This is a genomic window from Methanobrevibacter woesei, assembly GCF_003111605.1.
Taxonomy (GTDB): domain Archaea; phylum Methanobacteriota; class Methanobacteria; order Methanobacteriales; family Methanobacteriaceae; genus Methanocatella; species Methanocatella woesei.
In genome coordinates this window covers 173,015-288,357 of record NZ_MZGU01000004.1, presented here as the reverse complement: position 1 = coordinate 288,357, position 115,343 = coordinate 173,015, and the positions used below count along the sequence as shown (strand labels likewise).

Below are 115,343 nucleotides of genomic sequence, written 5' to 3'. Positions count from 1 at the left end.
TGGTAATAGCTGCAAGCAAATCCTCCAGAGCACATAAACCAATTAGTTTTGATGAACTTGATTAAATCAGTGATATTATGGAAAATGAACTAATTCAAAAAGCACAAGAGCTTAGAAAACATGGATTCACCACTGGGGAAATAGCTGATGAATTAAATGTATCTATGGACACAGCCAGATGGTTAACTCTTCAAAAACCACGTGATGAAAAACCAGAAGCACCAGTTGACTTTGCAATTAACTGGCAAAGCCTTGGTGGAAACTCTACAAGACTTAGATATGTTTCTGGTGCATTAAGCGATATGGCATTATCTCATGGTGAAGCAGATGTTATTGTTGGAATTGCAGTTAGTGGAATTCCATTTGCAACAATGATGGCTGACTTTTTAGAAGACATGAGTGGTGTTGAAACATCCCTTGCAGTTTTCCACCCAAATAAACACAGAAAACAAAATGACATTGGTGATGGCGAAGGAGCTATTAGTGAAAACTTTGGATCCGTTGAAGGTAAAAAAGTTGTAATAGTTGATGATGTTATCACAAGTGGTAATACTGTTACAGAAGTACTTGAAACCGTTAAAGATCATGGCGGAGAACCTATTGCTGTTACAGTTTTAATTGATAAAGCAGGCCTTTCTGAAATTGATGGTGTTCCTGTAGAATCTTTAATTAAAGTAAGTAGATTAGGTTAAGCCTAATTCACTACTTTTCTTTTTTTATAAATAATAATCTTTTATTAATTTAAAAATTTCTTTTGAAGTGTTTAAACCAAAATTAATTTTACTTTTTTTAATAATATTGTCCAAAGTAATTTCAGAAGTGTTATTTTCTTTATTTAATTTAATTGAAATCTTTTTAATAGAATTTTTTGGATAAAAATTAATGTCTGTATCTTTCAACAATTTATCATACTCAATTTCATAAATTCCTAAATCTGTTAAAATAAGTGCATAGAACTTATTTTTAAATATTTTTATAATATCCTCATCTTTTGATAAAAAATCATCAACAATAGATAAATTAATTTCTGGAGCAGTGCCTAATTTATAATCAGAAAATACAGGTTTGTAAGATTTATTGGAATTAAGATAGGCTGCAATACCTCCAGATGTTGTTTCTATAGATTTCTTAAAAAAAGAAATGCTATTTTTCTCATCTAACCAATTATCTTCAGCTAATTTATTGTCAATAGATTCCCAATTAAAACTAAATAAATTAAAACTGTTAAAATCCTCTTTTGAAGTTATAGTTTTATTGAAATCCATAATTACCACCTTTACTAAGAACAACTTTAAACTCGTTATAATTATATTTAGTTTTAATGTATATAAATTATATGTATTTTGTTATTAAACTATTGTTTAAAAAAATATAATCAGTGATAATGACCATAATAGTGACCACTCGGAGAACTGCCATATCCTCCCTCATAGTAATCAGAGTAATAATAATCATCAGAATCAGAATATAGATTATCACTATGATCATAAGTATCATAATCATAATAATCCTCTTCAACAGAATCATCATCTTCTAAATCATCATAACTGGAATCAACTTCGTACGAATCATCATCATAAGTAAAAGTAGTAGTACTTTCCTCTTCTGAAGAGAAAATAGAAGCAATAGCACCAATAGCTATTATGACAATACAACAAAAACAACAAATTGAAAAAATATCACCAAAAGACATCTGAAAAACCTCTCTAAAGTAAAAAAATATGCTTTAAACTTTTAAAAAATATTACAATAGCCACCCCTAAAAGAAAACCTGTTATCACTCTTAAACCATTATTACTTACCCTAAAATTAAACAGCTGAGTTACACCATCAACAACTGCAGGAATAGCTAAAATAAAAGATAAAAAAATCATGTCTAAATTAAAAGGCATTGGAATTGAAAAATAGACTAAAATCATAATAGCTATTCCCAAATATGCCCCAGTACATCTTGCACATACTGGAAACTGATGACTACCAATGAAAAAACTTCTTTCAGGTATTTGATGGCAAAAATATTTAAAAATACTCATAAATATATCACATAGTTTTCCTAATTACTAAACAATATATCGCCAATGTATATAAAATGTTACTATATCAATTTTCTAAAATAAATTCATGAACTATATCATCAAGCTGTTTTTTAATTAAACTGAAATCCTGATTTAGATTTAATGTCTTTATACATATAACATTTCCACTCATAGTATATTTTTGATTTGGAACTAATTTTTCATCAGTTTTAGCATAAAGAAGCATGCCTGAAACTTCATGAGATTTATCTGATAATTCTATTTCTTTATTTTTTACATAGGTAAAAATTTGATATAAATTTCCAGAATGAAGAGTATTTACATCATAATGCTTTCTAAAAATATTACCATAATACTTCGCATCAATAATTAAAGTTTTATCCCCATATGACAATACTATATCTGTTTGCATTACTGGAAGTAACCATGAATTATCATCATCTAATTGCCATTTAATTTGAGGCGAATGAACTTTAATTACAGGATATTCTAACTTATAATACTCTAAAATAAATTTTTCATATAATCTACTCATTCTTTGATCATCTAAAAATTCCATTAATTTAGCATTTCCCCTATCTTCTGTTTGAAGCAATCCTTTAATTGTTAAATAACAAATTCCAATAATCATCCTGTAATTCTGGTTATTCCTATCATACCTTATTTTCCAATTAATTTTATTAACCTCTAAAGTATCAACTTCTCTAAAATAAGGTAAAATCTTTTTTAATTTAGATTTACGTTCTTTAGACAAATCATTTTTTAAAATTAAGTTTAAGGTAGATTTTATAATTTGATTTAAATAACAGTTAATAGAAAATTCATCATAAGTGCAGTACAACTGCCTTTTTAGAAAACTTTGATCTTTAATTGAATTGGAAATATTTATTTTTCCCCTAATTAAAGAGGTAACTTCATTTTCTTCAATATAATCTTTAACTAAACCCTGTTTGATCTGTTTTTTAATTCCTATATCCAATATCTCAGCAAATAATTCTAAAGTATTCTCAAAATCCTCAGTACATACTTTATTATATTCATTTTCATTTAATACAGAAAATGCATAACAAAGCATATGATAAATATTTTTAATAGGAATCAATTAATCACACTTCTCAATTGATTAGACCATTGTTCAACTTTCTCTGGCTCATCAAACCAATACTCATTTAATAAAGGAATGATTTCATGATTAACTATATAGTTTAATTTTTCATCAATATCCTCTGAATTCAAATTAGCAAAATAGCTATGGCCAATAGCAAATCCTTCCCCTAAACTTTCATCCTTTTTAATTTCCTCATTGAGAGTTTTTATATTCTCAATTAAGTTATCAAATTCAGAACTATTAATCTCTTTTTGGTATTGTATAAATCCTTCAGAGGAAAATCCCGGTTTTAAATCAAAAAATGCAAATCTTCTTCTAAGAGCATAATCAATCATTGCAAGACTTCTATCTGCAGTATTCATTAATCCAATTATATAAACATTCTTTGGAATGAAAAATAGCTCATCAGAATATACTAATCGAATTTTATTTTTATCTCCTCTCTTGTCATTTTCAATTAGCATGAATAATTCACCGAAGATTTTACTTATATTTCCTCTATTTATTTCATCAATAATAAAGAAATAATCGTTTTCATCATCCTCTTCAGCTTTTTTACAGAAATTATAAAATGATCCATGTTTAAGTTCAAAACCTTCCTTAGATGGTCTAAATCCCATAATAAAGTCTTCATAAGAATAGCTTTGATGGAACTGAATCATCATACATCTGTCAACATCTTTAAGACCCATTATTGAATAAGCAAGTCTTTTAGCTAGAAATGTTTTGCCTACACCAGGAGCTCCCTGAATAATAAGATTCTTTTTATTTTTTAAAAGATTAAGAAGAGTAAAATATTCATCTTTACCAATGTAAACTTCATTTAAGAAATCTTCAGCTAAATAAGAAGGATATTCTTTCATAGATTCAACATCCTCTTCTTCAAATAAATCCTTTATCTGATTGAGAATGTGAGTATACATTGTAAACTCAGTAAGTGTTTTCAATGGTAAAGATTTAGTTCTCTCATCCCAATTTTTTTTCATACTCCAAATCCCTTTATCAATCCATTGAACAGTTCTAGAATGAGAATAGTACTGTCCCTTATTAAATTTATAGCCAGAGGTTACAATCCCCCTACCCACAATATCATTTCTACCTCTTTTAACAAATATTATATCTCCTACTTGAATATCATGTGCAAATTGCCATAAACAATGAACCTCATTCTTATGCGGTTTATTATCATTATAATAATCTTGCAAAGCTTTAGAAATTTCTTCTTTGGATTTAAATTTAGTTAAATCACCAATTTCCCATCCAATAGCCATAATTCCCTTTTCATAAAATTCATCCCACATATTAGCCCTTTCACCTGGAGAATAAATCCAATATTTAGTTGTTTTTACATCCTCATCTCCAAGACCATCAACGGGCAAATCACTATCATTTACATCTTTTTGAGTATATGCTTCATGTGAAAGTTCAGAGAATGTTTTATAGTTGAAAGAGTAACTACTTAAAACTGATTTAACATCTTCACAGAGTTGAAGATATTCAATGGCTTTTGGAGGGTTTTTTAAATTCTTTATTTTATTAGCAACAGTATCTGATAAGTGAGATTCCTCTTCTAAAAAAGATCTATTGGTAGCATCTAAATTAATAAATTTATTAGGCCTAATCCAAAATAGACCCATAGTAATTTTCCATTTAATTCCCTTTTGTTTAAGAACATTATCATAATAAGACATGAATTTATTAATAGCTATTTCATTAGGCTTTTTAGAAATTTCAAGTGCTGCTTCAAAAACACCCCACAAATTATCAATATCTTTATCTCCACGAGAATCAGAAAAATAATAAAAAGTTGCAGAAAGATTATTTACTAAAGGAATACCATCAAAATGTTCAGGAGCATTACTTGAAAGTGAAAATTCTTGTTTAAATATATTAACTAACTTTATACGATTATCATCAGATATTTTCTTATTAAATAATGCAAAAACTGTAAATGGATCTATATCAAAAGGAAATATTGATTTGCTAGCACCATCTCCTTCTAAAGTAGCTATTTGAATGTTATTCTCATCATAACACTTATAAATCTTATCAATAAGTTCTTTTCTATTGTTTTTGTACTTCAATAAGCTATCTGCGAATTCCTCATAAAAAGGAATCCATTCATAATTACCATTACTCATAAAAATTACAACCCTATTAACTAGTTAAATAATAATTTTAATTTAACTATTAAAAAAGTATTTTCATAACAAATTGATAACATGAAAAAAAATAGCTATTAAATTATAAAAAATAGAACTAAAAATAAACTGAAAAAAAATAATAAAAAAAAGAAAAAGCAAAGGAATTATACAATTCCTTGTGCATTCATTGCATCTACAACTTTTTCGAATCCTGCAATGTTTGCTCCAGCTACATAGTTTTTATCTAAACCATAAGCTTTTGCTGCATCATCGATGTTGTGGAAGATGTTTTGCATAATATTTTGAAGTTTAGAGTCAACTTCTTCAAAGGTCCAAGATAATCTTTGAGAGTTTTGAGCCATTTCTAAAGCAGAAGTAGCTACTCCACCAGCGTTGGAAGCTTTACCTGGTCCAAATAATACATCATTAGCTTGGAAGTATTCAGTTGCTTCAATAGTGGTTGGCATGTTAGCTCCTTCAGCTACTGCTAAAACACCGTTTTCTACTAAGATTTTTGCATCTTCTAAGTCTAATTCATTTTGAGTAGCACATGGAAGAGCAATATCACATTTAATAGACCATACACCTTTACCTTCATGGTATTCTGCACTTGGTCTTTCTCTAGCATATTCAGTTAATCTTGCACGTTTTACTTCTTTAACTTCTTTTAATAATTCAACATCAATTCCTTCTGGGTCGTAAATCCAACCAGTAGAATCAGAACAGGTTACAGGTTTTCCACCTAATTGTTGAGCTTTTTCAATTGCATAAATAGCTACATTTCCTGCACCAGATACAACAATAGTTTTATCTTTGATGTCAATATCATTGTTTTTTAACATTTCATCAGTGAAGTATAATAATCCGTAACCAGTAGCTTCAGTCCTAGTTAAAGAACCTCCGTAAGATAAAGCTTTACCAGTTAATACTCCTTCAGATAATCCTTTAATTCTTTTATATTGGCCGTATAAGAAACCGATTTCTCTACCACCTACACCAATATCTCCTGCTGGAACATCAGTATCTGCACCAATATATTTGCATAATTCAGTCATGAAACTTTGACAGAATGCCATTATTTCCCTATCAGATTTTCCTTTAGGATCAAAGTCAGATCCTCCTTTTCCTCCACCAATTGGGAGTCCAGTTAAAGAGTTTTTAAAGATTTGTTCAAATCCTAAGAATTTAATAATACCTACATTTACGGAAGGGTGGAAACGTAATCCTCCTTTGTAAGGTCCAATAGCACTGTTAAATTGTACACGGTATCCAGTATTTACTTGTACTTGACCATTGTCATCTACCCAAGGAACACGGAATTTTAATTGTCTTTCTGGGTTTACTAATCTTTCAAGAAGTGCATTTTTCTTAAATTCTTCTTCATTTTCTTCAATGACCACTCTTAAGGATTCCAATACTTCTTTTACAGCTTGATGGAATTCTGGTTCAGAGGGATTTTGTTTTACAACTAATTCGATTACATCATCTACATATGACACAAATATTCCTCCATTAATTAAGTTTCAATGAATTAAATACAAAATAAAAATCTTGTAAATATAATCCATCACATATCATTAAATAAAAATTCAGATTATCCTAGTTTATTAACAAGAATATTTAACAATACAATATATTATTTAAATTTACTAATATATAAACAATGTTATTTTTAGAAAAAAAGTTCAGAAAATTAGTAAAAAAAGCAAATAAATTAAACAAATTAAATAAAAATTAAAAAAAATCATCAAAATAAATATTTTTTCTTGAAAAATAAAAACAAAATAATAAAAAATTAGTGGAAAATAAAAGGTTTGAACATTATCCTAAATGATAACGTAATATAGCTGCAATTCCACCAAATGCTCTTAAAAGCTGCATTCCTTCTTCAGTTTCAGAAGATATGAATTCAACAGTAGTATCCATTTCTTCAGCTTTTTCTACAAAGTCATCAATTAAATCAAGAGAACTTTCTTCTTTTAAAGACTCATTACATTTTTCACATCTATAATCTGCTTTAGAATATTCAGCCTCATTTTTAACAGTCAACTCTTTAGTTTCACCACATGCTGGACATTTTAAAACTTTATGAATAGCTACTAAATCTTCAGACAATAATAAAGTATCCACAGCACCCATAATTAAGCTGTTTCTTACTTCATTTTCACCATAAGCTGCAAGTCCTTTTTCCTTAATCAACTCTTTTAAGAATTTTTGGACAATTTTTTTCTCATGCATTACATCTAAATCATTTAAAATGTCTGCAGATTTGTCAATAACTTCTCTAATACCAAATTCACCAGTATAAGAAGTATCTACAGTTGCAATGATTTTATCTTTAATCTCATAATTAAGATAGTCCCCTTTTACAAACTCCTCTTTAGTAAATCCAGGACCACCAATAATAACTCCTTTAAGTTCTTCCAAAGCAAGGAAATCTTCATTCATATGATCTCCAATCCTTTTTTTGAACTCGTGAGCAGCAAGATCAATAACACGGTCAAACCTTCTTTGTGATTGTCCCCCAGCTTTATGTTTACCTGGAACACCACTAGTTAAATGGTTTAAAATTGTAACTTTTTTACCTTTTAAAGTAGCTATTGTAGCTTCTTTCCTGTCAATTACAGCTAAACCATAGGTTTCATGCTCTTCAATCATGTGTTCTAATGGTTCTAAGAAAAATTCATTGTTACATTGATACCAATAAGTTGTAATAGCTTCAGGTGGCTCAAATACATATGTTTCCATTTTTTCAGTACCTGGCCCTCCTTTAGGAATCATACCAACAAATAAAACTAAACCATTTTCAGGAGGTTGTTTAAATAATCTAATTCTTTGTAAAATAACCTCAATAGCTGATTGAACATTTTTTCTTGTAGATTTACTTTTAATGTTAGCACTTTGACCAAGTTCATCCCTCATTTGCTTTCCAACATCACTTAATTGTTTATCATGTGGAATATAAACAGAAACAAGTTCAGTACCTTTACCACGTTTACCAGATAATTCTTTTAAAGTTTTTTTAAATTCGTATAATTCTTTTGATGTTGCTTTTGCCATTGTAATCCCTTAAAAAAATAATAAAAAATATAGTAATAATTATAATAATATAATTTTATGTCTTTTACATATAAATAATTAATGTGGGATATTTAAATATAAGTTCGATATAATTATATGTATAATAAAATTGACATGATGATAATATGGTTCTAAGAAGATGCCCTCAATGTAACACAACAAGTGATGATAAATTTGGTTTTTGTGTAAAATGTGGATATGAATTTCCTAAAATTGATGTAAATGAAAATACATGTCCTTTATGCGGTAGTGAAAATCCTCCTGAAGCGACATACTGTGTAAAATGTGGAACACCATTAATATTTAAAAATGCTGGTGAACAAACCTTTGATCAACCACCAATTTTTATTAAATATAGTGAAAATAATCCAAATAAATCTAGCACAAGTAAATTTTTAATTATTATGGGTTATTTATTCTGTATTTTAGGAGGAATAGTTGGATTAATAATAGCTATTTACCTTGCAACAAGAAAAGATCCAGTAGCTAAAAAACATGGGCGTATACAACTAGGAATTTTAATATTGTATGTTTTGATTATTGCTTTAGCACTTTCAAGTGGTTTAGTATCAGTAAATGATTTAATTAATGCCACTACATACAATCAAAGTTTCAATATGACTTTCTAATGTATCTAACTAACTTAGAATCAATCATTAAATATCCAAATACATTACTATGGCACCATCCCCGTTGTCATAGTACTTTGGAACTAACCTATCAACTTGAAAATTAAACTTTTTATAGAAGTTGATAGCTATTTTATTATTTTCATTAACTTCTAAAGTAATTTTACTTAATTTACATATTTTTAATGTGGAAATTGCTCTTGATAACAGCATTGTACCTGCTTTTAAACATCTGTATTTTTCATCAACAGCTATTGAGATGATATGACCTACATTTTCTTCTTTTATCCAAAATAAAATGTAACCTACAACTAAGCCATTATCTTCAGCAACTAGAAAACCTGCACCAATATCATATAATTTTCTAAAAATAGCTAAACCATAAGATTGGTCAAAAGAAGTTTCATGAATAAAATGAACTCTCCTCAAATCATTTGGTACAAATTCTCTAACTCTCATAAAAATTACCTTCTATAACATATAATAAGTTCGTAGTATATAAAACTATCAATAAACAATATTTATATTATATAATATTAATAATATACATGAATCTTTTAAACAGGTAGAGGCAGAAAGATGTGGGAAGATTTAGGAGAATACATTCTAACAATTACCGATAAACGGCCTTTAAAAATAGCTGAAATTGGAGTTGGAAAAGTTGACCTTGTATATCAATATCTAAAGAAACAAGACCAGGTTGATATTATAAAAACTGATATTAGACCTGCTGATGAAAGTGTCATAAAAGACGATATAACCAATCCAAATTTGGATTTATACAAAGATGTTGATATTATATACTCTATTAGACCCCCTAGTGAACTTCAGCCATATCTTGTAAAATTAAAAGATTTAACTAATGCTAAACTTATAATAAGGCCTTTATTTAATGAAGATTTAAATACTGGTCCTCGTAAAATGAAGCTTAAAAACTACAAAAAAGCCAGTTTTTATATATTATAGGGATAACAATGAAGGACAAGATATTAGAGAAATTTAAAACTTCTTTAAATGGTTTAAGTTCTCAGGAAGCTAGTGCAAGACTTGAGAAATATGGACCTAATGAACTTAAAGAAGAAAAGAAAAAGCACCCAATTGTTCTTTTTTTATTACAATTTGCAGATGTGTTAATTCTCCTTTTAATAGTTGCAGCTATTGCAGCTTACTTTGTTGGAGATGTTATTGATACCTGTGTAATTTTAATTGTTGTAATATTAAATGCAGTAATTGGTTTTATTCAAGAATATCGTGCTGAAAAAGCTATGGAAAAACTGAAAAGTTTAGTATCAACTGAAGCTGTAGTTAAAAGAAATGGTGAAGTTGTAAAAGTAGCTGGAAACGAATTAACTATTGGAGATATCGTTCTTCTTGAAGAAGGAGATAAAGTTCCAGCAGATCTCATATTAATTGAAACTAATGAATTAAGAATTGATGAATCCTCTTTAACTGGAGAATCAAGACCAGTTACTAAATCCGGAGAATATGATGGAAGTGAATCTTTAGATTTAACTGATAAAAAAGTGGAAAAACAATTAGCTTCCCATATTGCATATATGGACTCTGCAGTAGTCGGAGGAAATGCAATAGGTGTTGTATTTGCTATAGGAATGGACACCTCAATTGGTAAAATAGCAGAAATGATTCAAGGAGAAGAAAAAGAAACTCCACTACAAGCAAAAGTTGGAAAACTAGGAAAAACATTAGCTATTATTGCAATTATAGTATGTGCATTCGTATTCGTTGTAGAGCTTCTTAAAAACATTCCTATTGTCGAAACATTTATGACAGCAGTATCTTTAGCAGTGGCTGCAGTTCCTGAAGGTTTACCTGCAGTTTTAACATTAACTTTAGCTTTAGGTATGCAACAAATGGCTAAATCAAATGCTGTTGTTCGTAGATTACTTGCAGTAGAAACATTAGGTTCATGTACTATTATCTGTACTGATAAAACAGGTACATTAACTGAAAATAAAATGACTGTAAGAGAAGAGGAATTATTTAATAAAGAAAAATCTTACTTAATCTGCGGATTATGTACAAATACAACTATTAAAGATGGAAAAATTATTGGAGATCCAACTGATGGAGCTATAATGAAATATGGTGAAGATAACAATTTCATTAAAAGCGAATTGGAAAAAGAATATCCAAGAATAAAAGAACTTCCATTAGATAGTGTACGTAAAAGAATGACAACAATCCACTCATTATCTACATCAGCTAATGAAAATTCAATTGTATTAACTAAAGGTGCTCCAGAATTAGTTCTTGACTTATGTAAATACATTGATAAAGATGGAAACATTGAAATTCTTGATAATGAAACTAAAGAAAACATGATTAAAAATATAAGTAAAATGACAAACTCTGCACTTAGAGTTCTTGGACTTGCTTATAAGAATTTTAATTATGATGATGACAAAAAATCTTCTGAAATTGAATCTGACTTAATCTTCACTGGACTTGTTGGAATGATGGACCCACCACGTGAAGAAGCAAAAATAGCTGTTAAAGATTGTATGGATGCCGGAATTCAAGTTAAAATGATTACTGGTGACCACCAAGAAACAGCAGCTGCAATTGCAAGAGAAATCGGAATATTAACTGATGGTCGTGTAATTAACGGTGAAGAACTTGATGATTTAAGTGAAGAAGAATATCTAAAAGCTGCAGATGATATTCAAGTTTATGCAAGAGTTTATCCTGAACAAAAAATGAGAATTGTTGAAACCTTGCAAAACAAAGGAAATATTGTCTCAATGACTGGAGATGGAGTGAACGATGCGCCTGCTCTTAAAAAAGCATCTATTGGAGTTGCTATGGGATCAGGTACTGATGTTGCAAAAGAATCAGCAGACATGGTTATTCAAGATGATAATTTTGTAACTATTGTAAAAGCAATAAGAGAAGGAAGAAAAATTTATGATAACATTAAAAGATTTGTTAAATTCCAGGTTTCCACAAATATTGGGGCTATTTTAACAATCTTAGGTGCTTCATTTGCATCTTTACCTATTCCATTTAATCCAGTACAATTACTATGGATTAACATTATTATGGATGGTCCTCCAGCTCAAACATTAGGTATGGAAGGAGAAGAAAGAGACATTATGGACAGAAAGCCTGAAACTGGAGACATTTTAAATAAAAGAGTGATAATCAAAATCATAGTTGCAGGTGCAGTAATGGCTATAGGTACTTTAGGATTATTTGCTTATAATCTAAACATTGGTGAAACAGAATCTAAAGCAATGACTGTTGCATTTACATTGTTTGTTGTTTATCAATTATTTAACGCATACAATGCCAAATCCAACTCAGACAAAAGAAGTACATACCTATACATAGCAATTGCAATCTCCTTTGTATTACAATTATTAGTAATATATGTCCCATACCTCCAAATGATATTTAGAACATCAGCTATTGGATTAATCGATTGGGTTTTAATCTTTTTAGTTGCATGTACAATCTTAATATCTGACAGAATAATGAATAGGTTAATACCTACCGATTAGTGGTTGATTATGAAAAAGTTAAATGTATTCTTAATGGGCGGTACCAAAGAGTCAATTGAAATTATTAAATTTATTAAGAATAATTTCAATTCATACATTTTAACTACTACAACCACAGAATATGGATCTAAATTAGCTATTGATGGTGGAAGTGATGCCACAATAGCTAAACCCCTTCCAAAAGATGAAATAATAAACATCTTAAATGGAAAAACTAATTTTGATATTTTTATTGATGCAACACATCCATTTGCATCCCATGTAACAAATACAGCAATTGAAGTTTCAAAAATTTGTAAAATACCATATATTCGTTTTGAAAGACCTACATCAAACTTTGAAAATATTGATGATTCACGAGTCATTCAAGTAAATTCATTTGATGATGCTGGAAAATTAATAGCTGAAAAATATAATCAATCTTATGTATTACATTTTGCAGGAGCCAATACAATGGAAACTATTTTAAAATATGTTTCTCCAGAATATTTCTATCCAAGAATATTAGAAGTAAAAAGTTCTCTTGAAAAATGTGAAAAATTAGGCGTTATAAAAGATCATATTATTCCAATGAAAGGAACTTCCACTACAGAAGAAAATGAAAGATTAATTGAAAAAACTGATGCATCAGTTATAATAACAAAAGAAAGTGGAGACATAGGTGGAGTAATATCTAAAATAGAAGCAGCTAATTCAAAAAATATTGATGTAGTGCTCATTACAAGACCAATAATAGAATCATTAAATGAAAAGGATGTAGTTAACTCAATTGAAGAATTAAATGAAAGATTAATAAAACTTAATTAATTAATCTTGTTAAATATCTTATTTTTATATTATTAAATCAAAAAAAAGCTATTTCAATATAAAATTTTTTAAAAATAGTAATAAAAGAAAAAATAGATTAAAAATAACGCCGAGACTGGGATTTGAACCCAGGCGGAGAACACTCCACAGGATTTCAAGTCCTGCGCCTTACCAGACTAGACTATCTCGGCATGATATAAAAGACATGAGAAAAAATATTTAGAAGAAATCTAAATATTTTAGTCTTTAAGTTCAATTTCAATACTTACATTATCAGGAACATTAACTTTCATAACTTGTCTCATAGCACGTTCGTCAGCTCCAATTCCGACTAAACGTTTATGAATTCTAAGTTCCCATTTTTCCCAAGAAGCTTTTCCTTCACCATCTGGTGATTTTCTTGTTGGAACTACTAATTTTTTAGTAGGTAATGGGATAGGTCCAGATAAATCAACACCAGTTCTTTCTGCAATCTTTTTAAGTTGATCACATACATAAGCTAATTTTTCTGGGTCTGTTCCTGTAAGCTTAATTCTTGCTTGTTGCATTTTCATCCTCCAACACGAAAAAAAATAACCGAAAAATAATTTAAAAGAATATGGAAAATCCATATTCTAGTTTAACTTAAGAAAAACCTGCTTATTTAGCTGGTTCAATACCAGTACATAAACCAGCAGCAACAGTTTGACCCATATCCCTGATAGCAAATCTACCCATTTGTGGGATAACTTTTGCGTTTTCGATAACCATAGGTTTAGTAGGTTTAATTTTTACGAATGCTGCGTTACCGGTTTTTAAGAAGTCAGGGTTTTCTTCAGCAATTTGACCAGTTGCAGGATCTAATTTTGCAGTTAATTCTAAGAAAGTACATGCAACTTGAGAAGTGTGACAGTGGAATACAGGAGTGTATCCAACGGTGATTACACCAGGGTGTTGTAAAACAACAATTTGTGCATCAAATTCTTTAGCTACAGTAGGAGCATCACTTACGTGACCAGCTACGTCTCCTCTTCTGATATCGTTTTTACCTACACCTCTTACGTTGAATCCGATGTTGTCACCAGGTTCAGCAGTTTCGAATACTTCGTGGTGCATTTCGATAGATTTTACTTCTCCGGAAGCTCCTGCAGGTTCAAATATTACGTTTTCACCTTTTTTCATTACACCAGTTTCTACTCTTCCAACAGGTACAGTTCCTACACCAGTAATGGAGTATACATCTTGGATAGGAATTCTTAATGGTAAGTCAACAGGTTTTTCAGGTGCGTTTAATTCATCTAAAGCTTCCATTAAAGTTGGTCCTTTGTACCAGGAGGTGTTAGAACTTGCTTCTTTAATGTTGTCTCCTTCAAATGCGGAAACAGGGATGAAAGGTACGTCAGCAGGGTTGAATCCTACAGATTTGATTAAAGTAGATACTTCTTCTTTTAATTCGTTGAATTTGTTTTCATCGTAGTCTACTAAGTCAATTTTGTTAATAGCGATGATTAATTGGTTAATACCTAAAGTTTTGGATAAGAATACGTGTTCTTTAGTTTGTGGCATTACACCGTCATCTGCTGCAACTACTAATACACCTGCATCTGCTTGGGAAGCACCAGTGATCATGTTTTTAACGAAGTCTCTGTGTCCAGGACAGTCTACAACAGTGTAGTCGTATTTTTTAGTGGAGAATTTTTGGTGAGCAAGGTCGATGGTTACTCCTCTTTCTCTTTCTTCACCTAATTTATCCATAACAAATCTGAATTTGTTTTCTCCGTCATCTAATTGTTGTTCAGCGATTGCACCAGCTTTTAATAATAAGTGTCCAACTAAAGTGGATTTACCGTGGTCAACGTGTCCAATAAATGCTAAATTAATATGTTCTTTTGCTTTTGCCATTATAATACCTCTTTTTTTAAAAATTGAAAAAACATTATATTAAGCTTAAAGATAGCTTAAATATATCTTGAACTTTCCAATATAAATAGCTAATGTTTTTCCTTATTAAATTGATAATAATTTTATTAAAAAAATAAAATTAAAAATTTAAAAGTTAAATTTTATAAGTTTATCCTAAGTAATGTTCAGGACCATAAGGTTCATCAGATAAACCTTTTCTTTGTCTGATTTCTTTAACAATTTGTTTTTGCATTTCTCTTGGTAATCTTTCGAAACCAGCCATTTCAGTAGACCATAAACATCTACCTTCTGCTGCGGATCTGATGTCACCAGCGAAACCAAACATTTCAGCTACAGGAACTTTAGATTCAATAGTAGCCATATCACCAGTATCTTGGCTCATGTCTACAATTTGACCTCTTCTGTTTTGGATTTCCCTAGTACATGCACCCATGTAATCTTGTGGAGTGCTGATAAATACTTTTTGCATAGGTTCAAGTAATGCAGGGTCAGCAGACATGATAGCTGCATAAATAGCTTTCCTAATAGCAGGTAATACTTGTGCAGGTCCTCTGTGAACTGCGTCTTCGTGAAGTTTTGCATCGTGAAGTTTTAATTTTAATCCCATAGCGATTTCATTTGCTAATGGACCATCTTCAAGTGCAGATTCAAATCCTTCAAGTAAAAGTTCTTTAACTTCATCTAAGTATTGAATACCACGAGTCATGTTAATGAATAAACTTCTGTTGTGAACAGACCAGACTCTTCTAGCTTCTTCTTTATCTAAACCATATTCCATGAAGTCGTTAGCAGCTTCTTTACCTTTAACTCTACCTTCTTTTAAATCTCCTTCTTGTAAAGCTTTGAATAATTCATCTTCTAAAGGTTCAACAGTAATGTAGAATCTGTTGTGTTTGTTTGGAGATTTACCTTCAACTTCTGGAGAGAGTGCAGATACAGTTTCTCTGTATACAACAATAGGTTCAGAAGTTTGGATGTCTACACCTTTTTCTTGGATTCTGTATCCAATAACTTCTAAGTGAAGCTCACCCATACCAGAAACTAAGTGTTCACCAGTTTCTTCGTTGATATCAACTTTAATAGTAGGGTCTTCTTTAGCTACTTGTCTTAATACTTCAATTAATTTAGGTAAGTCTTTAGTGTTTTTAGCTTCAACAGCTACAGTAACTACTGGTTCTGAAATATGTTCTAAACCTTCAAACTCTTTAATTTTGTCTTCAGGAGAACAGATAGTTTCCCCAGCAATTGCACCTTTTGCACCTGCAATGTATACAATGTTACCTGCAGGAACTGCATCAGTGTTAACTCTTTCAGGACCGAAGTAAACACCTACTTGTTGTACTCTAGATTTAGAGTGGGAACCAACTAAGTATACTTCAGTACCTTTTTCAATAGATCCACCGTAAACCCTACCAGTTGCAATTTCACCAGCGTGTTTATCAACAGATACATTTGTAACCATTACAGCTAAAGGTCCGTCAGGGTTAGTAGTAATCATACCGTTACCTGCAGGAGATTCAATATCTCCATCCCATATATTAGGTACCCTGTATTGTTGGGATACTTTAGGGGAAGGTAAGTGTTCTACTACCATACCAAGTAATACATCAGATAAAGGTACTTTTTGAGCTAATTCTTTTTGTTTATCTTCATTACAGTAATCAATAATGTCTTTGAAGTTTACTCCAGTTTCTTGCATGGTTGGAACGTTAATAGCCCAATTGTGGTAAGCTGAACCGAAAGCTACACTACCATCAGTGAAGTCAACAGCCCATTCTTCTTTTTTATCTTCAGGAGCCATATTTTTGATTAATTTGTTAGCTTCCATGTAAATGTTAATGAACCTTTTTTGTAATTCTTCAGGATCTAATTTTAACTCATTAATTAATCTGTCTACTTTGTTAATGAATAAAACAGGTTTAACATTTTCTTTTAAAGCTTGTCTAAGTACAGTTTCAGTTTGAGGCATAATACCTTCAACAGCACAAACTACAACTACTGCACCATCTACAGCTCTCATAGCACGAGTTACGTCTCCACCAAAGTCAACGTGACCTGGAGTATCGATTAAGTTGATTAAATATTCATCGCCTTTGTATTCGTGTACCATTGAAACGTTAGCTGCATCAATAGTAATACCACGAGCTTGTTCTTGCTCATCAAAATCTAAAAACCTTTGATCACCAGCAAGTTCTTCAGAAATCATTCCTGCACCTGCTAAGAGGTTATCAGATAATGTAGTTTTACCGTGGTCAATGTGAGCACAAATACCAATGTTCCTGATAGAATCAGGTTTGTACATTAAATCCTTAATCTTTGAAATCATTTTGTCTCTTCTACTCAAAGAAATCACCTATAAATTAATATAATTAGTGAGCTGCTTTAGCTACTCTTTCTTTTTCTTCTTTTTTCTGTAATGCGAAACTTCTTGAATCTTCTTCAGAAGCAAGAATTAACTCATCAGCTAAACATTCAGCAACAGATTTTCTGTTTTTGAATGAAGATTGTAAAGTTCCTCTAGTTAAGAAACCTAAGGATAAATCCACTCTTCTTTGTGGAGAAATATCAACAGCAACTTGATATCCAATACCACCATATTTAATACGAGTGGTTTCTTCACGAGGAGAAGTATTTTCAACTGCAGTAACTAAAACTTGAACAGGGTTCTTTTTAGTCCTTTGGTTGATAATTTCTAATGCTTCTTTTACAATGTTGTAAGCTTTATTCTTTTTACCAGAATTAATATGAGTCCTCATAATTTTATTCATTAATCTTTCAATGATAGATACTTTAGATTTTGCAAATTGTCTTTTTACGTGTCTACCTGAAGTATGAGGAACAAGTGTTTCATCTAAGCAGATGTATTTTACTAAACCTAAATCGTCAACTTTGACTTCATTAAGTTCCCATTTATCAAATAATTTACTCATAAAAATTACCATCCTTATCTTACAGGTTTTTCTATTTTTCCACTTACCATCTCAGCTAAAGCAACATTATTTACTTTAGATACTTTCCAACGAACTCCAGGAATATCTCCCATAGACCTACCAGATGGTCCTCCAATTCCTTCAATCATTACTTCGTCGTGTTCATCAATAAAACCGATAGCACCATCACCTGGAGCAAATGCAGTTAATTGTTTACCATTTTTAATTAATTGAACACGAACACATTTACGGATCGCGGAGTTAGGCTGTTTAGCTTCGATTCCTACTTTTTCGATTACAATTCCTCTAGCTTGAGGAGCTCCTTCAAGAGGGTCTGCTTTAACATCTAATCTTAAAGCTTTCCTTTTGTAATCCACGTCTTTCCACTTAAAATTTTGTCTATTTTTTTTAAGTTTTTTTGCAGCAAAAAGTCCTGGCATAATTTTTCCTCTAATCTTTTTGATAAATTAATTATATTAATCAGACTAACAATAATAAATGAATCCACCGCTGCGATTTATATTATTTGCTTGATTAATTCAAATAATACAATCAAAATCCATAATTATAACTAGACTGTGTTGTAAGTTAATATACTAGCTAAAATCAGCTAATATTAAATAAATAGATAAATATTCTTTATCTAAATGAAAGATACATAAAAAAAGATATAATAAAGAACCATAACAAAAACGCACACAGTTACAGACTTTGTTAAAAATAAATTTAACGATATCTTTTATTAAAATATCTTGTATTAAATTATCTATTTAAACACATATAAAGGTATGTTTTTTTAGATAATTTTTAATGAAAAAAATAAAAATAATATAAAAATAAAGTTCGCATAAACTGAAAATTAATTAAAATAAATGAATATAAAAGTGTCTAAAAATAAGTAATATGTAAAATAGCTGAAAAATAGCTATTTTAAAATAATATTACTTATATTGTGTTGTCTTTTAGCTAATAATTTAGCTCTTTCAATGTTAATCCCATTCTTTCCAATAGCAATACGTTTATTTGTATTATCTGCTGTGACAGTAGCTATTTTTTCTCCGGATTCTCTTTGGAGAACTTTAATTGATTGTAATTCAGCAGGAGATAAAATATTTTTAATAAATTGAATTGGATCATCAGACAACTCAATAATCTCAACTCCTTTATCAACTGCTCTTTGAACTTTTGATACGGTACTACCTTTTTTACCAATAGCTAAACCCATATCACCATTTTTAACAACAAAGGTAACTTTACCATTTTCATCGTCAATAATACAATCTTTAACCATTGCCCCTGTCATATTTTCGAAAAGAGCTATGTATCTAATTTCATTTGCAGTGAATTTAATAGACACTTAAATCTACCTCAAATCTTCTAATATAGTAGAATCTCCTGGATCGTTTATGATTAATGTAGCAACGGTAAATGGTTTACCACAGACAGAACCTAAATCTACACTAGAACCTTCGTAGGTGTAGGAAGGGATTTCTGAGAGTTTTGCATAATATTCAACATCTTCAACAATATCTTTAGGACTATTAGCAGCAACAATAACAAGTTGGCCTTTTCCTAATTTTAAAGATTGAATTGATTTTTCAGAGCCTAAAGTCACATCTCCTGTGTCTACAGCTACTCTGATACCTCTATCTACGTCCATCATCTAGCCTCCTATTTATTTTTTATTTGCCATTTTGACACCGACTGAACCGGTACCAAGAGGTATTGGTTGTCCAATAATAATATTTTCGATGATACCTGTTAAATGATCTACTTCACCGCGAATACTTGCGTTAAGTAAATGTTTACCAGTTTCTTCAAAAGCTGCACGAGCTAGAACACTTGATTTTTCACCACTAATACCATGTCTTCCAATAGATTTTACAACACCTTCAGAAGTCATTGTATCTGCAACAAGCATGATATGTCTATCATCAACACTAAGACCTTGTCCTTCGAGAGTATTTTTAATCTCATTAATGATAGATTTACGTGCTGCTTCAATTCCTAAAACTTGTTCAATTTCATGAATATCGTTAGTGGTTGTTCTAACTTTGTCTATACCATCAATTTCAAGAACATCTCCAAGATTTGAACCCTCTGTATGGATAATCCATTCATCTTCTTTACGGATAATAACTTTACCAATTCTTTTGATACCACTAATCTGTAAATCACGAACTTTGTCTGCTAAAAGACGGAGTTCACGAATAGATGGTTTAGTAGGTTCAACAGTAAGTTGATAATCCTTGATGACAGATTTTTTAAATGCTTTTTCAATTTTTTGAACAATTGTATCATAATCTAATCTTTTATCTTTGATTTTATTTTCATCTAAAGTTGCCTCAACTTTCATTTCAGCATAGTTTAAGTAAAATTCAGAGATAATGTCATTAAGATTACTTTTACCGATGTGATTTGCTAATGTTTTAACAAATTCTTCATCTTGATTTTTACCTTCTTCAAAGTAAATATCCATAGTTGGAGTAGAAATCTTTTTCCTAGCATCCACAATCTCAATAAGCCTTGGTAAACCAAGGGTAACGTTTAATTCTGCTACCCCTGCATAGTGAAAAGTACGCATAGTCATCTGAGTACCTGGTTCACCAACAGATTGTGCAGCTACTGTTCCAACAGCCTCTCCAGCTTCTACATGAGCTCGGTCATAGGCTGCTTTTACTTTATAGATTAATTCTTCTAACTCATCATCAGATAAATCTCTGCGAACATAAGCAGAAGCTAAATCTTTAACATAACTATCTGGAAATTCGATATCTGCTTTCTTGAGAGCTTCTTGAACTATAGCAATTGTTTCATCCATGTTACAACCCCCTTATTTTATCCTCATTTCGTCAATAATTTTATCTAAATCAGCTGCTTTACCAAAGTCACTTTTAGCAGGATCTACTCCATCTTCACCAAACATGGTTTGAATAACTTTACCTTGATTATCTGTAACAAGTCCAGATGGTTTAACTTGTAAATCTTGAAGTGCATTTACGAGTCTTCTTTGCATATATCCAGATTGTGCAGTACGAATAGCTGTATCTACAAGTCCTTCTCTTCCCCCCATAGCGTGGAAGAAGAATTCAATAGGATCTAATCCTCTTTTATAACTGGAATGAACAAAACCTTTTGCTTTTGCCCCTAATTCCTCTTTTCTAAAGTGAGGTAAGGTCCTATCAATGTAACCCCTATGGATACGGCCACCACGAACAGATTGTTGTCCTACACAAGCAGTAATCTGAGTAAGGTTTAACATAGATGCCCTTGCACCAGTACGAGCCATAATTACAGAGTAGTTTGGAAGCACACCTTTCATATGGAGATAATCTTCTGCAATATCCCCTGATTTATCCCTTGCTTCCCCTAACACTTGCATGATTTTCATCTCTAAAGTTTCTTTAAGACTTCTACCAGGCAATGCTTCAAGAATTCCTTCATCATAAGCTGCAACTAATTTATCTACTTCAGCTTCAGCATTAGATAAATGAACAGCAATTCTTTCTTGAGCTTCATCAGGAATTTCTTCATCATTAGTACTTGTAGTAATTCCAGTTTTCATAATTCCACAAATAGCTAAGTCAGTGGATCTGTCAAGGAATTCTTTAGCTCTACTAGCACCATATTCTTTCATTATTTTATCTAAGATTTTACCTGAGAAAGAACCGTATGCTTTTTCATCAATAGCACCATGTAAAAGACAACCATTATGAATAATTACATAAGCATCATATTCACATTCTTCTGCCATACAGTTATCACAGTTTCTACAGATTTCAGCTTTATAATTAAGATTTAAGTCATTAGGTAATAATAAACTGAATAATTCTTTACCAGTCCATTCATCACCTTTTTTCTTATAATCTTCATTAATAAAGATTTCAACAGTTTTTTGTGTTTTAGGATCTTCCTCTTTAGATAAAATCCAATCAGAACCCATTCCTTTAACTTTAGCAGAACTTGCTTTAACAAATTCAGGTATAGGTAAATGTGATTTACGGATAATTTGGAATGCTTGTTCTTCTGTAAAAGTGGAACCAGTTCTGGTTAACATATATGCTCCTGAAATGTGGTCGTGAATTGCACCAATAATTGGTCCACCGAAACGAGGAGATAAAATGTGTTCTTGTACACGCATTAAAGATTTAGCTTCTGCTCTAGATTCATCTGTTTGGAAAACGTGCATGTTCATTTCGTCTCCATCGAAATCCGCATTGTAAGGAGGACATACACAAAGGTTAAGTCTGAAAGTTTTGTAAGGTAAAACTCTGACTTCGTGAGCCATCATAGACATTCTGTGAAGTGAAGGTTGACGGTTAAAGAGAACCATATCCCCATCTTTAAGATGTCTTTCAACAATGAAACCAGGTTCTAATTTTTCAAGAATTAATTCTTTAGTTTCATCAGCAACTCTCATCCTTCTACCATCGGTTCTAATAACATAATTAGCACCAGGGTGAACATTAGGACCATTTTCAATGTGTTTTCTCATTTCATCAATGTTCCATTCATTTACATAAGAAGGTACAGTAACTTCTTTTGCAATCATTTCAGGAACACCAACTTCATTAATACTAATGTTTGGATCTGGTGAAATTACAGTACGAGCAGAGAAGTTAACACGTTTACCAGAAAGGTTACTTCTAAACCTACCTTCTTTTCCTTTAAGCCTTTGAGCTAAGGTTTTAAGAGGTCTTCCAGATCTATGTCTTGCTGGAGGAACACCAGAAGCCTCATTATCAAAGTAAGTGGTTACGTGATATTGTAATAATTCCCATAAATCTTCAACGATTAATTGTGGAGCTCCTGCTTCCATATTTTCAATTAATCTTTGATTAATTCTTAAAATATCTACAAGTTTATGTGTTAAATCATCTTCAGATCTTTCACCAGTATCTAAAGTAATGGAAGGTCTTACAGTTACAGGAGGAACAGGTAACACAGTTAAGACTAACCATTCAGGTCTTGCAACTTCAGGATTTACACCTAAAACAAAAGCATCCTCATCAGTGATTCTTTCAAGTCTTTCCCTAACTTCACTAGCTGTTAATTTGTAGTCACCTTGAACAATAGAAATAGGTTTATCTAATCTAATTTCCTCTTGTTCTTCACCACAATGAGGACATTGTTCTCTACGAGCAACTTCATAAATTTCTTTTAATAAAATGTTTAAACTTTCACCATTTTCTTGTGCTTCTTCAATTTTACGAGTGTACTCAAAAATTTCAGAATCTGTTAAAAGTGCACGACCACAATCATTACAAGTTGAACGTAAAATTTTGTGAATTACATCACCAAAACCAACATGGATAACAGGTCTTGCAAGCTCAATACTACCAAAGTGTCCTTGACATTCTCCTCCACGGTAACCACAAGTCCTACATTTTAAACTTGGGTCAATAACACCAAGATGAGGATCCATTAAACCGTTTTCAATTGGATATCCATCTTCATCGTAGGTATCTGGAGTTTCAATTTTGACAACAGACATTTCACGAATATCTTCAGGAGACATAAGTCCGAAATTAATTTGTTCAATTTTTTTAATAAAACCCTTCAAAAGATTACCTCCTTAAAACTATGCTTTGTCTCCTAAAACTAATTTAGGGAAAATACATAAACTCTTAAGCTCATCTAATAATAATTTAAATGCATATGAAATTTCAATAGGATATGTTTCTACTTCACCACAGATAGGGCAGTATTTTTTATTTTTATTTTTATCATAAACTGCTAACATACCACAATTTTCACAAACAATAGCTTCATATTTATCTGACTCATCTAAAAGTCTTTCTTTTAAGGTTAAAGCAGCACCATGTGCAATAAGACAATCTCTTTCCATTTCTCCAAACCTTAAACCACCTTCACGAGCTCTACCTTCAGTAGGTTGACGTGTAAGCACTTGTACAGGACCTCTTGAACGAGCATATACTTTATCAGTTGTCATGTGGTGTAATTTTTGGTAATATGCTACTCCAATAAAGATTTCAGCTTCAATTCTTTCACCAGTTACACCATTGTATAAAGATTCACAACCTGCAGATTCAAAACCATGTTCACGAAGTTGTTCTTTAATAATTGTTTCAAGTTCAGGGTTGAATGGAGTACCATCAACACGTTCTCCTTCAAGACAACCAGCTTTACCTGCAACCATTTCCAATACCTGTCCAACAGACATCCTAGATGGAATCGCGTGAGGATTAACAATTAAATCTGGTACAACACCATCTTCAGTGAAAGGAACATCTTCAGGAGATAAAATAAGACCTAAAACCCCTTTCTGACCGTGTCTTGATGCAAATTTATCACCAAATTCAGGTTGCCTAGTGTCTCTTACTCTGATTTTAGCTAATCTGCTTCCTTCAACAGTTTCAGTTAAAAGAACTGCATCAACAATACCTTTTTCACCATGTCTTACAGTAACTGAAGTTTCCCTTCTTTTTTCAGCTACAGTACCAAACTCATCGATTTCCTCTAAGAATCTTGGAGGGGAAGTCTTACCAATTAATACATCTCCAGATTCAACATATGATTCAGGGTTTACAACACCATCATCATCTAAGTGTCTGTAAGCTTCTTCTGAACGGTATCCTTTAACATTTTTATCAGGAACTTCAAATTTATCTTCTTGTCCACCAGGGTATCTTTTTTCAGCAGTGTCATATGCTCTAAAGAAAGAGGATCTTGCTAAACCTCTTTCAAGAGAACCTTTGTTAATAACCATTGCGTCCTCCATATTGTACCCTTCATAAGACATTAAAGCAACCACAAAATTTTGACCGGATGGTCTTTTATCATAATTAGTTGCATCAATAATACGTGTTTTAACAATAGGAGTTTGAGGATGGTGTAATAAATGTGCCCTTGTATCAGTACGTAAAGCATAGTTGGATACATATAATCCTAAAGCTTGTTTTGTCATACCTGCTTCCATAGTGTTCCTTGGAGAGGAGTTATGATCTGAAAATGGAATAATTCCTGCACAGATTCCTAACATAGTAGCTGGGTCAATTTCTAAATGAGTGTGATCTTCATTTAAATCATTTAATCCCATTGCAATGTAAGAGTTTTCTTCTTCTTCAGCATCTAAGTATTCAATAATACCATTTTCAATTAAATCAGACCATTTCATTGAACCTTTAGAAATTTTATTTAAATGTTCATCTTTAAGACGAGGAACACCATCATCAACAATGATTAAAGGTCTTCTAGCTCTTCCAGAATCGTTGAATATATAAATCTCATTATTTTCTTCATAGTAAGTAATGTTCATTTCATGAGATACTTCACCATTTCTCCTTTTTTCTCTCATTTCATTAGTGAAAGAAACAGGATCATCACAAGAACCTAAAAGTTCACCATTAATATAAATTTTAGCACTTTGAGTATTATCCAAATTTTTCCCTCCTTGAAACCTAATTTAAAACTCCCATTTTTTCAATAACATCTTTAATTTCTTGTTCATCAGAACCTTCAGATATATTACACATAAGAGCTAAGTTCTTTACCAATCCACAATTAGGACCCTCTGGGGTTTCGTTTGGACAAATTTTACCAAATTGTGTTGGGTGCAAATCCCTAGCTTCAAAGTGAGGTTGACTTCTGGTTAAAGGTGATACTACACGTCTAAGGTGAGAAAGAGTACCCATATAACTAGTTCTGTCTAATAGCTGACTTACACCAGCTCTTCCACCAACCCAATTACCAGTTGCAATAGCATGTTTAATATTTTCAGTTAAAACATCACTACGTACTGCTTGTTTAATGGAAAGTTCTTTTCCACGAGAAATACTTCTTTCAAGTTGGTAACTCATATCTCTGGTTAAACTGGTGAAAGCAACTCTGAATAAGTCTTCCATTAAATCTCCAGAAACTCTAAGTCTTTTGTTAGTGTAGTGGTCCTTATCATGAGGTTCTCTTTGTTCATGAATAACTTGAAGCAACATTTCAGTCATTTCAGCTAAGTAAATAGCTTTATCTGCACGTCTTTCAGATTCAAGACCCATGTGAGGTAATAAGTAACGATTGATTACATCTTCAGCACGTTTTATTCTGTAATCTTCTTGCATTCCTTTAGCTACACGATTACCAATGTATTTAATAGCTGCTCTTTGAAGGTATTCTCTTCTTTCTTCTTTATCCATGCCTTCCATTTCTTTTTGATCTAATTTTAGAGAAGATTCAGATACTTGAATATCATCTGCAATAATCATTTGGAAGTTGAAATCATCAGAAATTGCAGTAATAATTTCTTCATCAGTTGCAAGACCTAATGCCCTAAGTAAAATTACAAGTGGAAGTTCTCCAGGAACATAAGGGAAAGAGATTCTTAAGAAAACACCACTTTTACGAGGTTTTTTATATTCTAATGAAATCCTAGCTCTGAAACCACTATTAATAGAAGTAACAATAGCTTTTGCTCTTCTTTCTTCAACTTCACCAATACGTTCAAGAATTATTTTATTTGGTGCGATTTCTTCCATTGTAACAACAGCTCTTTCAGAACCATTTACAATGAAGTAACCTCCTAAATCTTGAGGGTCTTCACCACATTCAATTAATTCTTCTTCAGAAAGACCATTTAAATGACAAATGTCAGATTTAAGCATTACTGGCAATTCACCAATATAAACTTCTTCTAACTCGTTTTCCTCTTCACCTTCCTCATTTAAGGCCATTTCAAGGTACATGTGAGCAGAATAATTTAAGTTCCTAAGTCTTGCTTCAGTTGGAAAGATTTCACTTTTTGAACCATCTGCTTCTTTAGTAAATGGTTTTTTAATAGAAACTTTACCAAATTTCACAGTATATTTTCCATTTTCTAAAGTTAACGGTTCATTATCATAGATATTGTTGATAATTTTTTGAATTCTATTATTAACAAAATCGTTGTATGATTTTATATGATGATCACCTAAATCATGCTCATCAAAAAATGCGTTAACTAACTCCCAGTTATTATTTTTCATTGACTTCCTCCAGATACCAAACGTTCTTAAAAATAAATAACTAAACAAAAATAAACTAATAAGATTAGAAAAAACTAATTAAAATTCTTATTAATAATTCATTTGATTATTATTCTTAATTTACTCATAACTATCTCCATTTAGATAATTCCTCTCAAATCAAGTTCAAATTTATTATATTGAATTTCTAATAATAAAAACAAAAAACACAGAAATTAAATACTAATTTAAATTTAACACTTCTTCTCTAAAATTATATTAAATAAACCATTTTTAACCATCAACAATCCTATAGGTTATAAATTCACCTGCAGTAGGACTGTCACGAGTAATTCTTAAAACATCCCCTACTTTAGCATCGATATGTTTAACAACAGGATCCTCGATTTTAATTTTGGGAAGATTTTCTTTAACAAAATCAGCATCGCTAAGTTCATCTTCTATTTCAGAATCAGACATGATTTCATGCTTAGGAACAAGCATATGTTCTAAAATATCAATTTTCAAATTTTTTCCTCCAGCTAGAAAAGTTAAAATATTAAAATATAAAATTAGAAGCGGGCCCGACGGGAATTGAACCCGCGGCCGCTTGGTTAAAAGCCAAGCGCTCTGCCAGACTGAGCTACGGGCCCACATGATACAAATTACTACCATTAAATATTTGAAACGCCCTGGCCGGGATTTGAACCCGAGTCGCGGGCTCGACAGGCCCACATGATAGCCCCTACACCACCAGGGCAAATATTCAATGCAACATGTTTAATCGAACATTATTAAACATGCATATAGTATAACTTATTGAATTTCATAGTATATAAAGGTTTCGACAAAATAGCATTTTTTTAATATTTTCATATAACATGAATAAAAACCATTACAACATATGAAATCAAATCCCGCCTGCCGGACTTGAACCAGCAACATTTGGATCTACAGTCCAACGCTCTGCCAAATTGAGCTAAGGCGGGACAATGGGACCGCCCGGATTTGAACCGGAGTCTCAGGCTCCCAAAGCCCAAAGGATCGACCAAGCTACCCTACGGTCCCATACAATATATGACATACATTACATCATACTTTTATTAGTTTGTAGGAAGTAATATATAAAGTTTTTCATTAATTCATGAAAAATCAAAAATCTAAGTAAATAAATTGAAAAAATATACTTAAATTTTTAAAGCCCCGAACGGGAATTGAACCCGCGACCACGAGATTACAAGTCTCGCGCTCCACCAGACTGAGCTATCGAGGCACCATATATCGAACAATATAAATTTTATATAAAGTTATTTAAATAGTTTACTATGTTTAAAGAAACAGAGCCAATATGAACAAAATTAAAAAAAGAACCATCTAAAAACAACAACTATCTGATAAAATTTATTTAAAGCATAGAAAAAATGAATGAAACATATATAAATAGAAAATTAATTGTAAAGAAAAATTTATATAACACCAAACATAATGAATAATCATGATAAATAATGTAGAAGATATAAAAGAGAATTTAAAAAACTCTTTAGAAAATGTAAGAGAAAATAATCCTTTAACACATTGTATAACCAATTCAGTAACTATTAATGATTGTGCAAATGCAGTATTAGCTATTGGAGGTTCTCCTATAATGGCAGAAGATGAAGAAGAAATGGAGGAAGTTGTAGAAATAGCTGATGTGCTTGTAATAAACATAGGTAAACTAAGTAAGGAACAGATTAAAGCAATGAATGTAAGTGCTGCTCATGCAACTAAAACCAACACCCCAATTGTACTTGATCCAGTGGGTGCAGGAATTAGTCAATTAAGAAATAACACAATAAAATACCTTGTTGAAAATAACAATATAACTGCTATTAGAGGAAATATCTCTGAAATAAAAGCAATAGCTAATATAATTGGACTTCTAAACACCGAAAGTGCTGCAAAAGGTGTTGATGTTAGTGAAGACGATATAATCAGCAGAGATAATTTAGAAATAAATGGAAATCTTGTTAAGGAACTTGCAAAAAAACTTGATACAGTCGTAATAGCTAGTGGACCTTTAGATATTATTTCCAATGGTGAAACAACTATTGTTCTTGACAATGGCGATGAAATGATGCCATTAATTACTGGAAGCGGCTGTATGTTAACTTCAATTGTTGGAAGCTGCGTTGCAGTAAATGACCCATTTGAAGGAAGTATTTTAGCAAGTATTGCAATGAGTTTAGCGGGTGAAAAAGCAAGAGAACAAGTAGATGAAAATAATTTGGGAACCGGATCCTTTAGAACTTTCCTTATTGATTACCTCTATAAAACAAATGTTGAAAGTTTAATTAACGAATCAAAAATTGAGATATTATGAAACTAGACTTATCCCTCTATCTTGTAACAGATAAAAGAAATAAAACAGACGACGAATTTTTAGAAATTATAGAAGAAGCAATTAAAGGTGGAACAACTGTTGTTCAAATAAGAGAAAAAGAAGGGGAAACTCTTGACTTTTATAATTTAGCACTAAAAGTAAAAGAAATAACTTCAAAATATAATGTTCCTTTAATTGTAAATGATAGAATCGATGTTGCATTAGCTATTAAATCAGAGGGAGTGCACATTGGACAAACAGATATGCCTGCTGATGTTGCACGCTCATTAATTGGTGATGAAATGATTTTGGGAGTATCTGCATCAACAGTTGAAGAGGCAAGAAAAGCAGAAAAAGATGGTGCAGATTATATTGGAACAGGAGCAGTATTTCCAACTGCAACCAAAGATGATGCTCCTTCAATTACAAAAGATGACTTAAAAGAAGTTACAGGTTCTATTAACATACCAACAGTAGCTATTGGAGGAATTACATTAGAAAACGCAAATGAACTTGCAGGCACTGGAATAGCTGGAATATCAGTTGTAAGTGCAATAATGAATTCCAAAGACCCTAAAATAGCTAGTGAAAATCTTTTAAAAATATATAATGAAAAAATAGATAAAAATTAAATATTTTTATCTAAATCTTTTTTTGCAGATTCAATAAGTGCTTCTACAGCAGCTAATTTTTTACCGGCAAGCATACTGATACATGCTCCACCACCACTACTTACATGATCCATCTGATTAGCACATCCTAAAGCAGTGGTTGCTGCTGCAATATGTCCTCCACCAATAACAGAAAATCCATTGGAGTTAGCAATTGCATTAATTAAGTCTTCAGTACCCATTGCAAAATCAGGATTTTCAAATACGCCTGCAGGACCATTAGCAAATATTGTTTTAGCGTCCCTTATTATTTTAGCATATTCACCAATTGATTTTATACCAATATCAAAAATGGAGTTTTCAGGAATCTCATCTATTGAAACATCTTCCCTTTTTCCATCATTTTCAATAGCTACATCACTTGGATATACAATTTTGTCGCCGAATTCATCTAATAACTCTTTGGCCTTAGGAACCATTGATTTATATCCTCTGCTGTCAATAAAATTCCTATTAATATCTTTAATATCCACATCTGCAGCCCATAAAAATATGTTAGCTACAATACCAGTAGTTAAAACAGTATCTGCAGTTCCATTAGCTAACACATTTTCCATTACTTCAATAGAATCATCCGGTTTCATTCCACCAAGTAAGAATACACAAGGGTGCTGAACATTATCAAGAGCATCCTGAATAACAGTTAATTCCTCTTCCATAACACGTCCTGCCGCTGATGGAGTGTTTACAGTGAAACCAACTAAAGAAGTTTGTGATCTGTGAGCTGCTGCAAATGCGTCATTTATAAAGTAATCAACTAATGGAGAAAGTTCACGAACAAGAACTGTTTCAGACTGTTCTTGAGGTGTTCTTGATAAAGATTCCTCTGAAAAGAACCTTACATTTTCAAGTAGGAGTATTTCTCCAGATTTTAAATTTTTAATTGCTTCTTTTGCAGAAGTTGAAAAAATAGAATCAATATATTTTACTTTAATTTTTAAGATTTTTGATAAAGCATCTGCATGTTGAGATAAAGTTGTGAAGTCCTTTTTACCAGGACGACTTTGATGTGCTAAAATAACAACTTTAGCTCCTTTTTTAGATAACTCTTTAACAGTTTCTGCATGTAACAATAACCTTGTATCATCTAAAATTATACCTGAACTTGGATCAACAGGAGAATTAATATCAATTCTAACTAGCACAGTTTTATCTTCAATATTAAAATCATCTATTGTATTAAATTTCTTAGCCATCTTTTCACACAACAAAAAAGTTTTTTTTCATTATAATTTACTAACAAGTTCAAGTAAAGCATCTTTTGGATTTTCAGCTTTAATTATTCCAGATGCAAGTAAAACTCCTTCTGCACCTAAATCAATAGCTGCTTTCATATCATCACCATTAGATATGCCTGCACCACATAATACTTTTATAGAACTGTCTATTTCTTTAACCCCTTTAACAGTATCTTCTACAACTTCAGGTTGAGCTTGGGAAACAGGAATTCCAGTACCAATAAGTTCAGGAGGTTCTACAGCTACATAATCAGGAGATAAAGTAGCTACTGCTTTACTTGTTTCAATATTATTTGTACAAACACAAGATAATATGTTATTTTCTTTAGTTAGTTTAACAACTTCATCAATATCTGCCAATTTCATTCTTTTTTCTGAATGGTTAATTAAAGATCCACTAACTCCGGCTTCAATTAAGGTATCAATTAAATCATGTCCAGTATGTCCACCAGGAGAAATAGGATCAATATTTTGTGCAAATATTGGAATAGAAGTTTCTTGATGAATTCTATATAAATCTGCTGCTTGAGGAGCTCCAATCATCTCAATTCCAGATTCCTCAGCTGCACTTTCAAGAGCTTGTGATAATTTTAATGCATTTAACCCACTTGATTCTAAATATGTTTTGTAGTTTAAAATTACAATTGGTTTACTATTTTTTGACATTGAATTCACCAAAGACTATTTTAATTAATATATTTAAGACTAAAAACATTTAAGTTTTTACTATTTATCCCAATATATTTAAATCAATTAAGAATAATAAAATAAATTAAAAATAAATAAAGGATTATTTTCCATGTCATTAACAAAAGAAGCACAGAAAAAATTAGAATACAGTGGGTATAGATTTGTAGGACAACATGGCCATGCTGCTGCAAAAATATGCCACTGGACTAAACAAAGTATTTTAGATAAAGGAGTTTGTTATAAAGAAAAATTTTATGGTGTTAAAAGTCACAGATGTCTTCAAATGTCTCCTGCAGTCCCATACTGTCAGCAAGAATGTGAATTCTGCTGGAGAGATTTATCTTACACCAAAACAGAATGGGAAGGAGAATACGATGACCCTAAAACCATAATAGATGAAGCTATTAAAGCTCAAAATAATTTATTATGTGGATTTTTTGGAAATGATAAAGCAAATCGTGAAAAGCTAGAAGAGTCCAAAACACCAACCAATGCAGCTATTTCACTAGCTGGAGAGCCAACACTTTATCCAGAAATCGATGAGTTAATCGCAGAGTTCAACCGTAGAGATTTCACAACATTTTTAGTAAGTAATGGTCAGTATGTGGAAAAATTAAAAAATTTAGAAACAGAACCATACCAACTATATCTTTCCTTAGATGCTCCTTCAAAAAAAATATATGATGATGTCTGTAACCCTCAAATAAATGATGGTTGGATAAATTTAAATGAATCCTTAGAAACATTAGCTAGTTTTAATTCCAGAACATGCATACGAACAACTTGTGTTAAAGGGAAAAACATGGAAAATCCTGAAGAGTATGGAAACCTAATTAAAAAAGCAGACCCTACCTTTGTTGAAATAAAAGCATATATGTGCGTAGGTTCATCTAGAGAACGTTTAACCTTGGACAATATGCCTTCCTTTGATGAAGTAAAAGAATTTGCACGTAAAATTGGAGAACACTGCGGTAAAGAAATAGTAAATGAATCCGAAATTAGCCGTGTTGTATTACTCCAATAAATTTTATTTTTTAAAAAAAAAAGTTATAATAAAGATTTATTAGCTATTTCAACACCAATATTGAAAGCAGCTTTTAAATCTTTAGGAAATTGTTCTTTTCTAACTTTAGCTTTATGTTCTTCTGTAAAAAGTTCCATTTTGTATTTAGAGTAATCAAATTGATAAGTATCATAAGCATAAAGATTTAAAGGTTTAGAAAAGATATTTTCTAAAACAGATTCTGTTTTTGAGAAGAAATGCTCATATTCCATGTTCAAAGCATTTTCTTTGGAAACATTCATTGTATAAATAAAAGCCAAAGGCATTCTTTTTGGAGCCAAACTGGTTCCTTCTTTGTCATAAACAAAAAATGGGAAAATGAATCTTTCCAAAAAAGACCTCATATTTCCAGTAACATCACCAAAGTAAACTGGAGAACCTAGAATAATCCCATCAGCCTGAACAATTTTTTCTAATATAGGTTTAAAGTCATCCTTATAAACACATTTCCCATAATGGCGACCATTAATTTTTTTACAGGCAAAACAACTTTTACAACCATTAAAAGGTATATCATATAGATTAATGATTTCTGTTTCTGCATCGGAGATTATAGATTTAATACCCTTTAATGATTCTTTTAAAAGCTGAGCAGTGTTACAGTTATGTCTTGGACTGCCATTAATTGCGAAAAATTTCATGTTAATCAAGCTTTTAAAGAATTGCACAATTCAACAGCTTTTTTAGCAGCTTTTTCCATGGATATTTCATAAGGAATTCCTGCTTCTTCAAGAATTCTTTGTCCTTCTTCTTCATTAGTTCCAGTTAAACGAATAACAATTTTAATATCACGTTTGGAATTTTCTAAAGCCTTAACAACACCACGTGCTACATCATCTGCTTTAGTAATTCCTCCTAAAACATTTAAGAATACAACTTTAACTGGATCATAGTTAAATACAATGTTTAATGCTTGCATAATAGTGTTTTCAGAAGCTCCACCACCAATATCTAAAAAGGTAGCAGGTTCCCCATGATTAAGTTTAATCATATCCATACCAGTTAAGGTTAAACCAGCACCATTTCCAATAACAGCAATATCCCCATCAAGTTTTACAAAGTCAACTGCTTTCTTCTTATAGTGTAACATGTCTACTAAATCTTCATGTCTGTATAAAGAATCATCTTCAACAACTAATTTAGCATCTGCAGCTACAATACCTTCATCTTCAGTTAAAACTAATGGGTTAATCTCTGCTGTTTCAGCATCATACTTGTCAAATACATTGTATAATTTCCAGATTACATCTCCAACAGGGCTAATTAACTCTGAAGAGACACCCATTCTACGTGCTAATTCACGTGCTTCATAAGGTAAAAAGTCAAGTAAAGGGTTTGGATAATATTTGATAATCTTTTCAGGACTTACTTTTGCTAAGTTTTCAATTTCAACTCCACCTTCTTTACTTGCTATAATAACAGGTCTTTTAGCAGCCCTATCAATAGAAACACTTACGAAAAATTCATTTACAATTTTGGCTTTTTTCTCAATAAGAAGGTGTTTTACTTTTTCTCCTCTGATTTCCATACCTAAAATTTCTTCAGCTATTTTGAATGTTTCACCAGGGTTATCAGCGAATTTTACTCCACCAGCTTTTCCTCTACCACCAATTAAAACTTGTGCTTTAATAGCTACAGGAACACCCATTTCAGAAGATATGGATACTGCTTCTTCAGGAGAGTAAGCTACATGACCTTCTAGAATTTTAATTCCTTCTTTTTTAAAAATCCTTTTAGCTACATTTTCAAAAAACTTCATTATAACTCCTCAATTAAACTAAATCATACCCTGCGTTAAATGCAGCAATATTCTTTTCTTCAGTTCCTTTAGGTACACTATCATTAATAGCTTCCATAGCTGCTTCTTTAGATATGATTCCAGTGACTTTAGTAATAGCTCCAACCATAACAATATTTGCTACAATTTTAAGACCAATGTCATCAACTGCAGTTTTAGTTGCAGGAGCCTCATAAACTTTAATGTTATGTTCATCAATGAACTCTTTAACATCTTCAATATCAGTTGTTCCAGGATCTACAATTAAAGTACCATTATCCTTTAAATCAACAATATATTTGATTAAAGCCTCATTAGACATAGCTACTAAAATATCTGGGCTTTGAACTTTAGGATAATCGATTTCATCATCACTAATAACAACTTCACATTTAGAAGCTCCACCACGAGCTTCAGGACCATAGGATTGAGTTTGAACAGCTTCATTATTGTCAAAAAGTGATGCAGCTTTACCTACAATAATTCCAGCCATAATAACTCCTTGACCTCCAAATCCACCAATTCTTAATTCTTGTCTCATTTTATCAACCTCTATAAATCAGCCCTATATGCAGAATTAATAAGAGTTTTGTCTCCAGATAATCTTTCACTTAAATTTTGAATATTATCAGTAAATTCTGCTTTTGTTTTATTTGCAAATTCTCCAACTACGATTTTTCCTTCTAAATCTTTTTCTTTCATTCTCTCTGCTTCAGATTTAAAGACAGTATTTATTTTAATAGTAACTGCCATAGCTGTTGGAGTCCTTAACTTATTTTTACGTCCATAATAAGTAGGACAAGGAGAAACAACTTCAATGAAACTGAATCCTTTATTTTTTAAACCAGTTTTAATAGAACCAACTAAATTTTCAATTTGTAAAGTGGTCCATCTTGCAGAATAAGTTGCACCAGCAGCTGCTACAAGTTCAGCTAATTTAAATGGAGAATCATCAGTACCATAAGGTGCAGTTGTTCCAAAACTTCCTTTAGGAGAAGTAGGACTAATCTGACCACCAGTCATCCCATAAATATTATTGTTAACACAAATAACAGTTAAATTAATATTTCTTCTAGCTGCATGGATTAAATGGTTACCACCAATAGAAGCAGCATCTCCATCACCTGAGAAAACAACAACATTTAAATCAGGATTAGATACTTTTAAACCAGTTGCGAAACTTAAAGCTCTTCCGTGAGTAGTATGAAGAGAATCACAATCCATATAACCAGGAATTCTTGAAGAACATCCAATTCCAGAAACCATAGCTACACTATCAAAGTCCATTTCTGCTTTTTCCATACCTTTAATAAATGCATTCATGATAGTACCATTTCCACAACCTGGACAAAAGATATGAGGAAGCCTATCTTCTCTTAAATATGGTAAAAACTTATTTCCATAAGGATTACTATTTTCCATTTTAGTTTCCTCCTATTTCTTCAATTTTAGACAATATTTCATCAGGAGTAGGTAATAACCCTCCAATAATACCAATAAGATGAGTGTTAACTTTTGAATCTAATACTCTGTCAACTTCATAATACATTTGGCCTAAGTTCATTTCTACAACAATTACATCGCTAGCATCACCAACTAACTCAGCAATTTGTTCATCAGGGAATGGCCATGGAGTATCAATTTTAATATAACCTACTTTTTTACCCTCTTCTTGTGCTTTTTTAACTGCAGTGATGACAGAACGAACTGGAGCACCGTAAGATACTACAACAATATCAGCATCTTCACATCCTTCAGATACAACAGAACAGATTTTATCCTTGTTATTTAATATTTTATCACATAAACGTTGAACAAGTTCTGTATGAGTTTCAGGAGAGTTAGTATCAGGATAACCTCTTTCATCATGAGTTAAACCAGTAACATGGATATTAAATCCTTCACCAAATGAAGGCATTGGATTTGTACCATTTTCAACATTTTTAAATGGCAAATAGTTCTCTTCTTTATTTGGCATTGTTCTTGGAACGATTTCAATATCATCATCAATAACTATTTTTTCTCTCATGTGTCCAATTACTTCATCAGCCATGACAAATACAGGAGTTCTGTACTTTTCAGCTAAATTAAAAGCTTTTATTGTGAAATCAAAGAATTCTTGAACACTTGATGGTGCTAAAGCAATAGGTTCATAATCCCCATGAGAACCCCAACGTGCTTGCATCATATCTGCCTGAGCAGCCATAGTTGGTTGACCAGTGGATGGAGAACCTCTTTGAACATTAACAATAACAATTGGAGTTTCAGTAATGAATGCATAACCAATATTTTCTTGCATTAAAGAGAAACCTGGACCAGAAGTAGCTGTCATTGATTTAGAACCACCCCATGAACCTCCAATAATAGCTCCTGCAGATGCAATTTCATCTTCCATTTGAACAAAAGAACCACCAACAGTTGGAAGATCTTTAGCTAAATTTTCTGCAACTTCAGTTGAAGGAGTAATTGGATAACCTGCAAAAAATCTACAACCTGCTTTGATAGCACCTTTTGCACATGCTTCATTTCCTTGAACGAATAATTCTTCAACCATATTTTCAATCTCCTATCTTATTTTGCTTGTGAAAATTTAGGGTTGAAATTATAAGAATCCTCTTTAACCCACCAGTTTCCATCAACATCAACAGTAATTGCTTGGTCTGGACAAGAAACTTCACAGACTCCGCAATTAGTACATCTATCTTCAAAGTTAACATAAGGTAATAAAACACCTTTTTTATTAGCTTCAGAAGGTATTGCATAAACATTTTTATAACATACATATACACAAAGATGACAACCTTTGCATAAATCTTCATCTACATGAATCATTATAATCTCCTAAATTTTACATGAATATTCATTAAAATATACTGTGTTATACTTATGTTATCAAACATTTAAATATGTTATCAAAAAATTAAACTAAATAAAAACAAACAAAAATTAAAGATTATTTATTTAAACAAAATTAATCTTAAACAAAAAAAATAATAAATTTTCTAAAGTTCTAAAAAAAGATAAAAAATAAATTAATTAATAATTAATATAGAAAAACATGAAAAAGATTACAACACCAATAAGTAATGATGAAATAGCTAGTTTAAAAGTTGGAGACCAAATTTTAATAAGTGGAACTATGTATACTGGTCGTGACGCAATCCTTCCAAAACTTGCAGAACTAGCTAATGAAAACAAATCTCCTGTTGATTTAAAAGGAATGGCAATAATGCATACTGCAGTAAGTGATGCAGGAATAGCTCCAACAACAAGCAATAAAGAAGAAATTGAATCAACAATTCCTGATTTATCAAAAAATGGTGTTAAAATCCATATTGGAAAAGGAAAATTATCCAAAAAAACAGCAGATAGTTTAAATAAAAACAATTCTATTTTTGTAGTTACTCCTCCAGTAGCTGCACTTTTAACAGATAAAGTTCTTGAAAAAAAGTGTGTTGCCTTTGAAAATGAAGGTATAGAATCTATGTTTCAGTTAAAAGTAGAAAATATTCCCGGAATAGTAGCAATAGCTAATGGAAAAAGTATTTAATAAAAAAAAGTATTTAGAAGAAGAATTACTCTTCATCTTCTTCATTGTCAGCTTCGATATCTTTTTTCTCAAAAGCATCAACGAAGTTAACTTTATCAAAGTCCATATTGGACCAGATGTCTTTTGCAATAGCAAATCTAGCAAAAGTAATGTCCATGTAAGGTTTTTGATCGAATTTTGCAATTTCATCTAATTGGATGTTTACAACATTACCATCAATATCAATTACAGTTTTATCAAGATCCATGTTTGGAGATGGGTAATGTAACTCAATCATACTTTTAATTTTTTCTTCATCATCTTCAATTACTTCTACTACTTCTACATCGTAAACTAAGTCTTTACCAGCTAATTCATGGTTGAAGTCTACTTTTACTCTTCCACCATTTACAGTTAAAATTTTACCAGTTTGACCGTTGGAACTAATTTGCATACCTGGTACTGGAGTCATACCTTGTTTTTTGAATTCTTTCATTGGAATTAATTGAATTAAACCAGCATTTCTTTTACCGAATGCTTTTTCACTTTCAATTTCAATAGTTTTAGAATCTCCAGCTTCAAGACCTTCAATAGCTTCTTCAATAGCTGGTAATACATGGTTTCCACCTACAACAATTGGGATTGCTTTGTAGGTTTTTTCGTCAACATAAATACCTGCATCTTTAGCTACATCTTCATAAGTAGTGTCAAATACATCATCATTTTCTTTAATTTTACCAGTAAAGTTTAATCTTACAAAATCACCGTTTTCAATAGCCATAATTATCTCTCCTATAATAAATTTAAAAATAAAATTTGATTAATAAAAGTTATGTTAATAATCTAACATTTAATAGTTTTATATAATACTCTTTATTAATGTTTTGATTAAAAATAAAAAAAAAGAAAAGAAGCAGAAGGATTATTCCATTGCCTCTAATTTTTCTGGGATATATGTATCAACAACATATTCAAGCCCATATTTTGAGAAAGATTGCTGTTCTGCTTTCTTACCTATTTTTAACATTTTCTTAATCTCAGTTTGCCAAAAATCACTTTTATATCTTGGATCTTTAGCTAACTCTTTTAACCTCATTACATCAACATCTTTAAGATTATCAGTAGGTAAATCATAGTTAATAATATCACTAGCTGTTACACCCATAAATTTAGCATCTGGAGTAGCTAAATCATGATTTACATGAGCTAATTTTGCACTACCAGAAATAATAACCTGTGCAATGTGGAATCCCCATGGGTCTCCGTCGTTACAGATGTAAACAGGTAATTTTAATTCTTCATTAACCCTTTTAATAAACCTTCTTGTAGCACGAGCAGCTTGTCCTTTAAGCCCTACAATCAAGGTGTTAAACCTATCATATGCTTTTTCCTGAACCATCCTATGGAACATCCCCATAGTTTCCACAGCTATTACCCTATCAACATTATGATCTAAAAATTCAACTTGGTCAATAGTTGGTGAAATAGTATAACCAGATTTTCCAGCTTTTAAAGCATTAATTTCAACATCATCATCTTTTAATGTAATGTCACCATATACAGATGCACCATCTTCCTCAGGCATTAATCCTAAGTCTTCCCTTGTAGTTCCAAGAGTTACTTCTAAATCTTCACCTACAATGTTAGATTCTTGTTGTGTTTTAAAGCTTATACCCCATCCTTCAGAAACATAGTACATTTCCCTGATAGTAGCTGTTTTTTCTCTTTGAACTAAATCTTTACAGAAATTAGCAACATAAACCATTTGACCTAATTTTCTAATTTGTTTCACATTTCCAAGAGACCTTTTACCATATCTGTCCCCTAAAACATAGTATCTTTTTGCATTATCATAAACAATGTTTGAGGTACCTCTGGAAGGAACTTTAACAGCAGGAACTTTCTGTTTTTCAACATCTTCAATAATTTCCTGACCTAATGCTTTTAATTTATTGTAGGTATATTCTTTTCTAAGCTCTTTATGTGATTTGTTTCCTTGTTTAACTTCATCAGCCATCTAATCACCTACTCTTCCTCATCAATTTCTAAATCATCAAAGTCTTTACTACTATTTAAACTACTATTTTCTTCATCTACAGCATATCCAAACTCATCAAGTTCTTCCATGATAAGTGCATCTTCTTCCTCTTCAACCTCTTCCTCTTCAACTTTTTCACCAAGTAACTCTGCAAGAGCCCTTTTAGTTACTTTAGCTAGTACTTGAGTATATTCAGGTACAGAAGTTTCTCCTAATTTAGCAGATTCTTCAATAATAACTGGAAGTAAGTCTTCAAATACTTTTGAACGCATTGCTTTTTCTTTAGCTGCTTTTTTAGACCTGATGTGTTTTTGAAGCTTACGAGCTAATTTCATAGTAGACTGTCTAATTTCATGTACAATTTCAGGTTCTGGAGAAATACTTTGTTTACCTGTTGACAAGTATGGAACCTGAGTAGAAATTAAATTAACAAATAAAGTTAATGGAGTGTTGTCTAAATCTTTTAATCCATAACGTTTCCAATCAATACTTTTTAAAGCTTCTGTAATAGCACAGCTTCCTTGATCGAAAGTTAAAGGTACTCTATTTGCAAATCTCATAATTTCAGATTTTCTTTGTTCATTAACAATCCTACCTGCATCTCCACCATAAGCAATACCTGCTTCAACAATAAAAGATACTCCTCCTTTGTAGGTTACAGGTTTTCTAGTAAGAGTAGCTACAAATTCCGGCTTAAGGATTTGTTTCATACCTTTTTCAATCTGTTCAGAACCAATAGGAATAAGTCCATTAGATGGAGGTGCCATAAATTTCATTTTTTGGAATGAATCGACAATAGCTTCAGCTTCAGCCCATTTCATATCTTTAGGACGTTTGTTCATGTCTATTCCAGTCATCTCTTCAATTTCAGCAACTCTTTTATTGGACATTCTTGAAAGAGAAGTTGTTAACATACTTTTATATCTTCTTTTATCAGTATGTTTAGCCATGAATAGAATATCATCAGCACTTACACCTTTAGGGTGTGGTAAAACTTCTTTTGGAAGAACAGGAACAATTTCTGCTGCTCTTTTAAAGATGTACTTATGTCCTGAAGGATCTCTAAAAGTAATTTTTGCATGAGGGTTTGCAATCATAGTTCTTCTAATATATTCAAAAGCACCTTGTTCTGAAAGAGAATAAGAAACATCTTTAAAGTGTAATTGGATGCAAACACCAGTATGCTCAGGTTTAATGTACTCTTTTTCCATTAACATACCTTTGTTCTTCTTAACATCCATCTTAAATTTCATGTTAACTCCTTTAAGTTCTCCATTTTCTTCGTAACATGAAATTACACGTGCAGGTTCACCAGTAGTCATCTGTGAAAGAAGTACACAACCACTACAACCTAAACCTTGTTGTCCTCTAGATTGGATGTTTCTAAATTTGGATCCTGCAAACATTGTACAGTATACTTTCATTATATAATCTTCAGGGATTCCAGGCCCATTATCTGAGTGAGTTAAAATATAATGTTCTTTATCCACTCTTTTTAAATCAATGTTTATTTCAGGTAAAATACCAGCTTCTTCAGCTGCATCAAAACTGTTTGTAATTAACTCGTGAAAAACAATAGTTAATGAACGGATTTTACCAGTGAAACCTAACATCTGCTTATTTTTCCTAAAAAACTCTGACGGGGTTAATTCATTAAAATTTTCATCAAAGAGTTCTGTTGCATTTTGAGACAAAGTTTTCCTCCTCAATAATTCAGTTAAATTAAAATTTTTAAATTAAAGCTATTTAAATAAAATCCCAGAGCAAGTGAAAAGTAATCATACCTTATGTTATCTAGAATTTACTAAGAATTAAATAAAAGCATAATTTAAAATCAATATGAATAATCAATTATTTAATTAAAATAACTGTATTTTCATTAACATATGTATATATGCCTAACAAAGTATATAATAGTTTTCCATTATTGTAAAAATTATAATAAAAAAAGTTAAGGATTATTGGAAATCCTCTTCAGTAAAGTCAATTCCATCTTTAAATTCAATTTTATCATCATGAATTCCAACAATGGATTTGAATTCTTTAAGTTTTAATTCGTTTTGTTTCTGTTCTAAAAATCCATAAACAGATTTATGTCTAGAACCTTTAATTATCATTTCAATAGCTTCTTTAGCAATCATAATATTGTCAATATGACCAATCAATGAAACAGTTTTACCATAAACTGCCATATCAACTTCAGCCATTTCCATGATAATTTCTCTTGTTTTACCATCTTTTCCAATGATTCTACCTTTATATCTAGCTAATGCATTTTTAGATTTACCAATAAGTAATGGAAGTTTAATAATTTCTAAATAAACATCATCATCCACTAATTTTAATGCAACTTCTGGATTAAAACCACGACCAATAGCTTTAACAATGTGATTTGCATTCCAAACTCCTAAAGGATCTTCCATATCTTCTCTTGGAGAAATATCAACTGCACCATCATCACTGTTAATATCTATGTATGTTCCAGTTGCTTTTTCAATAGTTTTTTTAACTTCCCCTTTACTTCCAATTAATGCTCCAACTCTTTTTTGAGGAATTTTAATATATTCTGTTCCCGGCATGTTTTACACCTTCAATTTAATTAAACTCAATATATTATAAAAATTTTGGTGAAATATACTCATAAACTTCATCATAAGAAGTGTTAACACCTAATTTTTTATATTCATTAACTAAAGTCTTTATATCTCGCTCTAATAATTCTTTTGCAATAGGATTATCTAAAACTACTGATTGTGAAACATCAATAATTACAGGAGTCTCATCTTTGTTAAGAATGTTGAAATTAGATAAATCTCCATGAACTAATCTTGCTTCATTAACAAATAGTTTTACTTGCGTCAATAATTTATTAAAGAAATCCTCTGGATCTTTAGGTGGTTGATTTTTCACTGTTTGAGCAGGATTTCCTAATTCATCACCAATAAATTCAATTAAAAGAACATTATTTGCACTTATAATAGGTTTAGGTACTGTAACACCTGCAGAATACAATCTTTTAAGATTCTTAAATTCTTTCATAACCCAAGCGTAAATAGTTTGCCTTTTATTTTTAGATTTGATATTGAATCTAGGATCCCCATCAATATAATAATTCATTTTTTTAAAATCAGAAGTAGCTATTCTATAAATTTTAACAGCCACAATAGAATTATCTTTTGTGATTCCTTTTAATACATTTGCTTCTTTTCCAGTACTAATAGCTCCATTAAGGACATCCACATATCCTTGATTAGCCAATTTATATAAGGTTTCTAAAGTGATTTTATCAAAAATTTCACTGCCTACTTTTCTGTCTTCATCACTTTTAATTCTTTTTCGTGAAATTAATTTTTGAACCTTTTCATCAGCTTTAGCAATTTTAGAATCCATTACAATCAATTAATAAATATTTTTTGAAATTAATAAAAAAAGAAGAGAGAAAGATTACATTTTTAAATAACCTTTTCTTTCGAGCCAGTTTGATTCGGTTTTTGTGTATCTCCAAATAACATCTGCTTTTTCATCAGCTTGGAAATCCCATGGCTTAACCAGAATTACATCTCCTTCACGAATCCATATACGTTTTTTCATTTTACCTGGAATTCTAGTCATTCTTAAATTTCCATCAGCACATCTTACTTTTAATTTACCATGACCCATAATTTGCTCTACAACACCTGGAATTTCGCCTTTTTTAGGTGTTCTTACTCTCCTATACTCTTGTTGATTATTATCTGGTTTTGACAAATACTCTCCTCCTAATTTTAAAATATACCCAATTAGAATTATTCGAATATAATTATAATAAAAAGTTTTCTATAATATCTTTTATATTAATTATATATTAAGTTTTTTTATAATATAAACATAATTACTATTAATAATATTATTCATATTATTATAAGAGGAATATAAATGGGAACTGAATTTTTAAAAATAAAAGAATCTGAGGAAGCCAAGGAAATTATAAGCGAACTATATGAAAAATACTATACTCCTCAAAGTGAAGAGATAGACATTAGTGATGCTTATAATAGAGTGATTTTCGAGGATATTTATAGCCAAATTGATTTTCCACCTTTTGATAAAGCTTTAAAAGATGGGTTTGCTATAAAATCTGAAGATAGCTTTGGTGCATCTGAAGAAATGCCAAAAACATTAGAAGTTATTGATTTTCTAGAAGCAGGATCTATAACTGAAAAAGAAGTCGAAAATGGAAAAGCTATTGAAATCAGTACTGGTGCTGCAATGCCAAAAGGTGCAGATGCTGTTGTAATGGTAGAATACTGTGAAAAAGGAGAAAACGAAGTAAACATTTTAAAAAGTGCAACACCTGGACTTGAAGTAGCTAAAAAAGGTTCTGATACTGAAAAAGGAAAATTAATCCTTAAAAAAGGAGATGTTTTAACCCCTGGAAGAATTGGAGTTCTTCTTTCACAAGGATTCGAAACAGTTAAAGTTTACAAAAAACCATCAGTTGGAGTTATATCCAGTGGAAATGAATTAATAAATCCTGGTGAAGAATTAACTTATGGTAAAATTTATGATGTTAATGGAAACATGATTAAAAGTGATTTAACATCTGCAGGAGCCGAATCAAAATTCTTAGGAATTATGAAAGATGACTATGATGAAGTAAAAACCACAGTTCAAAATGGTTTAAAAGAATGTGATGTATTAATCTGTTCAGGTGGAACTTCTGCAGGTCTTGGAGACATGATAAAACATGTAATTGATGAATTAGGAGAAGTACATGTTCATGGAATCTCAATACAACCTGGAAAACCAACAATTGTTGGAATTATTGATGATAAATTTATAATAGGACTTCCTGGAAATCCAGTTTCTGCAATAATGATATTTGATGTCTTTGTAAAACCAATTGTGGCAAAATTAGCTGGACGTAGCTATGAATTTGAGAAAAAAGTTATTAAAGGACAATTAACAAAAAGAATACATTCACCAGTTGGAAGAATGCAATACCAATTAGTTAAAATTGATGGTGAAAATATTGAACCAATCTTTAAAGATTCAGGAGCAATATTCTCTCTTTCAACAGCAGACGGATATGTTAAAGTTCCAAAGTCTGTTGAACTTATAGATGCTGGAGAAGAAGTTGAAGCATATTTATTTAATTAAATAACAGGTGAAATAATGGATTTTGAATGTAAAAAAGTACCTGATCAAAAATTAGCAGTTATCAACTACAAAGGACCAATAACCGATATGGATGTTTTAGTTTCTAAATTGTTAGGTTGGGCAGAAAGTGAAGAAATAAAAATAGAAAGTGAACCATTTATTATTTATTATTCTCCAAGACATAGTGTCAATGAAGGAGATGCAGTATATGATGTGGGAATTGTAATAGATAGTGAAGAAGAACCTGAAAGAAATGATTTAATAAGAGTTGTAGACTTATTTGAACATGAAGTATTAAGTGCGCTCCATAAAGGTTCAACAGACAATATTTTAGAAACCTATGAAAAAGTAGTTGAATACTCCCAAGAGAATAACTACGATATTATTGGTTCTCCAAAAGAGATATTACATAAAAGTTTATACAATTGTGATGATGAATCTGAATACATCACTGAAATTCAGTTACCTATTATAAAAATGTGAAAATAAAAGGGGTTTAATCAATGCCAAGACGAGAAGATCCCAATAAAGAAACATTAGATAGACTTTCTAAAAAGACTAATTTGAATATAGTTAAATCTAGGGCATCTTATGAAAAACAACTTGAAAAAATAGATGCTGAAATTGAATCTTTATCTAAAAGACAATTAGAAGGATTTGATGAAAAAACAGAATTATATTCAAAATATCTAAACATTGACAAAACAGATTATACAATCGATAGATTGAGAGAAAAATTAAGAAAAATATAAGATTTAATCTTTATATTTTTCAACTATTTCTTTAAATGCATTGGCAATATAGTCTCTTTGAGATTCAGTCATGCCATAAGTACTGCATTTAAACCATTCAGTTTGTCCTCTTTTTATACCAACAATATGCTTATTTTTAAGTTCCTCATACAAATAGAAACCTTTTCTAGGGTGTTTTTTAGCTATTTCATTTAATATTGGTGTATCAAATCTAACTAAATCATGTTCTGTTGGTGTTACACCTATTTGAGTAATACCTTCAATTTCTGTAAGATTATCAACAAATTTTCTAGTTAAAGCTAATTCTTCATCCCATCTATTAACTCTTTCAACAACTGCTGGGAAAGATGCCATTAAAGTAACAATAGGAGCACCTCTGGAAGTACAACCCAATAGTTCAACTTCTTTATTGGTATGTGTTTTGGAACGAGCAAGCATGTCTTCTGCAAATTCTTCTTTTATTCCTAAAACACCAATAGGTCCAGAAGCACTCATACTTTTATGTCCACTACCTACTACAAAATCAATATCCCATTCATTTGCTTTAATAGGAAGCCTACCCATACCATATGCTGAATTCAAAAGAGAGATTACACCCAATTTTTTACATAATTTACCAAAGCCTTTAGCATCAGTAAGATTCCCATAATCTCCATCAACATGAGTTAATAATGCTAGTTTAATTTCTCCAACTTCATCAATAGCATTTTCCAAGGTTTCCCTGTAAGCATCCATTGTAATTTCTGCTCTTGAATCTCCAGAATTAGGAACTTTGATTACATTTACACCTGCTCTTTCAGCTGCCAAATAGCTAGTATAATGTGCATTCCCATCAACAACAATAGTATCTCCAGGTTCACATATCTTATTAATTACAGTATATTTTCCTTCACGTGCACCATGAGTTGTTCTTACATAATCTGCATCAATAAACTTTGCTAAATCTTCAAGAAACATCTCAATTCCAGGTTTGTTTACTTCATCTAACCTTCCAGCACAGTAGTCACATACACTGTAACCATCTCCAAATTCAAATAATGCTTCTCTAGCTTCAGGAGTTAAAAGTCCTGCTCTTTGAAGAGGATTTAAATTTAAATTTTCTCTTTCCATTGTTCTTGTTAATTTATAATCATGACATTCCATTTTTACACCTACTCTTGACCAACCACTCTTAAATTATGAACTAAAATTTGTGGAATTATGAATGAACCATATTGTTTAATTTCAGAATTAACTTTTTCACAATCTTTTAATAATTCAAATATGTTACCAGAAATCATAGCTTTTTTAATAGGAGAACCAATATCTCCATTTGATATTTCAAATGCATTACTTACTTCAACAGAGAAATCTCCTGAAATTGGGTTTGCAGTATGAGCTCCTAAAACACTGGTAGCTAAAATACCATCAGCCATATCACTTATTTCTACAGAATCTTTAAAATCAAATATTAAATTAGATGGAGAAACACTAGGAGTTCCAGAAAATGAACCTCTATATCCATTAGCTGTACTTTCACAACCTTCTTTATTGGCTGTGTAAATATCATATAAAAATGATTTTAAAATACCATTTTCAACAAGAGATGTTCTGCAAGATACAGTACCTTCCCCATCAGTATTGGAAGAACCTAAAGCACCTTCTAAAGAATTATCATCAATTATAGAAAGATTAGGACTTACAATTTCAGTGTTTAACTTACCTTGTAAAATAGATCTTCCCCTTTGAACATTTTCAGCAGAAAAAGCTGAAATAAAAGTTGAAAGTAAACCAACAGCAGCATGATAATCTAAAATCACATCTTTATTAGCGGTTTCAATATGTTTACCACCAACAGAATCTTTAGCAAGCTTGCAAACATCTTCAGCTAACTTATCACCATCAATGTTAAATGTTCTTGAAGATTTTGAATCATAAGCTGTAGATACTCCTTCACCATCTTCAACATTAACAGACAATCCTACACCATATCCAGTTCCTTTATTTGAAACAGATACTCCATTTGAGTTTAATATAACATCTTCATATTTTGATGCTGAAAAACCAGAAGAAGTTACTTCACATCCACTATCTAAAGCAGTGTTTATAACACTTTTCAAATAGTCAATTGCTTCTTCAAGAGATAAATCATCATATTTTTTGTCAACAAGCCCTTTAATTTCTTTTACTTTACCAGGTTGTGAAAATGCAAAGTTTTCATCTGATTTAGTTAATTTAGTATTGTCAATAGCTTGATTAATAGTTTGAGTAATTTTATTTAAATCAGAGGTAAATGCAAATCCTACTTTATTATCTTTTATAACACGTATTCCTAATCCTTTACTAATTTCATCCTTTGCAAAGTTTAAGTTATCCATTTTAGAATCAAGACTTATACTATTAGACTGTGATATAAATATTTCATATTCATCACAAAGTTTGGATACTTCCTTTTTGACATCTTCAGCTAATTCTAATAACATTTTTACCCCTTATTTAAAACAAATTTTTCAACAGCTTCTTTAACTCCATCACCATATGGTTTTTCACAGATATAATCGCTAATCTCTTTTAGTTCATCTTCTGCATTTGAAACAGCTACTTTAAGACCAGCTACTTTAAGAAAATCTTCATCATTCTCACTATCACCAATAGCCATTACATGATTAATATCAATATTAGTTTCTTCACATAAAAATTTTAAAGAAGAACCTTTGTTCACTCTAATATCAGTAATATGAATTGCAAAGCCACTATCATAAATTTCAATTTTATCTAAATCTTCAAAATCTTTAAGAGCATCTAAAATAATTTGTTTATCAATAGTTTTGTAAAATACTGTTTCACTTTCCCTATACTCTTCATCAGAAGATAATGATGAATCTAATTTAGCCCCTAATTTATTATAAAGATGGTCAACAGCCTTACTAACATATTCCTTTGAGACTAACTTTTTAACTCTATCATTGTTATAAGACTCTTTAAAAACTACACCACCATTTTCAGCTACTACACCACCACTACAACCAATAAGCACCGCAGTTGCATAAGCATAGTTAACAACATTGCCAGTAACTATAATTACGGGAACATTATTCTCTTCTGCAAGTCTTAAAGCATCAATAGAAGATTTACAAAGTTTTCTTGTATAATCAGTTATTGTTCCATCAATATCAACAGCTATTGCTTCAATTTTAACCATATTTATCATCTATCTTTTAGCATATCTGTGAGCAATATTACATGTTCCTTCTTTACTTACCATACATGCTCCAATTGGATGTAAAGGATTGCATTCATTTCCAAATAATTTACAGTCTTCAGGTCTTGCCATTCCTCTTAAAATAGGGCCGCAAATACAACCTTTTGGTGCTTCTGTTACATCTTTAACTTCAATATCATATTTCTCACGAGCATTATATTGGCTGAATTCATCCTTAATATCTAAAACAGAGTTAGGTATTTTAGGAAAACCTCTCCATTCTCTGCTTTCAACTTGGAATACCTCTTTAATAGCTTCCTGAGCAATAACATTTCCTTCTTCACGAACAGCCCTATGATACTCATTATCAATTTTGGGAGTTCCATTTTTAACTTGACGTAAAATCATGTAAACAGACATTAAAATATCTAATGGATTGAAACCTGCAACTGCTTGAGGAATATTGTAATCAGTTGAAAAATACTTGAAAGGTTCAGTTCCAATAATTGTACAAACATGTCCTGGTTCAATTAAAGCATTTAAATTGGTTTGACCAGAATTTATTAAAAAATCAATAGCTGGAGGAATTAATCTATGACATGAGAGTACTGAGAAGTTTTCAGGAGGTTCATTTAATATCTCTGCAGCAGTTGTTGGTGCAGTTGTTTCAAATCCAGCAGCCATAAAGACAACATCATTATCTTCTTTTTCAGCTATTTCAATTGCCTTGTTAATACCATAAACTACCCTAACATCCCCACCTTCAGCTTTTGCATCAGCTAAAGAACTATTTGAACCTGGTACTCTTAACATGTCTCCAAAAGTTGTTATAGTAACTCCTTTTTCTACTAATTCAAGACATTCATCAATTTCACGTGATGGTACAACACAAACAGGACAACCAGGACCTGCAACAATTTCTACTTCCTTAGGCAAGAGAGTTCTAATCCCATTTTCCATGATTGTATGTTCATGAGATCCACAAACGTGCATTATTTTTATAGGAGTAGCTAATTTTTCAATTCTTTTAATTAGCTCTTTTGACATATTCATCATTATTTAACACCAGCATATATTTCAATAAACTTATTATATTATATTTAATATATTATTAATGTATAATTAAAAAATTTTGTTAATTTATATAGGGATAAATATGTTTAATAATAATAAAATTTTGGTTGTTATTCCAGCAAGGGGAGGATCCAAAGGAATTCCCCGTAAGAATATTAGATTATTAGGTGAAAAACCATTGATTTCTTATGCCATAAATACTGCTAAATCTTCACAATATGTTGATGATGTAGTTATTACCACTGAAGATCCTGCAATAGCTACAATGGCAGAGAAATTCGGATGTTCTACACTTAAAAGACCTGTCGAATTATCTGGTGATGAAGTACCATTAGATCCAGTTATTTATGATGCCGTAATTCAAAAAGAAAAACAAGCATTTGATGAGTATGATTTAATTGTAACACTTCAACCAACTTCCCCACTTCTAAAAACAGCTACACTAGATGCAGCTATTGAAAAATTTGAAGATTTTGATGTTCACACTGTTGTATCTGTTGTTGATGATAGACACTTACGTTGGGGATATGATGAAGCAAACCAACGCTACTTCCCTCTTTATCGTGAAAGAGTTAATAGACAATATCTTCCTAAAAGTTATAAAGAAACTGGAAGTTTGTTAATTACTAGAAGAGGTTATTTAACTGAAGAATCTCGTTTTGGCGAAAATATTGATATTATTGAAACTTCTACAGAAGAAAGTATCGATATTGACACATACCAAGATTGGTGGATTGCTGAAAATTATTTAAACAAAAGAAAAATAGCTATTGTTGTAAATGCTTATGATGAAATTGGAACTGGCCATATTTACAGATGCCTTTCAATAGCTTCCAAACTTGTTTTTGATGATGTGGTATTTATTTTAAATAAAGAACATCAACTTGGAATAGACATTGTAAAATCATATAATTATCCTTATATAATCCACGATGACAAAGACGAAATCTATGAAACATTAAATAAAATAAACCCACATATTGTTATAAATGATATTTTAGATACTTCTTTAGAATATATAACAAAATTAAAAGAAGCAGGATATTTTGTTATTAACTTTGAAGATTTAGGAGAAGGTATTCAAGCAGCAGATTTAGTATTTGATGCATTATACGAACATAACTTAGATATCCCTAACGTTCATGTTGGACGTGAATATTACATATTAAAAGATGAATTCTTCTTCCAAAATAGAAAAATCATCACCAAGGATATAAACAATGTATTGATTACATTTGGAGGAACTGATCCAAACAATTTAACTGAAAAAGCATTGCAAGCAGTTATACATTCAGGATATGATAAAACAATTACAGTGATTTTAGGAATGGGTTATCCAAATAAACAGGATTTAATTGACAAATACTCTGTTTTTAACAATATCATAATCTATGAAAATGTGAATAATATGAGTGAACACATGTTTAAAGCAGATATTATCCTTACTTCTGCAGGAAGAACCATGTATGAAGTTTGCTCAATTGGAGTTCCATGCATCTGTCTTTGCCAAAATGAACGTGAACAGACACATGTATTTGGAAACCACCAAAATGGATTTATGAACTTGGGATTAGGAAGAGATTTATCTGTTGAAGATATTTCTAAAGAATTTAGTAATTTAGTTGAAGATTACGACCTTAGAACTTACATGAATCAAAGGATGTTATCCATAGATTTAAGACATGGATTTGAAAATATCCAATTAATTATCAAAACAGCTTACAGTCAATTTGAAAGAAGGAATGATAATAATGAATATCTTCAATAAAAGACCTTTTTTAATAGGTGAAATTGGAGTAAATTTTTATGATATAGCTAAAAAAGAGAATATTACTCCAATGGATGCTGCTAAATTAATGATTAAAGAAGCAAAAAATGCAGGTATCGATGCAGTTAAATTCCAAACATACAAAGCAGAAAAAATTGCATCTAGAAATTCCCCCGCTTACTGGGATTTAGATGAAGAACCTACCACAAGTCAATTTGAGCTATTTAAAAAATTTGACACCTTTGGTCCAGAAGAATACAGAGAACTAGCTGAATACTGCAGAGAAGTTGGAATAATGTTTTTATCAACTCCCTTTGATTTTGAAGCTATTGACTTCTTAGATGATTTAATGGATGTTTATAAAATCTCTTCATCTGACTTAACAAATATCCCATTTATTAAAGCAATAGCATTGAAAAATAAACCAATTATCCTTTCTACTGGGGCATCTACACTAAAAGAAATAAAAGAAGCAGTGAATGCAATTGAAGAAGTAAGTAATGTAGATATTGGATTAATGCATTGTGTCCTATCCTATCCAACAAAGGACGAAGATGCTAACCTTTTAATGATAAAAGATATTAAAGAACAATTTGAAGGTTATGACATTGGTTATTCCGATCATACAAAACCTGACGATAAAATGTTAATTCTTACAACTGCTTACCTTTATGGTGCAAACATTATAGAAAAACACTTCACATTAGATAAAACATTAACTGGAAATGACCATTACCATGCAATGGATGTAGAAGATGTTAAAACATTTAATGAAAATATTGAGCTAATCAACAAAATCAAAGGTAAAAAAGTAAAACAACCATTAGTCTGTGAGTCATTATCTAGAAAAGAAGCTAGAAGGTCTATTGTTGCATCTAAGGACATCAAAAAAGGAGAAGAAATAACAAGAGACAATATTACATTTAAAAGGCCAGGAACTGGAATATCTCCTTCAAAAGTAGATGAGATTATAGGCATGAATGCAAATGAAGACATTACTGAAGATACTCTTTTAACTTATGAAATGCTTGAATAAATGGTGTTTTAATGGCTGATAATGTAAAAGATATTTGTAATATTTTCTTTGACTTAGAAGATAAATACAAATTAAACTTTCTGGAAATTCAAGGTACTTATCCTTGGCAGTTAATAAGAATTTTTCTTTATTATCATATTACTGGAAAGAAGAAACTTTTTGGATCAGCACAGCAGCAAAACCTTTCATTATTTGATAAAATCAAATCATTTATGCCATTTATTAAAAACAGCATACTTTATAATCCATTTAAAGGAAATGAAGAGAAAGAAATTCTTATTTTTGACCATCCTAGAAAAACTTTGTTTCAAAATGAATATAAAGATATTTATAGCTATTTTTTAGTCGATTTATTAAAAGGAAAATATTCTTTTGAGGTAATGGAGTCCCCATATCTAAATAAACACTATGCAAAACATGAAGATTACATAAAATACACTGATAGAATTCAATTAGGTTCTTATGCATATAAAAAAAGAAATAAAATTAAGTATAGTGAAAAAGAAATATCCATTATTTCAGAAATTCAAGAAGAGCTTGAAAACAGATTTAATTTAAAGGTAGACTTATTCACAATTATAACAAACCATATTTTAAACTACAAATATGATTATAAGAAATATAAAGAGTTATTTGAAAAAAGAAAACCAAAAATGATATTTGTAGTTGTTGCTTATGAAAATAAAGCTATTGTCTCTGCTGCAAAAGACTTAGGCATAGAAGTTATTGAATTACAGCATGGAACTATCAGTGATTATCATTTAGGATATAGTTATCCTGAAAAAACAAGGACATTCAATGGAAAAGTTAAAGAGATTGCATATTACCCGGATAAAATACTTACTTTTGGAGATTATTGGATAAATAATGAAGTCTCCCCCATAGAATCTGAGAACATAATTCCAATTGGATTTCCATATTTTGAAGCTCAATCAAAGGAATTTATGAATAAAAATAATAAAACAAATAAAATAATTTTCATATCTCAGGGAGTGATTGGAAAATACATGTCAGAAATAGCTTACGATGCTGCTATTAAGTTAAAAGACTATGAAATAATCTACAAATTACATCCTGGAGAATATATGACTTGGAGAGAAAATTATGATGTTTTAAACAAAGCATCTGAACTTGATAACTTCAAAGTCGTTGACAACAATAATATTCCACTATACCAAATGTTTTCAGAGTCAGAAATCCAAGTTGGAGCATTTTCTACTGCAATATACGAAGGATTGATGTTTAACTGCAAAACATTCATCTTAGATTTACCAGGAGTGGAATATCTTGAAGATCTTATAGAAAAAGGATATGTTTGTAAGGTAACAACTGGTGATGAACTAGTAGAAAACTTAAAAACTTTTAAACCAACAAAATATGATAAAAATTTCTTCTTTAAGGATTTAGATGAAGAATCATTGAATAAATTGGTGAAAAAATGAATGAATATGTTCAATTCATTAAGAGAATAGGAATTGTTGGAATAGCCAACATCTTAATTTCACTTAGTGGACTTATTTTCATTCCCATAATTACAAAGAATTTTTCAACAGCAGAATATGGTATTTGGGCACAGGTAAACACATTAATCGCATTAGTCCCAAATATCGTGAATTTAGGTCTACCTTACACAATGGTACGGTTTTTAGCTTCTGAAAGAGATAAATCCAAAATACGAGAATCATTTTATTCAATGATGCTTGTAGTGCTCTTATCCACCATTATAATGGCATTAGCATTTATCATATTCGCACATCAAATAGCTGGATCTTTATTTGAAGGAAATATGCAAATAATGTATATAGTTATAATAATATCCTTCTTAGCTTGTATAAATTTAATGTTTTTAAGCTATTTCAGAACTTTCCAGAGAATTAAACATTACAGTCTCTTCTTAGTTCTACAAACATATATCGGTGTTGGAGTAAGTATCCTATTAACTGCCCTTAATCAACCTATAGAAATGGTGGTTTTAGGTTTATTAACCGGTTATTTAGCAGTGTTCATTATCATGGGATCTTTAATTGTGAAGTATTTAGGTTTAAACTTTAAAATAAAGAAATTAACTGAAGAACTTAAATTTGCAATACCTACAGTACCAAGCAATGTTTCATCATGGGTTGTTGACTCAAGTGACAAATTTGTAATTGGTATTATTTTAGGCGCAAGTGCTGTAGGTTGCTATTCACCAGGGTATGCATTAGGAAGCATTCTTTTAATGTTTTTATCCCCATTTGCTATTCTTCTACCTGCAGTTCTTCCACAGTATTATGATTCTGGAAATATGCAGAAAGTAGATACTTTTTTAAGATATTCCCTTAAGTATTATCTTGTATTTACAATTCCTGCAGCTGTTGGAATGTCAATCCTTTCCAAACCATTATTATTAGTCCTAACAACAGATGTTATTGCAGCACAAGGATATCTTGTAACCCCTGCAGTAGCATTAGGTGCCTTATTTATGGGAGTTTATGGAATTACAAATAATATTTTAATTTTGGAGAAAAAAACCAATATTTTAGGACATTTATGGACAGGAGTAGCTATTTTAAATATTATTTTAAATATAATTATGGTTCCATATCTAGGAATATTTGGTGCAAGTATTGCAACTCTTATCTGTTATATCATGGCATTTGCTGTAACTGTCTACCATAGCAGAAAATATGCAAAACTTCCTTTTGATTATAAAGCAATAGCTAAAATAATAGTTGCCTCTGTAATAATGGGAATCTTTGTAGAAATAGCTCATCCAACAGGACTTGTCAACATCATAATAGTTGTTGCAGTAGCTGTTGTCATTTACTTTGCAGCATTATTCTTAATAAAAGGAATAAATAAAAAAGAAATAAATCTATTTAAAGAAATGCTTTAATAAAATTAGTGAAATTTACCTTCTCTTTTTAATTTTTCATAGTGATCAATATCACGATATTTAAAAACTTTAGCAGGATGCCCTCCAGCTATTGCATATTTTGGTATATCTTTAACAACAACACTTCCTGCCTGTATAATAGCCCCTTCTCCAACTGTAACACCTGGTAAAATAATAACCCTATTTCCTAACCATACATTTTCCTCAATAACAACATCTTTAGAAATTATAGTGTCATCATAAGGTATTGCATCACCAAAATCATAATTGTGAATACTTGAGATAATCATACATTCAATTCCAGAGTGAAAATTATCTTTAATTGTAATATTTCCATTACCCTGAATTTTCATGCCATTAAAGTTAATATTATTACCTAAACTGGTTTTAGGAGTAACATAACTAGAACCATTAACTTTTAAATTGATTCCACAAGTTTTAGCTATTCTTTTTACTTTAAAGGAATATATTTTTCTTTTAATATTTTGAATAGAACTACTTAATGAAGGCATATTAACACCTTAAAAAAATAAAAAAAAGTTAAAATTCTGTAGAACAGTCTGCAGAATATTTACTAATTAAAACAGCACATTTATCAATAGTTTCAGGGTCAAGTTTAATTGTACCATATTTAATTTTGTGTAATAACTCATCAATGAATAAATCTTCATCAGTTAATGGAGTGTTTATAACCACCACTTCATTATTAACAAAACCCACTAATGGCTCAACAAAACAATTTTTAATACCATTTAAACTAAGGAAGTTAATTAAAAGTTCTCCTAATTTTAAAGCTTTCTGTTTAACTGCATTATCTTTAGGAAACTCGGTCTGTTTAGTTGTATATCTAAATAACTTTAAACCACGTTTAGTAACAACTTCTTCGATTTTATTATCATCAATGGAACCTATTAAACTGTTATTTTCATTATCAGAATTTAAAGTAGTTTTAGAATTGTATTTCTGAGAGATGATTGCATATATCCCAGAAGGCCCTACAATTAAATGATTAATTCCTGATTGAGCTTTTGGTATCCTTACATCGTAGAAAACATAGTATTCTTCAGGAAGAGTTAAAATATGTTCACGAATAACTCTGCTTCTTTTTTCAGTTTCTACATCATCCCTAGTTTTATATATTCCATAACAGAGGATGATAACACCAATGAATAATGCAACAATACCCAAACCACTGTTAACTAAAAATACCTCAATTATTCCTGCAATAAATAAAATTGCACCTACAACAAGAACAACATTATTTCTATTTAATTCAGATATTTTAGTAGATAAAGTTTTAATTTCTGGAAGTGGCTCATTAATTGACATTTCATTCATAAATTTATCAAAAGAACCATCAACCAATTCTTCATCAGTAAGATAATATTTCATAACACCTTTAAAGAATTCTTCTTTAAGATAATCTTTTAAGACATTATAATCATCAATAGTTGGAACAGAAAATTCTTTTTCAAATTTAGATAAAACAGCAGGAGAAATTGTAGTTCTTGCAGTAGAAACAGGTGTTTCTTGTTTTAAACTAGTTTCTTCCTCTTCTTCAGCCACTTTATGCAAATGTTCTTCAGAAAAAAAGTCTCCTAACTTAGAAGGTAAAGAGCGGATATTTTGTTTTGTTGCAAATTCAGTACTCTTAGATTCTTGAACTTCTTCATTAACAGGGATGCTTTGATTTGATTCAATTGTGTTCTTGATTTGTTGTGTTTTCCTGTCTTCAAGTATCTGATCCAACTCTTTATTTAACTCTGAATCAAGATATCTTAAAGATCCCCCACAACTTTCACATTCATAGTCCAAAATATTCTCATCTACCCCAATATTATATTTTAAACCACAATCTTCACATTGTACAATATAAGAGCTTTCATAAGAAGGAGCAGTAGGAATATTAGAATCATCGGACTCCAAATCAGAAGAATAATCATCACAAAGCTCCAAATCGCCAGCGCATGATGTACACTCAAAGGTACTAACATCATCATTATCATCTAATTGATATTTAGCGCCGCAACTTTTACAACATACAACTTTCATATTATCCTCTTTAATTGTTGTTACAATATTATATATCTTAAGTTTATAATATTTAAATTAACACTGTCCATATATTTCTTTAATTTGTTTTACAATAATATCCCAATTATATTTGCTATGAATTAAGTTAATTCCTTGCTTACCAAAGGATGACTGTAACTCTTTATTAGACAATAACTTTTCTAAGGAATCCGAAAGTGATTTTGGGTCAAAATCAGCTATTAATCCAACATTATTATCAACCCAATCTTGAATATGGTTATTTTTTGTTAAAACCAATGGTTTACCACATGCCATAGCTTCAAGCCCACTTGTTGTAAAAGATTCATATCTTGAAGGCATTACAAAAATATCACAATCAACTAAAGCCTCTTGTTTTTCCCTACCTACCAAAACCCCTGGAAAAATCACTTTATCTTCAAGATGATATTTAGAAATTAATTCCTTAGCACTGTCTAAAAAACCATAATCACCACCAACAATAGCTAATTTTACATCATCTCTTTTTAATCTTGCAAAACTTTCAATTAATAAATCAATACCCTTTATTTTATGAATTCTACCTAAAAATAATATTAGCTGTTCATTTTCACCAATATTATACTTTAATTTAAAAACCCCTTTATTTGGTAAATTAGAATATTCCTCAACATTAATTCCAAGAGGTACAATCTCAATATTCTCTTCTTTAACCCCCATTTCAAGATATTGTCCTTTTTCAACTTCAGTTAAAGCAAAAACCTTTGATGCATCATGAAGTATATTAAAACCCCACAATTTATCAAATATCTCTTTCAATCCTTCTTTTTGGAAGAAGGGTAAAACAGATCCATGAGCCTGTAGAACATAGGGGATATTATTTTTAACAGCATATCTATGTGTTGCAATAGCTAAAAAATGTCTATGTTCATGAATATGAATAATATCAAAATCTTTAATCATTTTTCTTAATTTAAATGGCAATGCTAATGGTGTATCAATAGTTAGCTTATTTTTAACTGCATTGGATAAATTCTTAAAATAGTAAACTTTAATTCCATCAACATCAACATCATAATGTTTATCCATAGCTAATCTTTCTCTACAACTGTCTGTTGTAAAAACACAAACATTATGACCCATCTCAACTTGTTTTTTAGCTATTTGATATGCTGCATTTACAACCCCTCCAGCTGAAAAACAAGGCGCAAATGCTGGAACAACATGTAAAATATTCATAATACTAAATTATTTTTTCATATAAATATAAATTATCAATATTTTTAATTTCAGTGAAGTTAGTTAAGTTATCCTGTTTAATATTTGAAATATAATAATCCAACTCACTGGAATCAATTAATTTAGTTTCATTAGCCATTATTCCCAGTACTGGCTCTTTAAAATACCATGTAAAAGGTCGAATATTATAAACACCAATTGTTTTATCTTCATAATCCCCATCATAATTAATCAAGAAATCAGAAACCTCTTCTGGTGCTTTAAATTCACTAGTATCATCAAAAGTCATAATAAAACTGAAAGAAGAAACTATAAAAATTACTATTAAAATTACAGAAACAATTTTATTATTGAATCTGAATTTTGAATAAATTTCATTCAAGGAAATAACAATGAAAAAGCTCACTACAGGTAAAACTGGAATAATATATCTATTAACTTTAATATTATAATAGCTATAAAAGACAATGTTAAATAAAAGCCATGCAAACAACATTAAAGCTAAATCATGATTTTTAGAAAGTTTAAAAATTTTACGGCAACTTAACATTACAATAAACAGAAGCAACATTGCTAAAATAATATTTAAATTAATTATAATTAAAGAAGATGCAAATAATAATGCAGTAATCAAAAGATATTTCTTATTAAACGTATTATCCTTAATAAACAACAATAACCCTATCATTAACAATACAATGAAAAATCCAGCCATGATTGTAGGTTTTTCTAAAATAGGAATTTTATCATCAAATTCTGTAGAGAAACTGGACAAATAATTAGGAAAATCATGGATATAAAAAAGATAATCCTCAGTATATGCAGAATCTATAGATGATCCCTTATCTCCACCAACAACACTTTGCCCTTGACTAACAAAACCTAAATGGTTTTCACTTAAATCAACAATAGGATTTAAAATAAACACTGCCAATAAACAAGCTACTAAAATAGATATTAGCAAGTATCTGAACTCCTTAGATGTGAAAAATTCTTTATGCAAAATATAACTCTTTTTCTTATAAATAAAATATAACATCAAGGCAGGAAGTACTAAAACTATTGTATACCTTGTAAATATGCCCAAAACAATTAAAATAGCTACAATTAGATAATATTTTGGATTCTTATCAATTGCCAATATCCAAAAAAACACTACCAAAATAGTTAAACTAACAACAGGTATATCTAAACTCCCATTTGCAAGCCATAACAAGTATAATGAAAAACTAGAATAACATAAACTTCCTAAAATACTTAAAAGCTGATTAAAACGGAATCTGAATAAAAAATAGAGACCAATATTTCCAACAATAGCAAAAACTCCAGTTACAATATAAATTGCTATTTCTCCAGAAAACCCTAAATTAAAAAGAATGGAAGTTAAATAACATATGACTGGAGATAACCAGATAGTTGAAGTTGAATCTATATTAATTCCATTAAAATAAAGACCATTTAACAAATAAACAAAAACATCTGAGCAGTAAATTCCCAATTGTTCATTAAATAGAATATAAGTACTCACTAATAAAATATTAAAGATGGTTAATAAAATCACATATGGCCAATCTTTCTTTTCTAAATTCAACTCTAAACCAGTCATAGTTTATTAAAAGTAGGTTAAGCTATGTAATAAATTTTATTAAATATAAAATAAATTATAATAAATTAAAGACAACTGGAGAATATTTAATGCTGGAAAATATTAACAAATATCTTACAAAAAATAAATTGTCAATAATCTTTATTTTAATATTTGCAGCTCTTTTAACTGGTACCTGCATATGGATTAACTCACATAATCCCATTCTCGGCCATTCCTACAGAGATGTGTATCTTTATTTAATAGAAGCTTTAAGATTCTCTGGTGTTGAAATTGGTGGTTATCAATATATTAATTATCTTTCACCACTTATTCCTTTCCTAACATCTATATTTTTCAATATGGGATTTCTAGATATTTCAACAATAATTATAATAAGTGGAATATTCTATTTCTTTGCAATAGCTGGAATGTATTGTATTTTAAAATTAAAATTTAGCAATAAAATGGCTATTTTTGGAACAATATTATATTCCTGCTTAATCATCAATTTAAGATGGGTAGCTAATGGTACTTTAGATATACCTTCAATTACTTTAGTTATCTGGGCATTATACTTCTTTATCAGAGGAATGGAAACAAACCAAAAGTATTTCTACCTTGCATTCCCACTAGCTGTTTTAGGATTCTTTGCTAAGTACACTGGAGCATTGGTTATAGCTACAATGTGTTTATACTTTTTATCTAAACAATCAATAATATATAATCTAAAAAAATATATTAAAAACATCATTGGAGGAACTATTTTAGGAATTATAACTTCAATCCCATTTTTCATGTATTTTTTTACAAATAACATACCATTAGGCTTTATTAATCAGGCCAGTGAAATTTCATCAAGAACATCTACAACTGCAACAAGTGGCGGAGAACTTATTGGAAATGATTTATTTTTCTACATTAAAGGTTTAATTTACTATATAGGATCAGATAATTACATTATTGGCATCATAATACTTGCAGTAATTATCTGTGGAATCATTTCATTAATCTATCTTTTTATAAGTGTTCTTAAGCAATTATACAGAGAAAATAAAGATGAAGCTAGTCAAATTTCAAAGTTAAAAGTAAATAACAAAATAATATACTGTCTTTTAACAGCATCTATAATTTTAATTGCATTTTCCTTTTTAACTGCAGGATTATTCTCTTTTATTTATTCAGAAGCAATATTCTTTTTTGCAGCTGTTTTGTTCATTTACACTATGAATAAAATTGATATGAATTCTAAAAAATTCCCTTACTTAGGACTCAACATTACAATGTTTGCATTATTCTTTGGATTTTTATTATTCTTTAGTGCTCATTTAACAAAAGCTGATCGTTATTTCACAGCAATGGCTCCAGGATTTGTATTTATCTCAACATTAGCTGTCAATTGCCTACTTGAAAATAAAAAAATTAATTTAAATATGAAAGTGATTATCCCAGTTATTTTATCAGTCATATTAATTATATCATCAATTTCCTTTTTAACAACAGATAGAAGCGACAGTTTAGTAACAGAAGAACAGGAAGTTGTTAAATGGTTTAATAATAACACAAATATAGACGATATAAATATTTCTGCAGATAGAGGACCAATTTATACTTGGTACTTCCAAAAAGAAGTTAATTATATTCAAGGTTCATTTACACCAGAAGAATTAAACGAAAATCTGTTGAATAATGAATCTTCATATTATATTCGTCTTGGCGATGGTTTAAATCTTGAAAATTACAGTGAAATTAAATCTTTTGATGAAACAATAATTTATCAAAGAAATTAAATTGAACCAAGAACAAATGAAACAAATGCAATTAGCATTCCTATTTTTAATAATTTAGATACTTTATGGCAGGTTTTTGAATCTTGTTTTTGCAAAAGAAGAACTGCTCCATAAAGAAATATAATAACTGCAACTGCAATCACTATTAAATATAAAATATTGAATATATGAGTAAAATATAATAAAGGACACAATATACAGTCCACAATTGCAAAGAAAGCTGCTAAATATGAAGCAGTTTTAGCACCATAAACAATAGGAAATGTTTTAACACCCTCAGCAGTGTCCCCTTCAATATCTTCAATATCTTTTGTAATTTCACGTGCAAAAGTCATTAAAAGTGCAAAAAATCCTAAAAAGGAAGAAATACCAATAAGATCCATATCTCCTAAGTCAAATCCAATGATTACACCTGCAAATATAAAACATAAACCTGTTAAAAAACCAACAATAAAATTACCAAGAAGCACAGTTGATTTAAGGTTAGATGCATAAAAATACAAAATTATTACAGCAAATAAAACAACAACTGTTGGATAAATACTTTGAACCAAATAGCTAGTAATAAAACTGACTAATACAGACAATATAAACAATAAATAAGCATACTTTCTAGCATTTTCAAGTGAGATTCTACCTGAAGGAATTGGCCTATCAGGCCTATTAATTGAATCTATTTTATAGTCAAAAACATCATTAATTACATTTCCGCCACTAATAGCAAAAAATACTGATAGCATACCTAAAAGAACAGGAATAGTGTAAGAGTCCGCAACAATAGCTACTAAAACAACAGCTATTACAGCCATTACAACATTACCTGGCCTTATTATTTCAATATAAGAGTTCATTTTAATTCCTCATCTAAAATTGAAGCAAAGCTCCTTGCAGTTTCAACCATTGAATATTTTGATGCATTTTCATTTCCACAATAGCTGACTTTACCAGTTTCAATATACTCTTTATAGAAACTATAAAATACTTTTTTAGTATCTTCTAAATTTGAAGTATGATGTCCAATATTAGTTTCATTGATTAAATCTTTAAGAGAACCTTCTTTATAACCTAATGATAAAACAGGTTTTTTAAATGCTAAATATTCATAAACCTTTCCAGGAATGAACATTTTTTCTTTAGGATTCATCCAAGAAATGAGCAGTAAAACATCAGAAGATTTTTCTCTTTTTAAAACATCCTCATAAGGAATTTTACCATTAATATTAACAATATCCTCTAAATTATAGCTGTTTACCAATTCAACTAGATTATCTTTATCTCCATAAAAATTAATAGATATTTTAGAACCCTCTACTTTACCTTCATCAATTAACTGCCTTACAGCATCAAATAAAATAGAAGGATCTCTTTTACCTCCATACAATGAACCAGCATACATGAAAGTTAATTTATCATCTCTTTTGATAGTTTCAACATGCTTAAATTCATCAGGATCATAACCTGAATAAACTGGAACAATCTTAGACTGCGGATGGAGTGTTTTTAAAGTTTCTGCTGCTTTTTGAGTGGTTGTAGTTAAAACATCCACATTTGAAAATGTTTTTTTCTCCAAATTTAATTCAAAGTGATTTCTAATAAAATTATGATTAATATAAGGATTCAAGTTCCATAAATCACGTAAGTCAGCTATCCATGGAATATTATATTTATTTTTAAGATCATGAGCAATAACATGCGCAGTTATTGGAAATGAAGAAGAAATAATTGCATCAATATTTTCATCCTCAATTACCTGGCAGGCACTATTAAAAGCAGGTTCATACCAATATTTCATACCATCAGGAAAAGCAAAAATTTCACCAGCTATTGAAACAGCTTTTGAAAACAGTTTACTCATAATCGAAGATGAATTGGAATTAGATGAAACCTTAGAATTATCCTGAGAATTAGATTTGCTTGGTAAAAACTTATCTAACATATCAACATAATCTGTTTCAACAATTTTAATATTACTTTTCTGTGAATTAATCCCTTCAATTTTGGGTACTAAGACAATAGGCACCCAATTATAAGCAGAAAGGTATTTAGCTACTCCTTGTAATCTTTTTGATGCTATTTCATTATTATGATTATAATAAAATGCAATAAACAGAACTTTCCTCATATTAATATCCCTTTTAACCAATACTTTTATTAATAAATAAATATATTAAATATATTAGTATTTTTTATACTTTAATTTTATAGAATTACTTTTAATTAGAAGATAATAGCTGGTGTTAAATTGGATAAAATCAAAATTGCAATTGTTGGAATAGGAAACTGTGCAAGCTCTTTAATTCAAGGAATCCATTATTATGATGGTAAAAATCCCGAAGAAGCTATCGGATTAATGCACTGGAATATCGGAGGATACAGTCCAAGCGATATTGAAGTAGTTGCTGCTTTTGATATTGATGAAAGAAAAGTAGGTAAAACAGTAGATGAAGCAATTTTTGCAAAACCTAACTGTACAACTATTTTTCAAAAAGAAATACCAAAATATGATGTAAAAGTAGAAATGGGGCATGTATTAGATGGTGTAGCAGAACACATGTCCAAATATGATGATGAATATACATTTGTTGTAAGTAATCAAGAACCTGCAGACATAGTTAAAGTATTGAAAGAAAGTGGTGCTGAGATCCTTGTAAACTACTTACCGGTAGGATCTGAAGAAGCTGCAAGGTTTTATGCACAATGTGCTTTAGATGCAGGAATTGCTTATGTAAATTGTATGCCTGTTTTTATTGTTAGTGACCCTGAATGGGAAGCTAAATTTAGAGAAAAAGGAATACCTGCAGTTGGAGATGATATTAAAGCACAAATTGGAGCTACAATCACTCACAGAACATTAGCGAATTTATTTAAAGACAGAGGTGTTAAACTCGATTATACATATCAACTAAACACTGGCGGAAACACCGATTTCTTAAACATGCTCAATAGAGATAGATTAGACTCCAAAAAAGAATCAAAAACTGAGGCTGTTCAGGCAGTTATTGGTGAAAGAATGCCTGAAAGAAACATACATGTTGGACCTAGTGACTATGTCCCATGGCAAGAAGATAACAAATTATGTTTCTTAAGAATGGAAGGTCGTATGTTTGGTGATGTTCCAATGAATCTTGAACTTAGATTAAGTGTAGAAGATTCACCAAACTCTGCAGGATGTGTTATTGATGCTATCAGATGTTGTAAACTTGGTTTAGAAAGAGGAATTGGAGGTCAGTTAACTTCAATATCATCTTATGTTATGAAACATCCACCAGTACAATTTACTGATAGTGAAGCATATGAAAATGTTGAAAAATTCATATCTGGCGATTTAGAAAGATAACTTTTTTTCTTACTTTTTTTCTATTTTTATTTAATTCATAAACCAAACTATTTATAAATATTAAACAACATATATAATAGTTGGAATTTTTTACAATAATGATTATACATATTTAATCTAATTAATTTTAATGAGAGGTGTAACAAATGAGTAAAGTAAAAATTACTGAAACAGCCCTTAGGGATGCACATCAATCTCTCCTTGCTACCAGAATGAGAACAAGAGATATGGTGCCAATTGCAGAAGAAATGGATAAAATTGGCTTTCATTCAGTAGAAGCATGGGGTGGAGCTACTTTTGATACATGTATCAGATATTTGAATGAAGATCCTTGGGAAAGATTAAGAAACTTAAAATCCGAATTTACAAGAACCCCAATTCAAATGTTATTAAGGGGACAAAATTTAGTAGGATACAAACATTATCCCGATGATATCGTAACTAAATTTGTAGAAAAATCCTATGAAAATGGAGTAGACATTTTTAGAGTATTTGATGCATTAAACGATATCCGTAACATGGAACAAACAATTAAAGTAGCTAAAGCACAAGGAGCTCATGTACAAGGTACAATTAGTTACACAATTAGTCCAGTACACACATTAGATGACTTTGTAGACTTAGCAAAAGAACTTGAAGCATTAGAATGTGATTCAGTAGCTATTAAAGATATGGCAGGTTTAATAAACCCAGCTACTGCATATGAACTTGTTTCAAGATTAAAAGAAGAAACAGATTTACTTGTTAACTTACACTGCCACTGTACAAGCGGTATGACACCAATTAGTTATTATGCAGCATGTGAAGCAGGAGTAGATATTTTAGATACTGCAATTTCACCTTTAGCATGGGGTACATCTCAACCACCAACTGAAAGTATGATTGCAGCATTACAAGGAACTCCTTATGACACTGGTCTTGATTTAACAGCATTAAATGATATTAAAAAATATTTCGATCAACTTAGAGAAAAATATGCTGCATTAATCGACCCTATTGCTGAAAGAGTAGACACTGATGTTTTAATCTACCAAATTCCTGGTGGAATGCTTTCAAACTTAATTTCACAATTAAAAGAACAAAATGCATTAGATCGTTACAGTGATGTACTTGAAGAAATGCCTCGTGTAAGAAAAGATATGGGATACCCACCTCTTGTTACTCCAACAAGTCAAATTGTAGGTATTCAAGCTGTAATGAATGTTTTAAGTGGAGAAAGATACAAAACTGTATCTAATGAAGTTAAAGAATATATGAAAGGAAACTATGGTAAACCACCTGCAAAAGTAAATGAAGAAATCGCATCAAGAATTATCGGCGATGAAGAAGTCATTACATGCAGACCTGCAGATTTATTAGAACCAGAATTTGACAAATACAAATCTGAAGGAATGGAAAAAGGTTTCGTTAAAAATGATGAAGATGCATTAACTTATGCATTATATCCAGCTATCGCTCCAGCATTCTTAAAAGGAGAAACTTCAGAAGAAGAACTTGCAACTGTTTCCCATGTTGAAGACCATGAAATTGGAATACCAACACAATATAATGTTGAAGTTGATGGAGAATCCTTTGAAGTTAAAATTATGCCAACTGGATTTATGGAAGTTGAAGAAACTGAAAAAGGACCATTTACACCAGTTGAAGGTGGAATCTATTCAACAATGCAAGGTATGGTAATTAAACTTACTGTAAATGTTGGAGATAGAGTAACAGAAGGATCCACAATTGCTGTTATCGAAGCTATGAAAATGGAAAACGATATCCAATCTGAAATTGATGGAACTGTAAAAGAAATTTTCGTAGAACCTGGAGATGCAGTTAGTGCTGGAGATATTATAATGGTTATTGAATAAATAACCATACCTCTCATTTTTTTATTAAAAAAGACTTATTTTAAATATTCAGTTAAATCATTAATACCTGCTTGTATAAATGCTCTTTTTCTTCTCATACAAGATTCACAAACACCACAATGTTTATTTTCACCACTATAACAGGAATAACTTAATTCCATAGGTGCACCAACATCATGACCTAATTTTACAATTTCCCATTTATCTAAATCAATAGCTGGCGCCTTAATTTCAATATCATTAGGTGAACCAATATCTAAAAGAACATTGAAAGCATTTAAAAATTCCTTTGAATTGTCTGGAAAAGTTGATGCTTCCTCTTTATCCCATCCAACAATAATTATCTCTGCACCAACACTTTCTGCAAAGGAAGTTGCAATAGCTGTAAATACAACATTTCTTCCAGGAACCCAAACACTGCTTGCACTTTCCTTACATTTTTCCAAATCATCTAAATCTTCATTACTTACCTGTGGAATATCCTCATTAGAATTTAATGAAGAATCACTAATCTTTGCAAGCCATGGTAATTTAATTACAGTATGTTCAAAGCCCATTAACTCACAGATTTTAGCAGTGACTTTTATTTCCTGTTCAGCAGCTTTTTGACCATAATCAAAGGTTATTGCATGAATATCATATTCTTTTGCATAGACAGATGTAGCCACTACTGAATCAAGCCCTCCTGAAAGGACACTAATTGCTTTTTTACTCATATTTATCACTTACAATAGAATTTACTTCTTTTAGAGGGAGTTTAGTTTTTTCAGCTATTTTTTTAATATCCTCAAACTCAGGTCTTTTAGAGATTATTTGATTGTTAAAATATCCTATTTTAAAGGTTACTTCAAAAGTTTCATTTGCCACTTCAATTTCTTTTTTAACAAATTCCCTTTTAGCAATTCCCCTATGAGTATTTGGTGCTATTCTAATACCTAAAGTTCCTATCTCTTTAAACATTACATCAATAATATGTTCCCTAACTTCCCTTTTAGAAATCACTTTTAAAAGACTGCCCTGCCTATTTTTCTTCATAATAATAGGTGTGACAGAAACATCACGAGCCCCCTCTTCCAATAATTTATCAAAGAGATATCCTATTTCTTCACCAGTTAAATGATCAATATTAGTTTCTATAACATCAACCTGATCTCCTTCACCAATCTCTTCAGTTTTTATTATACGTAAAACATTTGGAAAATCAAAATCTTTCATTCCTGCACCATAACCAATAGCTAATGGAGATATTGATGGTAAGAATTCCTCAAGAGTGTTACAAAACTCCATATAAATTGCAGAACCTGTAGGTGTAGCAAGTTCTGAGTCAACAGGCCCTCCAAGACAGTTAGCACCTTTTAATATTTCAACAACAGCCGGAGCAGGGACTGGAAGAATTCCATGGGCAGTTTTAACTCTTCCACCACCTAAAGCTATTGGAAGACCTATAATTTCATGAGAATCTAAATTTAAATCAAAGTATGCATACACTGCACCAATCACATCAGCTACAGCATCACTAGCCCCAACTTCATGAAAATGAACTTTCTCAAGAGAACTTCCATGGACTTTAGATTCTGCAACAGCTATTCTTTCAAATATCCTTACAGACATTTCAATAATTTTTTTATCTAAATCTAAAGATTCAATTTTTTCTATAAATTCATTAAAATGAAAAACTGGACTTTTTTCAACCATTTCTACATGACAATAAGTTGAACTAATACCTTTCTTAATTATTTTTTCAAATGACACCTCAACTTTTCCAAATTCACTAGCTGCATATTCCATGATTTCCTTAAGTTTATTTTCATCAGCACCTAAATCTACCAAAGCACCAATTATCATGTTTCCAGCAATTCCACCTGTTTGAGGATCAATAATAATTGCCATAATAAAAAACTCCTATTTCTATTAAATAATTATTAATTAGAAATTCTATATATAATAAATTATAAATTTAATTAATAATATTATTTAAGGAAGGTAACTTATGGCAGAAACAGAGTTAAATATTACCAAAAAAGATAATGGATTTTGCATTAATAATCCTGAGTTTTTTTTAACTTTTAGTGATTTTTTAGTTAGTGATGGTATTGATATTGTTGAAAATATTAATATTTTAAAAGGAAACTATGATTTTGAAGAGCTTGCAGAAGCAACAGAAGATTTTAATCAATTAGAAGCAAGTTATATCTCCCATTGTGCTAACTCCATTGATTATTTCCATAACAAATATGGAGATTTGGAACTTTTCACATTTATGGAAAGTGATGTTGAAATTGAAAAATTCACAGATAACTTAGATGTTGCAAACTCAAAAAAAGGATTTGAAGATGGTGAAATTAATATAAGCCATATAATTTATATTAATAAAACATTATCTCCAAAAGTCCTCTTAAAAGTCTATAAAAATGTTATTAAAACTAAAGCAAAATTTTTCCAAAGCCTTAATTTACCAATTCATATTCAGAATATCTTAAATAATAATGATTTTTTAGCTATACTGGCTAATGTTCCAGAAGATAGCTTTGAAGAAGAAAATATCTACGAAGATAGTGTAGATATAGTTAATAACCAATATGATGATGAAAATATAAGCTTAGAAAGTTTACTTACATCTGTTGAAGAGGCCGTGATTATATCCTGTGAAGATGCACTAACAAAATTAGAACTTAGCTTTGGAATTCTTGACTATCTAGTTTCCGAAGGTATTCTAATTGGAGATTTAGTGGAAGCAGGCTTAGAGTTAGTGGAAGGTGTTGAAGTCACTGATGAAATTAAAACAAAATTAGAAAAACAAATTTTAAAATCATTAAGTGATATCAATGTTATTGCATTATTAATGGCAGCTATTAGAACTGAAGATGACTTTACAAATAATAGAATAAGAGAAGTGGATGTAAGTGATGATCCTGCTTATCTTTATAGTGATGAAGTATTAGGTCTTGCCATTTCCAATCAAATAGCAGGAACTAAAGCTACATTTAATTTTAAAAGATATGATGAAGCAAAACCAGGAATTATATATGGATTAGGACCTATGGTTGATGATATCTTTGCAGGTTTAATTGCAGGATGCATGTCAAAAATATTTGAGGAATAAACAATGGCAAGAGAAGAATATTTAAAAGAAGAAGAGTTCTCACCATTAAAATCCATATTAAGCTTGATGAGCTTTTCAACAATATTTCCAATAAATATTTTCACATCAATGGAATACTTAACAAAATTAACTTGGTTTTGGCCATTTATCCACTTGTTTGTAGGAATATTAGCCGCAGTTTGTGGATTTATATGTCATAGTCTACTTCAATTAGACCTTTTATTATCTTCAGCAATCATTTACGCATTTTTAATGATTATAACTGGATATAATCATGTTGATGGATTAATGGACATGTCTGATGGAGTTATGGTTCATGGTGATGCATCAAGAAAAATATCCATTATGAAAGATTCCAGTGTTGGAACCGCAGGGATTATGTCAGCTATTCTAGTTTCTCTAATAGCAATAGCTGCAATTTCTGATATGTTATCATATAACTTCATATTAGGAATAATAATTATTGAAATGTCTTCAAAAACATCTCTCTTAACAACTGCAATTACTTCAAAAGCAGGAACTGGACTTGGCAGTTATTTTATTAATTCCTTAAATGTGGGAGAATATATGTTATCCACATTTGTTGTTGCAGTTATCTCCTATTTACTTGGAGGAGTAACTGGACTTCTCGGTGTTCTTGGAGCAATAATTTCAGGAGCAGTAATGTCAATAATTGCTAAGAAAAACTTTGGAATAGCAAATGGAGATGTTTTAGGAGCATCTAATGAAGTTGGAAGAGTAATTTCAGCAATATTTATTTGTATAGGATTATTTTATTTTATGTAACGTGATATAATGAATGTAAATGTTTTAAGATTAGATCATAGATTAAAAAGAGATAAAAGAATTACAACCCATGTCTGTTTAACTGCAAGAGCTTTTGGAGCCAGCAAAATTTATCTTGCGGGTGAAGAAGACCATAGGTTAATGGAAAATGTTAGAGATATTGTTAACAGATGGGGTGGAGACTTTGAAGTTGAATATATTGAACATTATATGCAACTAATAATGAACTGGAGAGATAATGGAGGAAAAATTGTCCATTTAACAATGTACGGTTCACAGGCCCATGAAGTTGTAGATGAAATTAGAGATAGTGGCGATGATATTTTAATTATCGTTGGAGGGTCAAAAGTACCAACAAAAATATATGAAAATGCAGATTGGAATGTATCTGTTACAACACAGCCACACTCCGAAGTATCTTCTTTAGGAGTTTTCCAACATTTATTAATGGATGGAAAAGAGTTTGATTTAGAATTTGATAATCCTGTATTTGAAGTAATCCCTACTGCTCATGGAAAAAATGTCAATGTTCATAAAGAAAATAAAAAAGGATAATTTAAAATAAATCAAGTAAAATTAAGATAACTTTTATATAGTACATTATACTATATACCCCAATAGGTATAGGTTGTGGTATTTTGAAACAATGCATGGATTCAGAAAACCTACATAGACGGTTAAAAAAATAATTGGACAATTAAATGCCATTGATAGAATGATTGATGAAGATGTACCTTGCGAAAATATATTAATGCAAATTAATGCATCTAAATCAGCATTACACAAAGTAGGACATATTATTGTTGAAGGACATCTAAATCATTGCATTAAAGATGCAATAGAAGAAGGAAACTATGATGAAGCCCTACTTGATGTTTCTTCACTTCTTGAATATTACTCAAGAATCTAATTATTTTTTTTACTAAAATTCATATACCTATACGGGTATAAGTAAATGCTGTGATTATAATGGAAATAGCAAAAATAAAAGAGAACAAAGACATTATTTTTATAATAATATCAACTATAAGTGTCATTTTAAGTTTCATTGGTGTTAAACCCTATGGCTTTGACTTAACATGGATAGCGATAGTTCTATGTGGTATACCAATAATTTTAGAAGCATGTGAAGGATTAATAACTGAATTTGATATAAAGGCCGATGTATTAGTTTCAATAGCTATTATAGCATCAATCATAATTGGTGAGGTATTTGCTGCAGGAGAAATTGCAGTAATCATGGCTATTGGAGGATTTCTAGAAGAATATACTGTTGGCAAAACCCAAACAGGAATAGAAAGACTAATTGATTTAACACCTCAAACTGCAACAAGACTTAGAAATGGAAAAGAAGAAGTGATTGATGCAGAAACAATTGAAATCGGAGATATCTTAAAAGTATTGCCTGGAGAGGTTGTTCCTGCTGATGGTACATTAATAAAAGGAGAGTCTTCTATTGATCAATCAGTTTTAACTGGAGAATCAATGCCCGTTGATAAATTAGCTGGTGATGAAGTATTTAGTGGAACAATTAACCTGTATGGTACTTTCACTATGAAAGCAGAAAAAAGTGGAAGCAACAGTTCATTGCAAAAATTAATCAAATTAGTGGAATCCTCAAAACCTGAAAATGCAGAAATTGTAAGACAGGCAGACAAATGGGCTACATGGGTCGTTATAGTTGCATTTATTGGAGCAATTGCAACATGGCTTGTTACAAGAGATATTATCAGATCAGTAACCATTTTAGTAGTATTTTGTCCATGTGCATTAGTTTTAGCAACCCCAACAGCAATTATGGCAGCTATTGGAAACTTAACAAAACATGGAATTTTAGTTAAAGATGGGGAATCAATTGAAACATTAGCTAAAATTAAAACTGTCATTTTAGATAAAACTGGAACATTAACCTATGGAAATCCAGAATTAGTTGAAATAATACCTTATGAATCAAAAATATCAAAAGATGATTTAATTTATCAACTAACTTCTCTTGAAAGCAATTCTGAACACCCCTTAGCAAAATCCATTGTTAAATATTACAAAAATAATTATACAGAGAAATTACTGGAAGTAACTAACTTCAAAGTAATTATTGGTAAGGGAGTTAAAGGAAAAATAGAGGGCGAAGAAATAATAGCTGGAAATAAAGAATTTATGTCTGATAAAAATATAGAACTGCCTGAAACATACATCAAAAACAATATTGAATCTTATTTAAATACTGGTTCAACAGCTATTTATGTTGCTCGTGATGGATTTTTACTTGGATGTATAATATTATCTGATATTTTAAGAGAAAATGCAGAAAGTGTAATCTCCCAAATTAAAGATATGGATCTTAACACAGCATTATTAACTGGAGACAACAAAGAAACCGGAGAATACATAGCAAGCAAAGTAAAAGTAGACACATTAAAATACAACTGCTTACCAGAAGATAAAACTTCATTTATTCAAGATTTACAAAAACAAGATGAAAGAGTAGCTATGATTGGGGATGGAATAAATGATGCTCCTTCTCTTAAAAAAGCAGATGTTGGAATTTCAATGGGTGATGTTGGAAGTGACATCTCAATTGATGCATCAAACATTACTTTAATAAGCGGAGACATTAAAGAAATACCCCACTTAATTAAACTCTCTAAAAGAACAGTTAAAATAATTAATAGCAACATAGCATTTTCACTTGGATTAAACTTCCTTGCAATGTTTTTAGCTATGCTTGGAATATTAGGACCAATTACAGGAGCATTAGTTCACAATGTAGGTTCTGTTTTTGTAATTATAATCTCAGCATCACTTCTTAATTATGGAAGAAAAAAAATTTAGGTAAAACTAAAAGTTTAAATAATGAAAAGCAATAAAATAAAAAATATAAAAACAAGGAGCGTAAGATAAAATGGATGAAAAAAAAATTAATGTTGTAGGAATGCACTGCCCATCCTGTGTAGCTGCTGTAGAACTTTGTATGACTGATTTAGATGGTGTTGAAGAAGCAAAAGCAGATCTTGAAACCAACACTGTAAGTGTTAAATACGATTCTTCAAAAGTAACTGATGATGATTTAGCAGGTGCTGTAGAAGAAGCAGGATTTAAAGTTGAATAAATTTCAGCTTTCTTTTTTTATTATTTTAATTTTAAATTAATTACAACTATTTTTTTATTTTATAAAATCTCAAGATTTTTCTTAAAGATTAATATAAAAATCATAGACTCTTTTATTAAATTATATATAATGAAAAGGATAAAATTCATATTATTAAAACTAAATAAGGAAGGACATAATATGATATCTGTAGCTATTAATGGATACGGAACTATTGGAAAAAGAGTAGCAGATGCAGTAGCTGCTCAAGATGATATGAAAGTGGTTGGGGTAAGTAAAACAAGACCTAATTACGAAGCAAGAACTGCAGTTGAAGAAAAAAATTATGATTTATACATTGGAATTCCTGAAAGAGAATCATTATTTAAAGAAGCAGGAATCGAAATTGCTGGAACTGTTGAAGACATGGTTCAGGAAGCTGATATTGTAGTGGACTGTACACCTGGAAATATTGGTCCTCAAAACTTAGAAATGTATAAAAAAGCAGGAGTCAAAGCTATTTACCAAGGTGGAGAAGACCATGATTTAACTGGATTATCATTTAACTCTTTTTCAAATTATGATGATTCATATGGTGCAGACTACACCAGAGTTGTTTCCTGTAACACTACTGGGCTTACACGTACTTTAAGTACAATTGATCCAATAGTAGACATTCAAAAAGTTAGGGCAGTAATGGTTAGAAGAGGATCTGACCCATCTGAGGTTAAAAAAGGCCCTATTAATGCAATTGTGCCAAATCCTCCAAAGGTACCGTCTCACCATGGTCCTGATGTAAAAACTGTAATGAATGGAATTGATGTTACAACAATGGCATTACTTGTACCAACAACACTTATGCATCAACACAATTTAATGATAGAAATTGGAAATGAAGTTGAAACCGAAGAAATTATTGATGCATTAGAAAAACGTTCCAGAGTACTTGTTGTTGAAGCAAACGAAGGGTTAGGTTCTACTGCAGAACTTATGGAATATGCAAAAGAACTTGGAAGAAATAGAAATGATTTATATGAAATTCCAGTATGGAAAGAATCCATAAATGTTGTTGGAAAAGAATTATTCTATATGCAAGCAGTACACCAAGAATCTGATGTAGTTCCTGAAAATGTTGATGCTATTCGTGCAATGCTTGAAATGGAAAGCGACAACGAAAAATCAATTGCAAAAACAAACAAAGCTATGGGAATTTTATAATTTCCATAATTCTATTTTTTTTATACTGATAAAATGAAACACAATGTTACTTTTGGACCTGCTGGAAAACCAGTTAAATATTCTGGAGCTGCTTATAAAGCACCAAAATATATTAAAGAAGAAGGATTAGATTCTTTTGAATACCAATCCACTTATGGTGTTAGAATTGGTGAGAAATCAGCAAAAATATTAAAAGAAGAATCTGAAAAACATAACATCCTTATTTCAATGCATGGTCCTTATTACATAAATCTTTGCTCTAAAGAAGAAGAAAAGATTAATAAAAGTATTGAGCATCTTATTAGTACAGCAAGAGCTGGAGAATGGATGGGTGCTTACAGACTTGTTTTTCATCCAGGATTTTATTCAAATATGAAAGCAGATAAAGCATTAGCTATTTCAAAGAATACAATTAACAAATTATTAGAAAGATGTGAAGAAGAAGGACTTGAAGAATTTACTTTTTCACCAGAAACAACTGGAAAACGCAGCCAACTTGGAAATATTCAAGAGATTGCAGATCTTTGTTCAAATTTTGAACATTTTGAACCAACAGTTGATTTTGCACATATTCATGCAAGAGGCAGAGGCTTTTTAAATTCAAAAAAAGATTACAATTGTATTTTTTCTACCCTTGAAGATAATTTAGATATTGATATCTTACATTGTCATTTTACTACAATAGAATATGGACATGGCGGTGAGATAAAACACCATACTCTTGATGAAATAGAATATGGTCCAAATATGAAAGATTTACTTGAAAATCTTATTGATAATGGTTGGAATGCAAATATTATCTGTGAAACACCCTTAAGAGACGAAGATGCTCTTAAAATGAAAGAATTATACCTTTCATTAATTTAATTTTTTTAAACCTTTAAAAGAGTTTATATAACATAAGTAAATAATAAAAGATTATTATTTATAATTTAATATGTTGGTGATTTTTTGAAAAGTGAAACAAAAAAACCAGAAACAAAAAACACAACAAAAAAAGCAGCTATTAAAAAAACAGAAAATACAAAATTTTGTGAAGTTGTTGTGTTAAAACCAGTTGGTTATCCTTTTAATTTCAATTTAATGGAAAGTGATTTAGAAATTACTGACATCAACCTCTTTGAAGAGTATGCTCGAGAACAATGGTTAGGAATTGTTGTTAAAGAAGGATCATATCTCTTTGATCAGAAAATTATTCCAGATTACGGTTTTAAAATTATTTCTGCAGAACCTAATGAATCAATAATATCTGAAAAAACAAAAATTAAACTTATTGATGAAGAAATAGCTACTTCAAATGAAATTCAAACAATAAAAAGCAATATAAAAATATCAGATATTGTAGGTCATGAGAATGCTAAAAATAAAACAAAAGTATTGAGAAAATTTATTCAAGACCCAGAAAGATTTGGACAATGGGCTCCAAAAAATGTTTTGTTTTATGGACTTCCAGGTACTGGTAAAACAATGCTTGTTAAGGCATTAGCTAATGAGCTTGAAGTTCCATTATATTTAATTAAAGCAACATCACTAATTGGAGAACATGTTGGAGATGGTTCATCTAAAATTCATGAATTATTTGACAAAGCTAAAAAAACAGCACCATCCATAATTTTCATTGATGAAATTGATGCAATTGCATTACATAGAAGTTTTCAATCATTAAGAGGGGATGTAGCTGAAATTGTAAACTCTCTTTTAACTGAAATGGATGGTATTTCTGAAAATAAATCCGTTATAACAATTGGTGCGACTAACAGCCCTAAATCTTTAGATTTTGCGGTTAGAAGTAGATTTGAAGAAGAAATTGAATTTGCCTTGCCAAATGAAGAAGAAAGAAGATTAATATTTGAGAATAATCTTAAAACTTATCCATTAAAAACTGATTTAAATATAGAAAAATTAGTTAAACTAACAAAAAATATGTCTGGAAGAGATATTAAAGAAAAAATATTAAAAACAGCCCTTCATCATTCAATATCCCAAGATAAAGAAATTGTTACTATGAATGATATTGATTATGCTTTAAAATCAACTAAAATAAAAATAAATGATGTTAATGGAATGCATGAGTAATATTATTACTCTCTTCCAAAAATATACTCAGCAGCTCTAATTATTTCCTCATCCTCATTTTTTGCAGCTGCTTTTAGCTTACTATTTATATCATAAAAAATTTTATTAACAATAGAATTTGTTAGTTTATCCAATATTTTAACGCTACCATCAACATCAGCTAACTTAAGAGTTGCTTTTTGTGTTTCACGTTGTCTTATATCTTCCATAGAGTATCTTAAATTAGCCATGATACCTTCAATTTCCATTATTTTAAAGGATTCTTTAAGTAAATTGAATTCATAATCGATGATTTTTTCTGCTTCAATAGCTTCCTCTTTTCTATGTTCTTTATTTAATTGAGCAATTTCACGTAAATCATCAATATTGCATAATTTAACACCCAATTCTTTTACATCAACAGAAATATCCCTTGGATTAGCAATGTCCACCATAAAAAGATTATTATAATCTGCATCAATATTTTCAAGTCTTTCTTTAGTTATTATTGGATGAGGGGCAGCAGTTGCACTAATTACCACATCTGCATTCTTAAGATATTCATTTAAATCATCAAAGAGTATAGCTTCACCACCAAGATCCTTAGCTAATTTAACAGCAACATAATAAGTTCTGTTAGCAACAAAAATTGCTTCTAAATTCTTTTCAGCTAACGATTTAGCTACTAGCTTACCCATTTTTCCAGCACCAACAACAAGGACAACCTTATCTTCAAGACTCCCAAGATAATTTTCAGCTAAATTAACAGCAGCAGAACCAATAGATACAAAACCCCGATTAATATTGGTTTTATTTCTGACTACCTGACCAACATGAATAGCTTTAGTAAAAATAGCATCTAAAATATCACCACAGTGATGTTCTTTAGTAGACTTATTTTTAGAATCTTTAACTTGGCCTAAAATTTGATCTTCACCAACAATCATTGATTCCAAACCAGAAGTCATACGAAGAAGGTGCATAATTGCATCATCCCCATATTCTACAATTATATTATCATTAAGATTATCTAAAAGAGGCTCATCAAAATCAAAACAATCATTATGAATGTAAAATTCATTCCTATTACAGGTAGAGATTTCAACATATTCATCAATATCATATTTATCCTGTAATCTATCAAATATAGCATGAATATCCTTTGAAACATTCTCCATTGTTTCTATATCTGCAATTGTATAATCAACCCTTAAATTAATAATCAAAAGATAAACCCCTTAATTTTCATTAATCAAATTATAAATATATGCTTTAGCTTCATCAATTTTATTTTTTTCAATGAGATTATGAATATTTTTATCTTCAAATATAGTATAGAGATAAGTCCTTCTTTCTTTTTGATCATCTACCTTTTCTTTTAAAATAGATCTTGCATAATCCTGAAGCTCCATTTTAATTAAATCTTCATCAGTTATAATTTCCTGAATCCTTTTTCTTAGTTGACGAGCCATTAAAGGACTTTTTCCATTAGTGAAAATAGAAATTTCAACATTTCCAATATTAAAACTAGTTGGAACAATTAAATTCCCTTCATTAGGGAAATCAGCACGGTTTAATAATTTGTTATCAGCTATTGAAGCAACATAATTGGACAATTCCCTGTCTCCACTAGCTATTATTACTAAATCCGCCCAGTTTACTAGTTCATCAACATCCTCTGTAGAAACTAAAATTGCACCTTTTTCTTCAATAGAAGAATCTAATGAATCACCTGCCAATTTAACAGATGCCCCATGACTTAAAAATTTGTCAGCTCTCCTAGTTGCAACCTCTCCAGTTCCCAAAATAAAAACATTTAAAGAATTAGTTTTTAAATAAACAGAAGTCCAATTCATTTTAATCAGATTCTTCCAAAGATTTGACTTTTAATAGTTTAACAGCTAATCTTAAGTCATTATTACAATCTTCTAAAACTTTTAAAGCTTCAGTTTTAGTTATGCTAAAAGTTTCTGAAAGTGCTTTGGCATTATCATCTTTAGATTCACCTTCAACTCCAACCAATGCCTCAGCTAATTGTTTTTTTAAATCTAAATACTCATCATGAGTCATATTCATATTTCTCAAAGTCATATCACGTAAAGGACAAGGTTTAGATGGTTTACAACACCAAACTAAAGATCCAAAACAAGTTCCTGTTCCTTCACCTAATCTAGTTTCATTTGCAAATTTATTTTTAATATCAATATATTCTTGTGGAGTAAGTCCTACTTCCTCTAAAGCATACATTATAGGACATGGTTTAACTGGAGGGCAACAAAATGCTAATCCCCTTACATCTCCACCTCTACAAATATGTGACGGTGCATCATCCCAAGCCATAATAATTCTCCAAAAAATTAATTCAATAAAACAAAATAATCATAAAATATATTTATATTATTTTTTATTCAAGTATATAACTTTTTGTAATAAAAAGTGAAATAAATATTACATTTTGAAAAAAAAAATAATCTTAAAAAAGTTAAAAAAATAAAAAAAAGTGAAAAGAAAAAATTATTTAAACATTCCTTCTTTTTCATCAGATGTTAACTGTTTAACGATTTCTTCAGGAGTACCAGTATCTAATAACTTACCTCCCCTCATTAAAGTACATCTGTCACAAACATCTAAAACAAATTCCATATCGTGAGAAACAATAATAAATGTTTGTTCTAATTCTTCTCTTGCTTTTAATATTGAATCAGTGACAACTACACGAGTAATTGGATCCATAGTACCTGTAGGTTCATCAAGAATAATGATTTTAGGTTCTTTAATAAGTACTTGAGCAAGAGCTACCCTATGGGTTTCCCCACCACTTAATTCATCAGGATATTTATCAAGTAAATTGTTTGCCTTTTCTTCACTAAAACCAACAGCTACTAAAACATGAATTGCTTTCATTTTAGCAAATTCTGCAGGTAAATCTAAACTAATAGCATCAGTTAAATTACCTAAAATAGTTCTGTGAGGATATAATGAGTATTCTTGATGTAATAAACCGATGTAAGGAATAATACGTCCCCTATTAAGTGGACCTACTTTAGTCATGTCAATCCATTCTTCACCAAGTCTAGCTTCAATTTTACCACTACTTGGGTCAGTTAAACCAATTAACATTCTTGTAAGAGTTGTTTTACCAGCACCACTTAAACCTACAATACCAAAAATTTCCTCTTTATTAATAGTTAAATTAACACCATCAACAGCTTTAACTACTCCTCTTTCAATGGAATAATAATGTTTTTTAACATCCTCTAATACAATCTCAGGAGCACCAATTTCAGGGTTTTCTACTTTCTCAGGAATAGGTACAGTAGCTAAGAAGTTATCAACAACAGTTTTAGGGTCACCTTCTTCTTTAATTGCACCATCTTCCAACCATATTACATGATCAGCTAATTCAACCATGACTTCAGGCCAATGAGATGTAATAACCATTGTAATTCCTTTATCTTTAACTCCTTCAACTAATGTTCTATGAAGTTTAACAGCAGTTTGAGGATCTAATGTACCTGTTGGTTCATCAGCTAAGAATAACATTGGATTTTTAGCTAATTGTCTTGCAAGTACAACTCTCTGTTTTTCCCCACCACTTAAATCACGAGCAATATGAGTAATCCTATGATTCATTTGAACCATTTCAAGGAGTTCTAATGCATAGTAAAGTTTTTCCTCATATTCCATTTCATCATTCATAGCCCTCATTACATTTTCAATTACAGTTTCTTCATCATACAATGCGAAGTTACGTTGTAACATGATAGCTATTCTTCTTTTGATACTGGCGAATAATTTTCTTTCAGAATTAAAGAAATCAACATTTTCCCTAAGTTCATAAGTTCCACCACAACTACATTTTTCACCAGCATGAGATGGAGATTCAACAGCTAAACAATCTGGACAAACAGCAATATTAAATAAAATTTGACCTTCTTCAGGTTTATAATCCAATATACCTCTAAGCATGTTGATTAAAACAGATTTTCCACTACCACTACGGCCTAAAATACCTAAAGTATCTCCTTCACTAATTTTTAAGTTGATATTTTTAAGAACATTTACCCCATTAAATGATTTTGTAATATTCTTAAAAGTTATAAATTCCATTAACTCACCTTTTATCTAATAAAAAAATTAATAGTATAATAATAATATATATTGAAGTCCATTTATAAGGCTTTCTAATAATAATTGTTATATAGCAATGTTATATTTAATAATCTAATCTAAAAGAACATATAATAAACTTATTTTAAAAACAAGAAATATCAAAATCTAATTTTCCTGAAATAACAGCCCGGGCAATAGAAAAACCTTTAACACCAGTTTTTAGAATCTTTTCAATTTGAGCTTTAGAATTAACTGAATTATTACCAATAACAAAAATATCAGTCTGTTTACAGATTTCATGCAATAAATCAAAATCACAGTCATCAACACCAGGATTCATTGCATCCACATGTAAATAATCCGCTCCAGATTTATCAATAATCTTAGAAACAGTTAATGTATCTACACCTTCAACATTAGCACGAATTTTAACAGAAACTTCAGAATTAGAATTGTTAACAACAGCTGAGATAAAATCTTTTAAATCAGGCCTTTTTAACATGTTTTGACCGCAATTAATATCTAAGAATTCAGGTTGTCTGCAATGACAATTTATTTCAACAATATCAACAGCAGGAATTTTACTAACTTTTATAATGGGCTCTGGTGTAGTTGATCTTACATTAACAGAAACTTTAACATCTGGATTAAGTTGCTTAATTTTAAGTGCTTCATTTTCAATATGTGAAAAAATTACATCTTCAGGAAAATGAAACTCCTTTCTGCCTCTAGAAACAATCTTTTCAGAAGCAGAAACAGTTTTAGAATCAAGATTAAATCCACCAAGAGTAGCTACATCAAATCCAAAAGGAATTACCTTATTTAAAAAATCAGCATCTGTAATTCCAGCCATTGGTGCAACTACCTTAATAGAAATAACCCCCTAATACTCTTTTTCAATTACATAAGTCCACATATCATTATTGTGGTCACGTATTTCTTCAAGGCCTAAATCAGCCATATAAGCTGCATCTTCAGCATTTCTTCCACGGCCAATACCTGCTTTTAAACCAATTTCAATTTCATCATTAATTTCAACTAAAATATCTTCAATTTCTTGTTCACTTAGACCATTACATGGAGCCATGAAGTTATCTCCACCAATAAAGAACAATAATGCTCCTTTTTTAATTAATTTAGTCATTAAATAATGTTGAGCCTTATTTACCATGAAATTAGTATCAAATGCAGATTCAATATCAGTTAATGTTTCAGTGACACTGTTAATATCAATATGTGCTACTTGAACAAAACTATCTTCAGGATCAACAAGACTATCAACTGCTAAAATTTGTTTTCTTTCTGAAGATTGAGCTCCTCCTTCTTTTTGTAAAGCCATTGTAGCTTTCTTTTGAGCTTCATGAGGAGTTTCTGCAGCACCAACACCCATACTAATAGTGAATGGATATCTGTTTTTAATAGATCTTTGAATTCTTAAGTGATCTTCATGATTAAGACCATTAGTAATAGCTAATAAATTATCGAATCTTGTATAGAATACTAAACCTTTTTTCATAGCTATCTGTCTTTGTAAATCTGCATATAATTCTGCTTGTAAAATCTGAAGATCTGATTCATTACGAGGTCTTGGAGTAACAGTCCAAGGACCATAGTTATCTATCTGTATTAACGTCATTTGTATCATAATTCGCCACCCAAAATATAAAACCAATATAAATTATTTACTTAATATTATTTAAAATAATTCCTGCTAAGTTCTTTTTATCATCTAAAGTTTTCATTATTGTATTAGTCACAATAACTTTATCAACAATATTTTCCAATTCATCTTTTAAATCATAATCTTTCTCATCAATAACCATAACATCTAAGAAATCTTTATATAACGAAGCAACACCTACTGATGAAACTTCAATGTCCAAAGCTTTCATAAATTTACTTGCAGGCCCACTAACTGTATCAGAACCTACAATTGGGGAAACAGCTATTGTATAAGTATTTTTTAAAGCTTTTTTTACTCCTTCCAAATAAAGTATTGGAGAAATAGAAGTTATTGGATTTGAAGGACCAATAATAACTGCATCTGAGTTTTCAATTGATTCAACAACACCTTCAGAAGGAATAACATTACTATATTTAATATCTAAAACTTCAGGACTAGATTGATGTTTAATTAAAAAATCATGAAAATCTAATCTGCCAATATCAGTAATTAACTCAATTTCAGAATTTTCATTACTCATAGGAATAATATTTGATTTAATACCCATTTCCTGAGCCTGAATATTTACAGCTTCAGATAAAGTGTGATTTTCAAGCAACATTGTTTTTTGTATTTTAGTTGCCCTATCAATATCACCAATTCTAAGTAATTCAGAATAACCCAATTCTTTAAGTCTTTCATGAGTTATAAAAGTATCATTCCTAACCCCATACCAAAATTCTTCATTAATCATATCTGCCATAGTGTATAAAACAGTGTCAACATCGGCAGAAACATAAACTCCAGAAAAATAATCATTTTCTAAAGTGTTAACAATAATATTCATATTAGCAGGGCCATAAATCTCTTTTAATCCTTGCAATAATTTAGGAGTTCCAGTACCTCCAGACAATACAGTAATCATAATCTCACTTATTTTCTAAATACATCATATTCTTTAGGCCTAAGTAATGGACTAATGCCAGAAGTAGTATCTCTTAATTGATCAAAGTTTTCAAATCCTCTGATTAAAACAACAGGAATACCCTCATTAGCCTGACCCATTAAAAGAGATGCTGCTGCTGCCAATTCATCCCCAGTAGCTACTTCAGTTGTTTGAAGTTCTCTACCATACAAATCAGTCTCACCAGCTCTACGCCATAATGGGATAATACCAGAACATCCAATAGCTACACCTACAGCACCATTTCTAAATGCTCTTCCTTGAGTATCAGTAATAATAACTGCTAACTCTTCACCATACTCCTCTTCTAAAAATTCCCTAATAATTGACGCAGATTTATCTGAATTTTCAGGCATAGGAGTAGCCAGTCCTTCATCAACATTAGATTCATCAATTCCTGAATTAGCACATACAAAACCATGCTTTGTCTCAGTGATAATAAAATCAGGACCTACAGCAACGACTTCTCTAGATTCTTGAATAATAGCTTCTACAAGTTTAGAATCTTTTTTAGACTTTTGAGCAATAATTATTGAATCTTCAGAAGGAATAATATCTCCCAATTTAATTACATTTCCTTCAGCCTTAGAAATTAAAGTTTCAGCTATTAAAATAATATCTCCATGCTGCAATGTAATATTCTGTTTATTTAAAGCTTCTTTTATTAATTCACAAACATCGTCACCTTGACTAACTAAAGGTATCTCTTCTAAACCAATTAATTCAATAGACATAATATCATCGCTGTTTAAAAAAAATAAAAAATTAAGGGTTGTATGCATCTATTTTCCATTCACCATCAAATAATGCTGCACTTGATGTTACTGGTTTTTTATAGTTAGCAAAAATCCCTTGATCAAAAATAAATTTAGCTGCTTCTTTAGAAGATTTAGCAGTGAAATCCACTTTATCATGAATTTGTGATCCATATGTTGAAATAAAAGCAGCTTCTCCATAAGGAACTTCTTCAACTAAAATCTTCTTATCGTTAGCTATACCAATATAACATTGATAATCTTCTTTATTATTAGTAGAAGTTACAACTCCTGCAATTCTAGGAGTGTGATAATCATCTTTTTCATAATCCATAGTTAATAAGGAATAAGCTATTGCATCCTTAATATTCATACCAACATGTATTTTATCAGCAATAACATCAGTATGAGATCCATTTGAAACAATGGCTTGATTTCTAACAATACGAATACAATTATAAGTTATATAAGTATTTTCAAATATATCTTTCTCAAATCCTTCTTTTGGAACAATAGCTGCTCTATTATCAAAAGTAAGACATTGCCTATTAGGAAAAGACCTACTTGATACCCTGTAAGCAACATATGGTTTTCCATCAGAGTTCATTCCAATTGATAGTATTCTTCCTGTATACATCTTTAAACCTCAACTTATCTCTGGAGCACGAACAGCCTCCTCATATGGGAAATTTGAAGGTGTTGTGATTATAATCTCACCAGGTCTAATGGAAACTTGCCCTTCATCTATAACTCTCGAATGAACACCAACTGCATTATTTCTAATTTCATCAGACATATCATGGTTATTCACTGTGACCTTATGCAAATTATCCACTGGCATGACATAATATTCAGCAGTTCCGGAAGTATCAGTTACATTTGGTTTACCAGTACCTCCAGAATCTGTACTTTGAACATCAGTAGCTGAAAAATTACTAGTTATTACAATGAAAATTAATAATGTGAACAAAATATCAATAAGAGGAACCAAATTAATATTAGGTTTCCTATTTTTAAGTTTCTTTTTATGTGACTCAATATCAATTGCCATAACAATCATCACACTATTGTCTTAATTTACTTTCTGTAATTTCAGCATGAACATCACATTTTTCCAAAATAATATTGGAAATAGATTTATTTAACATACTAGGTTTAAAAGATACTTTGATATTTGCATAAGGATCAGAAATAAGTCTTGTATTAACAACCCCTTCTGCTTCCTGTAAAGCATTTAATGCACATTCAACATTTGAATCCACTTTAACTTTAACCATACCATATCCCCAGTTGGTCATTTTAGTAGCAAGCTCAATTTTATCCATTTCAACCTCAATTAAGTTTTCAATATAAGTATATAATGGTAATAAAACAATAGCTACTGCCAATCCCATAATAGTAGTAATAAGTGCTACATAGATACCTTCTGCCATTGTAGAAGCATCTGGGTTAATACCTAATGTTTCAAATGTCATCCAAATACCAATTACAGTACCAATAAGCCCTAAAAATGGTGCTAATTCAGTAATTGTTTTAAGAGTATTCATTCCTTTTGTCATTTTACCTATTTCAACAACAAAAATCTGCTCCATACTCTCTTCTACTTCAATTTTATTTTTATAACCAATTTTTAATGTTTCGGAAATAATTCTGGAAATAGGATTTTTAAAACCATTAATCTGTTTTAATGCCTCAACTGCACCTCCCCTTTCCATAGAAGCAGTTACAATACCGAAAATCTCAGTTGTATCAACTTTACTAATTCTTCTTAAATATAAAATTTTTCTAATTGAAATTAATAACCCATATACACCAATAAATAAAATAATATAGGTAATTACTCCTCCTTGAGTAAAAATTTCCATTATATATTCAAAGAATTGAGTTAAATATTCGAATATCATATTATCATCATTTAATATTTAATAAAATACCTATAAAAGATAATTTAGTTATTCAAATACTTAAATATTTATTAAAAAAAATAGAAAAAAGTGCTAATTTATTTCATATTTTTAACTGTTGCCCAAGATTTTCTAACAAAATCAGGCATTTCATCATAAGTAAAATTAGCTAAAAACTTTTTGGTAGTAGGATCACTTGGATAACCAGAACCAATTCCACCCATTTTACGATAATCCTTATTTATTTGAGCAATAAGCTCATCACGTGTTTGTTTAGCTATAATTGATGCTGCACTGACTTCAATATATTTATCATCAGCTTTATGCTCAGCTATTACATTAGCACCAGTTGATTTGGAAATGACCTCTTGGAACCTATCTGCTTTAATATCAACTGCATCAACAATTACTTTTTCAGGATTCATCTCTGAAATAATCTTTTCCATTCCCCACCTTTCAATTTCATTAAGATTAACTCCATCTGCTCTTAAATCATCAATTTCTTTAGCTGAGATGACGACTGTTTTAAAATCAAACATCTTCTCTAATTTACGAGCCAAAATATGTCTTCGACTACGAGTTAATCTTTTTGAATCTTTAACTCCCATTCTTTCAAGAATAGAACATTTATTTTCAGGAATAGAAACTCCGGCTATCACTAAAGGCCCTAAAACTGACCCCCTACCTGCTTCATCAATTCCTAGAACATCCATATTATCAAAAAAAGGAAAAAATGAAATAGGATTATTTCATTGCTCTAAGACGAACTTCAGGTTCTAATGCAAGAGGTTCTGCTGCTACAATAGCTGTACCTTTAGCAACAACAGTCATTGGATCATCAGATACTTTAACAGGAATAGCAACTTCATCAAAAATTCTTTCTTCTAATCCGCGAAGTCTTGAACTTCCTCCAACAGCAACTGCATTATTATAAACACCCATCATTAATTCAGGAGATAATCTTTCTAAGATAACATTAATACCATCAATAATATCTTGCATAAATGGTTCAACAGCATCTGCAACTAACATTGAGTCAATAACAACTTTTTTAGGCCTATTAGTTTCTAAAGATTTACCAATAACTTCAACACTTAAATTTTCAAGTTGTTCACTGCAGTGAATCATACCAACTTCAATTTTAGCCGCTTCTGCATCATGTATACCAATAGCTACATTATACTTTTCTGCAACTAACTCAACAATTCTATTATCGATATCATCTCCACCACGTCTAACAGTTTCAATATCATTAATTCCTCCAAGAGAAATAATAACAATATCTGTTGAACCAGCACCAATATCAATTACCATTGTTCCATTTGGTTCTGCAATAGGTAAACCTGCACCAATAGCTGCAGCTAAACCTTCACTGATTACTTTTACATATTCAGCTCCTGCTTTTCTACCTATTTCTTCAGCAGCATTTTTTTCTACTTCAGAAGAATCTCCTGGAATTCCAATAACAATTCTTCCAACACTTTCCCCTTCATTAATACCAATTTGCATAGCTTTGATTAATAATGCTTGAGCTTGAACAACATTTTCAATAACACCTTTTTTCAAAGGTCTAACTGCTAAAATATCTTCAGGAGTTCTTCCAAGCATTTTTTTAGCTTCTTCTCCAACAGCTAAAACTTCAGAAGGGTCATCTTTTTTTACAGCAACAACAGATGGAATTTGATATAAATCAAATTTATCTCCAGAAGGTTTTGCTATAACAGTATTTAATGTTCCTAAGTCTATACCTAAACTATTACTAATAACTCTTGTATTATTATTAATTTGTGGTTCTTCTTCGTCATTTCCAAAAATATTCATTGACTTGCCTCCATTTTCAAATCCTTAAAGTCGATGACAAAAACTTTATTAGATGTAGCAACACTTTGAACTTTTCCAATGTCTTTCTTTTCATCAACAGAAATTAATATTGTTGATAGAACAACATCACTTACATTGTATAAAGGTTTTAACATTGATTTAATAAATCCAGGTAATTTAACATTTGGATCTAAATCAACTTCTATAAACCCAGTAGTTTGAGATTCTAATAGAATAGCAAATGGGATTTTAGATCTTTCAATTGTTGATACAGTACGTCTAATTGCATCATCAGGAGCAACTAATATCATCAAATTTGGTTCTTCTTTTAAATGCATTGGAGAAATTCGGATAAAAGAGCCTCCTTTCTCATCAGAAATCCTTTTAAATTCATTAATTTTAAGAGAATTTCCATGTAACATTATGAAGTCAAATTTTTTACGCAATTTATTTTCTTTTAATATAGCATGCTCCCTAAATAGAATTCTAACACTATGCTTAGATGCAATAGCTTTATAAGCTATATCATCTATTAGTTCAACATTACCAGCAATTATACACCAAACTTTTTCATCTCTATTTGTATTATCAGTTGATGATATTTTAGCCGCTTGTCTGAGAACTTTTATATTATCTTCTATCATTTAACTACTCACTATATTAATAAACATCAGTATTTAAATTAACCAACATTTAAATAAAAAGTTAGCTAATTTATTAAAGATTAACATTACTAATTATCTATTGAATTATTATATATATTTTATCTTTAAATGATTTGAATAAAAGCAGATGAAATTTAATTAAATTACTACAAAAACTAAAAAGCATTAAATTTAGTTTAACAAAGATGAATTAACCTTATTTTCTCCCATCCCTCTTTAAATAAGCTTTATTCCTTTTTTTATCAAAATCATCATATTTTTTAGATTTGAATTTTTTAGAAATTGGAATTACAGAAACTAAGTTAATCTTATTGCCTTCACAGCCAAAAATCACTTTAATTTCTTTATAATCCTTAGTTGATGGAGCGTTAAAGAAGACAGCATATTTACTACCAGATTCATTTTCCCATCTCAACGGTTCCTGATTTTTAACTGTATCTTCAATAAATTTTCTGCTAATTCCATTATCCAATAATCTTTGATTAAAATGAGAGTTATCAAATCCCCATTCAATAACATCTGTGTTTCCAATTATAAATTCATCAAAAATATTCATTAAAATCACCAAAAATACTGCTATACTAATATTGACAACAGCATTATAAAAAGTATTCTTAAGTCAATTTAAGATATAACTTACCAAATCAATAACCAAATAACATAACAATAAGATTAAACAATAAATAATAATTAATAAATAGTTAAATTTTAAAATAATAAGTAAACAGTTTTAGTTTAGGTTAATAATAAAATATAGCACTGTGAAATTTAACTATTAAAAAAAATAAGTTCATTTACAAGAGAAAGTTAATAACAAACAAGATAAAAAGTAATACTGGAGTTAAAACATGACACTTAAAAGCACAAAAATTCAAAGTTTTATAGCATTATCGGATGTAATTTCCTTATTGAACATGACATCAGGTTTTTTATCAATTGTATCAACAATAAACCATGATTTCTATTTAGCTTCAATATTTATGTTATTTGCACTCATGTTTGACTCTGTAGATGGATGGGTAGCTAGAAAAATCAATAGAAATGATGAACTTGGATTTGGAAAAAATATTGACTCCCTTTCAGATGTTATTTCCTTTGCTGCAGCACCAGGAATATTTATTTACACTATAGGGACTACAATTTCTAACTCTCCATATATATTAACCACTCTTGTAAGTTTATTAATATTTATATGTGGTGTCCTTAGATTAACACGTTACAATGCAATTGCAGATTATATCAATTTCAATGGATTTATAGGATTCCCAATACCTGGAATAGCTGTAATCCTCTCTGCATATTACTTAACTGGAGCATTTGATATTTATATTGCATTAATCCTAATGACTGTTGTTTCATTATTCATGATAAGCAATTTTAAATATCCTAAACTTGACAATAAACTCCTAATTGGAGCAGGAGCTATTTTAATAATATTAATAATACTTAACGTTCCTTTAACAATAGCTAATATCAGCATTCCTCCATTAATACTATTGATTATAACTTTATACTGCCTAATTATTGGTTTAATAAAAAAATAGTCTCCTTTAATCCAATTAATTCCATCTACTTTTTTTAAATAAAAAGTAGGAGTTAAACAAATGAAGGATGACAAATTTAGAAATTCACCATATCCTCCAGAATATGATGAAATAGAATTAAGAAATAAAATAGAAGCACAAAATCAACGGCTTAGAAAAGAACAAGACCTTGAAGAATCAATTGAATCTGAAAAAGGATTTAAACTACTTAAAAAAATCAATGAACAGGCTTCCTCAATTTTTAATTTGAATAAAAATGAACCAATTGAAGATGAAAAGAAAAAGAAAATTGGCATAATAATAACAACTTTAATTGTATTAACTTTAATAATCTCTGCTTATTATTTTTTAATTTATGAACCATCACAAGCCAATTTAGAAGAGGCACAAACCGCAAAATTAAATGAACTCCATTCCTTATATAAAGGACCTCTTGCTTCAGCAACTGAAGCTTTTAATTTAGAAAAAGAAATAACAGAATCTAAAAATGCCTTTGAAGTTGAAACAGTAGATATAATGGGGCCTGCAACAAAAGATTGGAAACAGCATCATCAAAAATCTATTGAAACAAATCATGATGATTTTAATAGGACAATGGCAAGTTATGAAACAAACACAAGTAAAAATGCAATAATACCTGTATCAGAAGCTTTAAATTTTGTAAATAACAATGATGCAACCATTTTATCAGATGTTAAATTTGAAAAACCAGATACTGTATCAGTACCTATTTTAGTATCTAGACTGCAAGCTAGTGGAGGCTTACTATCAGTTGGAAGTGTTGTAGATGTCTACACAACAAATCAAACAAATCAGACAGACCTTAACTCCACAAGCCCAGATATTAGCGGATGTACTATACTCTCAATATTACGTTACGAAGAAAGTGGAAACATCGAATCTGAATATGGAAAAGCCCAAACTTTAGTACAGGGAAACACAACAAACCCCAATGAAAATACTGAAACATTTAGGGGAAATGTTTTAGAATTAATTAAAGGATCATTAGCGGGAGGCTACAACGAAGAAGAAACAATAGCTATGTTAAAAAATTATGGTTTAAAATTATCTAACTATGAAAGAGAAATAAATCTTGGAGAACTTGATGCACAATATTTACTGCTTGTTGAAACACCATCTAATAAAGTGAATTATATGTTAAATAATATGGAAAATATTATTTTAACAGTACCAACTAAAAATGCACCATCTTGGATGGTGGAAGAAATACAATCCAGCAATAACAATAAGTAAATAATTTAAATAATCGAGTATAAAACTGATTACTATGGAAAAACCATCAATTAGAACAATAATAATAATTGTTATAGTGATAATAATTGGATTATATGCTATTGGTGAAGTAAACTATTTCTCAAAAAAGATAGTTGAAGAAAAAGATATTGTTTCTCCAGTTGTTACAATACCTGCTATTGGAGTGCATGAAACAATAAATAATGTAAGTATTTCCCAAGGTGTTTACCATGAACAGCAGTCTTACACTCCAACAAATGGAGAAGTTATCCTGTTTGGACATAGAACACTTCAAGGATCGCCATTTTTAAGATTGAATGAGCTTCAAACTGGCGATATTATAAGTATTCAGTGGCCAGGAATTGGAGAAGTAAATTATACTGTAACAAATCAAACAATTGTTCCAGGGTCTCATACAATGAGTACTCATGAAGATAAAAATAGTATTTTCCTGATAACCTGTGATCCCATAGGTTCTACTGCTAATAGATTAATTGTTGAAGGAAATATGAGCAGTTTTAGTTCGGTTAATGAAGAAATATTAAATGAAAATCCGCAACAATACAATGCATTAATTGTGATGGGAATATTTTTAATTTTAGGCATTGCAATAGCTTATTTCACCCCTAAAGAAACAAGAATTTATATTCTGATTACTGTTGCAGTTATTATGGCAATCTTAATTTATTTCTATTTATTCCCAATCCCATCTGATGCAATCTATTCAAAGATTAATTGGTTAAATGGAGGATTTATGGAAGTTTAAAGGTGATAAAATGGATGTTAATAAAGAATTTTTTTCAAACATAACCTCAAGAGAAAGAGCAATTTTTGAAGGTGCAATAAGTATGGGTGCATTATTCCACCAATTTGTGGGAACTCCTGTAAATAATCAAACAAAAAAAAGTTTAGAAGATGCAATGAGAAATTCATTAAATTTACAGCCAGCAATTGAAGATGTTGAAGTAAATATAGATTTTACAAGATTAGAAGATGCAATGAGTGAATTTGATTATACATCTTTAACTGGAGATATGTTAGATGTTAAAATACACACAAAAGTGGATGATGTAAAAGCAGTAATAAGAATAAAATTTATAGAGGAATTAAATTATCCTCTCATGTATGTTGAAGATATAAAAGATTAATAAATTTCTTTTAAATCTTTCAATAACTCTTTTAAATGTTCTTTTTTAATATGATTCATTAAAACAACACGGATAGCTACTGGACAAGATGAAGTAGATACTCTCCAATTTCTAGATTCTAACTCATTAGCTAGTTGTTTAGTGTCCATATCAGGATGATTAAAAGAGACAAGATTTAATTCTGGTTCAACAATTAATTTATAACCTAATTTTTTTAATTCTTCTTTAAAGAATATGGTATTATCCATTAAATTTCTAGCTATTTTTGTATAACCTTCTTTTCCAAAATATTTCATAATAGCATAAGTTGCAGCTGTAGATGCTCCTAATCTTGTTCCAACAATTGTAGACTGTTTTTTAACTGTAAGATAGGGAGAATTAATAGCCATAACATCAAGATATTCTTCTTTTCTGAAAATTATTCCCCCAGCAGGAATTGGTGCCAAACCCATTTTATGAGGATCAACAGTCATAGAACAAACACCTGGAAGTGAAAAATCAAAATCAGGGAATTTATAGCCCAATCTCTTTAAAAAAGGAATGGAAAATCCACCAAAAGCTGCATCAACATGTAAATAAATATTATTTTCAAGAGCTATATCAGATAACTTATCAATAGGATCTATTAATCCCAATTCAGTAGTTCCTGCTATTCCAACAATAGCTACTGTTTTATCAGAAATCTTTTCCTCAACTGAATTAACATCAATTTTAAAATTATCATCTAAATTCGCTTCAACAATCTTTAAATTAAGCATGTCTGCTGCTTTTTTAAATGAAAAGTGTGCAGAACGAGGAAGAATAATTTCACCATTAGAAATATTTTTATATTTTTTTGCATGATTACGTGCTGCTCTAATAGCCATAATATTAGCTTCAGTACCTCCAGTAACAATATTGCCATAAGCATTATCTAAAGAAAACATTTTACCAATAGAATTTATGACTTTATCCTCAATAGATTTAGTGCCTTTAAATAAACCAGGGTCTCCCAAATTAGAATCTAAGAATTTACAAAAAACTTCCTTAGCAAAAGGATGTGCTTCAGTACACATAGAACCTAAAATTCTACCTTCAGAATATTTGCAATCCTGAGATTGAAAATTAGCTAGTTCTTTGAGAATTAATTCTTTATCTACTGGTTTTTCTTCCATAAAATAACCTCATAAAAAATAAAAATGAAAAAAATAAAAAATAAAAAAGTAAGAATAAATTAATTAATTTATTCTAAACGTTTACGAGCAGCATCTAAAATTAATTTTTGTTCTGCTCTAGCAACAGTTTTTCTAACTTCTGCAACAGCATCAGTATTAGATGAAACACTTGAAATTCCATAGCTTACAAGTTTTTCAACAATACGAGGAACACTACCTGCTTGACCACAGATACTGCATTTAACACCTGCTTCAGCACATTTTTTAATTGTTCTTTCAATTAATTTCATTACTGCAGGATGTTCTTCAGTATAATGTTTAGCAACAAATTCGTTGTTTCTATCAACAGCTAAGGTATATTGAGTTAAATCATTAGTTCCTAAACTTACAAAGTCAATACCAACATCAATGTAATCTTCAATAGTTAAAGCAGCTGCCGGGATTTCAACCATCATACCAAAGTCAATATCTTTGTGAGGTCTAAGTCCAACTTCTTCACATAATGCTTTAGCTTTTCTAAGTTCATCAGGATGTTGTGATAAAGGAATCATAATACCTAAATTAGTGTAACCTTGATCGTATAACTTTTTAATAGCTTTAAATTCACATTTAAGAATTTCAGGTTGATCAAGTTCTCTTCTAATTCCTCTCCAACCTAACATTGGATTGTGTTCTCTTGGTTCATTTTCTCCACCATCTAATGCAATAAATTCATCAGTTGGTGCATCAAGAGTTCTGTACCATACTGGTTTAGGATAGAATGCATCTGCAACAATCATTACATTTTCAGCAATAGTGTTAATTAATTCATCCTCTCTTCCTTCAGCAATGAATTTACCTGGATGAACACCTGCTGTTAACATTAAATGTTCAGTTCTTAATAAACCTACACCATCCGCACCAGTAGCTGCTGCTTTAGTTGCTGCTTCAGGCATACTAACATTTGCTTTAACTTCAGTTACAGTAATAATTGGTGCTACACTTTCAGCAACTACATCAGCAGTTGCTTCAGGTTTGGTTTCAGTTAATCCTTCAAATACTAAACCTTTTTTACCATCTAAAGTTACTCCAACATTTTCTTTTAAAGTTGCAGTAGCTGAACCAGTACCTACAACACAAGGAATACCTAATTCACGGGAAATAATTGAAGCATGACAAGTAACTCCTCCTTCATCAGTGATAATTCCACTAGCTCTTCTCATAGCTGGAACCATATCTGGAGTAGTCATTGTTGTAACCATGATGTCTCCATCTTCAATTTTATCTAATTCATCAACATCAAATATAATTTTTACAATACCAGATGCAATACCTGGACTTGCACCAAGTCCTTTAACAATTACATTTTTATCTTCAGAAACTTCTGCATCATCATCTGCAGAATTATCAACATCATCTAAAGTTGTAATTGGTCTTGCTTGTAAAAGGAATAAAGTACCATTTTCAAATGCCCATTCAGTATCCATAGGTTCTCCATAATGAGCTTGAATTCTTTTACCCATTTCAGTTAATTCAATAAGCTCTTCATCAGATAAAACCCTTTCATTCCTCATATCTTCAGGAACATCTACTTTTATACTTGTACCTTCTTCATCGTTAGTGTACATTACTTTTTTATCACTGATAGTAACATTGATAATTTTATTATCTTTTTTATCAACAGCATAATTATCTGGAGTTACATCCCCAGAAACTACAGCTTCACCAAGTCCCCAAGATCCTTCAATTAATGCAATTTCCTCACCAGTTGAAGGATTTACAGTGAACATTACACCAGCTTTATCAGCATTAGCCATTTTTTGAACAACTACAGCAATAAGTACTTTAGAATGGTCAAAATCATTTTCTTCCCTGTAAAAAATAGCTCTTGCTTCAAATAAAGAAGCCCAACATTTTCTGACATAATCAATTACATTTTCTACTCCAGAAACATGTAAAAAAGTATCTTGCTGACCAGCAAAAGAAGCATCAGGTAAATCTTCAGCAGTAGCAGAAGAACGAATAGCTACATCAGTATCTTCTTCATCTACTCTTTGACAAAGCTGATTATAAGCTTCAGTGATATAAATAGAAATATCGTCTGGAACAGGAGTGTTTACAATGATAGACTTAATTTCTTCAGCAGCACTTTGAAGTTCCTTTGTGTCATTAATATCAATTTTATTAAGAATCTCCATTACTGCATCATTAATCCCAGAATCAATCATAAACTTCTCATATGTTTCTGCAGTTACTACAAAACCTGGTGGCACTGGAATTCCAGCTTGGGTCAATTCCCCTAAGTTTGCACCTTTTCCACCTGCAATTCCAATATCAGATTTGCCTATTTCTTCAAATTTTACAACATACATGTAACATAACCTCTGGTTTTAAAAATATATATAAAATTGACAATGATATTCAGATTAATTACCACGTTACATTAAATAACATAGCCAATATTAATAAATGAATATCTAATTTTTTTAATTAATATATTTAATGGAACTTTAATATAATTAAGAAAAAAAGAATAAAAAAAAGAAAATAAGAAATAATTAATATCTGACTTTTCCAATATGCCTTGTAGCACCAGGATCTTCATTATTAAAATGAGCTAAATAATAAATAAACCATTCTAATGGAATAACCAATATAAATGGAGATAATAACTTATCAACATCAGCATAATCAGATAATTTATAGTTAATTATTTTTAACTCCTGATTTTCAGAAAAATCAATTGCTTTTTGAGTGATTTCATCTGAATCAAAATCAGAATATAAAAAAACAATAGGAACATCTTTTTCTACACGTTCAATTAAACCATGCCTAAATTCAGCAGCATATAAAGGACATGCATGCTTAATAGCCCCTTCCATAAACATAGTCATAGCTAATTTATAAGAAAGACCAAAATTAGGACCACTACCTAAACAATAGAAAATTTCTTCATCTTTAAATTCTTCAGCTAATTTTTTATTGTCCTCTTCACAAGAAATTAATAAATCTTCAATTAAATCAGGCATTTCATGTAATTGAGATAATAAAACATCCTTGTTTTCATAATCTGATCTTTTAAATAAAATTTCATATAAACAAGCTAGTTGAGTTATGTATGTTTTAGTTCCAAGAATTGCAGTTTCTCTATCTCCACGTGTAACAATAGCTGTTTTAGCTTCTTTAACCATAGAACTGTCTGGTTCATTAGAAATAGAAACAGTATAAATACCGTAATCATTAGCTTTTCTAAGTGCGGCTAATGTATCTGCAGTTTCACCAGATTGAGAAGTGAAGATAGCTATTGAATTTTCACCTTTAACAAGATATTTATTATAAGAAAATTCATAACCAGAAAATACTTCTATATTCATAGTTGTTGACATTCTTAATGCATCCCTAACACTATAACATGTAGAAATTGAACTACCGCAACCTACAAGATAGATCTTATCAACATCAACAACTTTTTGTGAAACAATATCCAAGTTAGAAGCTTCTAACTCAAATGTTTTCCTTAATGCTTTAGGTTGTTCCATCATTTCATCATACATTTTATATGCCATAACATCAACCTAGTATTAACTAATATCAGAATATTATTTAAAAAATATAGAAGTTACAATTAATATAATTTTCTATAAAAATAAGAATTACTTAAAAAGTATACTAAAAAATAATTAAAAAAAAGTAAAAAAGAGAATAGACTTATTTAACTAAGTCTTGACCTTTATCAACAACAATTCTGCATGGAACTGGTAATTTCATTGCTGCTCTTTTTAATGCAATTTTTGCATCTTCAAAGTTTTTCTTTTGAACATCAATGGTAATAACTTTTTGACCAGCTTTAACAATAGCTTCAACACTTACTGGTTTACCAAATGCATTCCTCATACCACTTTGAACCCTATCTGCTCCTGCACCAGTAGCCATTGGGTTTTCTCTTACAATGTGGTGTGGATAAGTTCTTAATTTTAAGTGGTAACCTAATCTTCCAGCTTTTCTTTGCATAAGTCTGTTAGATGCAATCCTTGCAGCTTCTAAAGAGTTATGTCTTAATTGAGCTGGTTTTTTAACAGCGAGACTTACAGAAACAGGGAACTCGTCAGTTAAATTACCCATATCATATTGTACAATTCTTGAATTTGGTGTTTTTCTAATATAATCTCTTCTTGTATAAGCACGAACCATTAAAATTCCTCCAATAATGACCTAATCAAACATCAGCTGTTTGACTGAAAAAATAGCTATTTAAAGTATTCCAATAAAACTTTATAAAAATTTGTAGCTATGTAAATATAATCAGTATATAGAATACTTAATTATATTAATTTAATGATTAATAAATGTTATCCTTAACAGGAGTAAAAATTACAAAAAATATTATAAAATCATATAACAAATAATTTTAGATTTCATAATATATAATATATATAGTTAAAAATACATATTTTTAGATGTTGAGAACTATGAAAATTAATGGAAAAATACAACTTACATATGATAATTCAAAAAACTCAAAAATGGTATATGATTCATTAGAAATTGATAACAAAGGATTTGTAGAATCAGATCTCAATGAAGAAATAATTAATTATACTATAAACAGTGAAACATTAGGCAGTTTTTTAGCTACTGCAGATGATTTAATTGCATCCGAAATAGTTGTTGAAAAAATTTTAAACTCAACAAAGGATTAATTTATTCTCCTTTTAAATTGAAGAACTTATAATAAACTTACTGTTTTTAAAGATATAAGATCCTGAAAAACCATTTTTATAGCCATAAAAAATAAGATAGTTACTCAAAGTTTTAATTAAAAAAAAAACATTATTAACTTTTAAATATCCCTTTATCTAGAAGCAGTAATCTAATAGATTTATACTGCTCGATAATTATATAAAGACAAAATAATATATTAGTAATAGTTAAATTCTTTATCAAGATTAAGAGTGTGTAATTATGGATTGTCACTATCACCCAGAAAGAGAAGCCATAGACCAATGTAATATCTGTGGAAAAGAATTATGCGAAGAATGTGCTGTAAAACTAGCTGGAAAAGCTTATTGTAAAGATTGTTTAGAGAATATCATTGGTATAACACCAGACACTACCACTGAATCCTCAGAAACACCAAATAATCAAATAAATGAAACTTTACCAGAAGAGGCATCTAGTTCTGCAGACACTTATAATGTAAATAACAATATTTATGAAACTAAAGAGTCAAATATTTATGAATTTGACGGATTCAATCAAGAAAATCCAATTGAAAATTCATATGAAACAACAGACTCAATTTATTCAACCGATTCAATGGATAATATAATTCCAGAACCAGATTATAGCACTAATGAAGTAAGTTTCCCTGAAGCTCAAGAAGAAACATATTCAACACTTCAAGATAATCAAAGGATTAATGATTATAGAAATCAGAATATGTATGAACTTGAACAGGATGAAATCGATTATCAAGATGTTAATAAACCAATGCCTGAATTTGAAGCATATACAGGAGAAAGTGAGTTCATATATCCTGATCATTCATATCAACCTGAGGAAACATCTGCAAGAAAAGCATTGGAAGAAAAATATGAACAATATCTCGATGATTTATATTTTGATGAACCTGAAGTGCCTTTAAGTGAGCAATTAGCTAAAGATGAAGAAAAATACGGTTCTATAGTGGATAAGCCATATGTTCCTAGTGAACCTGGTGCTTATGATGACTCTTACGGAGAATATGAGCAGGAAATAATTACTGGTGAACCATACAACAATTATGGTACTCTAGATCAACAAATTCATGATGAAAATCAAATGATGAAAGAGGAGCCATATGAACCATATCAAAAAGAAAAACCTCAAGCTCCTAGATTAGATCCTGTAAAACCACAAGAATATAACAGCAATCCACAGGAATACACTCAAGGATACACACAACAAGAACAATATCCACCACAACAAGAATACACACAAATGGAATACACTCAAGGATACACACAACAAGAACAATATCCACCACAACAAGAATATGTACAAGATGATTTATATGTTCAACCAAAACCAGCTACTAGAAGTATTCATGAAGTGGAAACACCAGTTTCAAGAACACCTGAAGAAACAAATATTTTAGAAGAACAAATACGTCAAAACATCAGTAAAGAAAGACAAACAGTAAGACCTTCTAAAAAATCAATCCATGAACGTGATTACAGAATCAATGGAAAAGAGCCAGTAAGTGTTGTTGACATAGTATTAACAATAATATTGATTATTTTAATTTTAATAGTCATATTCTATTTAGCATATCTATTCTTATTAACAGATACTTATCCTACATTCTTAGATGCTATTTATGGACTTACTGACCCACAAACATTCTTCAGCAATCTTTTAGGAAATATCTAAAATAATGAAATATTTTCATTATTTATTTTCCTTTTAAATAAATCTAAAACATCTTCATTTTTATAATCTAAAATCCTAATAACTGAAGGATAATGCTTAATATATTCAGAAATTACTTCTTTTTCAATTGGATTTTCAAGAATGCTTAAAACACGAGCATTAAAATTTGTAGAAAATCCGTAAGGTAAAATATTTAACACATCATCAATTGATTTAAAAGAATTATTTTTTCTAAATTCAATAAATTTATTAGCTAATTCATCATTAAAAAAGTTTAAATTTGATAATTCTTTAAAAGATAAATTATTTACATTATCAATGATTTTTTCATCAAGCCTAAGATTATGTAAAGGTGCCCTATTTTTATTAATCTCCCTTTTTAAAATAGAAATAGTTTCAGGAGGCATCATAGATTTTACATCTTCTAAACTATTATTAACTATACTTTCACGGATTAAACTGCCACTAACCCCTTCGATTCTTTTTACAAAAATAAATTTATCTTTAAAATCAAATCCTATTTTTTTAAGGGATTTTGAAAAGCTAACAATAACATAATTATCTTCTTCCAATTTATCTTCTAAAAGAATTTCACCAGTATCCATATCAACTATTTTATATGGCTTAGGAGCAATACCGTGACCCATAGTTATTCTATCTAAAATGTTATCAAACCCATCAAAGGGTTTATAACCCCTAGGAATAAAATCAGTACTTAATACTTGAAACATACGAGCTAAACAAAGAGAATACTGGCCTGAACCCATGATTCCCATTGGAGGACCTTCAACAACAATATCTGCACCTACTGAAACAGCAATTTCCGCTCTAACATCACGGGAAAGAATATAAGGTAATCCCCTACCACTTCTTTCAAATAATCCTGGAACAATAGCTACAAAAATGCTATTTGGAACCTTTGAAACAGCTGTTTTCATACAATGAAAATGTCCATTATGTAATGGAGAATATTCTGTAAAATCAGCTATTAAATTGATATCTCCTTCAGATTTTTTGTAGTTATTTTCATCTCTAGCTTCATAATCCTTCCAAAATAATCCAGTATCACGTAAGTTAATAGATTTGATAAAATCTTTTAAAGACATAATATCAAATATTAATTTCATAGTATAAAAAAATATAAAAAATAGAATCCAATATTAAAACAGATATAATGGAGTGTTAACTATGGATTTAGTTATTAAAAATTGCAAATTATTAAATGAAAATGGAGAATATTTTATTGGAGTGGAAAATGGAATAATAAAAGAAATCTCAAAAACACCCCTAAAAGGAGAGAAAACCATAGACATAAAATCCAATATTATTTTACCTGGTTTTATTGATCCTCATGTACATTTTAGAGATCCTGGTTTAACACATAAAGAAGATTTTAAAAGTGGAAGTGAAAGTGCAGCAAATGGTGGATTTACAACAGTTATAGATATGCCAAATACACTTCCAAAAACAAATACCTACAAAGCATTTAAAGAAAAATTAGCTATTGGAAAGAAAAAAAGTATTGTAAACTTTGAACTTCAAGCAGGAGTAAACAATTATGAAGAGATGAAAAAAGTACAAAGCTTAAAACCAATAGCTTACAAAATATTTATGGATTTGGAAAGTGACAGTGCACTTGAACAAATATTTAAAGATTTAGGAAAGTTAAAAAGAGAAACAGATTATAATGGGTTGGTATGTACTCACTGTGAAAACCAAGAGATAGTTAATAAAAGTTCTGAAAAATTAAAAGAAAAAGAAAATCAAAATGCAATTGATTACAGTTATGGAAGACCAGCTATTAGTGAAGATGTTTCAGTTAAACAGGCCATAGAATTATCTGATGAAAATAATCTTTCATTACATATATGCCATTTAAGCTCCAGTAAATCATTACTTCAAGCACAAAATGCTAGGAAATTTATGGATATAAGCTGGGAATTTACACCACACCATTTATTATTAACTAATGATGCTTATGAGGTATATGGTACATTAGTAAAAACAAATCCCCCACTAAGAACAAAAGAGGAAAGCATTGATATAGCAGATATTGATGAAAATACAATAATTGGAACTGACCATGCTCCACACACATTAGAAGAAAAAACACAAGGAACCTGGAATTCATCACCAGGAATACCAAATTTAGAAACAGTGGTTCCATTACTATTAACTGAAGTAAATAAAGGAAATATTGATTTAAATTTAATACCTAACATACTTTCAAAAAATGCATCAGAAAGATTCCAATTAAAAAACAAAGGTGAAATAGCTATTGGAAAAGATGCAGATTTTACAGTAATCGATTTGAAAAAAGAAGGTAAAATCAATATAGATTCATTTAAAACAAAAGCAGAATACTCACCATTTGATAAATATCCATACAAAGGAAAACAAGTAATGACAATAGTGTCAGGAAAAATAGTTATGGATAATTTATAAAAAAAACTACTAATTTTTTTAAAAAAAAAAAAGAAATAAAAAGGGTGGAATTAACCACCTTATTTATCACATAAAGCGTCTTGAGGACATGCTTCAATACATTGACCACATAAAGTACAGAATCCAGCAACAGGTAATTTTTTATCACCAGTTAACTTGATCATGTTATATGCACATGCATTTACACAGTCACCACATTCAGTACATTTAGATGGGTTGAACTCTATTCTGTCTCTTAATACAGTTTCACCGTCAATTACTTTTTCAATAGAACCAACGATTAATGCATCTTCGGAACAGACAGCAGCACAAGCTCCACATCTAATACAACTAGTGAATGAAGGTTCCTCATCAACTTGTACCATATCAGGACATAACATACCAGTTTTAGTGACAACACGAATAGCTTGAGTTGGACATTTATTAGCACATGCACCAATAAAGTCACATTTTTCAGCATCGTATCCTAAACCTTCGTCATCTGCAGGTGCAGGAGTTCCCCATTCAACATCAATTGAAAGAGCATCAGTAGGACAAAGATTTACACATAAACTACATGCAGCACAAACTTCAGGGAGAAGTACAGTTAAAGTGTTACCTTCAGTTTTAATGAAATCTCCAGGACATGCTTCAACACAAGTGTTACAACCAATACATTTGGAGGTTTCTAAATCGAAAGCTTTAATTTCTTTAGTACGTTTGACTGGTACTTTTTCAGAAATGTATAATTCATTCCAAGGACAGGTTTGAGAACATACACCACATTTAATACAAACATCTTCATTAATAGTAATTTTTTCACCAATACTATCAATAGAAATAGCTTGTACAGGACATTCATCAACACATGTTCCACAGCCTTTACAGTCAGCTATGTAAACAGCACCTTTACCTTCGATATCAATTTCACATTCTTTAGGTTCAATAATACCAGGAATTCCAATAGCATCAGCAGGACAAATGTCCACACATTTTTGACACATTACACAGAATCCTTCTACTCCCATCAAGTCATTACCTGTGAGTTTACAAGTTTGTTGTGGGCATGCTTCTTCACATTTACCACAAGCATTACATAAAGTAGAATTGAAGATTAATCTTGGTTGATCCATAGAGTCTTCATCAATAGATAAGTATTCTACTTTTAAAGCGCCTTCTGGACAAACTTCAGCACATTTTGGTTCTCCGCCACAGGTATCACAGTGTTGGATGTATGTAGGAGTTACATCAATAGCTGAAGTTGGACAAGTACCTTCACAAGCACCACATCTTATACATCCATCTTCGTTAAATACTATCATTATTATAACCCCTTATTTAGAATTTTTTAATGATGTTTCCTTCACTGTCTACAATATCTACTTCAGCTAATCTCATTTGACTATCCATAGTATGAGTTGCACAGGATAAACATGGATCGTAAGCTCTGATAACCATTTCCATTAAGTTAAAGATTTTATCATCGATTTCGACACCAGGTTTGATGTAATCTTTAGCTACTTGTTGAATACCCATTTCCATAGCAGGGTTGTTTTGGATGGTTGCTACAACAATGTTAGCTTTAGATACTAAACCATTTTCATCGGTTTCGTAATCATGGATTAAAGTACCACGAGCAGCTTCAACAATACCTACACCTCTACCAGCAGTTCTTTCTAATTCACCTGGGAATTTTTCACCAGATAAATCTTGATCTAAAGCATCAGCAGCACATTCAGCAGCAGCTAATAACTCAATAAGTCTAGCCCAGTGGAATAATAATGGTGCTTGTGCGTATCCGAATTTGTCGTGGAAGTCTTCAAATGCAGCTTGTGCTAATGGTGCTGCATCAGGCATTTTGTCAGCTACGTTAAGCCTGGATAATGGAGCAACTCTGTAAATACCTTCTGGGTATCCTAATTCTTTAATGTAAGGGAATTTTAACCAGGAGTAAGGTTTTACGTGTTCAGCTACAACATCAGTGTATTCTTCGTTTTTGTATTCAGTGTAAATACTACCGTCAACATCTTTAATTCTTACATTACCGTTGTAAACATCCCATACACCATCGTTTACGAGACCACAGTGCCTAGTGTCACCGAAGTTACCTAAAGATTCAACTAAGTCCATTTTTTCTTCGAAAATAGGAACAGCTAAGTCTAAAGTAGCTTGAGCTAATTCAACATTTCTTTTAGCTCTGTTTAATAAGTCAGCTTGAGTTTCATCATCTAATGAAGTGGAAATACCACCAGGAGTAGATGAAGTTGGGTGAATAGGACGACCACCGATTTTTCTTACCATTTCTAAACCGTTTCTTCTGATTTCAATAGCTTGAAGAGCGATTTCAGGTTGGTCTTTAATGATTTGGAAAACATTTCTAGTGGATCTGGTTCCATCAGGAATGATAAAATCAGGTGCAGCTAAGAAGTAGAAGTGAAGTGCGTGAGAGTGCATGAATGAACCCCAGTTCATAATTTCTCTCATTTTGTAAGCTGCTGGTAAGATTTCTTCATCTTTGAATCCAAAGATTTGGTCAGTAGCTTTAGCAGCTGCTAAGTGGTGTTGTACATCACAAATACCACAAATTCTAGGAACAATTCTAGCTACTTCTTCAATAGGACGACCTTGTAAGAATTTTTCGAATCCTCTAAATTCCATAACATGTAATTTAGTGTCTACAACATTTCCAGCATCGTCAAGTTCTACGGTAATTTTAGCGTGACCTTCAATACGAGTTACTGGTTCCATAGTAAGTTTAACCATATTTATTCTCCTCCTTTCTGCATTTTCATTGGTACTAAAGCAGCTGGTAATGTGTAAGTGTAGAAAGTACCTACAATATCATCTAATTGGTCAGCTACTTGTTCAGGGTCTACAGTTTTATCTTCTTCTACACCGTAGTCAGATGCAATAGCACTAATCATTTTTGCTCCTTGATCTAAAACTTTAGCGGTAGGACCGTAACATCCTCTACATGGAATTCCAATAGATGGGCATTCAGCACCACATAAGGAAACAGTTGCAGGACCCATACAAATTAAACCTTGAGAGATTAAACATAAATCATCTTCAGGTTTACCAAGTTCAAATTGTCTTTTAATGAAGTCCATAGCTAAACCTTCAGGTGGTTTTTCTCTAGGACATACTTCACAAAGGTTAGTAACTGGTAATTCAATAGTTTCATTTCTTAATAAAGTGAGAACTGCTTCAGCTACTACATCAGAACGAGGTGGGCAACCAGGAATCATTAAGTCAACATCCATAACAGCATCTAATGGTCTTACTCTAGATTCAAGAGCAGGAACATCTTCGTTAGGAATAATTCCTTCAGGGTTTACAGTAGAAACAGAGTTGATGTATGCTTCTTGTTCTAATTCTTCAACAGTAAATAAGTTTCCAAGACCTGGAATACCACCATAACATGAACAAGTACCATATGCGATAACAAGTTTAGCTTTTTCATTTAACATTTCAGCTAATTCTCTGTTTTCATCGTTCCTAATACCACCTTCAACGATGATAACATCTAATTCAGGTACTTCATCGTATTTAGTATCCATAAGTACAGGAGAGAATTCAAAATCAGCTAAATCCATAATATCAATTAAAGATTCGTGGAAGTCCGCAATGGATAAGTGACAACCAGAACAGCCTCCTAACCACATAGTTCCTATTTTTACTTTATCTGCCATATTAACTCCTCCAATTTATCCTTCAGCTTCTAATTGTTCTTTTAATGGAGCTGGGCCTAAAGCCTTAATTCTGTTAACCATCATTTTAACAGCTTCAGAGAATTTTTCACCTTCAGATGCAGAAATCCAGTCGTGGTGTACTCTTTCTCTTCCAATTCCCATATCTTCAACTAATTTATAAATTAATCTCATTCTACGATCTAATTTATAATTACCTGCATCATAGTGGCAGTCACCCATGTGACATCCAGCTACAAATACCCCATCAGCACCTTCTTGGAATGCTTTTAAAACAAATTGAGGGTCAATTCTTCCAGAACACATTACACGAATAACTCTAATATTCGGTGGGTATTGCATCCTTGCAGTACCTGCTGTGTCAGCTCCTCCATAGGAACACCAGTTGCAACAAAACATTACAATTTTTATATCATCAGCCATAGAGTTTTTCCTCCTCTATTAAAATTTTTTATTCATCTTAAATCTCCATAAAAAACTTGTTCCCCAAATCACAACAATATTTTCATGAAAATTTCAATTTTATACTTAGACAAAAGGTTTTTTTGTCGTAAGTCACAATTTTATGTACTTAATGAGCTAGCTCAGCATAACATTAATGTACTAATTATATATTATGCGAACAATTAATATAAAGGTTACTTAGAAAAAAAAGCCACAAACTTTATATACTAAAACAGGAAAGTTAAGACACACCAAAATCTTAAAAAAAATAAAAAAAATAGAAAAAAGAAGGATTAAATTCCTTCAACACTCATATCAATCATTTTTTGAGTTTCAGCAGCTAATTCATCTGGAAGACCAGTAATATCCATACTTAAAAATCCTCTAACAATCATAGACGCTGCTTCTTCTTCACTAATTCCTCTAGATGTTAGATAATTAATCTCTTCTTCATCAATTCTACCAACAGCAGCTTCGTGAGATAATTCTAAGTTAGCAGAACTAGCTTCAAGTTCAGGAACTGCATAAATCATACTATCATCAGATAGAACTAAACCATGACACTCTAAATGTCCTCTAACATCAGGAACAGTACCTGCTAAATGTCCCCTAGAGTAAATTTGGGATTGATCTTGAGATACAGAACGTGAAATAATTTCAGCTTTAGAACCTGGAGCATTAAGATAAGCTCTAGAACCTACATCAATTGTAGAATCTTTAGTACCTCCTTGGATACTTTGGAAAATAGCTCTTGAGTTAACTCCATCACAATAAGCAGTAGGATAAGATTGAATTGAATGTACAGGACTAGTTAAAATGTAATTATTTAAGTAAGTTGCATTATCTGCAATCCTAATTCCAGTTCTAGGACGTACTTCTACCTGTTCCGCCCAATTATGAACCATTGTAAATGTAAGTTTAGAACCTGGTTTTAAATAAACTTCAGTAATTCCAACATGCAATGCTGATAAAACATCATCACCAGTTGCACAACCAGTAATCAAATGAAGTTCAGAATTTTCTTCAGCTATAACAATATTGTGTGAAGTTTGCATAACTGCTTCATCACCAATAAACATACATGCTTGAACAGGAAGAATTTCATGAGTGTTAGGTAAAGACCTGATGAAATAACCACTTTTAGTGCCAGTTTCTTCTTCAACTAAAGCAGTTTTTGCAGTATATTTATCAGTGTCTGGTTTTACAGCATTCCAGAAATAATCTTTTAACCAATGATGTTTTTCTAAAGCAGCACCCACATTCATTAATTCAATTGAATCAGACAATAAACTACTAAAAATATTACTTTGATCCATTTGGAAAAATGAAGCAGATCTTCCTTTTTCTTCAGTATCTACCCCAACTTTTAGAAGAGCATCTTTAGTTTTCTTAGAAACATCATCAAAATCATCTAATAAATCTAAAGCATTTACCTCTTCATTAGTGAAATTTTCAATAGTAATATCTGCCCCTAATGGAGCTTTTTTATCTTTTGCTTTTTCAGCATCCTGAGCCACATTGCGCACATTGAACACATCCTTTAAAACCATCTTTTCTAATATCTTCAAGAATTTCTTTAGGATTACCACTACAAGCGATTTCTCCATCCATTAAAACATGAGCTTTATCAGCTTCAACAAAGTTTAAAATATAACCTAAATGAGTAATTAACAAACCACTTCTTTTTCTTTGTGCATGTTTTTTGTCTTTGTCTAATAATGTCCTAATTTCTGCAGATAATAATTCTACATTTTCAATATCTACACCAGAATCTGGTTCATCAAACATGGTAAAATCTGGCATTTGAGCTAATAACTGTAAAATTTCTGATCTTTTAACTTCCCCGCCAGAAAATCCAAAGTTAACATCCCTATCTAAAAATTCATCAGAGAATTTAAGTTTTTCAGCTAACTCTTTCATTCTAGGATTTAATTCTTCATCCATTTCTTGGTGAGATTCTAATTTAAGTAAATCACGAACAGAAACTCCCCTAATAGTTGGAGGATTTTGGAAACTTACACCAATACCTAATTTAACACGTTCATCAGTGGTTAAATCAGTAATATCTTGACCTTTAAATATAATAGATCCTTTAACAACTTTATACTGAGGAAAACCCAATATAGTTAAGAATAAAGTACTTTTACCTGCTCCATTTGGCCCTAAAAGTACATGAGTTTCACCCTCATCAATAGAAAGGTTAATATCTTTTAATACTAACTTCCCTGAAACTTCAACAGCCAGATTTTTAATTTCAAGTAACATAAAATCACCTATATAAATATAAAATTAAATAAGAAATAATCAAATTAACAATGTTTTATTGTTAAAGAAAAAATAAAAAAAACAACAAGGAAATATTATTCAGTTACAATAATAAATTCCCCAACTTTTTCAACCTTAGCAAAAGGAACTAATAATAAATCCCCGTTTCTTTTAGCTCCTTTAACATGAATATTACGACCACTTTCGACTTTAATTGCAATATCCACGATTTTACCTGTTTTTTCATTGATAATAAGCTCATCTAATACACCGAGAATACGTGCATTATTAGTAGCAACTTGATAATTTTTAATTTCACTCCATAATTTTTCTTCTCTTTTAGGGATATTTCTATTTTCCATCACATCACCTGCAGTAAGTTATAATTAATATATTTATATAATTTCATTATATTTAAATCATTAGACTTAATTTAGAAAAATGAATTAAACAAAGAGTTAGCTATTGATGCATCTTGAAGAGTATTAATATTAATAGCTAATTCAACTTTAGACAAAATAAGATTTTCTTCTTCCTGAATAACATTTCTTGTTTTAAGAATATTAAGACCAGAAGGCACCAATCCATCAAAATCATAAGAATAAAGTAAATTTAATTCTTTAAAAATTTCAACTGGGACTAATGTGCTTAAAGACTCTACATTTAATGACAAGTAATGCCCAATAACATAATCAATAAGATCGCTTGATATAAATGGTAAATCTGCATTAATAACAAGCAAAGTATCATCTTTAGATTTCTTTTCAAAAAAGTCTAAAATAAAAGACAAATCATTGAGATAATCAGTACCAGGAGTATCAATAATCTCAAAAGAACTATCTAAAGAAGTTAAGTACTTAGTTGTAACTGGTGTATTAGGACTAACTGCAACAAAAATCTTATCAATAAACTTTGAATCTGAAAGATTTTTTATAACATAATCTATTAATGGTTTATCTCTAAGTTTAAAAAGGGGCTTTTCAACATCTGCTTTTAAACGAGTCCCCTTACCCCCAGACATTATAACTGCATAAATCATAAAAAATCATAAAAAGGAGTAAATTTATTTGGCAAATTTACTACCTTGCATTTTCATTCTTTTACCAAGGATACACCTTTGTCCTTGACAACCACCAATAGGATTCTTTTGTGTTCCCATTGAATTCATACAACGAGCCATAATAGCTGAACCTAAAGCAAGACCATCTTCAACAAAAACCACTTTATCAAATTTATCTTTAGCATAATCTAAAATAAGTTCAGGTTTACGACCAGTAACTCCTGCCCTACCAGTAATACCTAAAGCAGAACCTTCAGTAATTACATTTTCTTCAAAAGCTATATCTAAACAACGAGAAACAATTTTAGCACTTACATAATCCATTGTTGATAATAAAGTAGGTAAACCATCCCTTTCATAAATTTTTCCACCCAAATCCATTAAATCAGGAAGTTTATCACCATTAGTACCTACATCACAACCAATAAGAGTAGTTCCAGCATCTGCTGCAGCTTTAGGATTTAAAGGAACAGTACCAAACCTATCAACATCAAGAGGAACTTTTCTAATATCAATAAGTTTGTGAACTTCCTCAGCATTAGCTTGAGCTTTCTTTTTATCTCCTTTCTTAACTAACTTATCAGTGTATAAATCAAGTGCTGCACCACCTTCTTTATCAACTTCACCAGAACCTCTAGCTAATGAATCAGAAATAACTCCTGCTAAACCTAAAAAGTTACCAACAGTATTAGCATAAGGCTGATTATCATTAACAATCCTTCCAGCTAGTGTAGAACCAAAGTCTAAACTAACACAAGGATTCCTATAATCCACTTCAGTCCATTTAGCACCTAATTTAATACCCGCAGTAACAAGTTCCCCTTCCATTTCATTAGCAACAGCTTCTTTACCTTGAGGAGGAATAACACTAACAACAGCACCATCAAACATGACATTATCTAAAAGAGAATATTTTTGAAGCCTATCAGGTAATTGAGAAGTACTCATAGCAGGAGACATTTTTCTAGGAGGAATTCCTGCATCTAAACATCCATCTGCAAGTGCGATAACAAGCTTACCTGCTTCTTCTGCAGTAGCAAAACCAGCAGTTACACCAGTAGATCTAACAACAAAATCCAAATCTTCTTCTTTATCAACATTAGCTTTTCTAAGAGCTTCTAATACAGTATCTTTAATCATTTCAGCTACTGCTTCCTTAGAAAGTTCAATACCCCAAACTGTTTTACCAAAAACCTCTTCATTAGCTTTTGGAGGCCTAATATCTCTTGTCATTTTAACAGTTTTATTTAGTAAATAAGATTCACTGGTATTCAAATTAGTAGCCATTACTACACATTTAGTAGTTGTGTTACCAAGTTCAACAGATGCAGTAACATAAAAAACATCTGGTTTTTTAACAGCACCCGGACTTGCAGGACCTGCTTTATTAGCCCTTAAAATATCTAAATTTCCTGTACGAGATTTAGCAATAATAGGCTTAGGACCTTTATTAAAAAGTTTATCTAAAAAAGACATTATAAAAAACCTCAAAATTCATTAAATATAAACTGATTTATAATATCTTTTAAGATTAATATAAATTTTATTAAATAAATTTTGAAAAATAGCAAAAAAGAGTAGTTAATTGATAAAACAAAAGAATTTGTAAAAATAAGAATTTTATTAAAAAATTATTAAGATTAGAAAAGGATTCTAATCTATAATAATTTGTTGAGTGGGTGTTCTTCGATAGCTTCAGTTCCCATATCTTTAGCTGCTTCAGCTACGAACATATCAGTTTGAGCAACAGCAGGGAAAGCGATTTTTGCGTTATCGATAGGTCCAAAGAGAACGAAGTCTCCACCACACATTACTTGAACAATGTTTGCACCAATATCACAAACAGTGTAAGCAGTTTTGTTTCCTGCTTTTTTATAGTCTCTTAACCAGTCCCATGCGGATGGTACGTTGTGAATACCAGATCCAACAGGGTATCCCCATTTAGCTTTTTCTGCAAAGGTAGTTCTTGCAGCAATACCTGCACCTTGACCTAATGGAGTTACAGCAGTATCCATCATAAATTTGTCGATACCACAGTCAGCAGCAACTTCGAGTAAACCTTTTTCGTAAGCACCGTCGTCACCGTTTTCCCACATAGCCATTTTACCATCTACAGTAGCGTTCATTGGGTTGAAACCTAAGATAATAGAAGCAGAAATGTTTGTTTCAGCAAGAGCATCTAACTCAGATTTGTCAGCAGCCATGTTAATGGAGTTGTAAATAGCTCTTTCAGTTAAGCCAACTTCATCAGCATATCTTGCACCAGCTACTCTAGCATCACCAGAAGTAGAATCTATAAGGAAAGGTTTGTCACAAATATCTCCGACAAATTCTAAGTATTTTACAATAGCTTCTTCAGTTTGTCCAAATACTTGAACAATACATGGGTTACCTGTAACATCTGACATTTCTTCCATGTCTTTAACTAAAGCTTCTGCTTTGTTTTTATCAAAGTCTCCAGTCAATTCATCATTAATAATATTATGTCCACCATAAAAGATGGTACCTGCTAAAACAGTTGGGTATTCCCCTGGCTGTCCACCCATTTTAACGCCAGCAAAATCAAATACTGTTTGTTCTTTATCAAATTTAAACATTACAAAATCCTCCTTCTATAATCCGAATAATGACATGATTACAGATACTACATTATATTTAATTGCAATAACTAATATGAATAAACCTATAATCATACCGTATAAAATACCAACATCTCTACCGGTTTGTTGACCTAAACGTTGATAATATTCCCCAAGAGTGAAATCAACTTTTTCTTCTGCATCATCTAATCTAGCAGCAAGAGCGTTGAAATCATCAGCGGAAACCATTACTTGAGGTATTGATTTTTCTCCATCACTCATTTAAAAACACCTCTATAATCCGCAAAGTTTTGCAATAGCTGGGATGATAACAATTAACACAAGTGCTAATATGATACCGTAAGCAAATCCTTTGAATCTAGTATTGATTAAACCAGCAAAGAGTTTACCTTCCCTAGCGATAAGTTTTGCACTATAATCCACATCTTCTGAAACATTGTTAATTCCATTAACATTTGGTTTGTTAGAAATTTTTACCATAATTTAATCCCCCTAGAAGAATAAGAATAAAGAACCGATAACTAAGGTAAAAATTAAACCAATCATAATACCTTGTACTTTACCTGCGTAATTACCAGCCATATCCTTTTGAACAGCACCAATCATTTCAGTTTTGGTATAAATATTTCTCATCCTAGCTTCAATTAATGCAGTTTCAGCAGAAACAACTCTCATTTCTTCTCCATCATCTGCATCGCCATCATCGTCTTCTACAGAGATAACCATAGCTTCTTCTTCAAAAGCACCAGGATCTTTTTCAACACATTCGCTGATTTTAGCATTGATAGCTCCAACATCTTCAACATCAATCATATCAACGATTTCTAATTGTTGTTGGAATCTTTCAACACCATCTAAAGGAACATTTTCTACGAAAGGAATAGCACCAGTAGCTCCGATAATTTTTTTCTTATCAGGGTCACAACCATTTTCATGTAATGCTTTGAAACTTTGACCAGTAATATGTCCTTGTACTTCAGCTCCGGATAATATTAAAAACCTAATGTTAGGATTTGAAATAATGTTTGCAACAACTTTTTCTACACCTAAGTTTTCAGTTTTACAAGGTCCT

114 protein-coding genes, 6 tRNA genes and 1 pseudogene (2 of these 121 running past the window's edge) are annotated in these 115,343 nt (G+C 30.6%); 36 read left to right on the top strand and 85 right to left on the bottom strand.

What is annotated here, in order from left to right; all coding sequences use genetic code 11:
• On the top strand, positions 1-65 hold the final stretch of the coding sequence (locus tag MBBWO_RS03955) for a Gfo/Idh/MocA family protein (RefSeq protein ID WP_116669581.1). 889 nt of this gene lie to the left of the window's left edge; 65 of the gene's 954 nt are visible here — the last part of the coding sequence; its start codon lies beyond the left edge, outside the window; its stop codon occupies positions 63-65.
• A 12-nt stretch (positions 66-77) separates the two neighbouring features.
• The gene (locus tag MBBWO_RS03950; protein ID WP_116669580.1) at positions 78-692 is read left to right on the top strand and encodes an orotate phosphoribosyltransferase-like protein; all 615 of its coding nucleotides are present in this window, start codon (positions 78-80) and stop codon (positions 690-692) included.
• Positions 693-716: 24 nt separating this feature from the next.
• On the opposite strand, the gene MBBWO_RS03945 is transcribed toward MBBWO_RS03950, so the two are convergent.
• The 7 genes from MBBWO_RS03945 to prf1 form a co-directional block, all read right to left on the bottom strand.
• Positions 717-1,265, bottom strand: coding sequence for a hypothetical protein (locus MBBWO_RS03945; RefSeq protein ID WP_116669579.1), 549 nt, complete (start codon positions 1,263-1,265; stop codon positions 717-719).
• Between the two features lie 110 nt (positions 1,266-1,375).
• On the bottom strand, positions 1,376-1,693 hold the full coding sequence (locus MBBWO_RS03940) for a hypothetical protein (RefSeq protein WP_116669578.1): 318 nt from the start codon (positions 1,691-1,693) through the stop codon (positions 1,376-1,378).
• Between the two features lie 13 nt (positions 1,694-1,706).
• Complete coding sequence (locus MBBWO_RS03935; RefSeq protein WP_116669577.1) at positions 1,707-2,033, bottom strand: DUF2085 domain-containing protein; 327 nt, start codon at positions 2,031-2,033, stop codon at positions 1,707-1,709.
• Between the two features lie 67 nt (positions 2,034-2,100).
• A complete protein-coding gene (gene mcrC / locus MBBWO_RS03930) occupies positions 2,101-3,138 on the bottom strand; it encodes a 5-methylcytosine-specific restriction endonuclease system specificity protein McrC (RefSeq protein ID WP_116669576.1) in 1,038 nt (345 codons plus the stop codon).
• Complete coding sequence (locus MBBWO_RS03925; protein WP_116669575.1) at positions 3,135-5,285, bottom strand: AAA family ATPase; 2,151 nt, start codon at positions 5,283-5,285, stop codon at positions 3,135-3,137. Before MBBWO_RS03925 ends, mcrC begins: the two co-directional genes overlap by 4 nt.
• A 167-nt stretch (positions 5,286-5,452) precedes the next feature.
• Complete coding sequence (gene gdhA / locus MBBWO_RS03920) at positions 5,453-6,787, bottom strand: NADP-specific glutamate dehydrogenase (protein ID WP_116669574.1); 1,335 nt, start codon at positions 6,785-6,787, stop codon at positions 5,453-5,455.
• Between the two features lie 322 nt (positions 6,788-7,109).
• Positions 7,110-8,348: a peptide chain release factor aRF-1 gene (gene prf1 / locus MBBWO_RS03915; RefSeq protein ID WP_116669573.1), complete on the bottom strand. Its 1,239-nt coding sequence runs from the start codon at positions 8,346-8,348 to the stop codon at positions 7,110-7,112.
• A 146-nt stretch (positions 8,349-8,494) separates the two neighbouring features.
• Here prf1 and MBBWO_RS03910 point away from each other — a divergent pair, with 146 nt between their 5' ends.
• Positions 8,495-8,998, top strand: a complete 504-nt coding sequence (locus MBBWO_RS03910) for a zinc ribbon domain-containing protein (protein WP_116669572.1) — start codon at positions 8,495-8,497, stop codon at positions 8,996-8,998.
• A gap of 27 nt (positions 8,999-9,025) precedes the next feature.
• On the opposite strand, the gene MBBWO_RS03905 is transcribed toward MBBWO_RS03910, so the two are convergent.
• Entirely contained in the window at positions 9,026-9,457 is a 432-nt protein-coding gene (locus MBBWO_RS03905) for a GNAT family N-acetyltransferase (protein WP_116669571.1), read from the bottom strand.
• Positions 9,458-9,577: 120 nt separating this feature from the next.
• On the opposite strand from MBBWO_RS03905, the gene MBBWO_RS03900 reads away from it, so the two are divergent.
• Genes MBBWO_RS03900 through cobK form a run of 3 tightly spaced genes read left to right on the top strand, consistent with a single transcriptional unit; the run spans position 9,578 to position 13,326 of the window.
• Complete coding sequence (locus MBBWO_RS03900; protein ID WP_116669570.1) at positions 9,578-9,964, top strand: UPF0146 family protein; 387 nt, start codon at positions 9,578-9,580, stop codon at positions 9,962-9,964.
• An 8-nt stretch (positions 9,965-9,972) separates the two neighbouring features.
• Entirely contained in the window at positions 9,973-12,519 is a 2,547-nt protein-coding gene (locus tag MBBWO_RS03895) for a calcium-translocating P-type ATPase, PMCA-type (protein WP_116669569.1), read from the top strand.
• A 9-nt stretch (positions 12,520-12,528) separates the two neighbouring features.
• Positions 12,529-13,326: a precorrin-6A reductase gene (cobK, locus tag MBBWO_RS03890; protein ID WP_116669568.1), complete on the top strand. Its 798-nt coding sequence runs from the start codon at positions 12,529-12,531 to the stop codon at positions 13,324-13,326.
• Positions 13,327-13,433: 107 nt separating this feature from the next.
• On the opposite strand, the gene MBBWO_RS03885 is transcribed toward cobK, so the two are convergent.
• From MBBWO_RS03885 to MBBWO_RS03800, 18 genes are all read right to left on the bottom strand, one after another.
• Positions 13,434-13,517 (bottom strand) — tRNA-Ser (locus MBBWO_RS03885).
• A gap of 48 nt (positions 13,518-13,565) precedes the next feature.
• Positions 13,566-13,874, bottom strand: a complete 309-nt coding sequence (gene rpsJ / locus MBBWO_RS03880; RefSeq protein WP_116669567.1) for a 30S ribosomal protein S10 — start codon at positions 13,872-13,874, stop codon at positions 13,566-13,568.
• A 91-nt stretch (positions 13,875-13,965) separates the two neighbouring features.
• On the bottom strand, positions 13,966-15,207 hold the full coding sequence (gene tuf / locus MBBWO_RS03875) for a translation elongation factor EF-1 subunit alpha (protein ID WP_116669566.1): 1,242 nt from the start codon (positions 15,205-15,207) through the stop codon (positions 13,966-13,968).
• Between the two features lie 169 nt (positions 15,208-15,376).
• On the bottom strand, positions 15,377-17,572 hold the full coding sequence (locus MBBWO_RS03870) for an elongation factor EF-2 (RefSeq protein ID WP_116669565.1): 2,196 nt from the start codon (positions 17,570-17,572) through the stop codon (positions 15,377-15,379).
• A 25-nt stretch (positions 17,573-17,597) separates the two neighbouring features.
• Positions 17,598-18,158: a 30S ribosomal protein S7 gene (locus tag MBBWO_RS03865; protein WP_116669564.1), complete on the bottom strand. Its 561-nt coding sequence runs from the start codon at positions 18,156-18,158 to the stop codon at positions 17,598-17,600.
• Between the two features lie 14 nt (positions 18,159-18,172).
• Complete coding sequence (locus MBBWO_RS03860; RefSeq protein ID WP_116669563.1) at positions 18,173-18,598, bottom strand: 30S ribosomal protein S12; 426 nt, start codon at positions 18,596-18,598, stop codon at positions 18,173-18,175.
• Between the two features lie 485 nt (positions 18,599-19,083).
• A complete protein-coding gene (locus tag MBBWO_RS03855) occupies positions 19,084-19,515 on the bottom strand; it encodes a NusA-like transcription termination signal-binding factor (protein ID WP_116669562.1) in 432 nt (143 codons plus the stop codon).
• 6 nt (positions 19,516-19,521) lie between these two features.
• A complete protein-coding gene (locus MBBWO_RS03850; RefSeq protein ID WP_207771575.1) occupies positions 19,522-19,821 on the bottom strand; it encodes a 50S ribosomal protein L30e in 300 nt (99 codons plus the stop codon).
• A gap of 12 nt (positions 19,822-19,833) precedes the next feature.
• The gene (rpoA2, locus tag MBBWO_RS03845) at positions 19,834-20,979 is read right to left on the bottom strand and encodes a DNA-directed RNA polymerase subunit A'' (protein ID WP_116669561.1); all 1,146 of its coding nucleotides are present in this window, start codon (positions 20,977-20,979) and stop codon (positions 19,834-19,836) included.
• 12 nt (positions 20,980-20,991) lie between these two features.
• Complete coding sequence (locus tag MBBWO_RS03840; protein ID WP_116669560.1) at positions 20,992-23,721, bottom strand: DNA-directed RNA polymerase subunit A'; 2,730 nt, start codon at positions 23,719-23,721, stop codon at positions 20,992-20,994.
• Positions 23,722-23,739: 18 nt separating this feature from the next.
• Positions 23,740-25,560 (bottom strand): DNA-directed RNA polymerase subunit B, encoded by a 1,821-nt coding sequence (gene rpoB, locus MBBWO_RS03835; RefSeq protein ID WP_116669559.1) that lies wholly within the window; start codon positions 25,558-25,560, stop codon positions 23,740-23,742.
• Positions 25,561-25,579: 19 nt separating this feature from the next.
• Positions 25,580-27,133, bottom strand: coding sequence for a DNA-directed RNA polymerase subunit B'' (locus tag MBBWO_RS03830; RefSeq protein ID WP_116669558.1), 1,554 nt, complete (start codon positions 27,131-27,133; stop codon positions 25,580-25,582).
• A 273-nt stretch (positions 27,134-27,406) separates the two neighbouring features.
• Positions 27,407-27,640, bottom strand: a complete 234-nt coding sequence (locus MBBWO_RS03825; RefSeq protein ID WP_116669557.1) for a DNA-directed RNA polymerase subunit H — start codon at positions 27,638-27,640, stop codon at positions 27,407-27,409.
• Positions 27,641-27,691: 51 nt separating this feature from the next.
• A tRNA-Lys gene (locus MBBWO_RS03820) sits at positions 27,692-27,765 on the bottom strand.
• Between the two features lie 35 nt (positions 27,766-27,800).
• A tRNA-Asp gene (locus MBBWO_RS03815) sits at positions 27,801-27,872 on the bottom strand.
• A 155-nt stretch (positions 27,873-28,027) separates the two neighbouring features.
• Positions 28,028-28,101: transfer RNA gene (locus MBBWO_RS03810), tRNA-Tyr, on the bottom strand.
• Between the two features lie 4 nt (positions 28,102-28,105).
• Positions 28,106-28,180 (bottom strand) — tRNA-Pro (locus MBBWO_RS03805).
• 131 nt (positions 28,181-28,311) lie between these two features.
• A tRNA-Thr gene (locus tag MBBWO_RS03800) sits at positions 28,312-28,385 on the bottom strand.
• 225 nt (positions 28,386-28,610) lie between these two features.
• Between MBBWO_RS03800 and thiM the strand changes: the two genes are divergently transcribed.
• Complete coding sequence (gene thiM / locus MBBWO_RS03795) at positions 28,611-29,474, top strand: hydroxyethylthiazole kinase (RefSeq protein ID WP_394340365.1); 864 nt, start codon at positions 28,611-28,613, stop codon at positions 29,472-29,474.
• Positions 29,471-30,106, top strand: coding sequence for a thiamine phosphate synthase (gene thiE, locus MBBWO_RS03790; RefSeq protein ID WP_243408461.1), 636 nt, complete (start codon positions 29,471-29,473; stop codon positions 30,104-30,106). The genes thiM and thiE overlap by 4 nt, the downstream gene beginning before the upstream one ends.
• On the opposite strand, the gene MBBWO_RS03785 is transcribed toward thiE, so the two are convergent.
• Both MBBWO_RS03785 and tpiA read right to left on the bottom strand, forming a co-directional pair.
• Positions 30,103-31,341: a phosphoglycerate kinase gene (locus MBBWO_RS03785; protein ID WP_116669554.1), complete on the bottom strand. Its 1,239-nt coding sequence runs from the start codon at positions 31,339-31,341 to the stop codon at positions 30,103-30,105. The genes thiE and MBBWO_RS03785 overlap by 4 nt on opposite strands.
• Before the next feature lie 30 nt (positions 31,342-31,371).
• A complete protein-coding gene (gene tpiA / locus MBBWO_RS03780; protein ID WP_116669553.1) occupies positions 31,372-32,049 on the bottom strand; it encodes a triose-phosphate isomerase in 678 nt (225 codons plus the stop codon).
• A gap of 133 nt (positions 32,050-32,182) precedes the next feature.
• Here tpiA and twy1 point away from each other — a divergent pair, with 133 nt between their 5' ends.
• The gene (gene twy1, locus MBBWO_RS03775; RefSeq protein WP_116669552.1) at positions 32,183-33,097 is read left to right on the top strand and encodes a 4-demethylwyosine synthase TYW1; all 915 of its coding nucleotides are present in this window, start codon (positions 32,183-32,185) and stop codon (positions 33,095-33,097) included.
• Between the two features lie 23 nt (positions 33,098-33,120).
• On the opposite strand, the gene MBBWO_RS03770 is transcribed toward twy1, so the two are convergent.
• Genes MBBWO_RS03770 through MBBWO_RS03745 form a run of 6 tightly spaced genes read right to left on the bottom strand, consistent with a single transcriptional unit; the run spans position 33,121 to position 37,745 of the window.
• On the bottom strand, positions 33,121-33,777 hold the full coding sequence (locus MBBWO_RS03770) for a flavodoxin family protein (protein WP_116669551.1): 657 nt from the start codon (positions 33,775-33,777) through the stop codon (positions 33,121-33,123).
• A 5-nt stretch (positions 33,778-33,782) separates the two neighbouring features.
• On the bottom strand, positions 33,783-34,895 hold the full coding sequence (gene sucC, locus MBBWO_RS03765) for an ADP-forming succinate--CoA ligase subunit beta (protein WP_116669550.1): 1,113 nt from the start codon (positions 34,893-34,895) through the stop codon (positions 33,783-33,785).
• 13 nt (positions 34,896-34,908) lie between these two features.
• Positions 34,909-35,454 carry a 2-oxoacid:ferredoxin oxidoreductase subunit gamma gene (locus MBBWO_RS03760; RefSeq protein WP_116669549.1) on the bottom strand — a complete coding sequence of 182 codons (546 nt, stop codon included), beginning with the start codon at positions 35,452-35,454 and terminating at the stop codon, positions 34,909-34,911.
• 11 nt (positions 35,455-35,465) lie between these two features.
• Positions 35,466-36,335 (bottom strand): 2-oxoacid:ferredoxin oxidoreductase subunit beta, encoded by an 870-nt coding sequence (locus tag MBBWO_RS03755; RefSeq protein WP_116669548.1) that lies wholly within the window; start codon positions 36,333-36,335, stop codon positions 35,466-35,468.
• Between the two features lies 1 nt (position 36,336).
• Positions 36,337-37,467: a 2-oxoacid:acceptor oxidoreductase subunit alpha gene (locus MBBWO_RS03750; protein WP_116669547.1), complete on the bottom strand. Its 1,131-nt coding sequence runs from the start codon at positions 37,465-37,467 to the stop codon at positions 36,337-36,339.
• A 17-nt stretch (positions 37,468-37,484) separates the two neighbouring features.
• Positions 37,485-37,745 carry a 4Fe-4S dicluster domain-containing protein gene (locus tag MBBWO_RS03745; protein WP_116669546.1) on the bottom strand — a complete coding sequence of 87 codons (261 nt, stop codon included), beginning with the start codon at positions 37,743-37,745 and terminating at the stop codon, positions 37,485-37,487.
• A gap of 226 nt (positions 37,746-37,971) precedes the next feature.
• Here MBBWO_RS03745 and MBBWO_RS03740 point away from each other — a divergent pair, with 226 nt between their 5' ends.
• Positions 37,972-38,463 carry a fumarate hydratase C-terminal domain-containing protein gene (locus MBBWO_RS03740; protein WP_116669545.1) on the top strand — a complete coding sequence of 164 codons (492 nt, stop codon included), beginning with the start codon at positions 37,972-37,974 and terminating at the stop codon, positions 38,461-38,463.
• A gap of 25 nt (positions 38,464-38,488) precedes the next feature.
• Here MBBWO_RS03740 and MBBWO_RS03735 read toward each other — a convergent pair whose 3' ends face one another.
• From MBBWO_RS03735 to eif1A, 6 genes are all read right to left on the bottom strand, one after another.
• Positions 38,489-39,223, bottom strand: coding sequence for a peptidylprolyl isomerase (locus tag MBBWO_RS03735; RefSeq protein WP_116669544.1), 735 nt, complete (start codon positions 39,221-39,223; stop codon positions 38,489-38,491).
• A gap of 141 nt (positions 39,224-39,364) precedes the next feature.
• Positions 39,365-40,459 (bottom strand): DNA topoisomerase IV subunit A, encoded by a 1,095-nt coding sequence (locus MBBWO_RS03730; protein WP_116669543.1) that lies wholly within the window; start codon positions 40,457-40,459, stop codon positions 39,365-39,367.
• A gap of 8 nt (positions 40,460-40,467) precedes the next feature.
• Entirely contained in the window at positions 40,468-42,174 is a 1,707-nt protein-coding gene (gene top6B / locus MBBWO_RS03725; RefSeq protein WP_116669542.1) for a DNA topoisomerase VI subunit B, read from the bottom strand.
• Between the two features lie 264 nt (positions 42,175-42,438).
• Positions 42,439-43,059: a KH domain-containing protein gene (locus MBBWO_RS03720; protein ID WP_116669541.1), complete on the bottom strand. Its 621-nt coding sequence runs from the start codon at positions 43,057-43,059 to the stop codon at positions 42,439-42,441.
• Positions 43,060-43,093: 34 nt separating this feature from the next.
• Positions 43,094-43,870 carry a serine protein kinase RIO gene (locus MBBWO_RS03715; protein ID WP_116669540.1) on the bottom strand — a complete coding sequence of 259 codons (777 nt, stop codon included), beginning with the start codon at positions 43,868-43,870 and terminating at the stop codon, positions 43,094-43,096.
• 54 nt (positions 43,871-43,924) lie between these two features.
• Entirely contained in the window at positions 43,925-44,227 is a 303-nt protein-coding gene (gene eif1A / locus MBBWO_RS03710; RefSeq protein ID WP_116669539.1) for a translation initiation factor eIF-1A, read from the bottom strand.
• Between the two features lie 168 nt (positions 44,228-44,395).
• Here eif1A and MBBWO_RS03705 point away from each other — a divergent pair, with 168 nt between their 5' ends.
• From MBBWO_RS03705 to MBBWO_RS03695, 3 genes are read left to right on the top strand one after another with little or no spacing between them, the layout of a single operon-like run.
• Entirely contained in the window at positions 44,396-45,619 is a 1,224-nt protein-coding gene (locus MBBWO_RS03705; protein WP_116669538.1) for a molybdenum cofactor synthesis domain-containing protein, read from the top strand.
• A 15-nt stretch (positions 45,620-45,634) separates the two neighbouring features.
• Positions 45,635-46,102: a GyrI-like domain-containing protein gene (locus MBBWO_RS03700; RefSeq protein WP_116669537.1), complete on the top strand. Its 468-nt coding sequence runs from the start codon at positions 45,635-45,637 to the stop codon at positions 46,100-46,102.
• Positions 46,103-46,122: 20 nt separating this feature from the next.
• Positions 46,123-46,371 (top strand): hypothetical protein, encoded by a 249-nt coding sequence (locus tag MBBWO_RS03695; protein WP_116669536.1) that lies wholly within the window; start codon positions 46,123-46,125, stop codon positions 46,369-46,371.
• Positions 46,372-46,374: 3 nt separating this feature from the next.
• Here MBBWO_RS03695 and pscS read toward each other — a convergent pair whose 3' ends face one another.
• The 4 genes from pscS to hypD are packed head-to-tail and all read right to left on the bottom strand — an operon-like array spanning position 46,375 to position 50,608.
• Complete coding sequence (gene pscS, locus MBBWO_RS03690) at positions 46,375-47,514, bottom strand: O-phospho-L-seryl-tRNA:Cys-tRNA synthase (RefSeq protein ID WP_116669535.1); 1,140 nt, start codon at positions 47,512-47,514, stop codon at positions 46,375-46,377.
• A gap of 8 nt (positions 47,515-47,522) precedes the next feature.
• Positions 47,523-48,833 (bottom strand): TldD/PmbA family protein, encoded by a 1,311-nt coding sequence (locus MBBWO_RS03685; RefSeq protein WP_116669534.1) that lies wholly within the window; start codon positions 48,831-48,833, stop codon positions 47,523-47,525.
• A gap of 2 nt (positions 48,834-48,835) precedes the next feature.
• Positions 48,836-49,552 carry a phosphoglycolate phosphatase gene (locus MBBWO_RS03680; protein WP_116669533.1) on the bottom strand — a complete coding sequence of 239 codons (717 nt, stop codon included), beginning with the start codon at positions 49,550-49,552 and terminating at the stop codon, positions 48,836-48,838.
• Between the two features lie 9 nt (positions 49,553-49,561).
• Entirely contained in the window at positions 49,562-50,608 is a 1,047-nt protein-coding gene (gene hypD, locus MBBWO_RS03675; RefSeq protein WP_116669532.1) for a hydrogenase formation protein HypD, read from the bottom strand.
• A gap of 100 nt (positions 50,609-50,708) precedes the next feature.
• Between hypD and MBBWO_RS03670 the strand changes: the two genes are divergently transcribed.
• From MBBWO_RS03670 to MBBWO_RS03655, 4 genes are read left to right on the top strand one after another with little or no spacing between them, the layout of a single operon-like run.
• Positions 50,709-52,394, top strand: a complete 1,686-nt coding sequence (locus tag MBBWO_RS03670) for a cytidylyltransferase domain-containing protein (protein ID WP_116669531.1) — start codon at positions 50,709-50,711, stop codon at positions 52,392-52,394.
• The gene (locus MBBWO_RS03665) at positions 52,378-53,430 is read left to right on the top strand and encodes an N-acetylneuraminate synthase family protein (protein ID WP_116669530.1); all 1,053 of its coding nucleotides are present in this window, start codon (positions 52,378-52,380) and stop codon (positions 53,428-53,430) included. The genes MBBWO_RS03670 and MBBWO_RS03665 overlap by 17 nt, the downstream gene beginning before the upstream one ends.
• 11 nt (positions 53,431-53,441) lie before the next feature.
• Positions 53,442-54,872 (top strand): sialyltransferase, encoded by a 1,431-nt coding sequence (locus MBBWO_RS03660; protein WP_116669529.1) that lies wholly within the window; start codon positions 53,442-53,444, stop codon positions 54,870-54,872.
• A complete protein-coding gene (locus MBBWO_RS03655) occupies positions 54,869-56,305 on the top strand; it encodes an oligosaccharide flippase family protein (RefSeq protein ID WP_116669528.1) in 1,437 nt (478 codons plus the stop codon). The genes MBBWO_RS03660 and MBBWO_RS03655 overlap by 4 nt, the downstream gene beginning before the upstream one ends.
• 5 nt (positions 56,306-56,310) lie before the next feature.
• On the opposite strand, the gene MBBWO_RS03650 is transcribed toward MBBWO_RS03655, so the two are convergent.
• Genes MBBWO_RS03650 through MBBWO_RS03635 form a run of 4 tightly spaced genes read right to left on the bottom strand, consistent with a single transcriptional unit; the run spans position 56,311 to position 61,073 of the window.
• Positions 56,311-56,817 (bottom strand): acyltransferase, encoded by a 507-nt coding sequence (locus MBBWO_RS03650; protein ID WP_116669527.1) that lies wholly within the window; start codon positions 56,815-56,817, stop codon positions 56,311-56,313.
• A 28-nt stretch (positions 56,818-56,845) separates the two neighbouring features.
• Complete coding sequence (locus MBBWO_RS03645) at positions 56,846-58,357, bottom strand: nuclease-related domain-containing protein (protein WP_116669526.1); 1,512 nt, start codon at positions 58,355-58,357, stop codon at positions 56,846-56,848.
• A gap of 57 nt (positions 58,358-58,414) precedes the next feature.
• The gene (locus tag MBBWO_RS03640; RefSeq protein WP_116669525.1) at positions 58,415-59,575 is read right to left on the bottom strand and encodes a glycosyltransferase; all 1,161 of its coding nucleotides are present in this window, start codon (positions 59,573-59,575) and stop codon (positions 58,415-58,417) included.
• Positions 59,576-59,579: 4 nt separating this feature from the next.
• The gene (locus MBBWO_RS03635) at positions 59,580-61,073 is read right to left on the bottom strand and encodes a glycosyltransferase family 39 protein (protein WP_165807922.1); all 1,494 of its coding nucleotides are present in this window, start codon (positions 61,071-61,073) and stop codon (positions 59,580-59,582) included.
• Positions 61,074-61,270: 197 nt separating this feature from the next.
• Here MBBWO_RS03635 and MBBWO_RS03630 point away from each other — a divergent pair, with 197 nt between their 5' ends.
• Positions 61,271-62,950 carry a glycosyltransferase family 39 protein gene (locus MBBWO_RS03630; protein ID WP_116669523.1) on the top strand — a complete coding sequence of 560 codons (1,680 nt, stop codon included), beginning with the start codon at positions 61,271-61,273 and terminating at the stop codon, positions 62,948-62,950.
• Here MBBWO_RS03630 and MBBWO_RS03625 read toward each other — a convergent pair.
• Complete coding sequence (locus MBBWO_RS03625; RefSeq protein ID WP_116669522.1) at positions 62,947-63,801, bottom strand: UbiA family prenyltransferase; 855 nt, start codon at positions 63,799-63,801, stop codon at positions 62,947-62,949. The two genes, MBBWO_RS03630 and MBBWO_RS03625, sit on opposite strands and share 4 nt — an antisense overlap.
• A complete protein-coding gene (locus MBBWO_RS03620) occupies positions 63,798-65,072 on the bottom strand; it encodes a glycosyltransferase family protein (RefSeq protein ID WP_116669521.1) in 1,275 nt (424 codons plus the stop codon). Before MBBWO_RS03620 ends, MBBWO_RS03625 begins: the two co-directional genes overlap by 4 nt.
• A gap of 120 nt (positions 65,073-65,192) precedes the next feature.
• On the opposite strand from MBBWO_RS03620, the gene MBBWO_RS03615 reads away from it, so the two are divergent.
• Both MBBWO_RS03615 and oadA read left to right on the top strand, forming a co-directional pair.
• Complete coding sequence (locus MBBWO_RS03615) at positions 65,193-66,287, top strand: inositol-3-phosphate synthase (RefSeq protein ID WP_116669520.1); 1,095 nt, start codon at positions 65,193-65,195, stop codon at positions 66,285-66,287.
• A 146-nt stretch (positions 66,288-66,433) separates the two neighbouring features.
• Positions 66,434-68,143: a sodium-extruding oxaloacetate decarboxylase subunit alpha gene (gene oadA, locus MBBWO_RS03610; RefSeq protein WP_116669519.1), complete on the top strand. Its 1,710-nt coding sequence runs from the start codon at positions 66,434-66,436 to the stop codon at positions 68,141-68,143.
• 35 nt (positions 68,144-68,178) lie between these two features.
• Here the strand turns inward: oadA and queC are convergent, their stop codons facing one another.
• The gene (gene queC / locus MBBWO_RS03605; protein WP_207771574.1) at positions 68,179-68,859 is read right to left on the bottom strand and encodes a 7-cyano-7-deazaguanine synthase QueC; all 681 of its coding nucleotides are present in this window, start codon (positions 68,857-68,859) and stop codon (positions 68,179-68,181) included.
• Positions 68,852-70,033 (bottom strand): nickel pincer cofactor biosynthesis protein LarC, encoded by a 1,182-nt coding sequence (gene larC / locus MBBWO_RS03600; RefSeq protein ID WP_116669517.1) that lies wholly within the window; start codon positions 70,031-70,033, stop codon positions 68,852-68,854. Before larC ends, queC begins: the two co-directional genes overlap by 8 nt.
• A 100-nt stretch (positions 70,034-70,133) precedes the next feature.
• Here larC and MBBWO_RS03595 point away from each other — a divergent pair, with 100 nt between their 5' ends.
• The 9 genes and pseudogenes from MBBWO_RS03595 (at position 70,134) to MBBWO_RS03555 (ending at position 78,414) form a co-directional block, all read left to right on the top strand.
• Positions 70,134-71,246, top strand: coding sequence for a phosphatidylglycerophosphatase A (locus tag MBBWO_RS03595; RefSeq protein ID WP_116669516.1), 1,113 nt, complete (start codon positions 70,134-70,136; stop codon positions 71,244-71,246).
• Between the two features lie 3 nt (positions 71,247-71,249).
• On the top strand, positions 71,250-72,032 hold the full coding sequence (cobS, locus tag MBBWO_RS03590; protein ID WP_116669515.1) for an adenosylcobinamide-GDP ribazoletransferase: 783 nt from the start codon (positions 71,250-71,252) through the stop codon (positions 72,030-72,032).
• A 6-nt stretch (positions 72,033-72,038) separates the two neighbouring features.
• Positions 72,039-72,587 (top strand): tRNA (cytidine(56)-2'-O)-methyltransferase, encoded by a 549-nt coding sequence (locus MBBWO_RS03585; RefSeq protein WP_116669514.1) that lies wholly within the window; start codon positions 72,039-72,041, stop codon positions 72,585-72,587.
• A gap of 83 nt (positions 72,588-72,670) precedes the next feature.
• Positions 72,671-72,942, top strand: a pseudogene (locus tag MBBWO_RS03580) (metal-sensing transcriptional repressor).
• A gap of 59 nt (positions 72,943-73,001) precedes the next feature.
• Positions 73,002-74,864: a heavy metal translocating P-type ATPase gene (locus MBBWO_RS03575; protein WP_116669513.1), complete on the top strand. Its 1,863-nt coding sequence runs from the start codon at positions 73,002-73,004 to the stop codon at positions 74,862-74,864.
• Between the two features lie 70 nt (positions 74,865-74,934).
• Complete coding sequence (locus MBBWO_RS03570) at positions 74,935-75,141, top strand: heavy-metal-associated domain-containing protein (protein ID WP_116669512.1); 207 nt, start codon at positions 74,935-74,937, stop codon at positions 75,139-75,141.
• 180 nt (positions 75,142-75,321) lie between these two features.
• Entirely contained in the window at positions 75,322-76,338 is a 1,017-nt protein-coding gene (locus MBBWO_RS03565; RefSeq protein WP_116669511.1) for a phosphorylating glyceraldehyde-3-phosphate dehydrogenase, read from the top strand.
• A 33-nt stretch (positions 76,339-76,371) separates the two neighbouring features.
• On the top strand, positions 76,372-77,205 hold the full coding sequence (locus tag MBBWO_RS03560) for a TIM barrel protein (protein WP_116669510.1): 834 nt from the start codon (positions 76,372-76,374) through the stop codon (positions 77,203-77,205).
• 84 nt (positions 77,206-77,289) lie between these two features.
• Positions 77,290-78,414 carry an AAA family ATPase gene (locus tag MBBWO_RS03555; RefSeq protein ID WP_116669509.1) on the top strand — a complete coding sequence of 375 codons (1,125 nt, stop codon included), beginning with the start codon at positions 77,290-77,292 and terminating at the stop codon, positions 78,412-78,414.
• Positions 78,415-78,419: 5 nt separating this feature from the next.
• Here MBBWO_RS03555 and hemA read toward each other — a convergent pair whose 3' ends face one another.
• The 15 genes from hemA to MBBWO_RS03480 form a co-directional block, all read right to left on the bottom strand.
• On the bottom strand, positions 78,420-79,619 hold the full coding sequence (hemA, locus tag MBBWO_RS03550; protein ID WP_116669508.1) for a glutamyl-tRNA reductase: 1,200 nt from the start codon (positions 79,617-79,619) through the stop codon (positions 78,420-78,422).
• A gap of 12 nt (positions 79,620-79,631) precedes the next feature.
• The gene (locus MBBWO_RS03545; protein ID WP_116669507.1) at positions 79,632-80,249 is read right to left on the bottom strand and encodes a precorrin-2 dehydrogenase/sirohydrochlorin ferrochelatase family protein; all 618 of its coding nucleotides are present in this window, start codon (positions 80,247-80,249) and stop codon (positions 79,632-79,634) included.
• 1 nt (position 80,250) lies between these two features.
• Positions 80,251-80,733 (bottom strand): methanogenesis marker 9 domain-containing protein, encoded by a 483-nt coding sequence (locus MBBWO_RS03540; protein ID WP_116669506.1) that lies wholly within the window; start codon positions 80,731-80,733, stop codon positions 80,251-80,253.
• A gap of 174 nt (positions 80,734-80,907) precedes the next feature.
• Positions 80,908-82,503 (bottom strand): methyl coenzyme M reductase system, component A2, encoded by a 1,596-nt coding sequence (atwA, locus tag MBBWO_RS03535; RefSeq protein ID WP_116669505.1) that lies wholly within the window; start codon positions 82,501-82,503, stop codon positions 80,908-80,910.
• 145 nt (positions 82,504-82,648) lie between these two features.
• Positions 82,649-83,359: an MJ0144 family RNA dihydrouridine synthase-like protein gene (locus MBBWO_RS03530; protein WP_116669504.1), complete on the bottom strand. Its 711-nt coding sequence runs from the start codon at positions 83,357-83,359 to the stop codon at positions 82,649-82,651.
• Positions 83,360-83,389: 30 nt separating this feature from the next.
• Positions 83,390-84,151: a GTP cyclohydrolase III gene (locus tag MBBWO_RS03525; protein ID WP_116669503.1), complete on the bottom strand. Its 762-nt coding sequence runs from the start codon at positions 84,149-84,151 to the stop codon at positions 83,390-83,392.
• Positions 84,152-84,188: 37 nt separating this feature from the next.
• Complete coding sequence (gene cofD, locus MBBWO_RS03520; RefSeq protein ID WP_116669502.1) at positions 84,189-85,094, bottom strand: 2-phospho-L-lactate transferase; 906 nt, start codon at positions 85,092-85,094, stop codon at positions 84,189-84,191.
• A gap of 8 nt (positions 85,095-85,102) precedes the next feature.
• Positions 85,103-85,867, bottom strand: coding sequence for a coenzyme F420-0:L-glutamate ligase (locus MBBWO_RS03515; RefSeq protein ID WP_116670022.1), 765 nt, complete (start codon positions 85,865-85,867; stop codon positions 85,103-85,105).
• A 31-nt stretch (positions 85,868-85,898) separates the two neighbouring features.
• Complete coding sequence (locus tag MBBWO_RS03510) at positions 85,899-86,525, bottom strand: IMP cyclohydrolase (RefSeq protein WP_116669501.1); 627 nt, start codon at positions 86,523-86,525, stop codon at positions 85,899-85,901.
• A 9-nt stretch (positions 86,526-86,534) separates the two neighbouring features.
• A complete protein-coding gene (locus MBBWO_RS03505) occupies positions 86,535-86,939 on the bottom strand; it encodes an ExbD/TolR family protein (RefSeq protein ID WP_116669500.1) in 405 nt (134 codons plus the stop codon).
• 13 nt (positions 86,940-86,952) lie between these two features.
• Positions 86,953-87,792 carry a MotA/TolQ/ExbB proton channel family protein gene (locus tag MBBWO_RS03500; protein WP_116669499.1) on the bottom strand — a complete coding sequence of 280 codons (840 nt, stop codon included), beginning with the start codon at positions 87,790-87,792 and terminating at the stop codon, positions 86,953-86,955.
• Between the two features lie 98 nt (positions 87,793-87,890).
• Positions 87,891-88,505, bottom strand: a complete 615-nt coding sequence (rnhB, locus tag MBBWO_RS03495) for a ribonuclease HII (RefSeq protein ID WP_116669498.1) — start codon at positions 88,503-88,505, stop codon at positions 87,891-87,893.
• Between the two features lie 31 nt (positions 88,506-88,536).
• Entirely contained in the window at positions 88,537-89,613 is a 1,077-nt protein-coding gene (locus MBBWO_RS03490; RefSeq protein WP_116669497.1) for a rod shape-determining protein, read from the bottom strand.
• Positions 89,610-90,257: a hypothetical protein gene (locus MBBWO_RS03485; protein WP_116669496.1), complete on the bottom strand. Its 648-nt coding sequence runs from the start codon at positions 90,255-90,257 to the stop codon at positions 89,610-89,612. The genes MBBWO_RS03490 and MBBWO_RS03485 overlap by 4 nt, the downstream gene beginning before the upstream one ends.
• A gap of 217 nt (positions 90,258-90,474) precedes the next feature.
• Positions 90,475-90,834 (bottom strand): hypothetical protein, encoded by a 360-nt coding sequence (locus MBBWO_RS03480; RefSeq protein ID WP_116669495.1) that lies wholly within the window; start codon positions 90,832-90,834, stop codon positions 90,475-90,477.
• Positions 90,835-91,126: 292 nt separating this feature from the next.
• Between MBBWO_RS03480 and MBBWO_RS03475 the strand changes: the two genes are divergently transcribed.
• Genes MBBWO_RS03475 through MBBWO_RS03460 form a run of 4 tightly spaced genes read left to right on the top strand, consistent with a single transcriptional unit; the run spans position 91,127 to position 94,224 of the window.
• The gene (locus tag MBBWO_RS03475) at positions 91,127-91,822 is read left to right on the top strand and encodes an archaetidylserine synthase (RefSeq protein WP_116669494.1); all 696 of its coding nucleotides are present in this window, start codon (positions 91,127-91,129) and stop codon (positions 91,820-91,822) included.
• 60 nt (positions 91,823-91,882) lie between these two features.
• Entirely contained in the window at positions 91,883-93,076 is a 1,194-nt protein-coding gene (locus MBBWO_RS03470) for a DUF515 domain-containing protein (protein WP_116669493.1), read from the top strand.
• A gap of 34 nt (positions 93,077-93,110) precedes the next feature.
• Positions 93,111-93,842 carry a class E sortase gene (locus tag MBBWO_RS03465; protein WP_116669492.1) on the top strand — a complete coding sequence of 244 codons (732 nt, stop codon included), beginning with the start codon at positions 93,111-93,113 and terminating at the stop codon, positions 93,840-93,842.
• Between the two features lie 10 nt (positions 93,843-93,852).
• Positions 93,853-94,224: a dihydroneopterin aldolase family protein gene (locus MBBWO_RS03460; RefSeq protein ID WP_116670021.1), complete on the top strand. Its 372-nt coding sequence runs from the start codon at positions 93,853-93,855 to the stop codon at positions 94,222-94,224.
• Here MBBWO_RS03460 and mfnA read toward each other — a convergent pair.
• The 4 genes from mfnA to rplJ all read right to left on the bottom strand — a co-directional run bounded on the left by mfnA (position 94,221) and on the right by rplJ (position 99,548).
• On the bottom strand, positions 94,221-95,378 hold the full coding sequence (gene mfnA, locus MBBWO_RS03455) for a tyrosine decarboxylase MfnA (protein ID WP_116669491.1): 1,158 nt from the start codon (positions 95,376-95,378) through the stop codon (positions 94,221-94,223). The two genes, MBBWO_RS03460 and mfnA, sit on opposite strands and share 4 nt — an antisense overlap.
• Positions 95,379-95,446: 68 nt before the next feature.
• The gene (gene ppsA / locus MBBWO_RS03450) at positions 95,447-97,729 is read right to left on the bottom strand and encodes a phosphoenolpyruvate synthase (protein ID WP_116669490.1); all 2,283 of its coding nucleotides are present in this window, start codon (positions 97,727-97,729) and stop codon (positions 95,447-95,449) included.
• A 186-nt stretch (positions 97,730-97,915) separates the two neighbouring features.
• Positions 97,916-98,923 carry an SIS domain-containing protein gene (locus MBBWO_RS03445; RefSeq protein ID WP_116669489.1) on the bottom strand — a complete coding sequence of 336 codons (1,008 nt, stop codon included), beginning with the start codon at positions 98,921-98,923 and terminating at the stop codon, positions 97,916-97,918.
• 142 nt (positions 98,924-99,065) lie between these two features.
• On the bottom strand, positions 99,066-99,548 hold the full coding sequence (gene rplJ, locus MBBWO_RS03440) for a 50S ribosomal protein L16 (protein WP_116669488.1): 483 nt from the start codon (positions 99,546-99,548) through the stop codon (positions 99,066-99,068).
• 278 nt (positions 99,549-99,826) lie between these two features.
• On the opposite strand from rplJ, the gene MBBWO_RS03435 reads away from it, so the two are divergent.
• Positions 99,827-100,057 carry a KEOPS complex subunit Pcc1 gene (locus MBBWO_RS03435; RefSeq protein ID WP_116669487.1) on the top strand — a complete coding sequence of 77 codons (231 nt, stop codon included), beginning with the start codon at positions 99,827-99,829 and terminating at the stop codon, positions 100,055-100,057.
• Positions 100,058-100,319: 262 nt separating this feature from the next.
• Complete coding sequence (locus MBBWO_RS03430) at positions 100,320-101,768, top strand: LIM domain-containing protein (protein WP_116669486.1); 1,449 nt, start codon at positions 100,320-100,322, stop codon at positions 101,766-101,768.
• Here the strand turns inward: MBBWO_RS03430 and MBBWO_RS03425 are convergent.
• Positions 101,765-102,874 (bottom strand): nucleotidyltransferase family protein, encoded by a 1,110-nt coding sequence (locus MBBWO_RS03425; protein ID WP_116669485.1) that lies wholly within the window; start codon positions 102,872-102,874, stop codon positions 101,765-101,767. The two genes, MBBWO_RS03430 and MBBWO_RS03425, sit on opposite strands and share 4 nt — an antisense overlap.
• 82 nt (positions 102,875-102,956) lie before the next feature.
• Here MBBWO_RS03425 and pyrC point away from each other — a divergent pair, with 82 nt between their 5' ends.
• Positions 102,957-104,213: a dihydroorotase gene (gene pyrC / locus MBBWO_RS03420; RefSeq protein WP_116669484.1), complete on the top strand. Its 1,257-nt coding sequence runs from the start codon at positions 102,957-102,959 to the stop codon at positions 104,211-104,213.
• A 59-nt stretch (positions 104,214-104,272) separates the two neighbouring features.
• On the opposite strand, the gene MBBWO_RS03415 is transcribed toward pyrC, so the two are convergent.
• From MBBWO_RS03415 to mtrA, 13 genes are all read right to left on the bottom strand, one after another.
• Positions 104,273-105,514 (bottom strand): 4Fe-4S binding protein, encoded by a 1,242-nt coding sequence (locus MBBWO_RS03415; RefSeq protein ID WP_116669483.1) that lies wholly within the window; start codon positions 105,512-105,514, stop codon positions 104,273-104,275.
• A 16-nt stretch (positions 105,515-105,530) separates the two neighbouring features.
• Entirely contained in the window at positions 105,531-106,955 is a 1,425-nt protein-coding gene (locus tag MBBWO_RS03410; RefSeq protein WP_116669482.1) for a Ni/Fe hydrogenase subunit alpha, read from the bottom strand.
• A gap of 2 nt (positions 106,956-106,957) precedes the next feature.
• The gene (locus MBBWO_RS03405) at positions 106,958-107,884 is read right to left on the bottom strand and encodes an NADH-quinone oxidoreductase subunit B family protein (protein ID WP_116669481.1); all 927 of its coding nucleotides are present in this window, start codon (positions 107,882-107,884) and stop codon (positions 106,958-106,960) included.
• Positions 107,885-107,899: 15 nt separating this feature from the next.
• Positions 107,900-108,325 carry a hydrogenase iron-sulfur subunit gene (locus MBBWO_RS03400; RefSeq protein ID WP_116669480.1) on the bottom strand — a complete coding sequence of 142 codons (426 nt, stop codon included), beginning with the start codon at positions 108,323-108,325 and terminating at the stop codon, positions 107,900-107,902.
• A 314-nt stretch (positions 108,326-108,639) separates the two neighbouring features.
• Positions 108,640-109,896, bottom strand: a complete 1,257-nt coding sequence (locus MBBWO_RS03395; protein ID WP_116669479.1) for a SufB/SufD family protein — start codon at positions 109,894-109,896, stop codon at positions 108,640-108,642.
• Complete coding sequence (gene sufC, locus MBBWO_RS03390; RefSeq protein WP_116669478.1) at positions 109,847-110,611, bottom strand: Fe-S cluster assembly ATPase SufC; 765 nt, start codon at positions 110,609-110,611, stop codon at positions 109,847-109,849. Before sufC ends, MBBWO_RS03395 begins: the two co-directional genes overlap by 50 nt.
• A 95-nt stretch (positions 110,612-110,706) precedes the next feature.
• Positions 110,707-110,973, bottom strand: a complete 267-nt coding sequence (locus MBBWO_RS03385; RefSeq protein WP_116669477.1) for a PRC-barrel domain-containing protein — start codon at positions 110,971-110,973, stop codon at positions 110,707-110,709.
• A 71-nt stretch (positions 110,974-111,044) separates the two neighbouring features.
• Positions 111,045-111,650, bottom strand: coding sequence for an NTP transferase domain-containing protein (locus tag MBBWO_RS03380; RefSeq protein ID WP_116669476.1), 606 nt, complete (start codon positions 111,648-111,650; stop codon positions 111,045-111,047).
• A 24-nt stretch (positions 111,651-111,674) separates the two neighbouring features.
• Positions 111,675-113,147 carry a methanogenesis marker 14 protein gene (locus MBBWO_RS03375; protein ID WP_116669475.1) on the bottom strand — a complete coding sequence of 491 codons (1,473 nt, stop codon included), beginning with the start codon at positions 113,145-113,147 and terminating at the stop codon, positions 111,675-111,677.
• Positions 113,148-113,329: 182 nt separating this feature from the next.
• A complete protein-coding gene (mtrH, locus tag MBBWO_RS03370; protein ID WP_116669474.1) occupies positions 113,330-114,268 on the bottom strand; it encodes a tetrahydromethanopterin S-methyltransferase subunit H in 939 nt (312 codons plus the stop codon).
• A gap of 15 nt (positions 114,269-114,283) precedes the next feature.
• Positions 114,284-114,532 (bottom strand): tetrahydromethanopterin S-methyltransferase subunit MtrG, encoded by a 249-nt coding sequence (gene mtrG, locus MBBWO_RS03365; RefSeq protein ID WP_116669473.1) that lies wholly within the window; start codon positions 114,530-114,532, stop codon positions 114,284-114,286.
• A 12-nt stretch (positions 114,533-114,544) separates the two neighbouring features.
• Entirely contained in the window at positions 114,545-114,751 is a 207-nt protein-coding gene (locus MBBWO_RS03360; protein ID WP_116669472.1) for a tetrahydromethanopterin S-methyltransferase subunit F, read from the bottom strand.
• A 12-nt stretch (positions 114,752-114,763) separates the two neighbouring features.
• Positions 114,764-115,343, bottom strand: partial view of a tetrahydromethanopterin S-methyltransferase subunit A gene (gene mtrA, locus MBBWO_RS03355; protein ID WP_116669471.1) — the 3' portion only. 137 nt of this gene lie beyond the right edge of the window; the window shows 580 of its 717 coding nt (coding positions 138-717); its start codon lies beyond the right edge, outside the window — the gene reads right to left on this strand; the stop codon is at positions 114,764-114,766.

Excerpts from the sequence above, each read along its gene's own strand:
- MBBWO_RS03950 (WP_116669580.1), top strand. The coding sequence starts at position 78 with ATGGAAAATGAACTAATTCAAAAAGCACAAGAGCTTAGAAAACATGGA.
- MBBWO_RS03945 (WP_116669579.1), bottom strand. The coding sequence starts at position 1,265 with ATGGATTTCAATAAAACTATAACTTCAAAAGAGGATTTTAACAGTTTT.
- MBBWO_RS03940 (WP_116669578.1), bottom strand. The coding sequence starts at position 1,693 with ATGTCTTTTGGTGATATTTTTTCAATTTGTTGTTTTTGTTGTATTGTC.
- MBBWO_RS03935 (WP_116669577.1), bottom strand. The coding sequence starts at position 2,033 with ATGAGTATTTTTAAATATTTTTGCCATCAAATACCTGAAAGAAGTTTT.
- MBBWO_RS03925 (WP_116669575.1), bottom strand. The coding sequence starts at position 5,285 with ATGAGTAATGGTAATTATGAATGGATTCCTTTTTATGAGGAATTCGCA.
- prf1 (WP_116669573.1), bottom strand. The coding sequence starts at position 8,348 with ATGGCAAAAGCAACATCAAAAGAATTATACGAATTTAAAAAAACTTTA.
- MBBWO_RS03910 (WP_116669572.1), top strand. The coding sequence starts at position 8,495 with ATGGTTCTAAGAAGATGCCCTCAATGTAACACAACAAGTGATGATAAA.
- MBBWO_RS03905 (WP_116669571.1), bottom strand. The coding sequence starts at position 9,457 with ATGAGAGTTAGAGAATTTGTACCAAATGATTTGAGGAGAGTTCATTTT.
- MBBWO_RS03900 (WP_116669570.1), top strand. The coding sequence starts at position 9,578 with ATGTGGGAAGATTTAGGAGAATACATTCTAACAATTACCGATAAACGG.
- MBBWO_RS03895 (WP_116669569.1), top strand. The coding sequence starts at position 9,973 with ATGAAGGACAAGATATTAGAGAAATTTAAAACTTCTTTAAATGGTTTA.
- cobK (WP_116669568.1), top strand. The coding sequence starts at position 12,529 with ATGAAAAAGTTAAATGTATTCTTAATGGGCGGTACCAAAGAGTCAATT.
- rpsJ (WP_116669567.1), bottom strand. The coding sequence starts at position 13,874 with ATGCAACAAGCAAGAATTAAGCTTACAGGAACAGACCCAGAAAAATTA.
- tuf (WP_116669566.1), bottom strand. The coding sequence starts at position 15,207 with ATGGCAAAAGCAAAAGAACATATTAATTTAGCATTTATTGGACACGTT.
- MBBWO_RS03865 (WP_116669564.1), bottom strand. The coding sequence starts at position 18,158 with ATGAGTAAATTATTTGATAAATGGGAACTTAATGAAGTCAAAGTTGAC.
- MBBWO_RS03860 (WP_116669563.1), bottom strand. The coding sequence starts at position 18,598 with ATGCCAGGACTTTTTGCTGCAAAAAAACTTAAAAAAAATAGACAAAAT.
- MBBWO_RS03850 (WP_207771575.1), bottom strand. The coding sequence starts at position 19,821 with ATGATGGACGTAGATAGAGGTATCAGAGTAGCTGTAGACACAGGAGAT.
- rpoA2 (WP_116669561.1), bottom strand. The coding sequence starts at position 20,979 with ATGGATGAAACAATTGCTATAGTTCAAGAAGCTCTCAAGAAAGCAGAT.
- MBBWO_RS03830 (WP_116669558.1), bottom strand. The coding sequence starts at position 27,133 with ATGAAAAATAATAACTGGGAGTTAGTTAACGCATTTTTTGATGAGCAT.
- thiE (WP_243408461.1), top strand. The coding sequence starts at position 29,471 with ATGAAACTAGACTTATCCCTCTATCTTGTAACAGATAAAAGAAATAAA.
- MBBWO_RS03785 (WP_116669554.1), bottom strand. The coding sequence starts at position 31,341 with ATGGCTAAGAAATTTAATACAATAGATGATTTTAATATTGAAGATAAA.
- tpiA (WP_116669553.1), bottom strand. The coding sequence starts at position 32,049 with ATGTCAAAAAATAGTAAACCAATTGTAATTTTAAACTACAAAACATAT.
- twy1 (WP_116669552.1), top strand. The coding sequence starts at position 32,183 with ATGTCATTAACAAAAGAAGCACAGAAAAAATTAGAATACAGTGGGTAT.
- MBBWO_RS03770 (WP_116669551.1), bottom strand. The coding sequence starts at position 33,777 with ATGAAATTTTTCGCAATTAATGGCAGTCCAAGACATAACTGTAACACT.
- sucC (WP_116669550.1), bottom strand. The coding sequence starts at position 34,895 with ATGAAGTTTTTTGAAAATGTAGCTAAAAGGATTTTTAAAAAAGAAGGA.
- MBBWO_RS03760 (WP_116669549.1), bottom strand. The coding sequence starts at position 35,454 with ATGAGACAAGAATTAAGAATTGGTGGATTTGGAGGTCAAGGAGTTATT.
- MBBWO_RS03755 (WP_116669548.1), bottom strand. The coding sequence starts at position 36,335 with ATGGAAAATAGTAATCCTTATGGAAATAAGTTTTTACCATATTTAAGA.
- MBBWO_RS03750 (WP_116669547.1), bottom strand. The coding sequence starts at position 37,467 with ATGGTTGAAGAATTATTCGTTCAAGGAAATGAAGCATGTGCAAAAGGT.
- MBBWO_RS03745 (WP_116669546.1), bottom strand. The coding sequence starts at position 37,745 with ATGATTCATGTAGATGAAGATTTATGCAAAGGTTGTCATCTTTGTGTA.
- MBBWO_RS03740 (WP_116669545.1), top strand. The coding sequence starts at position 37,972 with ATGAAAAAGATTACAACACCAATAAGTAATGATGAAATAGCTAGTTTA.
- MBBWO_RS03735 (WP_116669544.1), bottom strand. The coding sequence starts at position 39,223 with ATGGCTATTGAAAACGGTGATTTTGTAAGATTAAACTTTACTGGTAAA.
- MBBWO_RS03730 (WP_116669543.1), bottom strand. The coding sequence starts at position 40,459 with ATGGCTGATGAAGTTAAACAAGGAAACAAATCACATAAAGAGCTTAGA.
- MBBWO_RS03720 (WP_116669541.1), bottom strand. The coding sequence starts at position 43,059 with ATGCCGGGAACAGAATATATTAAAATTCCTCAAAAAAGAGTTGGAGCA.
- MBBWO_RS03715 (WP_116669540.1), bottom strand. The coding sequence starts at position 43,870 with ATGGATTCTAAAATTGCTAAAGCTGATGAAAAGGTTCAAAAATTAATT.
- MBBWO_RS03705 (WP_116669538.1), top strand. The coding sequence starts at position 44,396 with ATGGGAACTGAATTTTTAAAAATAAAAGAATCTGAGGAAGCCAAGGAA.
- MBBWO_RS03700 (WP_116669537.1), top strand. The coding sequence starts at position 45,635 with ATGGATTTTGAATGTAAAAAAGTACCTGATCAAAAATTAGCAGTTATC.
- MBBWO_RS03695 (WP_116669536.1), top strand. The coding sequence starts at position 46,123 with ATGCCAAGACGAGAAGATCCCAATAAAGAAACATTAGATAGACTTTCT.
- pscS (WP_116669535.1), bottom strand. The coding sequence starts at position 47,514 with ATGGAATGTCATGATTATAAATTAACAAGAACAATGGAAAGAGAAAAT.
- MBBWO_RS03685 (WP_116669534.1), bottom strand. The coding sequence starts at position 48,833 with ATGTTATTAGAATTAGCTGAAGATGTCAAAAAGGAAGTATCCAAACTT.
- MBBWO_RS03680 (WP_116669533.1), bottom strand. The coding sequence starts at position 49,552 with ATGGTTAAAATTGAAGCAATAGCTGTTGATATTGATGGAACAATAACT.
- hypD (WP_116669532.1), bottom strand. The coding sequence starts at position 50,608 with ATGATGAATATGTCAAAAGAGCTAATTAAAAGAATTGAAAAATTAGCT.
- MBBWO_RS03670 (WP_116669531.1), top strand. The coding sequence starts at position 50,709 with ATGTTTAATAATAATAAAATTTTGGTTGTTATTCCAGCAAGGGGAGGA.
- MBBWO_RS03665 (WP_116669530.1), top strand. The coding sequence starts at position 52,378 with ATGAATATCTTCAATAAAAGACCTTTTTTAATAGGTGAAATTGGAGTA.
- MBBWO_RS03660 (WP_116669529.1), top strand. The coding sequence starts at position 53,442 with ATGGCTGATAATGTAAAAGATATTTGTAATATTTTCTTTGACTTAGAA.
- MBBWO_RS03655 (WP_116669528.1), top strand. The coding sequence starts at position 54,869 with ATGAATGAATATGTTCAATTCATTAAGAGAATAGGAATTGTTGGAATA.
- MBBWO_RS03650 (WP_116669527.1), bottom strand. The coding sequence starts at position 56,817 with ATGCCTTCATTAAGTAGTTCTATTCAAAATATTAAAAGAAAAATATAT.
- MBBWO_RS03645 (WP_116669526.1), bottom strand. The coding sequence starts at position 58,357 with ATGAAAGTTGTATGTTGTAAAAGTTGCGGCGCTAAATATCAATTAGAT.
- MBBWO_RS03640 (WP_116669525.1), bottom strand. The coding sequence starts at position 59,575 with ATGAATATTTTACATGTTGTTCCAGCATTTGCGCCTTGTTTTTCAGCT.
- MBBWO_RS03630 (WP_116669523.1), top strand. The coding sequence starts at position 61,271 with ATGCTGGAAAATATTAACAAATATCTTACAAAAAATAAATTGTCAATA.
- MBBWO_RS03625 (WP_116669522.1), bottom strand. The coding sequence starts at position 63,801 with ATGAACTCTTATATTGAAATAATAAGGCCAGGTAATGTTGTAATGGCT.
- MBBWO_RS03620 (WP_116669521.1), bottom strand. The coding sequence starts at position 65,072 with ATGAGGAAAGTTCTGTTTATTGCATTTTATTATAATCATAATAATGAA.
- oadA (WP_116669519.1), top strand. The coding sequence starts at position 66,434 with ATGAGTAAAGTAAAAATTACTGAAACAGCCCTTAGGGATGCACATCAA.
- queC (WP_207771574.1), bottom strand. The coding sequence starts at position 68,859 with ATGAGTAAAAAAGCAATTAGTGTCCTTTCAGGAGGGCTTGATTCAGTA.
- larC (WP_116669517.1), bottom strand. The coding sequence starts at position 70,033 with ATGGCAATTATTATTGATCCTCAAACAGGTGGAATTGCTGGAAACATG.
- MBBWO_RS03595 (WP_116669516.1), top strand. The coding sequence starts at position 70,134 with ATGGCAGAAACAGAGTTAAATATTACCAAAAAAGATAATGGATTTTGC.
- cobS (WP_116669515.1), top strand. The coding sequence starts at position 71,250 with ATGGCAAGAGAAGAATATTTAAAAGAAGAAGAGTTCTCACCATTAAAA.
- MBBWO_RS03575 (WP_116669513.1), top strand. The coding sequence starts at position 73,002 with ATGGAAATAGCAAAAATAAAAGAGAACAAAGACATTATTTTTATAATA.
- MBBWO_RS03570 (WP_116669512.1), top strand. The coding sequence starts at position 74,935 with ATGGATGAAAAAAAAATTAATGTTGTAGGAATGCACTGCCCATCCTGT.
- MBBWO_RS03565 (WP_116669511.1), top strand. The coding sequence starts at position 75,322 with ATGATATCTGTAGCTATTAATGGATACGGAACTATTGGAAAAAGAGTA.
- MBBWO_RS03560 (WP_116669510.1), top strand. The coding sequence starts at position 76,372 with ATGAAACACAATGTTACTTTTGGACCTGCTGGAAAACCAGTTAAATAT.
- MBBWO_RS03545 (WP_116669507.1), bottom strand. The coding sequence starts at position 80,249 with ATGAATTGGACTTCTGTTTATTTAAAAACTAATTCTTTAAATGTTTTT.
- MBBWO_RS03540 (WP_116669506.1), bottom strand. The coding sequence starts at position 80,733 with ATGGCTTGGGATGATGCACCGTCACATATTTGTAGAGGTGGAGATGTA.
- atwA (WP_116669505.1), bottom strand. The coding sequence starts at position 82,503 with ATGGAATTTATAACTTTTAAGAATATTACAAAATCATTTAATGGGGTA.
- MBBWO_RS03530 (WP_116669504.1), bottom strand. The coding sequence starts at position 83,359 with ATGGCTGGAATTACAGATGCTGATTTTTTAAATAAGGTAATTCCTTTT.
- MBBWO_RS03525 (WP_116669503.1), bottom strand. The coding sequence starts at position 84,151 with ATGATACAAATGACGTTAATACAGATAGATAACTATGGTCCTTGGACT.
- cofD (WP_116669502.1), bottom strand. The coding sequence starts at position 85,094 with ATGATTACTGTATTGTCTGGAGGTACTGGAACTCCTAAATTATTGCAA.
- MBBWO_RS03515 (WP_116670022.1), bottom strand. The coding sequence starts at position 85,867 with ATGTCTATTGAATTAATTGGTTTAGAAGAGATACCTTTAGTTAGTCAA.
- MBBWO_RS03510 (WP_116669501.1), bottom strand. The coding sequence starts at position 86,525 with ATGTATACAGGAAGAATACTATCAATTGGAATGAACTCTGATGGAAAA.
- MBBWO_RS03505 (WP_116669500.1), bottom strand. The coding sequence starts at position 86,939 with ATGGCAATTGATATTGAGTCACATAAAAAGAAACTTAAAAATAGGAAA.
- MBBWO_RS03500 (WP_116669499.1), bottom strand. The coding sequence starts at position 87,792 with ATGATATTCGAATATTTAACTCAATTCTTTGAATATATAATGGAAATT.
- rnhB (WP_116669498.1), bottom strand. The coding sequence starts at position 88,505 with ATGGATGTTCTAGGAATTGATGAAGCAGGTAGGGGGTCAGTTTTAGGG.
- MBBWO_RS03490 (WP_116669497.1), bottom strand. The coding sequence starts at position 89,613 with ATGAATATTTTTGGAAATGACGAAGAAGAACCACAAATTAATAATAAT.
- MBBWO_RS03485 (WP_116669496.1), bottom strand. The coding sequence starts at position 90,257 with ATGATAGAAGATAATATAAAAGTTCTCAGACAAGCGGCTAAAATATCA.
- MBBWO_RS03480 (WP_116669495.1), bottom strand. The coding sequence starts at position 90,834 with ATGAATATTTTTGATGAATTTATAATTGGAAACACAGATGTTATTGAA.
- MBBWO_RS03475 (WP_116669494.1), top strand. The coding sequence starts at position 91,127 with ATGACACTTAAAAGCACAAAAATTCAAAGTTTTATAGCATTATCGGAT.
- MBBWO_RS03470 (WP_116669493.1), top strand. The coding sequence starts at position 91,883 with ATGAAGGATGACAAATTTAGAAATTCACCATATCCTCCAGAATATGAT.
- MBBWO_RS03465 (WP_116669492.1), top strand. The coding sequence starts at position 93,111 with ATGGAAAAACCATCAATTAGAACAATAATAATAATTGTTATAGTGATA.
- MBBWO_RS03460 (WP_116670021.1), top strand. The coding sequence starts at position 93,853 with ATGGATGTTAATAAAGAATTTTTTTCAAACATAACCTCAAGAGAAAGA.
- mfnA (WP_116669491.1), bottom strand. The coding sequence starts at position 95,378 with ATGGAAGAAAAACCAGTAGATAAAGAATTAATTCTCAAAGAACTAGCT.
- ppsA (WP_116669490.1), bottom strand. The coding sequence starts at position 97,729 with ATGTATGTTGTAAAATTTGAAGAAATAGGCAAATCTGATATTGGAATT.
- MBBWO_RS03445 (WP_116669489.1), bottom strand. The coding sequence starts at position 98,923 with ATGGCATATAAAATGTATGATGAAATGATGGAACAACCTAAAGCATTA.
- rplJ (WP_116669488.1), bottom strand. The coding sequence starts at position 99,548 with ATGGTTCGTGCTTATACAAGAAGAGATTATATTAGAAAAACACCAAAT.
- MBBWO_RS03435 (WP_116669487.1), top strand. The coding sequence starts at position 99,827 with ATGAAAATTAATGGAAAAATACAACTTACATATGATAATTCAAAAAAC.
- MBBWO_RS03430 (WP_116669486.1), top strand. The coding sequence starts at position 100,320 with ATGGATTGTCACTATCACCCAGAAAGAGAAGCCATAGACCAATGTAAT.
- MBBWO_RS03425 (WP_116669485.1), bottom strand. The coding sequence starts at position 102,874 with ATGTCTTTAAAAGATTTTATCAAATCTATTAACTTACGTGATACTGGA.
- pyrC (WP_116669484.1), top strand. The coding sequence starts at position 102,957 with ATGGATTTAGTTATTAAAAATTGCAAATTATTAAATGAAAATGGAGAA.
- MBBWO_RS03415 (WP_116669483.1), bottom strand. The coding sequence starts at position 105,514 with ATGATAGTATTTAACGAAGATGGATGTATAAGATGTGGTGCTTGTGAA.
- MBBWO_RS03410 (WP_116669482.1), bottom strand. The coding sequence starts at position 106,955 with ATGGTTAAACTTACTATGGAACCAGTAACTCGTATTGAAGGTCACGCT.
- MBBWO_RS03405 (WP_116669481.1), bottom strand. The coding sequence starts at position 107,884 with ATGGCAGATAAAGTAAAAATAGGAACTATGTGGTTAGGAGGCTGTTCT.
- MBBWO_RS03400 (WP_116669480.1), bottom strand. The coding sequence starts at position 108,325 with ATGGCTGATGATATAAAAATTGTAATGTTTTGTTGCAACTGGTGTTCC.
- MBBWO_RS03395 (WP_116669479.1), bottom strand. The coding sequence starts at position 109,896 with ATGGTTTTAAAGGATGTGTTCAATGTGCGCAATGTGGCTCAGGATGCT.
- sufC (WP_116669478.1), bottom strand. The coding sequence starts at position 110,611 with ATGTTACTTGAAATTAAAAATCTGGCTGTTGAAGTTTCAGGGAAGTTA.
- MBBWO_RS03385 (WP_116669477.1), bottom strand. The coding sequence starts at position 110,973 with ATGGAAAATAGAAATATCCCTAAAAGAGAAGAAAAATTATGGAGTGAA.
- MBBWO_RS03380 (WP_116669476.1), bottom strand. The coding sequence starts at position 111,650 with ATGATTTATGCAGTTATAATGTCTGGGGGTAAGGGGACTCGTTTAAAA.
- MBBWO_RS03375 (WP_116669475.1), bottom strand. The coding sequence starts at position 113,147 with ATGTCTTTTTTAGATAAACTTTTTAATAAAGGTCCTAAGCCTATTATT.
- mtrH (WP_116669474.1), bottom strand. The coding sequence starts at position 114,268 with ATGTTTAAATTTGATAAAGAACAAACAGTATTTGATTTTGCTGGCGTT.
- mtrG (WP_116669473.1), bottom strand. The coding sequence starts at position 114,532 with ATGAGTGATGGAGAAAAATCAATACCTCAAGTAATGGTTTCCGCTGAT.
- MBBWO_RS03360 (WP_116669472.1), bottom strand. The coding sequence starts at position 114,751 with ATGGTAAAAATTTCTAACAAACCAAATGTTAATGGAATTAACAATGTT.